The organism is Amycolatopsis speibonae (assembly GCF_042647925.1).
Lineage (GTDB): Bacteria > Actinomycetota > Actinomycetes > Mycobacteriales > Pseudonocardiaceae > Amycolatopsis > Amycolatopsis speibonae.
In genome coordinates, this window is the sequence record NZ_JBHRWK010000017.1 from 1 (window position 1) to 113065 (window position 113065).

Below are 113065 nucleotides of genomic sequence, written 5' to 3' on the forward strand. Positions count from 1 at the left end.
GTCAGTCAAACGATCATGATCACTCACCATCGACTGCAAATCACGCGTCACGCCCACAATGGAACGCTACCTCACGCCCCGTTACAATCAGCAACAACACCACCGCGGCCAGACCCGCAACCCGCTAAGTAAGTGGCATTGGTCCCAGGGGGGCGCGCCCCGCACCAGCGTATCGGGAGGGGGTGTCGGGAAGCGGAATCTTGGGGGTTCAGGGGGCTGGTTGTCCACAACGGGGGTGGGGTGTGGACAAGTGGGCAGGGGCGGGGAGAGGGGTGACGCGAAAGCCACTTTCGACGTCAGAAGTCGTGAAAGTGGCTTTCGCGACGTGTCCGGCTCCTGAAAACCTGGGGTTCACGCGGGCAGGGTTGTCTTGGGGAGTGAACTGGACCGAGTACCTCGACGGCTACTGCGAACGCCTGGCCCCCGGGCTCTGGGGCGAGCCGCTCAACAGTCTCAGCAACCTCGCGTTCCTGATCGCGGCGATCGCCGTCTGGCGGCAGCCGAAGGGCCGCGTCTTCGCTGTCCTCATCGGACTGGTGTTCCTCGGCAGCACGGCCTTTCACCTGCTCGCCACCCGTTGGTCCGCTGCCGCCGACACCGGCTTCATCCTGGTGTTCGTCCTGTACTACGCCGCCGCGTTCCCGCATCTGTTCTTCGGCGTCAGCCGCAGGCTGTCCTGGCTGGCCATCCCCCTGTTCCTCGCCTTCACCGCCGTCGTCGCGTCGCTGGGCGGCGGGCTGTACCTCTCGGCGTTGATCGGGCTCGTGGTCTTCGCGATCATCCTCAAGGGCGAACACCGCCGCAGGTTCGCCCTCGCGGCGGGCGTCTTCGGCGTGTCCCTTTCGTTCCGCACGGCCGACCACACCGTCTGCGGGAACTTCCCCGCCGGGACGCATTTCGTCTGGCACCTGCTGAACGGGCTCGTCCTCTACCTGACCGCGACGGCGGCAGCGAAAAGGGCCGCGTCCAGACTGGACGCGGCCCCTTCGCAGAGCTGACTAGTGGACGCCGATCTCGCGGAGGTCCTTGTCGTGTTCGTCGGCGTGGTAGTCCTCGGGCTCGGTGTCGTCCGTGCCGTTGAAGACCTTCATCTGCCGCGCGATCACCGTGAAGATCACCGCGATCAGCAGGTTCGCCACCAGCGCCACGAAGCCGACGTAGATCTGCAGCTGCGAACCGCTGAGCGGGTGCCAGCCGAAGATCGACAGCTTGTCCAGCGCCAGCGCCGAGCCGCCGAAGTGCGACTTGCCTGTCGCCGCGTTCGGGATGTTGTAGAGCATGATCAGGCCCCAGCCGATGCCGACGACCCAGCCCGCGATCAGGCCCCAGCGGTGGAACCACCGCGTGTAGAGCGAGATCGCCACGGCGGGCAGCGTCTGCAGGATCAGCACCCCGCCGATGAGCTGGAGGTCGATCGAGAACTGCGGGTCGATGAACAGGATGAACGCCACCGCGCCGAACTTCACGATCAGCGAAGCGAGCTTGGCCTGCTTCGCCTCCTGGCCCGGCGTCGCGTTCTTCTTGATGTACTCCTTGTAGATGTTGCGGGTCCACAGGTTGGCCGCCGCGATCGACATGATCGCCGCCGGCACCAGCGCGCCGATGCCGATCGCGGCGAACGCGATCCCGGCGAACCACGACGAGAACTGCGAATCGAACAGCACCGGGACGACGGTGTTCGTGTCGGGTTTGCCGGTCGCGTTGTTGGTGATCGGGGAGACCGACGCGCTGATCGCGACGTAGCCGAGCAGCGCAAGCAGACCCAGGACCAGCGAGTACGCCGGAAGCGCGACCATGTTCCGCTTGATCACGCTGCGGCCACGCGAAGCGAGCACGCTGGTGAGCGAGTGCGGGTACAGGAACAGCGCGAGCGCCGAACCGAGCGCAAGCGTCGCGTACTGCAACTGGTTGTTCGCGTTGAGCAGGATGCCGTCCGCCTTCGACGGCGTCTTGTCGAACTTCGCCTGCGCCGAGTCGAAGATCGCCGACCAGCCGCCGAGCTTCGAGGGCAGGTAGATGATCGCCACGATGATCACGAGGTAGATCAGGATGTCCTTGACGAACGCGATCAGCGCGGGCGCGCGCAGGCCGGACTGGTAGGTGTAGACCGCCAGGATGATGAAGGCGACCAGCAGCGGCAGGTGCCCGACGATGCCGGAGCCGTTGATGCCCATGGTCCGGAGCACCGCTTCGAGGCCGACGAGCTGCAGCGCGATGTACGGCATCGTCGCGATGATCCCGGTGATCGCGATCAGCAGCGCCAGCGTCGGCGAGCCGAACCGGCCGCGGACGAAGTCGGCGGGCGTGACGTAGCCGCGGACACGGGAGACCGACCACATGCGCAGCGCCGGCATCAGCACGATCGGGTAGACGATGATCGTGTAAGGCAGCGCGAACATGCCCATCGCGCCGGCGCTGAACATCAGCGCGGGGACGGCGACGAAGGTGTACGCCGTGTAGAGGTCACCGCCGAGCAGGAACCAGGTGATCCACGACCCGAACTTGCGTCCGCCGAGGCCCCATTCGTCCAGGTGGTCGAGGGTGTTGCCGGCCTTCCAGCGTGACGCGACGAAGCCGAGCACGGTGACCACCGCGAAGAGGGCCGCGAAGATGATCAGCTCTGGCCATTGGATGTTGCTCACTTGACGTCCCCCTCGTCGAGCTTGTCCACGGACAGCCGGTCGGGACGGTCACTGGTCGGCTTGTCCTTGGTCATCACGAAGACGATCCCGGTGCACAGGACGCCGACGGCCACGAACACGAATTGGAACCAGTAGAAGAACGGCATCCCGAACAGCCGGGGGCCGTCCGCGTTGAACAAGGACGTGATCAGCACCAGCAACGGGATGATCAGCAGGAGGTTCCAGGGGCTGAACTGAAAGCCCCTCACCTTCCCGTCTGCCTTACCTGACGCCATCGGACCTCACCTAACATTCCCGTACCCGGATGGACCCGATGACCCTAGAACCTCTCCCCCACCCGGGTCACGCGTGCCCGATATCGATTTGATCAGCGACGCCCGATCCGACGAAGGGCGGTTGCCGTCCCGCTCCCCGCCGGATATCAATAGCCGCAAGTCGCGAACAGGAACCTTCGCACGCAAGATCAAAGGGGCATCGGATGAAGAAACTCCGCTATGCGGTGGTGATCCCGGCTGTCGCCGGCACCATGCTGGCCGGGTTCACTCCTGCGTTCGCAGGACCGGAGGCTGCCAAACAGCAGCCTCTGAACTCCACCAACATTCCGGCGCAGTACACGAACCAGAAGCTGGACTGGCACAAGTGCGCGGCCAACGAGCTGCCGTCCGCACCGCCTCCGGGGGCCGAAAACATCGAGTGCGCGACTTACCGCTCGCCGCGCAACTGGTACAAGTCGAACGAGAACATCGACCTGACGATCGCCGTCAGCCGCCTCGCCGCCACCAGCGGCAACGCGACGGCCAGTGTCATCACGAACCCGGGTGGCCCCGGCGCTCCGGGCCGTAACTTCCCGGCCCGTCTGCGTAACCAGACGAAGCTGCGCGTGAACCAGGAGATCATCGGTCTCGACCCGCGCGGCACCGGCAAGAGCACCAACATCACCTGCGGCAACGCGATCGGCACCGGCTCCGACCTGGACCCGCGCGACCGCAGCCGGGCGAACCTCAACCTGATCCTGGACGCCACCAAGTACGCGGCGGACTCGTGCCAGGTGAAGTCCGGCGAGCTGGGCCCGCTCATCAACACCGCCCAGACCATCCGCGACATCGACCTGCTGCGTGTCCTCCTGGGCCGCGACAAGATCAACTGGGTCGGTTACTCGGCGGGCACCTGGATGGGCGCGCACTACGCGCAGCAGTTCCCCACCCGGACCGGCAAGTTCCTGCTCGACTCGTCGACCGAGTTCACGACGACCTGGCAGAACTCGTTCGACGGGCAGCCGCTCGGCTTCGAGCGCCGCTGGCGTCAGGACTTCCTGCCGTGGATGGGCAAGTACGACAAGGTCTACGGCTTCGGCAAGAACGGTGAAGCCGCGCGCCAGAGCTACGAGAAGGTCCGCTTCGCGCTGACGCAGAACCCGGTCGAGGTGGACGGCGTCCCGGTGTCGGCCAACGCCCTCGACTCGACCATCGCGTCGTACCTCTACTCGAAGCGCAACTTCACGGCGCTGGCCGACTACCTGGTCAACCTGAAGACGCTGACCGAGGGCACCGGGACCCAGCAGCAGAAGGCCGCGGCCGCCCAGAAGGTCAAGGCGGAGACGGTGGACGGTGACGGCGTCATCGGCCCGCAGCCGCTGTTCGTCCCGAGCGACGGCGACGCCTACAACGCCAGCTTCTGGTCCATCCCCTGCAACGAGGGCCCGTGGACCGGCAACCGGCAGAGCGTCATCCGCCAGTCGCAGAAGCTGATCGACCGCGATCTGCCGCTGCTCGGCGCCGGCTGGCTGATCCAGCCGTGCATCTTCTGGAAGAACAAGCCGGTCGACCTGCCGAAGCTCGACGGCCGCGGCGTCCCGCCGGTGCTGATCGTCCAGTCGGTGCACGACCCGGCGACCCCGATCGAGGGCGCGACCCGTGCGCACCGCGCGTTCGCCAACTCGCGGATGATCACCGTGACCGGTGAGGGTGACCACGGGATCTACGCCGGCGGCAACGCGGGTGTGGACAAGGTCGTGGAGGACTACCTCGTCGACGGCAAGGTGCCGAACGACCAGAGCCTCCCCGGACTCCCACTTCCGGTGCCCGCGGGCGGCTGAAGCCCCTAGGGATTGTGGCCCCGTCGAGTTTCGGCTCGGCGGGGCCCTTCTTTTGGTCGGTCCACAGACCTGTGCACAGAGTTGTCCACAGGCTGGGGGTAACTCGGTGGGTTGACCGGTATTAGTATTGGCCTCATGGTACGAGTGCCGTTGACGGACGAGGAACGCGAACGAGGCGAGCGGCTGGGGCTGGCGCTCCGGGACGCGCGCGCGTCGGCGTCGCGGAGCATGGTCGAGGTCGCGGCGGAGGCCGGGATCTCGGTGGAGACGCTCCGGAAGATCGAGACCGGCCGGATCCCCACGCCCGCGTTCTTCACGGTGGCGGCGATCGCGGACGCCGTCGGGCTGCCGCTGGACGTGCTGCGGGCGACCGTGGAAAACACGGGCGCCGGAGTGGTCGCCGAAGCCAGTTAGGGCGATCTCGCGTGATCAGAAAGCGCACACGCGTGATCAGAAGGCGCACACGCGTGATTGGGGGCGGATCACGCGGGTCAGGGGCGCAGGGCGGCCAGGGTGTGCGCTCGGTCGTTCAGGTAGAGGAAACCGTCGACAGGCAGGTCGAAGCTGTTCAGCAGGCTTTCCAGGGTCGCGTACTCGTCCACAGAGAGCCGCAGGTTCTCCTTCACCGCGTGGGCGACGAGGACGTCCGCCAGTTCTTCCCACTCGCCGGACCAGTGCAGCGTGCGGTAGAAGGCCAGGACGTCCGGCGCGACACGATCGGCGATCTGGTCGAGCAGGCTGTCGCCGAAGAAGCTGATGCGGCCGGCGGCGAGGTCGGCGACGGTCGGGTTCGCCGGATCGGTCGCGGTGTCGGGATTGCGGACCACCCCGGGACCAGCCACCGGATAACCCGTCTTGACGTTGCCGTTGTCCTCGACCAGCACGATCAGGTGCACGCCGTACCGCTCGCCGGCGCAGCGCCAGCGGCCGTTGTGCTGTCTGCGGCGCGGTTCACTCGGATCGTTCGCGACATCCTTGATCACCGCGATGATCTGCTCGTCGGTCCAGCCCGCGGGGAACTCGCTGGTCGCCCGCCGCCCGTTTCCCGGTGCGTGCCCGCCGCCCACTCGTGCTCCTTTCGTCGCATCGAGGGTAACCCGCGTTCGGAGTATCCGAATGATCCGAACGCGGGAACGGGTGACCTCAGCCGATCACACTGAGCAAGACGGAGCCGACGGCCAGCACGTCGACGCCGCGCAAGGCCTGCAGCCCGGCCGCCCCGCCGCTGACGTCGTAGTTCATCGGCGGCCTGGTCGCCGTCCGCAGCGCGGCGACCACGGCGAGCGGGACAGCGAGCCACACCTGCCAGGCAGGAGACACCCCGAGCGTCAGCGTCACCAGACCGAGCAGCACTCCCCACCCGAGCCCGAGTACCGCGATCACCAGGCCGTTGACCAGCCGCAACTCCCCATCGGACGCCCCGAGCCACCGCCTGCGGCCGGGGTTGCGCCACAGCTCGCCGAGCCCGCCGACGAACGGCACGAGCGCCGCGTACGCGCCGAACGCGAAGAGCGGCCCCATCGGGACGGCGGGGAAAGCCAGGTGCCCAAGACCGGCCAGGCACGCGATGACCACACTGGTCGCCGCGTAGCGCCGTCGGCCGAGCACCCCGGCCCACGCCAGCCGCAGCGTCGTCGGACGCCGCAGCGTCGTCCACGGCACCGGCTTCGATTCCGGGATCAGCAGCATCGGATCCATGAAGACCGCGGCCATCGCCCGCAGAAGCCGCGCGTTCCACCCGTCGACGAGCTCCTGGCGCCCGACCCCGGACATCGGCTCGCCGCCGAAGGCCACCGCCACCGCGACGACGAACAGCGCGCCGGCCAGCACCTCGACCGCGATCGGGCCCAGCCCCGCGGCGGCCACCGCCAGACCGGCCAGCGCGAGCACGACCGGCCCCGCGGTCTCCCCGCGGATCGCCGTCCGCCGCGCGGTGACGGCGGCCAGGATCGCCCCGGCGGCGGTCAACGCCGACATCGCGATCCACACGTCGCGCGATCCGCCGCCGATCGCGGTGACCAGCGCCCCGGTGTAGCCGACCACCACGACCAGCCCGAGCCAGAGCGTCCACATCCGCTTCACGACGACACGGCGCCTGTCGACGCCGGCGAAGTCCATCCACGTCAGCGTCGCCGGTTCGGCCCAGACGAAGCCGCGGCGCAGCAGGCTGCGCCAGAACATCGCGCACAGCACGATCAGCAGACCGAACACCGCCGAGAAGTCCACAACGGACAGTCCGAAAAGGAATGAACGCAGCTTCGGGAGGTTCTCGAACGCGGTGAAGAGCGCGCCGAACCCGAACAGCGCCAGGAAGGTCTGGTAGTCCCCGTTGAGCAGCCCGCCGAACCGCTGTCGCCCCGGGACATGCGTGGGGGCTTTCGTGCTCACCACAACTCGAGGGTCGAGTCGGCCGCTTCGAGCAGCGGGGGATGGTGCGTTGCCACGACGACGGCCGCCCCGGCGGCGGTCGACCGCGCGATCAGGGACGTCAGCCATTCCTTCCCGGCGACGTCGAGCGCCCTTTCCGGCTCGTCGAGCAGCAGCACGTCGTGCGGCCGCGCCGTCGCGCCGAGGAGAAGCAGACGACGGCGCTGCCCCGCCGAGAACTTGCCCGCGGTGACCTTCGCGCGTTCGGAAAGGCCCGCGTCCGACAGAAGCGCGTCGAAATCGCCGAGATCGGCGCCGAACGAACCCTCCAGCAGTTCGAGATGCTGGAGGGGGGTCAGTTCGGCGAAGAAGTCGGAATCGTCGAACAGGACGGAGACCTTGCGGCGAAAGGAAACGTCACGTTCGTCGGGCTTTCCGCCCGCGACGACGACCCGGCCCCGCTGAGGGACCTGCGTTCCGTACAGGCACCGCAGCAGGGTCGATTTCCCGACCCCGTTCGGGCCGACGATGACCGCGCATTCGCCCGCCTCGACCTCGAAATCGAGACCGTCGAACAACCAGTGCTCCCCGGCCTGGACGCCGAGCCCGCGTACGTCGATCATTTGTCGCGCAACAACTCGATGACCGGCGCGAACGCGTCCATGTTGTGCTCCAGCACGGTGAAATAGCCGAAGCCGAACCGCTCGCGATGCGCCAGGACCTGTTCGGCGATCTGCTCGTGCGTCCCGACGAGCGCGGTCGGCAATTCGGCGAGCTGCGCCACGGTCAGCGCGCCGTCGAGCAGATCGCGCAGGTTCTCCAGCCCCTCTTGCCGGTCTTCGACCACGACGATGAAATGCGGGAGGATATTGAATTCGGCGGCGCGGCCGTTCAGTTTCCCGCGGACGAAGTTCACCCGCTCCTCGATTCCGGCCGCGTCGTCGACGGCGAGCGGGCCCCCGTCGGGCACGGCCGCCGTGCCGGTGAACCCGATGATGTCGGCGTGTTCGGCGGCGAGCGTGAGCAGCCTGTCGCCGCGACCGGCGATCATCAGCGGCGGGCCCGGTTTCTGCACCGTGGGCGGTTTGTGGTTTTCGTCGGCATAAAGCCGGTTGAGTTCTTTGATGGTGTTTTCGAGATGGTCGACGCGCTTTCCGGCGCGGGGGAATTCCATCCCCGCCGCTTCGAATTCGGCCTTCACGTAACCGGCTCCCAGGCCGAGTTCCAGCCTGCCCTCGGTGAACTGGTCCGTGCCGGTGACGTCGCGGGCCAGCAGCACCGGGTTGTAGAAGGCGGTGTTGATGACGAAGGTGTTGAGCCGCGGACGGCTCGTCACTTCGGCGGCCAGCACGAGCGCCGGGAACGGCGGTGCCATGCCGAGATGGTCGGCCGCGCCGATCACGTCGAACCCGAGGTCCTCGGCCTTGCGGCATTTGTCGACCCAAGCCGCGCGAGTCTCCGGGACGACCATGTTGACGCCGAATTTGACCATGCGCCCACGGTACTCAGCGCGAAAGAAGAAGGCCTCATCCCCAGGAACGACCCCGGGGATGAGGCCCACTCCGGCGTTCGGTTTATCAGCCGAGGCGCTGCTTCAACGCGTCGAGCTCGTCACGGAGCGACGACGGGACCTTGTCGCCGATCTTCTCGAACCACTCCTCGATCAGCGGCAGTTCCTTGCGCCACTCGTCGGCGGAGACGTCCAGCGCGGCCTGGATGTCGGCCAGCGGCTCCTTGAGGCCCTCGGTGTGGAGGTCCTCGGCGGACGGCACGAAGCCGACCGGGGTCTCGTTCGCGTTGCCCTTGCCCTCGACGCGCTCGATGACCCACTTCAGGATCCGCGAGTTCTCGCCGAATCCCGGCCACAGGAAGCGGCCGTCGTCGCCGCGGCGGAACCAGTTGACGTAGAAGATCTTCGGCAGCTTGTCCGCGTCGGCGTTCTTGCCGAGGTCCAGCCAGTGCTTGAAGTAGTCACCGGCGTGGTAGCCGAGGAACGGCAGCATGGCCATCGGGTCGCGGCGCACGTTGCCGACCGCGCCGGCGGCGGCCGCGGTGGTCTCCGACGACATGGTGGCGCCCATGAACACGCCGTGCTGCCAGTCGCGGGCCTCGTTCACCAGCGGGACCGTGGTCTTGCGGCGGCCGCCGAACAGGATCGCCGAGATCGGCACGCCCTGCGGGTCGTCCCACTCGGGCGCGAGGATCGGGCACTGCGACATCGGCGTGCAGTAGCGCGAGTTCGGGTGCGCGGCCTTCTCTTCCGACTCCGGCGTCCACTCCTGCTTCTTCCAGGAGGTGGCGTGCGCGGGCTTCTCGCCCATGCCCTCCCACCAGACGTCGCCGTCGTCGGTGAGCGCGACGTTCGTGTAGACCGTGTTGCCCTTTTCGATGGTGCGCATCGCGTTCGGGTTGGTGTGCCAGTCGGTGCCCGGCGCGACGCCGAAGAAGCCGAACTCGGGGTTCACCGCGTACAGGCGGCCGTCCTCGCCGAACCGCATCCAGGCGATGTCGTCACCGAGGGTCTCGGCACGCCAGCCGGGGATGGTCGGCTGCAGCATGGCGAGGTTGGTCTTGCCGCAGGCGCTCGGGAACGCGGCCGCGACGTAGTGGACCTTGTCCTCGGGCGAGATCAGCTTGAGGATCAGCATGTGCTCGGCCAGCCAGCCCTCGTCGCGGGCGATGACCGAGCCGATGCGCAGCGAGTAGCATTTCTTGCCCAGCAGCGAGTTGCCGCCGTAGCCGGAGCCGTAGCTCCAGATCTCGCGGCTCTCGGGGAAGTGCGAGATGTACTTGGTGGTGTTGCACGGCCAGGAGACGTCCTGCTGACCCGGCTCCAGCGGCGCGCCGACGGAGTGCAGGGCGGGGACGAACGAGCGCTCGGTGCCGTCCTCGGTGACGAACTTGTCCAGCGCGGCCTTGCCGGCGCGGGTCATCACGCGCATGGACGCGACGACGTAGGCGAAGTCGGTGATCTCGATGCCGAGCTTGGGGTCCTCGGCTCCGAGGGGGCCCATGCAGAAGGGGATCACGTACATCGTGCGACCGCGCATGCACCCGCGGTACAGCTCGGTCATCGTGGCCTTCATCTCGGCCGGGTCCATCCAGTTGTTGGTGGGACCGGCGTCGGATTCGTTGTCCGAACAGATGAAGGTGCGCTCTTCGACACGGGCGACGTCATTCGGGTCGGAGGCGGCCCAGTACGAGTTGGGCTTCGCGTCGAGCTGCACGAACGTGCCGGCGGAGACGAGCTCGGCGTTGATACGCGCGGCCTCTTCGTCGGACCCGTCGACCCACACCACGCGGTCCGGGGTGGTCAGTTCGGCGACCTCCCGGACCCAGGACAGCACGCCGCTGTGCGTCGTCGGCGCTTTTTCCAGTCCGGGGATGGCGACTGCGGTCATCTCTACTCCTGACTTCCGACGGCAGAAGCCCACATCGGGAACGACGCTGTTCCGATGCGGGCTTCAGTGCCGGCGACCGAATGGCTTCGCACACCGGCGGGAAGACCGGTGTGCGGGTTTTGGGATTCCCCGAGAGTAGCCGGATGACCGGCAGGTAACCGAGAGCTGACCTGTCGGTTCTCTCACAAGAACGATAAGGGAATCGATTCAGTATCACCGGAATGGGCCATACGCAGAAATTCTTCCGGTGATCGAAGGCACAACGGCGGGGCGGCCGGAGGGCGAATCGGACAGGAGAAAGCCCGGTACGAGGTCTCGTACCGGGCTGTTCTGTGACCAGGATTACACGAATTGGCCTGTCGAAATGGACTAAACCATTCTTCTATTGGTTTAGTCCATTTCAGGATTTAGTTGGGGCTGATCCACTGGCCGGTGGCGGAATCGATCTTCGCCACTCCTTCGAGTGTTTCCGTGCCCGCGCCGCCCCAGGCCGCGTCGCCCGCGGGGTCGCCTTCGGCGGCCGCCGGAGTGCTCGCGAAGGCCGAGCCGATGTCCTCGTTGACCACGCCGCTGCCGGTCTCGGTCCACTGGCCGGGTCCGGTGTGCTCGTAGGTCTTGGAGTTGCCGGAGGCGTCGGTCTCCACCGCGATGTCGGCCTTGCCGTCGCCGTCCTTGTCGGTGAAGGCGATCGTGCGGCCGTCCTCGGTCTGGATGACGGCGGTGTCCGGGGTTCCGTCACCGTCGGTGTCGATCGTCGGCGGGCCGACCTCGACGTCGCCGCTGGGCATGTCGGCGTGCATGGTGCCGCTGGTGCCCGCGTCGGAACCGTCGTCGTTGCCGCCGCCCGCTTCGACCCAGGCGCCGGAGGCCTCGTCGTAGACGGCCTCCTGGACGACCTTGCCGTTCTCGTCGAGCACCGCGTACTGATCGGCCTCGCCGTCGCCGTCGGTGTCGACGAACGCCTGGCCGGTGCCGTCTTCGTGCTGGATGACCGCGGCGTCGTTGACGCCGTCCTTGTCGAGGTCGTAGTTGAGCTCGGCCTGGTACTCCTCGCCGTCAACGTGGACCGTGACCGCCTCCGTGGAGCCCGCCTCGGTGTCCGTGCCGCCGCTCTCGTCGACCCACATGGGATAACCCCCTCGTTGACCTGCTGGTGTGTCGAAGCTTATGACTCACCGTAGGCCCGTTCGGTTCCGGTCCACAACAGCACCACCCTGGTCAGGCGTCGCGCAGTGACCGAATGCGCCCGAGCAGTGCCTCAGCGCGGTCGCGGCCGTCGGAGACGTCCTTCAGGCGCTTCGCGACGACCGAGATCTTCTTCGCCCGCTCCTGCGCGCCCATCTTGATCGTCTTGTCGACTTCCTTCAGCTCCGCCTCGATCGCGTCGATGCGGCGGCCGAGGGCTTCGTCGAGCGCCATCGACAGCTGCTGTTCGGCTTCGATCAGCTGCTCCGCGACGAGCTGGTCCAAGGTGGACCGCGCGTCGGCGATCGCCTCGACCAGCCATTGCTTCATGTGCTGCTTGTCCGACGCGTGTTTGCGGGTCCGCGCCATCCACCAGCCGGCGCCGAGGCCGATGATGATCGTGGCGGGCAGGATCACCGGGTTCAGGATCGCGACGCCCGCCAGCGGCAGCGCGGCGACCTTCCCGGCGCCGAGACCACCGGAAACACCCATGAAGATGAGCAGTTTGTCCTCGGCCGTCGGCGGCTTCTTGTCCGGCGGGCGCAGGACGACCGGCGGGCCGCCCGCCCTGGCGAACTGGCCGCGGATGATGTCGAGCTCTTCGGCCGAGAACAGCTCCGCGAGGGCGACGTTGGTGACCTGGTTGAGCCGCTGGGAGAGCAGCATCGAGATCCGCTGCGACGTCGTCTGCAGCGCGATGTCGACCTGCTGGGGCAGCGCGGCGAGGTCGTCGCGCTTCGAGCCGTCGATCCGCTGCCGGAAGTGGGTCGACGCGTCGCGCATCTGCCTGCTGGTCTCGTGTCCGACCTCGACCCGGGTCCGCTGGATCTCCGCGCGCAGCTTCAGCTGCCAGCCCCGCGTCGACGAGCGGCGTTCGGTGCTCAGGTCGTCGCGGCGCTGGCGCAGCTGTTCCGCCTCGGCCTCGCCGGCGGACAGCGCGCGGCTTTCCGCCTGCGCCTTCGCCTTGAGCTCGGCGAGCGCGCTCGACAGCGCGCGCAGGGTGTTGGCCTCGCCCAGCATCGCCGAGCGGCCGACCAGCATCTCCTGCAGCGCGCCCTGCAGTGCGGCGATCCCGGCCTTCTCGCGCAGCATCATGGCCATCTGCTCGTTCGGGGCCTTGGCCGCCGTCTCGAACATGCGCGCGGAAACCGGGTGGAACACCGCGTCGGCGAACCGGGGCGCGTGCTCGGCGAGCAGCCGCCGGTCGGCTTCGAGGACCTCGCGCCAGCCGCGGAACTGGTCGGTCTTGGTGAGCGCGAACAGCACGGTCTCGACGCGCTCGCCCATGTCGTGCAGGAACTGCAGCTCCTGCGCGGTGAACGGCGAGGAGGCGTCCACGACGAACAGCAGCGCGGTGGCGCCGGCGGCCGCCTCCTTCGCCAGTTCGCCGTGCATCGAGTCGAGTCCGCCGACGCCCGGGGTGTCCACAAGGGACACACGTTCGAGCAGTGGGACCGGGCCGGAGACCTCGACGTAGCGCGGCGGGAGCTGCCCTTCCGGCAGTTCGTGCGCGGCCGAGACCCAGTGGATCAGGTCGTTGAGGTTGATCGGCACCGGCGCGAGCTGGCCGGGGTAGCAGGCCTGCGCCGACCACTGCGCGGCGTGCTCGAAGACGAGGTACGTCGCCGTGGCGACGTCGGCGTCCACAGGGGACAGTCCCGGCATGGAGAGGAGCGCGTTCACGAGGGAACTCTTGCCGCGGTTGGTCTCGCCGACCACCACGACCGACGGCTTCTTCGGCCGTGCCTTCCGGATGTCCTCGACCCATTTCGCGGCCTGAGGATCGGCTTCGCGGACGACGGTGAGCAGCTGCTCGCGCGTACTCTTCACGACCGCGGGCAGGTTGGCCGACGCGCTCGGAGCGGTCACTGGGCCTTCTTCGCGTAGACGATGACGATCGGCGCGCGCAGGACCCGGTCGTGATCGGCGAAGCCGACGACCTCGGTCTCCGCGACGAGCCCTTCGAGTGCCGGGTCTTCGGTCGGGACAGCGCCGCCGGCCTCGTGCACGGCCGGGTCGAACCGCTCGCCGTCCGGGCGCAGGGCATGGACGCCGAGCCCGGCGAGACCGTGTTCGAGCCGCTCGACGACACCGCCGCTGCGGGCGCGGTCGAGGGCGTACAGGCAGAGCTGGATCAGCGCCTGCCTGTCGGCGAGAGCCTGTTCGAGGTCGGCCGGACCCGTGGTCGTGGACTCCACATCGGTCTTCGACGTGGCTTCGACGGCCTCGGTTCCCTCGGAAGGCGAAGTCCCGCCGTCCGCTTCGGCGATGATCGCCGCGATGCTCACGGCCGAGATCTGGCCGGTCGGCACATCGTCCGGGTTCTCCTCGTCGACCGCCTTCTTGCGCAGCCAGGCTCCCACCCGCATCGACCCCCGTTACTGGTGTCCCGGGCTTACCGATCAGCCCGGAGAGATTTCACCAGTGTCGGACACCCGCCCGCCCGCCGGGGGCGAAATCGGCAGAACGGGGCGAAGGAATCTGGTGATGAGCACCTTCATCACCGCGAGTTCCGCCGTCGGATCGAGGTCCGGCTCCAGAATCACGCGAGAGAGCGGCGCGTCGACCAGCGCGACGAGCCAGCTGGCCGCCGTCTTCGGGTCGAGGCCGGGATCGATCCGGCCCGCGTCCACCGCCCGGGTGACGAGGCCGACCAGACCGTCGCGCAGGACGCGGTCGTTGCCTTGGACGAGCCCGGCCAGTTCGGCGTCGCGGGCGCACTGCGCGGCGACCTCGAGGACGAGCCTGGCCGCGACGGGCTGGAGGAGCTGTTCGGAGACCTGGAAGAGGACGTGGAGGATCGCCTCCCACGGGTCTTCGAGTTCGCGGGCGGCCGCGATCAGGGCCGTGGTCTCGTCGCCGTCCTGCTCGAAGATGCCGACGAACACCGCGCGCTTGTTCGGGAAGTAGTGGAACAGGCTGCCGGTGCTGATCCCCGCGGCCCGGCAGATCTCCGCCGTCGTGGTCTTTTCGAAGCCCTTCTCCGAGAAGCACCAGGCGGCGGCGTCGAGGATCGCGCGGCGTTTCGCCTCGTGCTTGGCCGGGTCGACCGTCCTCATTTCACCGCCGGTGGCTCGGCGTGCCACGGGTAGCCGTGCTCGACGAAGGCCTTGGCGACGGCTTCGCGGTCGACGTCGCCCTTCTCCCGCGCCAGCTCCCGGCCGTCGGCGGCGAGCAGGACGAGCTCCTTGCCGTCGAGGAAGACGGCCTGGAGCTTGGCTTCGTAGGCGCGGCTGCGGCCCTTGGCGGTCAGCGTGATGCGGGTCGAGGTCACCTTGACGATGAGCCGTTCGTGCGCCCAGACCGCGGCGAACAGCAGGCCGAGGACCAGGCCGGCGCCGAGTCCGGCGATCGTGCCCCAGGGCTGGGGGATGTCGGAGAAGAGCTGGAACGGACCCTTGAACGGGACCCAGCTCAGGGAGGCCACCCAGCCCGAGATCGACTGGAGGAACCAGCCGAGCGCGGCGCCCGCGAGCGGGCAGCCGAGCCAGGAGGCCGTGCGCAGCCACTGGGGCTCGTCGACGATCGTTTCCATGGTGCCATTATTAGACCGAGCGCTCGGTTTATCAATCCCGGGGTGCTGAAGGGGTATGCGGGACCGGGGAGGGGGAAGCGCGGGTGGCGGGCCGGTCCAGGTGGTCGTGAGTGGCGAGTGTCGTTCTAACGACACTCGCCACTCACGACCACCCCGACCCGCGCGTTCCGTCCTCTAAATGCGGTACTTGCGCGTGCAAACGCGGAAGGGCGTCAGGCCTGCGGGTCGCGGATCTGCTGCCAGATGAGGAAGTACGCCCGGTGCACGACGTGCGCGACGCGGCTCTGGGCGGGCGTCGCGCCGAAGGACGCGAAGGAGCGCCACCAGCCGGCGCGTTCCAGCGCGTGGGCCGCGAGCTCGGCACGGGGAGCGCCCGGCTTGCCGAGCTGGGCGCCGATGTCGGCGTTGCTGCCGACCCGCAGGACCTCCTCGGACAGGTCCTCGGGCATGTCGACGGCGCCGGACGCGACCAGCGTGAGCGCTTCGAGCAGCCGCAGCTGGTGCGCCTCGGGCTTGGCGAGCAGGACCTCGATCGCGTCGTGGACGCGCTGTCGCTCGGCCGGGTCGCCCGACGCGTGGGCCAGCGCGGTGACCGAAGCCAGCGCGGCGGCCGCCTTGATGCCGTCTGCGCGGGCGGCGAAGACGATGCTCAGCCGCTGGCGGACGGCTTCGAGGCCGGAGGCGTCGAGCAGCTTCCGTCGCAGCGAGCCCGCGGTGATCTCCGGCTCCGCCCGGATCGCCTCGACGGCGTACCGGACGCCGAACAGGTCGAGTTTCTCCAGCAACCGCAGCCGGATACCCGACGCGACGTCGCATTCCCAGCTGGTGAAGATGTCCGCCGAGATCAGCATGGTCTCGAGGATGTCGTCGTCCATCCCGGCCAGCTGGCGCAGCGCCTCGGCGTCGGGAGAGGAGAACCCGCCGGACTCGGCCGACTCCGCGATCAGCCCGATCACCGGCAGCACGTCCGCGATCCGCGGCTTCAGCGTCGCGGCCTGCTTCTCCGACAACAGCGTCGCGGCTTTCCACACGTCGCCGCCCGAGCCTTCGACCGACTCAGGCGCGATGGTGTCGGCCTTGTTGAGGACCGCGATCGCGTTGACCGGACCCGCCTCGCGGCTCGCGGTCGCGGCGGTGAACGCGGCCAGCGCCTGCTGGTCGTCGGCGCGCACGCCCTGCGTGACGACGTAGAGCACGGCCTCGGCACCCGCGACGGCGTTGCGCGAGGTGTCGTCCAGCTCGTCCGAACCCTCTTCGTCCTCTTCTTCCGCGTCGTCGGGCTTACGGTGCTTCGCCGCGCCCAGCAGCTGCTCGGTCCGCGACACCGAAGCGGCGTCGAGCGACCCGAGGCCGGGGGTGTCGATGACGGTCATGCCCTGCAGTACCGCGTTGGTGAGGTAGGCCTCGATATGCGAGACCTTGTCGATGTCGATGCCCAGCTCGGCCGGGATCATCCCGTCGGCGGCGAAGGGCAGCACCTGTTTCCGGCCGTCGTTGAAGACGATCTCGACGCGGTCGACGGTGCCGTACTGGAACCGGGTCACCAGCCGGGTGCACTCGCCGACGTCGGTCGGCGCGACCCGGCGCCCGATCAGGGCGTTGACCAGTGTGGACTTACCCGATTTGATCCGGCCGGCGACGGCGACCTGGAGCGGACCGCCCAGCCGTCGCAGCACCTCGGCGAACCCGGCCGCGGTACGCGCGGACACCTGCGGCTGCAGGCGGTGACAGAGATTCGCCACCGACATCGACAGCGGGCCGGCGAGACGGCCCTGCTCCGTCGCTGACGTCACGGCGCCCGCCCCCTCCCAGTCGTCGAGCGTGCCGCCCCGAATCGTGCCATGCCGCTCATCCTCGGGTCGCACCGAAGGTGGTACCGGCGACCGACGCGCGAGCGGTCCGGGCCGACATAGTGTTACCAGGTGCGACGGTTGAGTCTCTGGATGCGTGCCCACCCCATGGCGGGGGACAGTCTCATCGCCGTCGTCCTGTTGCTGACCGACCTGCTGTTCTACGTGGCGGCCGTCGAGACCCCGGAAGTCCCGATGCCGCCCTGGTACGTGGTCGTTCCGCTGGACATCGCGATGGTCGTCCCGCTGGTCTTCCGGCGGAAGGCGACGCTGTGGTCGGCGTACCTGCTGCTGCTGATCGGCATCCCGCACGGGGCGCTGGAGCTGGGCGCGGCCAGCGCGTTCGCGGTGATCATCAGCATCTACTCGGTGCTGGTCTACGTGGGACGCAGGCAGGGGCTGCTGTACCTGCTGGCGACCTTCGTCATCTCCGGTGTCCAGATGTGGGTCGACCCGCCGGAGGACCTGTGGGTGCTGGTGATCATCGGCGTCTTCTCCGCAGCACTGTGCTGGACGCTCGGCGAGTTCGCCGGTGCGAGGCGCGCCTATCACGAGGAGGTGGAAGCCAGGTTGCATCTACTTGAGACGGAACGGGACCAGGCGACCAGGATCGCCGTCGGCGAGGAACGCGGCCGGATCGCCCGCGAGCTGCACGACGTCGTCGCGCACGCGGTGAGCGTGATGGTCGTGCAGGCCGACGGCGCGGGCTACGCGGTCGACGGGAATCCCGAGATGGCGAAGCGGGCCTTGCAGACGATTTCGGAGACCGGCCGCGGCGCGCTCGCCGAACTGCGGCGGCTGCTGGACGTGCTCCGCAGCGACGGTGACGACGAGCCGCGCGTGCCGCAGCCGGACGCCAGCGCGCTGACCGACCTCGCGGACCGGATCCGCCAGGCGGGGGTGCCGGTGACACTGGCGATCGGCTCCGACGCGCTGGAAGGGCTGCCCGCCGGTGTCTCGCTCGGCGTGTACCGGATCGTGCAGGAGTCGCTGACGAACACGCTGAAGCACGCCGGTCAGGGCGCGCAGGCGGAGGTGCTGGTGCGCCGGGAGAAGGACGTGATCGACGTCCGGGTCACCGACGACGGTGCCGGCCGCGCGAAACAACTGGTACCCGCCGCCACGAAGGCGGGTTCGTCCGCCGCGCCGTCGGGACCTCGGAAACTCGCCGTCCCCGGCGGGAACGGATTGATCGGAATGAGGGAACGGGCGAACGTCTTCGGCGGCACGCTGGAGGTCGGCCCCGCTCCCGGTGGAGGGTGGCAGGTGCACGCGAGGCTCCCGGTTAGGTTGGCGACGTGATACGGGTGGTGGTCGTCGACGACCAGGAATTGATGCGCGTCGGGTTCCGGATGGTCCTGGGCGCGCAGGCGGACATCGACGTCGTCGGCGAGGCGGGAGACGGTGCGCAGGCCATCCGCCTGGCCGAGGAACTGCGGCCGGACGTCGTGCTGATGGACGTCCGGATGCCGGTGCTGGACGGGGTCGAGGCGACGAAGCGGATCGTCGAGGCCGGGACGGCGCGGGTGCTCGTGATGACGACGTTCGACCTGGACGAGTACGTCTATTCGGCGCTGCAGGGCGGGGCGAGCGGGTTCCTGCTGAAGGACACGCAGCCGGATCACCTGGTGTCGGCGCTGCGGGCGGTCGCTTCGGGCGACGCCGTCGTCTCGCCTTCGGTGACCAGGCGGCTGCTCGACCGGTTCGTCGGCGGCGGCGGGAAGCCGCTGCGGGACGCGGCCGAGCTCGACGTCCTCACCGAGCGGGAGCGGGAGGTGCTCGTGCTGATCGCGAAGGGCCTCTCGAACCTGGAGATCGCCGAGACGCTGTTCCTGTCCGAGGCGACGGTGAAGACGCATGTCGGGCGGATCCTGTCCAAGCTGGATCTGCGTGATCGGGTGCAGGCCGTGGTGCTCGCCTACGAGACCGGGCTGGCGCGTCCCGGGGTCACCTGAAACCCGGCCGGAAAAGTGGTCATTCGGTGAGCACTTTGCGGTGGATCCTTCTTTTCAGAGCCACTACCTGAGGAGAAGGAAATGTTGCGAGGTCTCACCACCACCACGTTCTACGCCGACGACATGGCTGCCGCGATCGAGTGGTACTCGGACCTGTTCGGGGCCGAGCCGTACTTCGTCCGCAACGGTCCCGACGAGAAGCCGGCGTACGCCGAGTTCCGGATCGGCGACTATCAGCACGAGTTCGGCCTGGTCCGCGGCGACTACCGGCCGCCGCTCGCCCAGCCCGGCCCCGGTGGAGCCATCGCGAACTGGGCCGTCGACAACGTCGAGGACGCCTTCGCGAAGCTGCTTGAGAAGGGCGCGAAGGAGTACGAGCCGATCATCGAGCGCGGTCCGGGCTTCGTGACAGCGGCCGTCGTCGACCCCTTCGGCAACGTTCTCGGCGTGATGTTCAACCAGCACTACCTGGACGTGCTGGCCGGGAAGAAGTAGGCCCCGGCCAGCACGGTCTCAGCGGTACAGGGAGTGGTCGGCCGCCTCCGGGTCCTTGCCCTTGTCCCGGACTTCGGCCATCCACTTGCCGAAGTCCGGGCGTGAGCCGTCGACGTCGGTCAGGCCGTACTCGTTCATCAGCGTCCACGACGCGAGCGTCTTGCCCGCGAACCGCGACACTTCCGGGTCGGTCGCCAGCTTCGCGACCCCGCGCCCGAGCAACGCCGGGGTCTCGGAGATGGCGAAGTCGACCGGGGCGGCCTTGCCCACCGCGTCACGCCAGGTGTCCTCGGTGATCCCGAAGTAGTCGAGCATCGCCTCCGACCGCAGGAAACCCGGCGTGACGGTCATGCCGACGCAGGCGTACTTCTTCAGTTCGGCACCGAGCGCCCTGCCGATCGCGCGGATCCCGCATTTCGCGAGGAAATACGGGATTCCCGCGCCGACGTACTCGTCGTGGTCACCGTCGGTGACCTCGATGACGAGTCCGCCCTCCCGCCGGACGACCAGCGGCAGCAACCGGTGCAACGCGATCAGGTGCGTGTCGATCGCGTTGTGCACCAGCGTGAGCGCGTCGTCGAGGCTGGAGTCCCAGTACGCCCCGTCGAAGTCCGCGAACGGGTCGCCGCCCCAGACGTCGTCGACCAGGAGATCGATCCGGCCGTCCACTTCGGACTCGATCCGCGCCTTCAGAGCGTCCACATCGGACACTTCGGTGAAGTCGGTGCGGACGGGGATCCCCCGGCCGCCCGCCGCGTCGACGAGCTCCGCGGTGTCCTCGATCGTCTCCGACCGCTTCATCGGCGACTGCCGGTCCCGCGTCGTGCGGCCGGTGACGAACACCGTCCAGCCGAGCCTGCCCAGTTCCACCGCGATCGCCCGGCCACATCCCCGCGTCGCCCCCGTGACGACGGCCACTTTCCGGTCCATTCAGGACACTCCTTTCCACGCGGTCAGCACCGCGTCCACGTCTTGCCCCATTCGGTCGACGAACCGGCCCTTCGGCCGGATCGACCAATCCAGCGCGGCCCCGTTCGCCACCCCCAGCAGCACTCGCGCCGCACGGACGACCCCCGGCGCACCCGGCAGGTCACGCGCCGCGACCCGCGTCAGCCGCCGCAGTTCCGCTTCCACGGCGGTGAAATGTTCACCCAGCAGGGCGCGGAGGTCCGGATCACCGATGTCCACTCCCAACTGCCCGAGGTGGTTCGCCGCGGTCTCCGCCGTCCCCAAGCCCTCGTAGATCACGACGACCGCCGCGCGCAGGGCCTCCACGGGATCGGCCAGTTCGCCGCAGTCCCGCATCAGCCTTACGACGGACTGCGTGTTCAACCGGCTCAACGCCTGCAAAAGGCCGTTTTTCGAGCCGAACCGCTGGGCGACGGTGCCGACCGCGACCCCGGCCTCCGCCGCTACCTGGGCCAGTGTGAAACCCGGGCCGACCATGCCGATCACGGTCCCCGCCGCGGTCAGCAGCCGCTCGTCGGTGATGGTGCGAGGTCTCGCCATGTCATTATTGAACCACGGTTCATTAACCCTGACGATTCAGGGTCACTCTCAGGGGTGTCACCGATCGCGTACGCCGTCGGGAGACGGCAAGCTACTTCTCAGGTCGGGTACCGGGTTGGCACCTCAGGATGACGCGCTCGGCCACCCACATGAACGACGATTGTTCTCGCAGTCGCCGAGGGGAGCAGACATGATCGAGGCAGCGGGCCTCACCAAGCGGTACGGCAAGACACTGGCGGTGAACAACCTGTCCTTCTCCGTCGAAGGCGGGAAGGTCACCGGATTCCTCGGCCCCAACGGGGCGGGCAAGTCGACGACCATGCGGATGATCCTCGGCCTGGACAACCCGACCTCGGGTCAGGTGCGCATCGGCGGCAAGCTCTACCGTGAGCTCAAGGAGCCGCTGCGGACGGTCGGCGCGCTGCTGGACGCCAAGTGGGTGCACCCCAACCGATCGGCGCGGGCGCATCTGCAGTGGATGGCGAAGTCCAACAAGATCCCGGCGGGCCGGGTCGACGAGGTGCTCGAAACCGTCGGGCTCACCAGCGTCGCCGGAAAGCGCGCCGGCGGCTTCTCCCTCGGTATGTCGCAGCGACTGGGGATCGCGGCCGCGCTGCTGGGTGACCCCGAGGTCCTCCTGTTCGACGAGCCGGTCAACGGGCTCGACCCCGAGGGCATCCTCTGGATCCGGAAGTTCATGCACCGGCTGGCCGACGACGGCCGCACGGTGTTCGTTTCCTCGCACCTTCTCTCGGAGATGGCGCTGACCGCGAGCCGGCTGGTCGTGATCGGCAAGGGACAGCTGATCTCCCAGTCCTCCACCGAGGACTTCGTGTCACGGGCCGCCGAGAACACGGTCAAGGTCCGGTCGCCGCAGCTGCCCACGCTGCGCACCGTGCTGACGCAGGCGAGCGCCCAGGTCACCGACGCCGGACAAGCGCTCATCGTGTCCGGTTTGGACAGTGACAAGATCGGCGAGATCGCCGCGGCCAACCAGATCGTGCTGCACGAGCTCAGCCCGCAGACCGGCTCCCTGGAGCAGGCCTTCATGCAGATCACCGGCGATTCGGTCGAGTACCACACCGGTCTCGAAACCGAAGCCGCCGAAGTGGTCGCCGCCGCCCAGTAGCCATTCACTCTCTTGAGGAAAGAAAAGCCATGACTCTGCTCGCCGTGGAACGCATCAAGCTGTTCACCACACGCTCACCCTGGTGGTGTGCGCTGATCGCCCTCGCGGTCGTGATCGGCTTCGCCGCCATCTTCGCCGGGGCCTTGCCGGCAGGCGAATTCACCGACGTCTCGAACACCCAGTTCGGCTACACCTTCGGCATGACCGTGATCATGGTGCTGGCGGCGCTTTCGGTGACCACCGAATACCGCTTCGGCACCATCCGCACCACCTTCCAGGCCGTGCCGAACCGCAAGTCGGCGCTGCTGGCGAAGACCGGCGTCGTCGCGCTGCTCTCGCTCGTCGTCGGCGAGGTCGCCGCGTTCGCCGCCTGGGGTCTCGCCTCGGCCATGCGGCCGGAAGACCTCATGCTGAACACCGCCGCGGAGTGGACCAGCGTCGCCGGTGTCGGCGTCGTGTTCGCCCTCGCCTCGGTGATCGCGGTCGCCGTCGGCATCCTGATCCGGCAGAGCGCCGGCGCGATCTCGCTCCTGCTGATCTACACCCTCGCGGTGGAGAACCTGATCCGGCTCATCCCGAAGATCGGCCAGGACATCTACGAGTGGATGCCGTTCCACGTCGCCGACCGGTTCATCACCGGTTCGGGTCCCGCCGTCGCGGACGCGCCGTTGAGCCAAGGTGGGTCGCTGGCCTACTTCGCGGGCTTCGCGCTTGTGATGCTGATCATCTCGCTGGTCGTCGCCGAAAAGCGCGACGCGTAGGAAACTTCCACAGGGGAGAAGCCGGACGTTCGCTCGGGGGAGCCGGGCGTCCGGACGGGGAGAAAAAGGGGAACAAGGACCGGGCCGCCCGTCGGGGGGCAGCCCGGTCCTTTCCCCGTTGGTAATGTCGGGATCCACCCGAGGGAGGGCCGATGATCGAGGCCACCGGACTCACGAAGCGTTACGGCGACAAACTCGCCGTGGATGATCTTTCCTTCACCGCCGAAGCCGGCCGGGTGACCGGGTTCCTCGGCCCCAACGGGGCGGGCAAATCCACCACCATGCGGATGATGCTCGGGCTCGACGGCCCCACGTCTGGTTCGGCGACGATCGACGGCAAGGCCTACCGCGAGCTGCGTGATCCACTTCGGACGGTCGGCGGCATGATCGACGCGACCTGGCGGCACCCTGGTCGCACCGCCCGCGAGCACCTCCGGTGGATCGCCGCGACCAACGGCCTGACCGACAAGCGGGTCGACGAGGTACTCCGGCTGGTCGGCCTGGAGCCGGTCGCGCGCAAACGGGCCGGGCAGTTCTCGCTCGGAATGTCGCAACGGCTCGGGATCGCGACGGCGTTGCTGGGCGACCCGCGGGTGCTGCTGTTCGACGAGCCGGTCAACGGGCTCGACCCCGAGGGCATCGTGTGGATCCGGCGGCTGATGCACGCGCTCGCCGCCGAGGGCCGCACCGTGTTCGTGTCCAGCCACCTGCTGCCGGAGATGGCGCAGACCGCGCAGGACCTCGTCGTGATCGGCCGGGGGAAGCTGATCTATCAGGGCACTATGGAGGACTTCGTCGGCCGTGCGAAGGGCCTCGGCGTGCGGGTCCGGAGCCCGCACCTGCCCGAACTGCGGACGGCGCTGACCGAGAAGGGCGTCGAATTCCGCGAGGAGGACGGCGCGCTCGTCGTGTCCGAAATGGACAGCGACGGCATCGGCGAGCTCGCGTTCGCCGCCGGCGCGACCCTCCACGAGCTGAAGCCGCTCACCGGCTCGCTCGAACAGGCGTACATGCAACTCACCGCCGAGGCCGTCGAGTACGGCGCCGGTGTCCCGGAGGTGACCCGATGACCGCGGCGAACATGCTCCGCGCCGAGCGGATCAAGCTGCTGAGCACGCGTGCGCCCTGGTGGTGCGCGGGAATCGCGGTCGTCCTCGCGATCGGCTACACCGCACTGTTCTTCGGCTTCGTGCCGCTGGAGGACCAGACGACAGTCGCCACCACGCAGACGGCCAGTGCCCTGGGCCGGACCGTGGTGCTCGTCCTCGCCATCCTCGCGGCGGCGACCGAGTTCAACTGGGGCACGCTGAAGCTCACCTTCCAGGCGGTGCCGTCCCGCGTGCCCGCCTTGCTGGCGAAGGGTGCCGTCGTCGGGGTGTTCTCGGGGCTGATCGGCCTGCTCGTGGGCTTCTGCTCCTGGGGAATCGCGTATCTGGTCAAACCGGCCGCCGACCTGGGCCTGGCTTCGGGCGCCGACTGGCGCGCGGTGGCAGGGCAAGGGCTGACCTTCGCGCTGACCGGTCTCCTCGGTGTCGGTCTCGGCCTGCTGTTCCGCAGCCCCGCGTTCGCCCTCGGATTCGCGTTGGCCTGGACCCAGTTGATCGAGGGGCTCGTCATCCTGATTCCGCGCGCGGGCGATGACATCTACCAGTGGATGCCGTTCGTCGCCGCGAATCAGTTCGCCGGACCGGATCTGACGGTTTCGATGCTGAAACTCCAGCCGCCGTTGGGGCCGTGGGGTTATTTGGCTTATTTCGCCGGCATCTGCGTGATTGTTTATGCGGCCGGACTGATGATCACCCATCGCCGGGACGCGTGAGCTTTTACCTCGGCCAAAGGAGTTAAGTCCACGTTAAGAGCCTGTGGCTTCTCTCACAGGATGCGGACATACTGTTCCAGACCGGGCGATGCTCGGGATGAGCCTATTTTCGGCTCTCGGCCCCGGAGGTGATCCTTGACGGTGGATTCCGGTCAGGGAGTGGAACGCACGATCCCGAAAGCCCGCACGGAAAGCACGCAGCCGCGACTCGAGCCCATGCTCGACCTCGAATGGTCACAGGCGATCGAACTGCCCCGCACGGTGGCGTCGGCGACCCGGCCATCCGATATCCGTCGCGCCTGGGTGCACCGCGCACCCGAAGATCTCGTTGTCGCGCTGTACCGCGCGTCCAGTGGAATGCACGGCGAAATCCCCGCGCCGTGGTGGCTTCGCGCCGTCGTGGAAGGCAGGCTCGAATCGCGGGAACTCGGTTTCCGCATCGAAGATCGCATCTCCGGTCTGCTCGGCAGGCGGCCCGGCTGGGAATTCGTCCCGTGGGCCGCGGACGGAGAATCCGGCTACTGGGAGTTCATGCCTTCCGAACGCGGGGCTTCCGGGCATTCGATCCCGACCACGGTGCTGAACACCAGCCGCCACGACGGCTGGATCGACCTTCTCCCCGCCCATTCCAGCTCGACGCCGGCACCGATCGCCGTCGCCGGATTCGCGGGGCTGCGCTCGCGGCTGGGGGAGTTCGAAGCTGTCCGGTAACCCCGCGTTTAATGAGCGGGTGGAAAACGAGGACCAGCCACGGATGCGCAGCGTGGTCAGCTATGTCAACCGCGGCGGCCGGATGACCGTCGGGCAGCAGCGAGCCTGGGAAGATCTCTGGCCGTCGCTCGGCCGCACCGTCGGCGAACTGCCCGAAGGCACGGTGGATTTCGGCGACTGGTTCGGCAGGCAGGCCCCGGTCATGGTGGAGATCGGCTCGGGCATGGGCGAGACCACGTCCCGGCTCGCGGCCGCCGCGCCGGAACTCAGCTACCTCGCTGTCGAGGTGTACGAGCCCGGGCTCGGCCAGCTGATGCTGCGCGCGGAGAAGCTCGCGGTGAAGAACCTGCGGCTGATGCACGGCGACGCCGTCGTGCTGCTGACGTCGCACGTCGAGCCGGGTTCGCTGTCCGGTGTCCGGCTGTTCTTCCCGGACCCGTGGCCGAAGAAGCGGCACCACAAGCGGCGGATCGTGCAGCCGGCGTTCGTCTCGCTGGTGGCCTCGCGGCTCGCGCCGGGCGGGACCTTCCACATGGCGACCGACTGGGAGAACTACGCGGAGCAGATGATGGAGGTCTGCTCGGCCGAACCGCTCCTGCGCAACCGGCACGCCGACGAGCCGGGCGGCTGGGCGCCGCGTCCGGAGTGGCGCCCGGTCACGAAGTTCGAGAACCGCGCCGACGTCGAGGGCCGGATCTCGCACGACCTGATCTTCGAACGCGTCTAGCCGCCCAGAAACGCCTGAAAGGGCCGGTCAGGGACGTCCCCACGTCCCTGACCGGCCCTTTCTTCACACCCCCGTGCCTTGGGATGCCCCCTGCGCATCCCCGGTACCCGTTCGTCCATCCCCCGACAGAGGGACGACCGGGCACCCGGCTCGTGGGTGGTTTCCACCGACTCCACCCACGAGACCTGCCCGCCCCGGCGCCATGACGCCATTCGGGCGAACCTTTTACTCGTCGGCCAACGGCTCCGACTGCACCCGCTTGAGCGCCGGGGTCGAGACGGATGCCCCGAGCAACGCCACCCCGATTCCCAGCACCACGGGCGCCAGCAGCCACGGGCTCAGCACGACACCGTCCTTTTCGACCATGCTGTAGAGCCCGATGCCGACGCCGATCCCGACCGCACCCGCGCCGATGGTGGCCACCATCGCGGGCAGGGCCGCTTCCATCCGCAGCGCCCTCGCCAACACCCGGACCGGTGTCCCGGCCGCGATGAGTGCCCCGAAGGTGCGACGGCGGTCCATCACCGAACCGGCTGTCGCCACGGCCGCGCTGCAACCGGCGAGCACCCCGGCGGCGATCAGGCCGATCACGGTCACCCGGCGCAGGTCGCCGAGTTCCTGCTGCTGGCCGATCAAGTACAGGCCGCGGCTGACGACTTCCTGTCCGGGAGCCGCTCCGACCAGCGCTGTCCGCACGACTTCGCCGTTCGCCGGTGCCGTCGGCACGACCACGTCGTAGCGCTCCGGCGTGACCCCCGCGGGCACCAGGGCCGGATCGATGACGATCGTGCCGTAGGTGTCCTCGTCACTGGACGGGAAGAGGTGCACCGGAGTCTTCGGATCCAGCGGCGTACCGGCCTTGTCGTAGTTCGACGCCACGCTGTAGGCCGCCGGGTCGAGCTGGGTCCGGCTGTAGATCGCGGGACCCGGCTGACAGGTGCCCTCGATGTTCACCCGCAGCAGTTTCGTGGCGTCCTCGCAGGTCATCACGAAGGCGCGGCTCGTCGTCTGGTTGCGGGTCCCCGTCTCGCCGGTGGTCAGGTAGACCTGGCCGAGGGCGATGGCCTTCTCGGTGACCCCGTTGCGGGCGAGGGACGAGTTGGTCTTGTCGGCGATCTGCTGCGCCTGGGTCACGTCGGACTCGGCGTAGAGGACGTTGTCCTTGAAGGTCCGTCCGCCGCCCGCCATCGACTCGAACGTCGGCAGCAGAGTGAGCGCCATCGAGCCGGTGAACACCGCGAGCACGACACCCGCCGTGGCGCGGTACGCGCTCTTCGGGTCGTCGCGGAGCCTGCGTCCGGCCAAGAGGGAGGCCGGTTTGCGCCAGATCCGGACGAACGTGCCGCCGACCGCCGAGGTGACCCACGGTCCGACGATCGCGGCCGACCCGACCAGCAGGAAGAGACCGAACATCACCATCGGCATGCTGCCGTTGTCCTGGCTGACCGCGAACAGGAAGAAGGCGCCGGCCACGGGGACCGCGAGCAGCCGCCACCAGTGCAGCGGTTTGCGGGCGTGGGCCGAAGCCGCGAACAGCGGCGTCTTGAGGACGCGGCGGATGCCGAGGAGCCCGGCGACGACGACCAGCAGCGGGATCGTGATGGCGATCGCGACGGTCGAGACGATCGGAAGACTGAAGTCCGAGGCGAGCCAGGTCCCGCCGGCCCAGGGGACGAACGTCGAGAGGCCTTGGAGCGCCGGTGCCACGAGAATGCCCAGCAAGGCGCCGACCACCGCGGACAACGCCGTCTCGGCGGCGACGATCTTCATCACCTGACCCGGGGTCGCCCCTGCCAGCCGCAGCGCCGCCATCCGCACTTCGCGCCGGGCGGCGGTGAGCCGGGCCGAGGACGCGACGAGCACCAGGCTCGGCACGAGCAGGACGATCACCCCGACCCAGGCGAGCAGCAGGAGCATCGGGTCGGGCTTCGCTTCCCGGTTGGGGAAGCCGTCCGCGGCGAGCGCCGATTTCGGCATCGACTCCGGGGTGTGGCCGACGACGGCGACCAGCTGTTCCGGATACAGCAGGGAGTCGGGTCCGAGCGCGTCGACGAGTTTGCCGAACCGCTCACCGAGCTGGGCCCGCGGCGCCGACTGGATCAGTTTGCCGAGTTCGGGCGAAACGATCGCCTCGCCGGGAGCGGGCAGCTTCGGGATGCCCGGCGGAAGGCTGAGCATCGGCGCGGTGCCGGTCTGGGCGATGTCGACGCGGATGATCTCGCGATCACCCGAGTAGTCCTTGTTCGCCGCCATCAGCAGCGGCGCCGGACGCTGGGTCTGCCCCGAATCGGCGTAGTAGCTGTGGATGTCCTGCCACATCGCCCGCTGCGAACGGGCCTGCGTGGCACCCGGGAGGGAAGCCAGCAGGAGCACCAGACTGGTCGCGACGGCGACCCCGACCGCGGTGAGGATGGCCGACGTGCGGGTCCGGCGGTCGACCCGGAGCACCCGCATGGCCAGCTGGAAGCTGTTCATTACGCGGCCAACCTCGTCGCGATCAGGCCGTCGCGGATGGAAACGGTGCGTGGCATGGCTTCGGCGAGTTCACGGTCGTGCGTCACGACGATCACCGCGGCGCCACTGTCGGCGGCCGCCGCGAGCAGCGCGTCCATGGTGGCGCGGCCGGTGCGGGTGTCGAGCGCGCCGGTCGGCTCGTCGGCGAAGATCACCTTCGGCCGGTGCGTCAGCGCCCGTGCGATCGCGACGCGCTGCGCCTCACCGCCGGAAAGCTCACCGGGGCGGCGCTTTTCCTTGCCCGCGAGGCCGAGTTTCGCCAGCCATTCGCGGCCGGCCTCGATGGATTCCTTGCGGCCCTTGCCACTCAGCAGCGACGGCAGCGCGACGTTCTCTTCGGCGCTCAGCTCGGCGACGAGCATCCCGGACTGGAACACGAAACCGAACTCGGTGCGGCGCAGTTCGCTGCGCTTGCGCTCGTTGAGCTGGTCGACCCGCTGCCCGGCGAGGAAGATCTGCCCGGAGTCGGCGCGGAGGATCCCGGCGAGCACGTGCAGCAGGGAGGTCTTGCCCGAGCCCGAAGGCCCGACGATGGCGACCGCGTCACCCGCCTGGATGTCGATGTCGATCCCGGCCAGCGCGTACTGCGTGCCATATCGCTTCACCAGCCCGCGGCCCGAAAGCACTGCACTGTTATCGCGCCTGCCGTGATCGTGCTGCCAGGGCGCTGCTTCGGAATTCACGTTACCTCCCACGCAAAGGCGCCCTGCCATCACGATCACGGGACCTGACGGTCAAAAGGGGCGCGACTTCAAAAGATCAAAAGACCTCGGTCACTTCAGCCGCGATCAGCTTCTCGAATCCGCTCACTGTCCACTTCGGGCAGACGGCCAGTGCTGATCGCGCGCGCATCGGCCGATCGGCCGAGGTGGGTCGAGCCGGTCGGCCAAGGTGCGGACGGTGGCGGATCCTCTACCGTCACGGTGTGACAGCAGGGCCATCCCAGAACAAGTTCTACGCACGGGCGAGCGCGCTCGTGCGCCGTATCGGCATGCCCGCGGTCGTCCTGCTGGCCGCGCTCGCGTTCGACCTGGCCTTCATCACCGACGCCGCCTTCGACGACGCCGGCCCCCGTTTCGTCGACCTCCTGCTGTTCCCCGGCATCTTCGCGATGGTGTTCTGCGCGCTCTGGGCGCAGAAACGGGCAGCGGTGGCCGCCGTCGCGGCTTCGGTCGTGCTGGTGGCGTACACGCTGGTCGTGCGGTATTTCAACGTCCCGACCTATTCGAGCGTGCTCGCACACCTTTCCATCACCGAGGTGGTGGCGGGAGTGGAGATCCTGTTCTACGCCGCGCGCCGGACGCGTCCTGGCGTCGCGGTAGCCGTGATCTCCGGCCTGGTGCTGGCCACCCTGACCGCGGTGTCCGGCCGGTACAGCTACAACTATTACAGCGGCTCGGGCAGCACCATGGCGCAGGCGATGCTGTTCGGCGGCATCCTGCTGGGCGGCACGCTGGTCTTCGCGATTCCCGGGCGCGACCGCATGACGAATCCGAAAAGCTACGAGAAGCTGCAGAAGCTCAACAAGCTGGTGATGGGCCAGTGGCCGCTCATCGGCATGCTGGGCATCGCGCTGATCCTGGAATTCGGCTTCACCTACACCGGCGGGGCGCACGGCCTGCCCATCCTGGTCTGCTCGATCATCGCCGCGATCATCGCGGTCGCCGCGCCGCGCCGACCGGCCGACGCGATAGTCGCGCTCGCCGCCGTCATGCTGCTTTCCACGATGGTCACACCGTTCCTCCGGCTCGGTTACGACTACCCGCTGCCCGGCGGCGTGCCGGGGACACAGATCGTCGCGGGGATGGGAGTGGTCGTCGCACTGGTCCGCGCGGTCGGGCTGGCCAAGGCCATGCCACGGCTCGCGGTGCTGACCGGAGTCGTCGCGATTTGCTCGGTCCTCAACACCAAACGGCCGACTTCCAGGCTGATGACGGACCCCGACGACATCGCCGGGTACGGGATCGCCGCGCTACTGCTGCTCGGCATCTCGGTGGCCATCGGCCTGGCGCTGCGTTCGCGGGACTCGGAGCGCACGCAGGTCATCCAGTCGGCGATCAGCGACGCGCAGACGTCGGAGCGGATGGCGCTCGCACGCGAACTGCACGACGTCGTCGCCCACCACGTCACCGGGATCGTCGTGCAGGCGCAGGCGGCGAAAATGATGGGCGAGAAGAACCCGCAGGTCGCGGTCGAGGCGATGGGCCGGATCGAGGATGCCGGGGTGGAGGCGCTCGCGGCGATGCGGCGGCTCGTGCGGAGCATGCGCGGGGACGCCCCGGCCGGGAGCAGCGAATTCAGCGAGCAGGCCACCACCGATCTGGCCGCCGATCTCCGGACACTGATCGAACGGGCGAATCACGGCGTGAAGACGTCGATGAAGCTCGAACTGCCGCCGAACGTGCCGCACGAGGTCGGGCGGTCGGCGTTGCGACTGGTTCAGGAGTCGCTGACGAACGTCGGCAAGCACGCATCCGGTGCGAAGGAGACGCTGGTGATCGCCGAGGTGACCGGGAACGAACTGCACCTCCAGGTGACCGATGACGGACGCGAGCCCCAGCGCCGTCCGGTCGGCGGGTCGGGCGGATACGGTCTGATCGGTATGCGCGAACGCGTCGCCCTGTTGCACGGCCGGCTGTCCGCCGGCCGGGCGCCGGGCGGCGGATGGCGCGTCGAAGCGTGGCTACCACTTGAAGGAGAAGAGTGATCCGGGTACTGATCGCCGACGACCAGGACATGGTGCGGATCGGCTTCCGGATGATCCTGGACGCCCAGGACGACATCGAAGTGGTCGCCGACGTCCCGGACGGTGTCTCGGCGGTCGCGAAGGCGCGCGAACTGCGGCCGGACGTCTGCCTGCTGGACATCCGCATGCCGGGGATCGACGGGCTCGAGGTCACCAAGCAGCTGGCGGGCCCGGACGTCGTGGATCCGCTGAAGGTGGTGGTGGTCACGACGTTCGACCTGGACGAGTACGTGCACACCGCGCTGCGGAACGGCGCGAGCGGGTTCCTGCTGAAGGACGCCGGTCCGGCGCTGCTGATCGAAGCGGTGCGCGCGGCCGCGCGCGGGGACGCGCTGGTGTCGCCGCAGATCACCGTCCGGCTGCTGAAGCATTTCGACGGCGGCACGGTGAAACGCGAGGTCATCCCGCCTTCGGAGCCGCTGACCGCGCGGGAGCTGGACGTGGTCAAGGCGGCGGCGAAGGGGCTGACGAACACCGAGATCGGGGCCGAGCTGTTCCTGTCGCTGTCGACGGTGAAGACGCATCTGGCGTCGGTGCAGGGCAAGGTGGGCGCACGGAACCGGGTGGAGATCGCGGCGTGGGCCTGGCGCAGCGGCGTCGTGGACTGACGAACGAGAGCCCGAGTCTGTACCCAATTTGAGGCTGGACCAGATGTGAGGCGACCAAGGTCTCTTGATCTTTTGGAGTCGCGCCTCTTTTGGCCGAAGGCCCCGCTATCTCGGCGGCAGGGCGCCCCGACAAGGATCGGCGACTCGTCCGCCCAAGCCGGCGCCCTGGCGACGAGATAGCGGTCGGCGCGATAAACAACACAGTCCGTAAGCTCCGGTCATGCAACGCCGTTTCCACGCTCCTGTCGTTCTCCCCGCCGACCCCGCCTGCTCGTTGCTGCGTGACGCCGTGGTCGATGTGGACGAGGCGGGGCGTATCACCCACGTCGGCCCCGTGTCCGGGGCTCCCGAGACGTCCGCTCCCGTGACCCGGTTGAGCGGTCTTCTCCTGCCCGGTCTGGTCAACGCGCACGCGCACAGCCCGATGACGCTGCTGCGCGGGATGGGCGGCGACCTGCCGCTGCTGCGATGGCTGACCGAGATCATCTGGCCCGCCGAGGCGAAGCTGAAGCCCGCCGACATCCGCACCGGGATGATGCTGGGCTCGGTCGAAATGCTGCGGCACGGGGTCACGACCAGCGCGGAGATGTACTTCGAAGGCGAGCAGCTCGCCGACGCGGTGCTCACCACCGGTGGCCGGGTGATCCTGGGCCCGCCGATCATGGAGCTGCCGGGGATGGACTGGCGCGCGATGCTGAAGAGCGTCGAACGCTGGATCGACACCGACGGTCTCCGGTTCGGCCCCGGCGAGCGGATCGAGGTCGGCTACGGGCCGCACTCGGCGTACATGCTGAACGAAGAGGCACTGCGGGCGACCGCGGAATCGGCGGCCGAGCGGGGCGCGCTGGTGCAGATCCACGTGGCCGAGGCGGCGCTCGAAGACGTCAAGCAGCGTGAAGAGCACGGCTCGGTGCCGGCGCTGCTGGAGAAGGTCGGGATGCTTCGGGGCCGGACGCTGGCCGCGCACGCCATCCACCTGTCGGACGAGGACATCGCGCTGTTCGCGGCGCGCGGGGTCGGGATGGCGCACTGCCCCGGCTCGAACGCGAAGCTCGCTTCGGGCATCGCGCGGGTCACGGAGCTGCGGAAGGCGGGCGTCGCCATCGGGCTGGGCACGGACGGCCCGGCGTCGAACGACGACATCGACCTGTGGGAGGAACTGCAGCTCTCGGCGATGTTCGCGCGGCTCGCGACCGGCGACTCGACCGTGCTGACCGCGGGCGACGCGTTCCTGCTCGGCACCCGCGGCGGCGCGGACGCGCTGGGCCGCACCGACATCGGCGCGCTGGAACCCGGCCGGTGGGCGGACCTGGTGCACGTCGACCTCGACGACCCCGCCTTCGCCGCGGGACTCGACGTCCCCGACGAGCAACTGCTCTCGAACCTGGTGTGGGCCGCGGGCTCACGCCGCGTCCGCGACGTCTGGGTGGCGGGCGACCAGGTCGTCGGCGACGGCGAATCCCTGCGCGTCGACCGCGCGAAAGTACAGGCCGAAGTCGCCGAAACCTCGGCGCGGCTGCGCTCTTAACTCACCTACGCAGCCCCCACCCGTCCCAGGGGGCGGCCCCGAGGCCAGTCTATCGGGAGTTGGGGGCAGGGCCCGGGGAAAAGCCCTGGTCGGGGCTGGGTTGTCCCCAACGGTGAGGGGCTGTGGACAACCCGGGTAGGTGCTCCGGGAACGGTGTCCCCAAAGGTGGCGTTGAGTGTCCCCAACGCCACATTTGGGGACATGCGGGCGCGAGTCAGACCAGGCCGCGGGGCCGGAGGGTCACGTCGGTCGGGTGCGCGTCGCCGGTGGCGGAGACCGCGGCGACGACGGCGGCCGCGACGGATTCAGGGCGCAGGAAGCGTTCCGGCTCGTACGAGCGGCCCTCGTCGGCGATGATCGCCTGCTGCATCTCGGTGTCCGTGCGGCCGGGGTAGATCGACGTCACCCGCAGCGTGGACTCCTCGTCCCGCAGCGCGTCGGCGAAGGCGCGGACGGCGAATTTGCTCGCCGCGTACGGTCCCCAGCCCGGACGTGCGTTGTGCCCGGCGCCCGAGTTGATCACGACGACATGGCCCTTCGCGGCACGCAAAGCGGGCAGCAGCTGCCTGGTCAGTGTGACGACGGCGAGCACGTTGACCTCGAAGTTCGCCCGCCAGTCGGCGTCGGTGGCTGTCTCGACAGTGCCGAGCCGCGCGACACCCGCCGAGTGCACCAACACGTCCAGTTCGCCGAACTCGGCTGTCGCCGCTTCCAGCGCCTCGGCGTCGGTCAGCTCGACCGGCCACGCCCGAGCGCCGGGCAGCGTGCCCGCCAGTTCACCGAGCGCGTCGGCGTCGCGGCCGCCGAGGAGCAACCGGTGGGTGGGGGCGAGCGCGCGGGCGGTCGCGGCGCCGATGCCGCGGGTGGCGCCGGTGACGAGAGCGAGGGGAAGATCAGCCATGGCCGCCACGCTAGTACGGCGGTCTCGCGTGCTCGAAAGCGTATCTCGCGTGATCAGAGGCGGAACTCGCGTGATCAGGGGGCGCAGACGACCGGCGGTGTCGCCACCCGCTGGAACCGCACGGAACCGCGCGTGAACGAGCCGACGAGATTGTCCGTGAACCGTCCGGCCGTCAGCGGATCCCGCACCGACGCGCCGATCGCCACCATCTCCGGGCAGTCGAGCACCGCTCGTGCGGCGGCGACTTCCGCGGCGCGGGCAGGGCCGCCCTCGGCGATCGGAAGTCGCGCCGAATTCGCCAGTTCCCACACCGGGGGCAGCCATTTCTGGTGTCCGGGCCGCCCGTCGGGGAGCGCCGTCGAATGCGCGGCGAACGGGTTGGCGAGGCCGTAACCGTCGCGCAACCGCATGTCGAGCGGGATCAGCAGACCGAGAGCGCCCAGGCTGTCCGCGGCGACGGTCACGTACGGCCGGTCTGTCGGGTACGCGTACCAGCGTCTGGTCGCGTAGTCCTGGATCAGCACCGCCGGCCCGTCCACCCCGTGGATGGCGTCCAGCGTCGACGGCATCAACGGGTGGTCGGCGTAGTCCTCGGCCAGGATCGGATATTCGTGCCCTGTCGCCCTCGACCAGTACGACCGCTCGTCGGTGATGCCGACGGCACGCGGCTCGGCGGAGTACGGCGGACGAAGCGACCCGGCGGCCACGAACGCCCAGATCCCGACGCCCACCAGAAGCGCCGTCGTCACCCTCGTCACCGGCAGGGCCAGCACGGGCAACAGCAGGCAGAACAGCGCCGGAAGCAGCATGCGCCCGTGCATGAAATCCCCGCCGACCCTGATCACGTACAGCGAGAGCAGTACCGCGCCGACGACCGGGACAGCGGTGAGCACCACGAAGGTCTTGTCCATAGTGGACGAAACCGTGACGACCGCGACGGCGAGCAGCACCAGCGGGAGCCAGAGCCAGTACGGCTGGACGAGGTCGACCAGGTACGCCCAACCGCGGGTCCAGTTCGCCTCTGACGCCTCCTTGACCAGGGCGGTGTTCGGCGTCAGCAGACCGTAGTAGCCCATCCGGAACACCTGATACGCCAACGGGAGCACGGCCGCCACGGCCAGCAGGCCCACCGCGCGACGGCGTCCCGGCCACGCGAGCACGAGCAGCGCGATCAAGGCGACGGCACTGAAGAGCGCGAGATCCGGCCGTACCAACGGCCCCAGCCCGGCGACCAGGGCGACCGGCCAGGTCCGTAGATCCTCCATTGTGGACAGACAACGGACGAGCAGCCACCAGGTTCCGCCCAGCCACAGGGTGATCAGGCCGGTCTCCAGCCCGGACGTCGCGAAGTCGCGGAACGGCGGCAACGCGCAGACCACCAGCGCCCCGGCTGGCGCGAGTCCGTGGAACGCCAGTGGCCGGTAGAGCCGCCGGGCGCCGTCCAGGCCGAAGAACAGTCCGGCGACCGAGAAGACCAGTCCGGTGACCACGGAGATCCACTCCAGCGGCACCCCGGGGATCAGCCCGAGGACACTCAGCACCGCTGTCCACAAAGGACTGGTGTTGGTCTCGACCCGCTCGCCGATGTTGAACACCGGCCCGTTGCCCGCGAGGATCTGGCGGACCGTCCGCAGCACGATCAGCCCGTCGTCGCTCATCCAGCGGCGGCGCCAGGCGAGATCGGCGTAGACCATCAGCACCAGGCCGAACCCGAACCACGTCCAGGTCGACGACCGGCGGAACCAGGCGCGCGAAGGCCCGACGGACGTGGTCTCGCCCGTGGTCGTGTTCGTCTGCGTCATGGCTCCGCCCGGCTCGGTTTCGTGGGCAGGAGATCAGGCCCGCGGCCCGCGAGTCAAACCGCGCGGGCGGCCAGGCAGGACTGCGGTCGCTTCCTCCCGTCCATGGTCAGCCGCGCGGTGACCTCGAATCCGGCCTGGCCCAGCAGCTCGGCGACCTTGCCGGGATCCAGCAGGTACGCGTCGTAAGTGACCGGGTGGCCATACGCCGTCTCCGGGCTCAGGCGTTCGTCGCCGACGTGGAATCCGACCAGCAGACGGCCATCCGGCGCGAGCGTGCGGCGGAATTCCGCGAACAGCGCCGGGAGCACCTCGGGCGGCAGATGGAAGATCGACCACCAGGCGACGAGTCCGCCCAGCTCACCGTCGGGGAGGTCGAGGGCGGTCATCGAACCGACCTCGAACCGCAGGTCAGGGTACTGACGGCGGGCTACTTCGACCATCTTCGGCGACAAGTCGACACCGGAGACGTCGAGGCCGAGCGACGCCAGGTGGGCGGTGACATGACCCGGGCCGCAGCCGACGTCGGCGACCGGGCCGCGCACCTGCTCGGCGAACGCGGCCAGCATCGCGCGGCCGATCGGCTCCTGGTCGAAGAGCGAGCTGACCCGCACCGCGTAGTCCTCGGCGACAGTGTCGTAGGACTCGCGGGTGGCATGGAGATGAGAGGAGGTCACGGTGGGCGACGCTAGCGGCACCCACCGACAATGAAGGGCGTCACCGCGAGGTGACGTCCTTCATTTCCCGTAGTGATACCGGCAGGCGGCGAACTTGATCTCGCCTTCGGCAATCTTGTAGACGAGCCGGTGCTCGTCCGTGATCCGGCGAGACCAGTAGCTCTGGAAACCGTGCTTCAACGGTTCGGGCTTCCCGATGCCTTCATTGCCGTTACGCACTATGTCCTTGATGAGGTCATTGATGCGCTTGAGCACTTTCCGGTCCTGGGTCTGCCACCAGAGGTAGTCCTCCCAGGCGTTTTCATCCCAGATCAGCTTCATTCAACGAGTTCGTGCTGTGTCCCGCCGCCCGACTCCAGTCGCTCGATCGCGGTGATCAATCGCCGCGCGTTCTCCGGACTGCGGAGCAGGTACGCGGTTTCCTTGAGCGACTGATAGTCGTCCAGGGACACGATCACGACGGGCTCGTGCCCGGCGCGGGTGATCACGACCTCTTCGCGGTCGTTGACCACCGAGTCGAGCGTCTCGGCGTACTTCGCCCGAGACTCGGAGTAGCTCATGGTCTTCACTAGCACCCTCCTTTCGACGTACAGAATATTGTACGTCGAGGGTGCAGGGGTCACAAGGGTGGCGGATAGGCCGTGGGTCACACCGGATTCACGGCTCGATCAGCCCGGCGTCCTTGGTCAGGTCCTCCGGTGCCCCCGGCTTGGCCACCGGCGTGCACCCTGTCGCGGGGTCCGCCGCCGAGTCGGTGCCGTTGTACTGCGCGGCGCCGGATTTGGTCAGCTGCCGCGACCCGGCGTCGAAACACACCTGGTACGAGCCCGGGAGCACGTTCCCGAACGAGTAGCGTCCGTCCGGCCCGGTCACGGTCGAGCCGACCTCCTTCGCGGAAGCGTCCTTCAACGTCACCTTCACGTCCGGGACGCCAAGCTCGTCGCGGCCCTGCAGGCCGTCCTTGTCCTGGTCCAGCCACACGAAGTCGCCCAGTTTGCTCATCGGCGCGTTGAGACCGGCGGCGAGCGTCAGATCCTGGCGTTTCAGCGGGCCGACGGTGGTGGTCGCGGTGCAGCCTGTCGCCGGGTCGGCGTCGGAGTCCTTCGCGTCGTCGCCCGCGTCCTTCGCCGTGTAGGTGTAGCCCGCGAACTCGGGCGGGAGCGCGCTGATGTCGAAGCAGACCTGGTAGATGCCGTCTTTCAGCTTGGTGAAGCGGTACTTGCCGGCGGCGTCCGTGGTGAGCGTGCCGAGCGCCGTGCCCGAAGCGTCCTTCAGCGTCACCTTCACGCCCGGGACACCCGGCTCGCCGTCATTTTGCAGGCCGTTGCGGTCGACGTCGTTCCAGGCGAACTCCCCGATCTCGTCGATCGCGGGTGGCGGGGTGACCTTGATGGTCGTGGTCGCGGTCTTCTTCGGCACCGTGCCGCTGGAGACGGTCACGGTGCTGACGTGGCCGTTGTCCGCCTCGGTGACGTTCTTGTGGTCGCAGGTGACGGTCGCGGACTTGCCGCCGTCGAGCGTCGCGATCGGCGTGGGTTGCACGTCGCAGTACGGGTCGTCGACCTTGATGGCGGTCAACGTCGTGGTGCCGTCGTTGGTCACGGTGAACCGGTAGTTCGCGGTGGTACCCGCTTCGAGGGTGGCCGTGGCGCCCCAGGCGCCGCTCGCGGGATCCCGCACCTCCGCCTTCGCCGAGAACGAGGCGACCTGCAGGTGGACGCAGTCCCACATGACCCAGTTGCGGTCGGTGGCGGCGAAGAACTTCACCGAGCTCGCCGACGGCGGCGCGATCGACTCCGGGAAGTCCTGCCTCGCCAGTTTGCCGTCGGTCTCGACGGCGTGCGTGACCTTGAGCTTGTTCTCCAGGACGACCTTGTTCGACGCGTTGTAGAACCGCAGGCCCGTCTCCTGGACGGCGTCCGCGCGCCGGAGGTTGACGTCGTTCGTGCCGGTCCAGTCGGTCAGCGTGTAGACGGCGCCGGGCACGAACTTCATCGCCGCGTAGGCGGTGCTGACCAGCTTGTCCGGTGTCGAGATCAGCGCGTACTTGCCGCCGTCCTGCTGGTACCCGCCCGCCGTCGACAGCCGGGGATACTTGCTCCTCGGCGTGCCGGCGGGCACCGGGGCGGCCGGGTTGAACGTGTACCCGGACGGCGGGCTGCCCTGCTCGACGCTCGGGTTCGTCGCGACGCCGCCGGTGCAGCCGGCCGGGACGACCGGAACCTGCGCGTACGCGTACGCGGGAACGGCGCCCAGTACGAGCGCCCCTGCCGTGATCACCGCCCATGCCCTGTTCACAGGGCTGAAGCTAGTTATCCGTCCCCGGTTCCGTAATCGCTGAACCGTGTCGACGATCGCCCCGATCAGGCAGAACCGAGAGTGACCGGGACGCCGATGCCGTCTTCCCACGGCAGCGGCGTCCCGGTCACGGCCCTACTTGACGCCGATGCGGCCGACCTGGCCCCAGCGGCCCTTCTTCCACACCGAGACGATCGACGGCCGCGGCTGCGCGGTGCCGCCGTCCGGCCAGTGCGACGTCGGGTTCGCGGAGCTGGCCGCGTTCTCACCCGGGTGCTGCACGGCGACGAGCACCAGGTGGTCGGTCACCACCGGACCGCAGGTCTCCGCGCCGACCGGGACCGACAGGAACTGCTTGACGTGGCCGCGTTCGGGACCGTCGACAGGCACCGAGAACAGGCCGTCGTTGGAGCCGAGCGCGTTGCCGTCGGTGGAGATCCACAGGTTCCCGTGCCGGTCGAACGCCACGTTGTCCGGGCAGGAGATCGGGCTGACCTGGTCCTTCGGGAAGCCGCCGAAGTAGGTGTCCGCGGCCTTCGGGTCGCCACAGACCAGCAGCAGCCGCCAGGAGAACTTCGTGGCCGCCGAGTCGCCGCGCTCCTCGTCCCATTCGAGGACGTGCCCGTTGCGGTTGTTGACGCGCGGGTTCGGCTCGTCGACGCCCGCCTTGCCCGCCGCGCCGCGATCGCTGTTGTTCGTCAGCGCGGCGTAGATCCGGCCGTTGACCGGGTTGGGCTCGATGTCCTCGGGGCGGTCCATCTTGGTCGGCTGGACCTTGTCCGCCGCCTGCCGCGTGAACACGTAGACCTCTTCGGCGGTGAAACCGTCCACAAAGGACTTGCTGCCGGAGACCAGCGGGATCCACTCGCCGACGCCGTCGAATTCGCCGTCCTTGGGGAGCTTTCCGGTGCCGTCGATCTCGCCCGGGCTGTCGCCGGTGAAGCGGGCGACGTACAGGGTGCCGTCGTCGAGCAGCGCGGAGTTGTGACGCCGCGCGTGCGCGCTCTTGCCCGGCTTGTACTTGCCCTTGGAGACGAACTTGTAGATGTACTCGAAGCGCTCGTCGTCACCGGAGTAGACGGCGACGCGGCCGTCCTCGGTGATCTTGATGTTCGCGGCCTCGTGCTTGAACCGGCCGAGCGCGGTGTGCTTGACCGGCGTCGAATTCGGGTCGTTCGGGTCGATTTCGACGACCCAGCCGAAGCGGTTGGCCTCGTTCGGCTCCTGCGCGAGGTCCCAGCGCTTGTCGAACCGCTCCCACTTGCGCGTGGTCCCGGCGCCCGAGAAGCCGTAGCGCTTCAGGCGCGCGGCCACGACCGGGTCGGTGACCGTCGACGCGTTGGCGAAGTACTGGTTGACGTTCTCCTCACCGGAAAGCACGGTGCCCCAAGGGGTCACGCCGCCCGCGCAGTTGTTCTGCGTGCCGAAGACCTTGCGGCCGGTCGGGTCCGCGGAGGTCTTGAGGAACTTCGAACCGGCCGCCGGGCCGCGCACCTCGAAGGCGGTGTTCAGCGTGATGCGGCGGTTGAACGGGCTCGGCACGGCGCGAAGCGCGCCGCCGATCGGGTCGCGGAAGGTCTGCACGACCGAGAGACCGTGCGCGGCCCAGGCGATCTTGACCTGCTCCTCGGTCGGGTTGGCCGGGTCGTACTGGTCGGCCGGGAACATGTGGACCTCGGTGGTGTACTCGTGGTTCACCACCAGCAGGTTGCGGATGCCCAGCGGGTCCTGCGGGATCAGGCCGACGAAGTCGTTGTTGTAGCCGAACTGCTTGGCCTGCGCGGCCGCGGTCTGCTTGCGGAAGTCGAACTTCGGGGCGCCGAATTCGACGGCGTCGCCCCAGCGGATGACGACACGCTGGTCGTAGCCCTCGGGGATGGTGACCGCGTCGACCTTGTTCGGCGGCACCGCTTCGAAGTCGGTGCCGGGCACCGGACGGCCGGGGCGGCCCGGCCTGCCGTGGCCCGCGGCCGCGACGTCGGCCGGCGCGGCCGGGGTTTCGGCGGCGGCGGTGCCGGACAGCGCGGCGAAACCACCGGCGGCCGCGGCCATCACGGCACTCGCCTTCAGCGCGCCACGACGGGACAGCATGCTCTTGACGACGTCGCCGAAGTACTCGTTGTCCGAGGTGTTGGGCTCGGGGTGGGCGCACGCGTTGCCGCAGCGGTACTCGCAGGTGACCGCGGAGCGGCCACCGGGGTGGGAGGTGATCAACGGCAGAAGCCGCTGAGGCTCGAAGGACACAAGGCCTCCATGGTCGCGGTGGGTACACGTAGTCCAGTCGGGGGAACGTCGTGACGGTAAGCGACCAAAAAGAGCCGGTCCTGGCCAGAAGATGAACAGCGCGAGAACGAGCGATGGCGCGCTGCCGGACCGGCGGCGCGCCATCGACGAAAAGTACTGCTAGATCGTTGCTTGTCGACTAAGAACCGATGTCCGACAGGCCGTGCCTGCCGGGTTTCCACACCGCCACGACCGAGGGACGGGGCTGCTTTTCGCCGCCGTCCGGCCAATGGGAGGCCGGTTTGTCGGCATTCGCCCCGTCGACTTCACCCGGATGCTGGACACAGACCGTGACGATCTTCTCCTCGACGATCGGACCGCAGGTCTCCGCGCCGCGGGGCACGGTGAGGAACAGCTTCAGCTCGCCGCGGTTGCGGCCCTCCAGCGGCACCGAGTAGAGGCCGTCGTTGATGCCCAGCGCGCCCGCCGAGTCGGTGGAGATCCACAGGTTGCCGTGTTTGTCGAAGGCGACGTTGTCCGGGCTGGAGATCGGCGAGACCTGATCCTTGGGGAAGCCGGCGAAGTAGGTGTCCGGCGACGACGGATCGCCGCACACCAGGAACAGCCGCCAGCTGAACGCCAGCGCGAGCGCGTCCCCTCGGCGCTCCTCGAACTCCAGCACCTGGCCGTGCTTGTTGTTCAGTCGCGGGTTGGGCTCGGTGGCGCCTTCCTTGCCGGGGTTGCCGCGTTCGACGTTGTTGCTGAGCGCGCAGTAGATCCGGCCGGTGCGCGGATGCGCCTGGATGTCCTCCGGGCGGTCCATCTTGGTCGCGCCCACCTTGTCGGCCGCCTCGCGGGTGAAGACGTACACCTCTTCGGCGGTCATTCCGTCCACAAAGGACTTCTTGCCGGAGGCGAGCGGGATCCACTCGCCACTGCCGTCGAATTCGCCGTCACTGGGCAGTTTCCCGGTGCCGTCGATCTCGGCGGCCGGGCTGTCGCCGGTGAACCGGCCGACGTAGAGCGTGCCGTCGTCGAGCAGGGTCATGTTGTGCCGCCGGGCATGCGCGCTGTCGCCCGGCTTCATGCGGCCCTTGGAAATGAACTTGTAGATGTACTCGAAGCGTTCGTCGTCGCCGGAGTAGGCGACCACACGGCCGTCCTCGGCGACGCGGATGTTCGCCGTCTCGTGCTTGAACCGGCCGAGATGCGTGTGCTTGACCGGGGTGCTGTCCGGATCGTTCGGGTCGAGTTCGATCACCCAGCCGAACCGGTGGGCCTCGTTCGGTTCCCTGGCGATGTCCCAGCGCGCGTCGAACCGCTCCCATTTCCGGGTGGTCGCGGTGCCCTTGATGCCGTAGCGCGCGTACCGCTTGCGCGCCACGGGATCGGTCACCGTTTCCGCGTTCCCGAAGTACTGGTTGATGTTCTCCTCACCGGACAGGATCGTGCCCCACGGCGTGACCCCGCCGGCACAGTTGTTCATCGTGCCGAGCACCACCGTGCCGGTGGGATCGACGGCGGTCTTGAGCAGCTCGCTTCCCGCCGCCGGGCCCGTCACCTTGAACGGGGTGTGCAGCGTGATCCGCCGGTTGTAGCGGGACATCTTCGGCCGCAGGTGCCCGGTGTCGCGTCCGCGCGACACCTGGACGACGGTGAGACCGTGCGCGGCCCACGCGATCTTGACCTGCTCCTCGGTCGGGTTGTTCCGGTCGTAGCCGCGGAACATGAACTCTTCCGAGGTGTACTCGTGGTTCGTGACCAGGAGCGAAGAGAGTCCCCAGCGGTCGAGCGGCAGCAGCGCGGCGAAGTCGCAGTTGTAGCCGAACTGCTTCGCCTGCGCCTCGGCGGTCTGGGCGTCGAAGTCGAACTCCGGCGCGCCGGGCAGCACCGCGTCACCCCAGCGGATCACGATGCCCTGCTCGTAGCCCTCGGGCACCACGACTGCGTCGAGCGTGTTCGGCTGGACGCGCTGGTAGTCGGTGCCCGGCGGTGGTTTCGGGCGTCCCGCGGGGGTGGCGGAGGCGGGTGCGGCGAGTGCGAGCGGTGTGCCGGCGGCCAGCGCGACGACAGCTGTGGCCTTCAGAGCGCCACGGCGGCTCACCTCGCCGAGCACTTCCGCGAAAGTGGGATTGTCCGAGGTGTTCGGCGCGTCGTGGAAGCACGCGTCGCCACAGCGGTAGGTACAGGTCACTGAAGCTCGGCTTGGTGAGTGGCCGGCCAGCAACGGAAGGAACTTCACGCGGACCTCCGGTCAGGCAGTTCGGGAGGTCGACGCTAAGACAACGGACCAACGGGAGGAAACCCCCCGTTGGTCCGAAGTTCACTAATTGTTCGATTTACATCTCTTCGCCCACGAGGACCGCTTCGGCCGGGATCGTGTGCGGGTCGGCGGCCTTCTCTCGGATCGTCAGCAGGGCCCCGGCGAGCACGCACAGGATCGCGGCGATCACGAACGGCGCCTGCTTGGCGCCGAACCACTCTGCCAGGTGACCGACGACGGTCGCGGCGACCGCGCCGCCGAGCCAGCGGCAGAAGTTGTACCCGGCGCTCGCGACCGGACGCGGGGCACCACTGATCGACATGGCCGTCCCGGTGAAGAGCGTGTTGAGCAGGCCGGAGACCAGCCCCGACAGGATGATGCCGACGACCAGCACCGGCTTGCTCGGGATCGCCATGATCAGCAGCAGCACCGCGTAGCCGAAGACGGCGACCACGGTCGCGTGCCGCTCACCGAGTTTCGCGGCGAGCTTCGGCGCCAGCACCACCCCCGCGACGGCGACCGAAAGGCCCCAGCCGCAGAAGATCAGGCCGACGGCGACGGCGCTCCACTCCAGCACGAACGGCGACCAGGCGAGCACCACGAAGAACGCGGCGGTGTAGAGCGCGGAACCGATCGAGGTACGCAGCAGCCCGCCGTGCTTCAGCGCGCGGAACGGGTCGAGCAGGCGGATCTTCGGCCGCTCGCCCTTCGCGTCACCGGTCAGGAAGATCGAGCACAGCACGAGACCGCACAGCATCAGCAGCGAAGTGCCGAGGAACGGGCCGCGCCAGGAGATGCTGCCGAGCAGGGCGCCCAGCAGCGGGCCGACCGCGAGGCCGACGCCGAGCGCGGCTTCGTACAGCAGGATCGCGCCCGCCTGGCCGCCGGTCGCGGCGCCGACGATGACCGAAAGCGCGGTCGCGATGAAGAAGGCGTTGCCGAGGCCCCAGATCGCGCGCAGCCCGATGAGCTGCTCGATCGACCCGGACGCGGCGCACAGCGCGGTGGCGACGACGACCAGCGTCAGCCCGACGACCACGGTCCGCTTGGCCCCGAACCGGGCGCTCATCGCGCCGGTCACCAGCATGGCGACCGCTTGGACGCCGAGGTAGCTGGAGAACAGCAGCGTCACTTCGGACGGCGTCGCCTGCAGGCCTTCGGCGATCGACAACAGGATCGGGTCGACCAGCCCGATGCCCATGAACGCGATGACCGCGGCGAACGCGGTGATCCATACCTGTTTGGGCTGTCCTTTGAGGGCGTCCAACAGGCTCGAGTGGGGCTCAGCGCTCATCGCGGATCAGTTCCTCCTTCTTGGCTTCCTGGATTTCTTGCCGCAGCAACTTCGTGAGGGCGGGAAGCGCGGCTTCGATCGCGGCGCGGTCGTTCTCGTCCAGGTCGAGGAGCCGCTCGCGGAGGAACTCCTCCCTGGCGACGATCAACTGGCGATGGAAGCGCTGCCCGACCTCGGTGACCTCGACGAGCACGGCCCGGCCGTCGGCGGGATCCGGACGGCGGCTGAGCAGGCCGAGCCGCTCGAGACGGCGGACGACGTCGGTCATCGTCGGCATCCGGACCCGTTCGAGGTCGGCGAGCGTGCTCATCCGCCGCGGGCCGCCGTTCAGCAGCTCCGACAGCACCGAACCCTGGGTGAGGGTGAGCTGCACCTGCGGGGTCTCCCGGCGGACGAGGTAGTACAGCCGGAACACCAGCGGGCGGAGCCGGTGGGCGAGGTCGGCGACTTTCGTGGTCACTTAGCCATGCTAACTAAAAGTACTGAGCATGGCTAAGTAATATGCCGCACAGGTTGCCACGGCCTAGGGTTGGGGGCGTGGAAGCGGTGATCTTCGATCTCGACGGTGTCCTGGTGGATTCGGAAACGACGTGGGACGAGGTCCGGCGAGCGGTCGTCCACGAGTTCCACGGCACGTGGCGCGACGAATCGACCAGGGCGATGCAGGGGATGAGCACCCCGGAATGGGCCGCCTACCTGGCGCACGACCTGGGCGTGCGGCTCCGTCCGGCGGACGTCGCGCAGGTGGTGATCGAACGGATGGCACGACGGTACGCGGAGAAGCCGCCGATCATCCCGGGCGGGCCGGACGTCGTGCGTGAGGTCGCGAAGCACTGGCCGGTGGCGATCGCGAGTTCGTCGCCGCCGCTGCTGATCAAGGCTTTCCTGGACATCACGCGGCTGCCGGTGCCGACGGCGGTGTCTTCGGAGCAGGTCGGGGCGGGAAAACCGGCGCCAGACGTGTACCTGAAGGCGGCCGAGCTGCTGGGCGCGGAGCCGAAGAACTGCGCGGCCGTGGAAGACACGACGAACGGGCTGCTCGCGGCGCTGGCCGCGGGGATGGCGGTGTACGCGGTGCCGAATCCGCACTTCCCGCCGGATCCGGCGGTGCTGGCGCGGACGACGGTGGTCGGGACGATCACGGACCTGCCGGCCGCGTTGACGTCACAGCCCGACGCCTAGCTCGTCGGTTCCGGCGTGCCGTTGCGCCATACACAGGGCGTTGATCCGTTCAGGTACAGCTCGCCGGACTCGTTGGAATCCAACGCCAGACGAAATCCGTCGTCTCGCTTTTCCAGCCACAGGTACTGCGGGTTTTGCTTCTCTTGCAAGACTTGGTAGTTGTTGTTCTGTGCCCACGAACGCAGAGCGCTGAAGTACTCCGAGATGCCTGTCGCGACCAGGCCGGTCACCTGGTAGCCGCGATCGGCCACGAGCCGCCCCTTCGCCCCCTTGTCGCTTGGATCATCACAAGGCGCTTCCTTGCTCTGCCCACGCAGTACCAGCACAGCCGACGCCGGAAGGGCCGACTTCGCCTGCTGGATATAGCTCTCGAGTCGCTGGTTCGCCTCTTGAATCGTTATCGTGTTCCTCAATTCGCCCTCCTGAGGACTGCCACAGCTCGCGACACAGAGAAGCAGCATCGTCGACGCCACACTCAAGACGGTTGCTCTTCTGTTCTTCATCAGTAACTTGGCTGCTTTCCTGCGATTATTCGGCCCATGTCGCGCAGAGCGGGGTTGTCTCGCGTCCAGTATTCGCTGTGAGCCGCCTCGCTGTTGCCGAGAATCGGGCCGCGCGGGCCTGGATCCGAGCTGAACGTCTTGCCGCCGAATTCCGGGTCTGTGGGGTCGGGGCCGAGGGGGTCAAGAGGATCGCCCTGCCCCTCGATACGAGGGAAGTTGGTGATGTTGATCGCGTCGTTCGCGGCCGTCGTGGAGTACACGTGATCGGGAGGGATGTTGAGCTGGTTCGCGTGATCGACACCGGCGCCCGGACTGGCGACGAGCACGATGTTGTCGACGGCGAGGTGCTCGTCTCTGGCAGCGTGTCCGACGAGAGTCGTGCCGTAGCTATGGCCGAGGACGGTATTGTGCGAGGGAGTTCCGTGATGGCTTTCCCTCAGTCCGTCCTGGAAACTGTCAAGCGCATGCTTCCCCTTGTCGGCGAAGCTCTCGTTCGCAGCGTCCAAGAGGCCCGGCGGCGAGTCGTAGCCGATCCAGGTGATCACCGACGGTGTTTTCGCCCCGGCCTGCTGAGCGGCGTTGACCATGCTGTCCGCTCGTCCTAGGTCGACATTGACTTTGGAAAGCTCCGATCCGGTACCGGGCACATAGGTCGCGACGTGTTGCGCGGTATCAGGATCACCCATCGCGACGATCGCACGACCTGCGCCCGCGTCATCGATGCGCAGCACGTAGGGCCGTTGCTTGGTGGGATCGTAGTTCGGGCTGTCGGGATCGCTCATCGAGAGCCGATTGTCGATATCGTCGAGTCCGCGAAGTCTACCGTCGAGTTTGTCGAGATCCGCCTTGAGCGCGTCGAACTCCAGCTGGTCGTTGAGCTTGATATCACCGGCCCCGGTTCGGGGAAATTCGTTGATCTTCCGCTGAAGCTCGTCGCGCTCATGCCGCAACCTGGACTGCTGCCGATCCAACAGAGTGCGGTTGGCGATATCACGCTGCTTGGCCGAGAAACCGTCCCGTGGTCCGACGAGTTCCGGCCGGTCCGTGGCCAGCCGGGTCCGCTGCGCTTCGCTCAACGTCGCCCAATAGGCGGCGTTCTGAGCCGCGGTCGCGCCCTCGGGCGGTGGCGCGGGGATGCTGAGTGAGCCCATGACGGCACCGGAGTTGCCGGCCGCGGCCAGCGACGTGTTGTCGTTGTCGTTGCCGGTCGCGTCGATGGTCTGTCCGGCCACGATCCGGTCGAGCACGAGGCAGAAGTCGTCGTCGATGTCGGCCGCGCTCTTGAGGACTTCGGAGACACGGTCGCGCAGTTCCGCCGCGATCGTCGCCCGTTCTCGAGCGACGGCTTCCTTCTGGTTTTCCGGCGTGCCCACGGGTGGCCCGTTGTCGACGATCGCCCCGTCACCACCGATGACGAAGTGGTGCGCGCGGGCGAGCCCTTCGACTTCCTTGACGCCGTTCATGACACCGCTGATCGCGTCTCCGACGTCCCCTGCGCCACGGCGCAACGCGGCGACCTCGGCGGCGTACTCTTCCAGGCCGTCGATGACCTGATCGACCTCGTTCGCCGCAGCACCGGCGGCTTCGCCGTGCCAGCCATCAGCCGTGTTGATGCCGCGCAGATCGTCCGAGCAGGCGACGACCTTGTTGTACGCGGCGTTGACCTCACCGACCGCGTTTTGCAGGGGTGCGGAATCCCATCGAGTGACCTCGGCCCAGGTGACCATCAGACCGGCTTCCGCCCGCCCGTCGACCGCACCGGCACAGACAGGTCCGCCTTGGCGGCATCCTCGCGCCCGTTGTAGAGGTCGGCGGCCTTCGCCATGCTCGACGCGTGCGTGTCGAGACGCCGCTCGTACCCCTGCTCGCGGTCTTGCAGTACATGCTTGACCTCGGCGAGCTTGCCGACGCACCGCGCTCCCGGCATACCGGCGTCACCCGACGGCACCGTCGCCGAGCATTTCGCCCCGCGCAGCCCGTCCGCGACTCGCGTCGCGGCCTTTCCCGTCCCTCTGATCTTCTCGATCACCACGTCATAACCGGCCATGAGCCCTCCCCTGCTCCGGTAGTCAATCGATCACACTACGGAGCAGAACGGTCCGGCTCAACAGCCCAGGCAGCCAAAACCGGGGGAAAGCAGCAGGTAGCGGCGTTGTACTCACACCTGACCGAGTAGTCCTACCTATAAGCGCATACAGCGAAGGCTCCCTTCACCGCGTCACATGCGGTGAAGGGAGCCTTCAGCTCACGTCAGAAAAAGATCACGCCTCGCCGGCGATGAACTTCTCCACCTCGTCGCGCGCGGTCGCGTCGTCGTACTGCTCCGGCGGCGACTTCATGAAGTACGAGGAAGCCGACAGGATCGGGCCGCCGATGCCGCGGTCCTTCGCGATCTTCGCGGCGCGCACGGCATCGATGATGATGCCCGCCGAGTTCGGCGAGTCCCACACCTCGAGCTTGTACTCCAGGTTCAGCGGCACGTCACCGAACGCGCGGCCTTCGAGCCGGACGTAGGCCCACTTGCGGTCGTCGAGCCACTGCACGTAGTCGGACGGCCCGATGTGGACGTTGCCCTTGCCGAGCTCACGGTCGACCTGCGAGGTGACCGACTGGGTCTTCGAGATCTTCTTCGACTCGAGCCGCTCGAGCTCCTTCATGTTCAGGAAGTCCATGTTCCCGCCCACGTTGAGCTGCATCGTCCGGTCCAGCTGGACGCCGCGGTCTTCGAACAGCTTCGCCAGCACGCGGTGCGTGATGGTGGCGCCGACCTGGGACTTGATGTCGTCGCCGACGATCGGCACACCGGCCGCGCGGAACTTCTCCGCCCATTCGGGGTCGGAGGCGATGAACACCGGCAGCGCGTTGACGAACGCCACACCGGCGTCGATGCACGCCTGCGCGTAGAACTTGTCGGCCTCTTCGGAACCCACCGGAAGGTAGGAGACGAGCACGTCGACCTCGGCCTCGCGCAGCGCCGCGACGACGTCGACCGGGGTCTCGTCGGACTCCTCGATGGTCTCGCGGTAGAAGCGGCCGAGCCCGTCGAAGGTGTGCCCGCGCTGCACGGTGACGCCCAGCGGCGGCACGTCGGCGATCTTGACGGTGTTGTTCTCGCTGGCGAAGATCGCCTCGGACAGGTCGCGGCTGACCTTCTTGGCGTCCACGTCGAACGCGGCCACGAACTCGATGTCGCGGACGTGGTACTCGCCGAACACGACGTGCATCAAACCGGGCACGCGGGTGTTGGGATCTGCGTCGCGGTAGTACTGAACGCCCTGGACCAGCGAGGCCGCACAGTTGCCGACTCCCACGATGGCCACCCGAACGCGGCGGTTCTCGCCCATGCCGGTTTCTCCTTCATTCGTCCAACAGTTGTAGATAGTGCTCAGCGGGCCCGGGGAGCGCCTCAGGTCTCCGGTCCGCGCTGCTCGGCCTGTTCGTGCGCGATCAGCTCGTTGAGCCAGCGCACCTCCCGCTCACTGGACTCCAGCCCGAGCCGGTGCAGCTCACGGGTGTAGCGGTCGATCTTCTCCTCGGCCCGCGCCATTGCCGTCCGAAGTCCTTCTCGGCGTTCTTCGACCCGTCGACGGCGGCCTTCCAGGATTCGCATCCTGACGTCGGCCGGTGTCCTCGAGAAGAACGCCAGGTGGACGCCGAAGCCCTCGTCGTCCCATGTCTGCGGGCCGGCGTCGCCGAGCAGCTCGGCGAACCGTTCCTTGCCCTCGGCGGTGAGCTTGTACACCCGCTTGCCCCGGCGTGCCCATGCCCGGTCTTCCACCTCTTCGAGCTCCTCGACGAGGTAACCGGAGCGGAGCAGCCGACGCAACGTCGGGTACAGCGAGCCGTACGAGAACGTCCGGAACATCCCGAGCGTCTCATGCAAACGTTTGCGCAGCACGTAACCGTGCATGGGGGTCTCGTGCAGCAGCCCCAAGATCGCGAGCTCGAGCACACCGCACCCCCTTCCGGGAACAAACCGCGACCGGTCGCGTTGGCCACCGAGACCGGCTCGGTCAACCTACCGGCCCACTATATCGCGCCGATACATCGAAGTGGTGTAGCTAACCCCGATCGAGCGCCCCGGAACCGGCTTAAATTCACCGGAGAGTTATCGAAACGTCGGCGTGTCCGATCGCGCACGCTCCGTCCCGCCGAGAACGGGGCGTGGACCACACAGCAAGAGCCCGTACTCTGTTGGCGTGCGAAACCAGCGGCAGGTCGTGGACTACGCCTTACAGCGGCGCGCGCTGCTCAAGGGCGTCCACTCCGGACGGGTCGGCACGAACGACGTCTGCGACGCGGGTCCGTACCTCCTGCGGGCCGCGAAATTCCACGGACGACCAGGTGAGCAGGACTGCCCGGTCTGTCACCGGGAGGAACTGACCCTGGTGTCCTGGGTGTACGGCGACGAGCTCAAGCACGTCGCCGGATCCGCCAAGACACCGGACGAACTGGTACGGATGGACGGGCACTTCGCGGAGTTCACCGTCTACGAGGTCGAGGTCTGCCGGAGTTGTCACTGGAACCACCTGGTGCGGTCCTACGTCCTCGGTACAGGAGATCCGGGAAACACACGGCCACGGACCCGGTCGCAGAGGACAGCGGGTCAGTGACAGGTATCGAAAACGCAGTTGAGCACAGAGCGGCGTCCCCCGAAGCGCCGGTCTGGGAGGCCCATTCGTGAACGACGACCGCAATCGCTCCTGGCCAGGCCAGGAGCCTGATGCACCTCGCCGTGCCCAATGGCCGGGAGAAGAGGCCGAACCCGGCTGGCCGGGCGAGGAACCCCCGCGCCGCCCCCAGCGCCGGACACCTCCCAGCGGCACCCCCCGCGCGGCACAGCCACGGGCCGAGCGCCCGCGTTCCGCCGATCCGCGTTCAGCTGCCCCGCAGTGGCCGGGCGGCGAAGGCGGCGGTCCGGAGTGGCCGTCCGACGACGAACCGCGCCGTCCCGCGCCCCCGCGCCGCCCCAACGGCATGCCCCCGCGCAGGCAGGGACCCCCACCGCCCGGCAACCGCCCGCCCCAGCGGTCCCAGCAGGGTGCCGTCGGTCACCGCCCGCCGCCTCCGCCAGGCAACCGCCGCCCCGCCGCCCCCGTCCCGGACGACCAGGCGACCGCGATGGTGCGGCCGGTCGAGCCGGACCCGTACGAGCGCGAGCCGGACCTCATCACGCACCACGCGCACAACGGCACCGAAGATCCGTACGGCTACGACCCATACGACGACCGCTATGACGATCGTCACGAAAGCGCAGCGCTCGGCGCCGAGGGCGAAGACCCACACGGCGAAGTGCCCGCCGGGGACGAAGAGGACGGCAAAAAGAAGGTCCTCACGCCGAAGCAGCGCAAGAAGCGTCGCTGGCGGATCATCCGCCGCGTCCTCTACGCGATGTTCGGCCTGTTCGTCGTCGTCCCCGCGATCGCGTTCGTCATCACCTACTTCCTGGTGGACGTCCCGTCGCAGGAGAGCGTCGCGAGCCAGCAGAGCCAGCCGATCACGCTGATGTACGCCGACGGCAGCCCGATGGGCAAGATCGCGCCCGCCAGCGGAGGCAGCCGGTACCTGCTGAAGCCCGGCGAGGTCCCCGACGCGGTCAAGAAAGCCGTGTACGCGGCCGAAGACTCGTCGTTCGAGACCAACTCCGGCTTCGACGTCGGCGGCATCCTGCGCGCGGTCTACAACAACGTGACCGGCGGCCAGGGCGGCGGTTCGACGATCTCCCAGCAGTACATCAAGAAGGCCACGGCCAACGAGGCGCCGACGCTCACCCGTAAATGGACCGAGCTGGCCAAGTCCTTCAAGATGAACAACCAGATGTCCAAAGAGGAGATCATCACCGCCTACCTCAACACCATCTACTTCGGCCGCGGCGCGAACGGCATCGAAGCGGCCGCTCAGGCCTACTTCAAGAAGCCGGCCAAGGAGCTCAGCGCTTCCGAGGCGGCGCTGCTCGGCGGCCTGATCCAGGGGCCGAGCAAGTCCGAGAACGAGGCCTACGCGCTGAAGCGCTGGACCTTCGTGATGGACCAGATGGTGGCGAACAAATGGCTCGACCCGGGTGCGCGCGCCACCGCGCAGTTCCCGAAGCCGATCCCGAAGGCGCAGGCGAAGGCCGACGACGCCGGCACGTTGAGCCTGCACATCCGCAACCGGGTGATCGACGAACTCGAAGCCCGCGGCTACGACCAGGACCGGCTGCACCAAGGCGGCTTCAAGATCACCACGACGATCGACCCCAAGGCGCAGAAGATGGCCGAGGAGTCCGTCGCCGAGGGGATGAAGGGCCAGACGGACGAGAGCATCCTGAACGCGCTGGTCGCGGTCGACCCCAAGACCGGCGGCGTGGTCGCCTACTGGGGCGGCCCGGACTGGACGAAGAACGACAAGGGCCAGGACGTCCAGGCGCACGACTGGGCGAACGTCCCGCACAACCCCGGTTCGGCGTTCAAGGCCTTCGACCTCGCCGCGTTCCTCAAGATGGGCAAGGGCCTCGGCGAGACCTTCGACGGGTCCAACAACCGGAAGTTCGACTCCGGCACCGGAAGCCAGCGCACGATCCGGAACGCGGGTGAGAGTTCCAACTGCGGCACCCAGTGCACGGTCGCCGAAGCGATGAAGGTCTCCGCGAACACCGTGTTCTACGACATGGTGATCAACAAGACCAAGGTCGACCCGGTGGCGAAGGCCGCGAAGGAGGCCGGTGTGCGGACGGAGAACGAGGGCGGCAAGTCCGTTCTCTACCCCGACCTCAACATCGCGCTCGGCGGTGGCCGCACGGTGACCACGGCGGAGGACATGGCGGCCGGGTTCGCCACCTTCGCCGGCGAAGGCATCCGGCAGAAGCAGCACTTCGTCGCCAAGCTGACCAACTCCCAGGACGAGGTCGAGTTCGACGAGACGGTCCCCAAGGGCTCTCCCGCCTTCAGTGACGACGCCGACAAGAGCAAGCAGATCGCCGGCAACATCACGGACGCGCTCGAAGAGGTCGTCCCGTACTCGAAGCTGAAGTGCCCGAAGGGCAGCGAGTGCGCGGGCAAGACCGGGACGCAGCAGTACGACTTCAAGGACGAAGACCCGGCGAGCTACCACGAACGCAACGCGCAGACCTGGATGGTGGGCTACACGCCGAGCATCTCGACCGCGGTGTGGGTCGGCGGCGACGGCAACAAGCCGCTGCACGACAAGAGCGGCAAGCCGATCTACGGGCGGACGATCGCCGGGCCGATCTGGGAAGACTTCATGTCCCGGTACATGACCGGCAAGCCGTCGGAGAAGTTCGAAAGCGTCAAGGCGATCGGCAAGGACGCCAGGTCGGTGCCGACGACGACGGTCCCGAAGCCGCCGCCGGCGACGACGAGCACGCCCGAGACGCCGTCGACCACCCCGACGCCGACGATTCCCACCGAGCCGACGGAGCCGACCGAAACCGGCGGCTGGCCGACGAAACCGACCAAGCCCACGAAGCCGACCAGACCGGGTCCGGGGACCTCGGATCCGTTGTTCCCGAACGGCGAAGATCCGTGATGACCGAGCGGAACGGCTGAGAGAGGGTGTGCCGGGCGATGGCCGGGCACACCCTTTTTTCGCGCGCACGACAAGGAGCGAGCCCGTTGTCACTGTTCGTCATGCCGGTCCTGACCCCGGGGGCGTTGGCCTGGGGCGGGTGCTCGCCGTCCACCGCCCTAAAGTCCTTATTTCGTCGCGTCGGTGAACCTGAACCGATCCGATACGTCTTATCCAGAGGAGACCTGCGACCGCAGGACCGCGCTCACCGACGGAAGGTTCGGAGGACGTCCCAGTGAACGACGATCCCCACGGCGGATGGCCAGGTCAGGACCCTGACCCCGCCCGTCGTCCGCAACGCCCGGCCGGACCGCCCCGCCGCCCCGCCGGAGGACCGCCTCCGGGATACGGGCAGCGGCAGGGTCCCGGCCCGCAGGGTCCAGGGCAGGCACCGTGGCAACGGCAGGGGGCGCCCCAGCAGGGGCAGCCGCCACCGCCCCCACCGCGACGTCCGCAGCGACCGCCGGTCGCGCCGCAGCACGAGCCGGACCTCATCACGCATCACGAGCACAACGGCACCACTGACCGCGGCTACGACGATCGCTACGAAGAGCCGTACGAAGACGAGCAGTACGCCCCGGAGACCGACGAAAACGGAAAGCCGATCCTCACCCCGGCGCAGCGCAAGAAGCGCCGCTGGCGGCGGATCCGTCGGGTGCTGCTGGCCCTGTTCTGCCTCTTCGTGGTGATCCCGGCGATCGCGTTCGTGATCACCTACTTCAGCGTCGACGTCCCGTCGCCACAGGCGATCGCGGCGACGCAGGGCCAGGCGGTGACCTACTACTACGCCGACAACACCGAGATGGGCAAGGACGTCCCCAAGGGCGGCAACCGGCAGATCCTGACGCCGGAGCAGATCCCGGACATCGTCAAGAAGGCCGTGATCGCCACCGAGGACGCCTCCTTCGAGACGAACTCCGGGTTCGACATCGGCGGCATCCTGCGCGCGGTCTACAACCAGGTGACCGCGGGCAAGGGCGGTGGTTCGACCATCTCCCAGCAGTACATCAAGGTCGCGAGCGGGGACGACGAATCGTCGCTCACCCGTAAATGGACCGAGCTCGCCAAGTCGTTCAAGATGAACCAGACGTACGAGAAGAAGGACATCATCTCGGCGTACCTGAACATCATCTACTTCGGACGCGGCGCGTACGGGATCGAATCGGCCGCGCAGGCGTTCTTCGCCAAGCCGGCCGGCGAGCTGAACGCGTCCGAGGCCGCGCTCCTCGCGGGGCTCATCCAGCAGCCGGGCCGTTCGGAGAACCCGAAGGTCGCGAACGAACGCTGGACGGTCGCGCTGAACCGCATGGTGGAGAACAAGTTCCTCTCCGCCGCGGACCGCGCGAACCTGCAGTTCCCGACGCCGGTGCCGCAGACCGACAAGCAGCAGGCCGGGGTGGTGAACCCGTTCATCCGCGACAAGGTCAAGGAAGAACTGGCCGCGAACGGCATCACCGACGACGTCTATTACACGCGTGGCTACAAGGTCTACACGACCATCGACCCGAAGGCGCAGGCCGCGGCCGAGCAGGCGATCGCCGACGGGATGAAGGGCCAGACCGACGAGAACCTGCTCAACGCGCTCGTCGCGGTCGACCCCAAGACCGGCGGCGTGAAGGCGTATTACGGCGGCCCGACTCTCGTGAAGGGGCCCAACGGCCAAGACCAGAAGGGCCGCGACTGGGCGAACACGCCGCAGAACCCCGGCTCCTCGATGAAGCCGTTCGACCTCACCGCGTACATGCAGCTGGGCAAGGGCGGCATCAACTCGACGTTCGACGGGTCCAACAACCGGCAGTTCGGCAAGCAGACGATCCGGAACGCCGGTCCCGGCAGCTCGTGTTCGGCGCAGTGCACGGTGTCCGAAGCGATGCAGCGGTCGGCGAACACGGTGTTCTACGACATGGTCGTGAACGTCACCAAGCCAGGACCGGTGGCGCAGGCCGCCAAGGACGCCGGGGTCAAACCCGCCCCCGACGGCACCTCCGAACTGTTCGGCGACAACAACATCGCGCTCGGCGGTGGCAAGACGGCCGTCACCCCGGAGGACATGGCCGCCGCGTACGCGACTTTCGCGGGCGAGGGCCAGCGACGGGACAAGCACTTCATCGTCAAGGTGACCAACTCGCAGGACGAAGCCGCGTACTCCGCTCCTGAGGAGGCGAAGTCGGCGTTCGCCGACGACTCCGACAAGAGCAAGCAGATCGCGGGCAACGTCACCGAGGCGCTCAAGGGTGTCATCCCGTTCTCGAAACTCAAGTGCCCCAACGGCCACGAGTGCGCGGGCAAGACGGGAACCCAGCAGCACACCTACCGGTCGGGCGAGCCCAATTCGGCTAAGGACTCCAACTCCCAGACCTGGATGGTCGGCTACACGCCGTCGATCTCGGCGGCGGTGTGGGTCGGCGGCGATGGCGACAAGGCGTTGAAGGGCAAGAACGGCAAGGCGATCTTCGGTTCGACGATCGCCGGGCCGATCTGGCAGAAGTTCCTTTCGCTGTACCTGAACGGCAAGTCGGGGGAGCGCTTCGACAAGGTCAAGATCATCGGCGGGGACGACAACAACACCATCCCGTCGACGCAGACCCCGCCGGACGAGAACGACGACCCGGGCGAGACCGGCACGCCGTCCACGGGTCCGTCGACCGCCCCGTCGTCCTCGCGGAACGAAGAGGACCCGCCGTCGAGCTCGAAGAACCCGCCGTCGTCGAGTGAGAACAACGGCGAAGAAGGCGGTAACGGTCCCGGCCGGGGTGGCGGGGGCAGAGGCGACAACGGCTAGCCAGGTCCCAAGTACGTGAAGGCCCCCTTCATTGCGTCTAGCGCAATGAAGGGGGCCTTCACGTACTGCGGGCTAGAGGGTGACGACGCGCCGTTCGGAACCGGCCAGGTGCGCGGCTTCGATGACCCGGAGCGCTTCGACGGCGGAGGCGGGATCGACCGGGAAGTCGCCCTTGCCGAGGAGCGCGTCGCGCACCTGCGCGTAGAAGTCCTCGTAGCGGCCGGCCTCGGTGGGCACGGTCTCGACGTCGTCGTTCACGCCGAGGACGCCGGCGTCCGAGGGCGGTTCCACGGCCCAGCCGGGATCGCCAGGGCGCAGCCCGTCTTTGATCTGGGGCTCCTGGACGTCGAGGCCGTACTTCGTGAAAGTCGCCTTGTCGCCGAGCACGCGGAACCGCGGGTTCCGGGTCCCCGCGAGCGCGGACGCCCACAGGTGCGAGCGCACGCCGCTGGTGTGGTGGAGGGCGACGAAGACGTCATCGTCGACGGACACCCCGGCGCGGCGCTTGTCGACCTCCGCGTAGACCTCGGAGACCGGGCCGAACAGCTGAAGCGCCTGGTCGACGATGTGCGCGCCGAGGTCGTAGAGCAGCCCGCCCGCCTCGGCGGGGTCGCCGAACTCACGCCAGTTGTCCCGGGGCTTCGGCACCCAGCGGTCGTAGCGGGACTCGAAGCGGAAGACGTCGCCGAGGCTTCCCGCGTCGAGGAGCTTCCGGACGGTGAGGAAGTCCGAGTCGAACCGGCGGTTCTGGAACACCGTCAGGCCGACGCCCTTGGCCTTCGCGGCCTCGACGACCTTCGCTGCTTCGTCCGCCGTCGGCGCGAAGGGCTTGTCGACGACGACGGGCAGCCCCGCCTCGATCGCGCGGAGCGCGAGAGGGACGTGCGTGCGGTTCGGCGTGCTGATGACGACCAGGTCCAGCTCGGCCGCCTTCGCGAACAACGCGTCCGCGTCCGGCAGCACGTCGGCGGCCGGATAGTCGGCACTGGCCTGCCCGACCCGGTCCGGGTTCGAGGTGACGATCGCGGCCGGGGTCAGCCCCGGCGTCGCGTCGACCAGCGGGGCGTGGAAGACGCGCCCGCCGGTGCCGTATCCGAAGATCCCCACTCGCAAGTCAGCCATGCGTTCCATTAAACAACAGTGTTGCGTAATCAGCCAGTCATGGCAGGATGCGCGCTATGCCGGAGACCGGGGTCAATCTGCGCGGGCTGCGCCAGCACAACCGAACGCTGTTGCTCACGCACATCCTGCGCGCGGGCGGCCTCAGCCGCGTCGAACTCGCCGAACGCACCCGGCTCACCCAGCAGGCCGTCTCGAAGATCGTCCCCGAACTGCTCGAAGCCGGCTTGCTGGACGAGGAGCGCCAGCCCGCGTCCGGCGTCGGCAAGCCGCGCACGCTGCTGCGCGTGCGCGCGAGTGCCCGGCACGCGCTCGGCGCCCAGCTCGACAGGGACTCCTTCCGGGTGCTCATGACCGACCTGACCGGGAAGGTCATCGCGGCGCAAGGCGGCCCGCTGACCCCGGGATTCACCCCCGACCAGGCGGTTTCCGTCATCGGCGAAGCGACCGAAGCACTGCTAGACGGCGTCGTGCGGGAACGCGTGCTCGGCCTCGGCGTCGGCTCCGTCGGCCCGCTCGACCACCGCCAAGGGGTGGTCCGGGACGCCACGAACATGCCGGGCTGGCACCACGTCCCCCTGCGCGACCTGCTCGCGAAACGCACCGGGCTGCCCGTCCGGCTCGACAAGAACACCAACGCCGCCGCCTTCGCCCAGCACTGGCCGGAGGGCGACCAAGCCGCGACAGCCGTCGTGCTCGTCGGCACCGGGATCGGCGTCGGCCTGCTGATCGACGGCAGGCTGTACCGCGGGCCGCGCACCAACGCGGGCGAATTCGGGCATACGACGCTCGCCTTCGACGGGCCGCGCTGCGCGTGCGGGCGCCGCGGCTGCGTCGAGGTGCTGCACAACGCGGCCGCGACCACCGAGGAGGCGGCCGGCCTGCTGGGGATCGGGCTCGCCGACCTCGTCCAGGTCCTCGACCTCGAGCGTGTCGTACTGACCGGGCGTTCGGTGCGCGCGGAGCCCGAGGTGTACCGCGACACGGTCGCCGCGCGACTGCGGGAACTTCTGCCTTTGCCGCACTGGCAACGGATCCAGGTCGATCTCGACGAGATGGGCGACGACGTCGTCGCGTTCGGCGCGGCGGCCGAGGTGCTCGCCGGGTTCTACGACAGCGGCGATATCACCGGGTGGTCACCCGGATAGGCGCTAACATCCGCCACGTGTCCGACCAGACGACCCAGCCCGAGGCTCCACTCTCCCTCACCCCCGGCGAGCGGGTCATCCCGAGCTGGAACGAACCCCTCGTGGCCGCGGCCTCCCGGCCGATCGGCGGACCGCTCGGCGAACACGCGGCCGTGGGACGGCACTGGTTCTGGTCACCGCAGCGGGTCGGGCTGCTGCTGGCCTGTCTCGCGCTGCTGCTCTCGTGGTTCGGCAAGGCGTCCTGTATCCAGGAGTACACCGACGATTCCGGAACGCATCAGCTCGACTGGCGGGCGGGCCGCCCGTTCGTCGCGATGTGCTATTCGGACATCATCCCGCTCTACAGTTCCGAGCGGCTGAACAATCCGGACACCTTCCCATACGTGACTTCGTGGACCGAGGACGAAGGAACGGCGAAGGAGACCACGCGGTACATGGAGTACCCGGTCGCGACAGGGCTGTTCCAGTGGATCAACGCGAAGCTCGCCGAAGCCTGGCTCTCGGTCGCGGAATCGGGCTGGCTGCCCGGCGCGCTCCCGGTCGCCGTCTACTTCAACATCTCGGCGCTCTGGCTCGCGCTGGCCTGGCTCGTCACGGTGTGGGCGACCGGCCGATCGCTGAAACGCCGTCCGTGGGACGCCGTCCTGGTGGCGATCGCGCCGCTGGCACTGGTGCACGTGTTCACCAACTTCGACGCCATCGCGACCGCGTTCACCGCGACCGCGCTGCTCGCCTGGTCCCGACGTCGGCCCGAGGTCGCGGGGTTCCTGCTCGGTCTCGGCGCCGCGGCGAAGCTGTATCCGCTGCTTCTGCTCATCCCGCTGTTCTTCCTGTGCCTGCGCGCGGGCAAGGTCAAACAGTGGGCGCTCACCGCCGGCCTCGCCGTGGCGACGTTCGTGGTGGTCAACGTCCCGTTCGCGCTCGCCGCGCCGACCGGCTGGTGGGAGTTCTTCCGGCTCAACACGGCGCGCCCGATGGACCCGGACTCGCTCTACAACGTGATCGCCCACCTGTCCGGCTGGGCCGGTTTCGACGGGAAACTCGCCGCGGGCCAGACACCTGCCGTGCTCAACTTCGTCGTCGCGGTGCTGTTCCTCGCCGCCTGCGCCGGCATCGGGTACATCACGCTGAAGGCACCACGCCGTCCGCGGCTCGGGCAGCTGGCCTTCCTCGTGGTGGCCGCTTTCCTGCTGACGAACAAGGTGTGGAGCCCGCAGTACTCGCTGTGGCTGGTGCCGCTCGCGGTGCTCGCGATCCCGCGCTGGCGGCTGCTGCTCGGCTGGATGATCATCGACGCGCTGGTCTGGGCGCCGCGGATGATGTACTACCTCGGCGTCGACCACAAGGGCCTGCCCGAGGACTGGTTCCTCGGCACCGTCGTCGTCCGAGACCTCGCCGTGCTGGGCCTGTGCGCGCTGGTGATCCGCGACATCTACCAACCGCGCACAGACCCCGTCCGCCTCGCCGGGGACGACGATCCGGTGGGCGGCTTCCTCGACGGCGCCCCCGACTCTAAGCGCGTTTCAGCACCTCAGGCCCAGGACGCTCCAGCCTGATCTGCTTACCGAAGTCCTCGGCGCCGAAGTCGTTGATCTGGACGACGACCGCTTCGGGCGAGGTTTCGACGAGGCGGCAGGTGACCCAGTCCTCGCCGTGCTTGACCGACCAGCGGTCGGCGAGGACGGCCAGTCCTTCGGCCTCCAGCAACGCGACGGAGTCGTCGAAGGCGGCGGGCCCGCCGAGCGGGTAGCCGAAAACGGTCAGTGCCTGCCAACGGGTTTCCGGCGCGGGGACGACGTAGCCGACGTGCTCGCCGTCCTCCGCCCGGTACACGGTCCGATTCTTCATGCGGATCAGGTTCGACCCTCCCGCGGCGTGAGGGTCAAGCGCATTTCAGCGCACGAGGTAGCCGCCCGTGCTCGTCTCGAAGAACGGCACCGGGCCGGTGCACGGAAGGACGTCGTGCTCGATGCCGCCGTAGGCCCAGCTCCAGCCGATCCGGTCGTGACCGCGCGGCACGTCCTGGACCGAGAAGCCGACCCGGCGGCCGACGACGGTGATCGGGAGGCCCGGGATGTCGGCGCGTTCGATCACGCCGGTCAGGATGGCGAGGCTTCCGGCGCGCGAGACGCAGTCGACCTTGCCGTCGAAGTCGGCGACGAGCTTGCCGTCCTTGGTCACGTGATTCACGTGGAACCGGCCCGAGGACTTGCCGGGCTCGCCGAACGCGGCGAAATCGAACCGGACCGGGTCGTTGTCGTAGCCCGGGAACGTCAGCGGTCCACCCGCCGACCCGATGACGGCCGCCCCCGGCACCGGCGCCGCGTTCGCCTGCGTCGCCCCCAGCGTTGCCGCGGCGACGGCGAGTACTGCGATCGCGGTGATCTTGGCCTTGATGGTCATGGCTTTCCCCTTCGGTACCGGGTGTTTCCCGGTCGGGGTCGAGCCTTTCGCGATCGGCGTGCCCGGCCCTCCCGCTGGAGAGGGAACGATCTCCCGCCCGGGTAGCACGGGCCGCGGTTGATCGCGGGGCCGGTCCGTGGTGGGGCGCGTTGGTCGTGAGTGGCGAATGGCGTCAGAACGCGACTTGCCACTCACGACCCCCGCCGAACTCAAGCGGAGGCGATCCGCTCGCGGAGGTAGGCGATGTCCGCGGCCTGGCCGTCGGCCGGGGTCTCGACGATCACGGGCGCGCCCGCCTCGGCCGCGACGGCGGCCAGCACCTCGGGGTCGATCGTGCCGTCGCCGCCGACGACGTTGGCGTGCCTGTCCCGCGTGGAGCCGAACTCGTCGCGCGAGTTGTTGAGGTGCACCAGGTCGATCCGGCCGGTGATGGCCTTGACCTTCTTGACCGCCTCGGTCAGGTCCCAGCCCGCCGCGTACGCGTGGCAGGTGTCGAAACAGAAGCCCGCGCCGAATTCGCCGACCTTGTCCCAGAGCCGGGCGATCGTTTCGAGGTCGCGGGTCATCGCGCTGTCGCCGCCCGCGGTGTTCTCTATCAGGATCGGCACGGCGAAGCCGCCCTTTTCCTGCTCGCGCTCGAAAAGCTTGCGCCAGTTGACGAGACCTTCTTCGACGTCTTCCGAAGAACCGACGTGACCGCCGTGCACGACGAGCCCTTTCGCGCCGATTTCGGCCGCGCCGTTCGCGTGTTGCGTGACGTTCTTCCGCGACGGGATGCGGATGCGGTTGTTCATCGACGCCACGTTGATCAGGTACGGCGAGTGGATGAAAACCTCGATCGGCGACTCTTTGATCGCTTCGCCGTGCGGGTGGGGTTTGGGAGCCTTCCAGCCCTGCGGGTCGGAGAGGAAGAACTGGAGGACCTCGGCTTCGCGTTCGGCGACCGCGGAGAGGGGGTCGTCGTCGCGGACATGGGCACCGATTTTCATGCCAGCACGCTATACCTGACGAAATCTCCCCGGCGCGGCCGAGGTCGTCACGCTCGTGGGGTAGCGTGAGCGCGTTCCGTTAAAACCGCGTTGGGTCTTGAGGGGCGGAGGACGAACTCGATGGGGAAGACTGCCGGGCGGATCACGGCTTGGGGATTCGCGTTTTCGGTCACGGCCGGACTCGCTTTCCCGATGACCGCGATGGCCGCCGAGGGCCCGAATCCGACCCTTTCCGGCGAATGTGACGCCACGCTGCAGAACGGGAAGTCCGCCAACGGCCTCGTTCTCGACGCGGGCGCCCCGCTCAACTCGCCCGAGGCGCTGACGGTCGGTTTGGACTCGAAGGCCAAGACCGCCGAGGGCCGGAAGCCGCTGCTTTCACTGCCGGTCGGCGACTTGGTCAAGACAACCGGGCTGACCGACAACGCGGTCGGCGATCTCGCCGCGAAGGGTGTCTGCACGCCCGCGCAGGGCGCGGTGAACGCGGTCGGCAACCTGACGCAAGGCGTCACCAAGGACGTCCCGCCGATCGTGGACCCGCCGAACCCGAAGCCGCCCCAGCCCGAGCCTCCGAAGCCCCAGCCTCCGAAGCCGGGACCGGGCCAGCCCGGCGGTCCGGGCAGTGAACTCCCGGTCGAGACCGGCCCGGGTTCCTCGACCGGCATCGGCGGCGACTCGATCGCCGGCGTCATCAGCAACGCGGCGCTGCTTCCCGGCAACTTCGTCCAGGCGCCGGTGATCACCGAGATCATCCCCGGCGAGGTCCCGCCGCCCACCGTCGACGAGAAGGACACCGGCAACGCGCAGGCCGTCCAGGCGCCGATCACCCCGGCCAAGCTGCCGCTGCTGCTCGCGGTGCTGGCGCTGGCCGTCGTCGCCGCGGCTCTGGTCCGCGCCTGGCTGCGGGGCAAGCCCGCCGCCTGATCTTCACCGTCAGTGACGCCCGCTTCCACTCGAATGCCTGACCTCTTCGAGTGAGCGGGCGTTACTTGTCTCCATTAGCGTCGTTGGGCAGGTAGGTGACCCCGACGACGGAGGAGTCGAAGGCATGCGCGAACGGACACGGAGGGCGACAGCCCTGGGTGCTTCGGCCTTCATTCTCGCGGGCTCGGCCGCCCTCGCCCTGCCCGGCACGGCCGCCGCCGCCGAGACCAAGACCGCCACCTGCGGTGGATCGGTGAGCGCGAAGCCCGGCGACAAGATCCTCGGCAAGACGCCGCTCCTCGGCATCCCGCTCGACCTCGGCCAGGCAGGCCCGATTTCCGGAGTGCTCACAGGCACGATCAACGCGCTGCTCGGCACGGTCTGCAGGGTGACGGTGACTGTGGTGAACGCCGTCGTCGCGCCGGTCCCGGTCATCGGCGCACCCGCCGCGGAGGCGCTGAACGGCGCCGTCACCGGCACCACCCAAGCCCTGACCGGCGGCGGCAAGCCCGCCCCGGGCACCCAGCCCCAGCCCGGAAAACCCGCCCCCGGCACGCCCGGCAGCGGCGGTCCGCAGACGGGCGGACCCGGCGGCACCCCGGCGCAGGGCGGTACGCCCGCGGGCGGCGGGATCCCGGCGGCGAACAGCCCGTTGCTGCCCGGCACGTTCACCCCGAACTTCGGCGGCCTGCCGTGGGGCATCAGCACGGGCTACGCCCCGATGCGCGACTACAGCTCCATCCCGATGGCGACGGCCGGTCTCTTCAGCCCGTCGCCCGGTATCCGGTACGGCGGGCAGATCCCGGGTTACGCGCCGCAGTTCGGCATCGCCGCCGAGGGTGAAAAAACCGCCGTCGATCCGGACGTCCAAAACGCGGGACAGGCCGAAGCGCTACCAAGCGTGAGCGACGGATTCACTCAGGACGGGAAACTGCCGCTGCTGATCGCCGTTTTGGCACTCTCCGGAGTCAGCGCGGGCCTGGTCCGCACCTGGGTCCTCCGCCGAATGGCCGCTACAAATTAGTCCTACTGCCTAGTATCTTCGTGGTCACTCCCTCGTTATCCCCGTTGGCAGTGCTTTTCCCGCTGGTGAAAACCAGACGCACTGCCTCACGCCCCCACCGACCCGGAGGATCGCGCTCGTGCGGAAGACCACCATCTGGCAGACCACCCGCAAGGCGCTCACCGTCACCGCACTCGCGACCATGGTCACCGGTGGCGCGCTCCTGACGGCGGGCACCGCCTCGGCGGCCACCACGCTGGCGAACGCGTGCAACGGCACCGTCAACGGCGGGATGGGCGACACCGTCGCGATCACCGGCTCCTCGGTCAAGGAACTGGTGCGGGCGGGTGCGAAGGAAGCGGGCACGCTGGCCCTCTACGACGTCGCCGCGAACGACATCGCCAAGGTCAACACCATCTCCGTCGGCACGGTCCCGCAGTCGGCGGGCGGCCCGGTCGAGGCGAAGGCGATCGGCGCGGCCGTGCGGCAGGCGGTCAAGGAGACCAAGTCCTGGGGTCTCGGCCTGAACCCGGACAAGACGCTGGACTCCATCGAGCACAAGGTCACCGGCAGCTGCGGCCTGACCACGGTCGCGACGAACTACGTCGCCCCCACGCTGCCGAACCCGGGCACGACCGCCCCGCAGCAGGGCGGCACCGGCGGAGCCGCGAACGGCGCTCCCTCGAACGGGAACCTGCTGTCCGGCGGCAGCAACGGCACCGGCTACGCCCCGCCGCGCGAGTACGGCAACCTGCCGGTCGCGCAGCCGGGTGTCGCGGTGGCGCCGGGCGTGCGTTACCCGGCCAACAGCCCACTCCCCGGTGAGGGCGCCCCGCAGTACGGCACCGACGGCCAGGCCGGACAGGGCCCCGACGTCCGCAACGCGGGCAACGCCGAAGCGCTCGCGACCGACGGCATGCCCGGCGGCGACGTCCAGCTGCCGATGCTGCTCGCGGTCCTCGTGCTCGCCGGCGTGACCGCCGCGCTGGTCCGCACCTGGGTCCTGCGCCGCGTCGCCTGACCTGAGGCGAAGGCGCCGAACGCCCCCAGGTACGCTTACCTGGACAAACCCTCCTGCCACGGACAGTCCGTGGCCGCGAGCCCATAGGAGGTGAGTGGTTGTGTCACGCCATTACGAGGTAATGGTCATCCTTGACCCCACGCTCGACGAGCGCACGGTCGCCCCCACGCTGGACACTTTCCTCAACGTCATCCGCACTTCGGGCGGAAGCGTCGAGAAGGTCGACGTCTGGGGCCGTCGCCGGCTCTCCTACGAGATCAAGAAGCACGCCGAGGGCATCTACGCGCTCCTCGACCTGAACTCCAGCTTCGAAGCGGTGAAGGAGCTGGACCGTCAGCTCTCGCTGCAGGAGACCGTGCTCCGCACCAAGGTCATGCGCCGCGAGATCAAGCGCGCCGCTGCCGTCGCCGCCAAGGCCTGAGCCGAAGGACTTTCCCGATGGCTGGAGACACCGTCATCACGGTGATCGGCAACCTCACGTCCGACCCGGAGCTTCGCTTCACCCCTTCCGGTGCGGCGGTCGCGAACTTCACTGTCGCGTCCACCCCGCGCACGCTGGACAAGCAGTCCGGTGAGTGGAAGGACGGCGAGGCCCTGTTCCTGCGCTGCAACATCTGGCGTCAGGCGGCCGAGAACGTCGCCGAGTCGCTGACCCGTGGCGCGCGAGTCGTCGTGCAGGGGCGCCTCAAGCAGCGGTCTTTCGAGACCAAGGAAGGCGAGAAGCGCACCGTCGTCGAGCTCGAGGTCGATGAAATCGGCCCCTCGCTGCGTTACGCCACCGCCAAGGTGAACAAGGTCAGCCGTGGCACCGGTGGCGGTGGAGGCGGCGGCTTCGGTGGCGGCGGCGGTGGTGGCCAGAGCGGCCCGCCCGCCGACGACCCGTGGGGCTCCGCTCCGCCCGCCGGTGGCGGTGGCGGTGGCGGTGGCTTCTCCGACGAGCCGCCCTTCTAGCCAGGCGCTCCACCGCGGGCTCCGGCCCGCGAGTCGCCTCGACACAACCACTACGTAGGAATTCAGGAGTAAAACCGTGGCCAAGCCACCCATCCGCAAGCCCAAGAAGAAGGTCTGCGTGTTCTGCAAGGCCGAGAAGAAGGGCCGCCCGGAGAACATCGACTACAAGGACACCAACCTGCTTCGGAAGTACATCTCCGACCGCGGGAAGATCCGCGCCCGTCGGGTGACCGGCAACTGCAGCCAGCACCAGCGTGACATCGCCATCGCGGTCAAGAACTCCCGCGAAATGGCGCTGCTGCCCTACACCTCGACCGCACGCTAAGGAGGCACGTCAATGGCGAAGATCATTCTCACCACCGACGTCGCCAACCTCGGTGGGCCCGGCGACATCGTCGAGGTCAAGGACGGCTACGCGCGTAACTACCTGCTCCCCCGCGGCTACGCGATCGTGGCCACCAAGGGCGCGGAGAAGAACGTGCGCACGATCAAGCGGGCGCAGGAGAGCCGTCGCATCCGCGACCTCGACCACGCCAGGGAGATCAAGGCGACGCTGGAGGGCCTCGGCGCCATCCAGCTGAGCGGCAAGGCGGCCGAGGGCTCGAAGAAGCTCTTCGGTTCGATCACCACCGGCGAGATCGTGGACGCGATCAAGGCCGCGGGTGGCCCGCTGCTCGACAAGCGCGTCATCGAGCTGAAGGACCACATCAAGACCGTGGGCAAGCACTCGGTCGGCGCCCGTCTGCACCCCGACGTCCGCGTCGACGTGCGGCTCGAGGTCAAGGCCAAGTAACACCGCTTCGGCAAAGGGCGGGACGTCTCCAGCACGGAGACGTCCCGCCCTTTGCTTTACGCGGAACCCCACCCGGCCGGACGACGTCTTAGGCTTGACGGGGGATCAGGGCATTATCGAGACTCGACGTCGAGGCACGGGGACTCAAAAGGGGATCTGGAACCAATGGCTTACGACAGCAACGCCGAGCGGAACCGGCAGGAGAAGGTCACGGTGTCCGCACCGGCCAACCCGGACAAGCCTTCGTCGACGTCGGGCGGGGGTGGCGGCGGGTTCGCCTTCGACAAGGACAAGATCGAAGGCATCATCAAGAAGTGGACGGACCTGCAGGTCGAGCTCAAGAAGGACTACCGCGACGCGAACCTGATGGCGAACGTCAAGGCGCCGGGCAAGGAGTTCGCGAGCGGCGACTGGGAGAAGCTGGCCAACCCGTCGGGCAAGGCGTTCCTGGAGCAGAACCAGAAGATGCAGGACTACGTCCAGAACTACATCGATCAGCTGACAGCCGCGAAGCAGAAGATCGCCACGAACGAAGCCGAGACGCAGGCCTCGCTGAACAAGCACAAGGCCGTGTGATGCGCCGTTCCCTCGTTCTCCTCGTCGCGGCCGGTGCGCTGGTCGCCGGCTGTTCGGGCACCAAGAACGGCACCGCCTCTTCGGAGCCGTCCTACACGACCGGGGCCGGTTCCCCGAGCACCACGAGTGCAGCGAACGGCTCGTCCGGTTCCGCGCCCAAGGTGTCGAACCCCTTGAAGACCTCGTCGATCGAGAGCGACGCCTGCGCCGCGCTTTCCGCGGCGAAGCGAGCCGAGCTCGGTCTCGGCGAAGGTGAGCCCGGGACCACGAGTGCCGGGCCTGGCTGTTCGCTCTTCGCCGCCGACGAAAAGCTGAACCAGATCGACATCAGCCCGGTGATCGCGAACAAGAACGGCTTGAGCGACGTCTACGACACGAAGGCCAACAACGAGTACTTCGAGCCGACCGAGGTCGGCGGTTACCCGGCGGTCTACGCCGCGTCGCTCGACCACCGCAAGAAGGGCAAGTGCGGTCTCTTCGTCGGCGTGACCGACCAGCTGTCCGTGAACATCCTGGTGCAGTACGACAGGGGGCCCGGCGCGAGCGAGCCGTGCCCGGTCGCACTCAAAGTGGGGGAAGCGATGATCCAGACGTTGAAGGAGGGCTGACCGATGTTCCTGCTGCCGATCATCGCCGGGTATTCGGCGTACAACCTGGCGACCACGAAATCCGGCGACTTCGAAGCGTCGGGCGGCGATCGCAAGATCGACTGCTACAACATCTGGGAGAAGATCGTCACCGGCCCGGGGACCGGGTCGATCCAGGAGGGGCAGGCCGCGGCGACCCGGCTCAAGGCCGGTTACCAGGACAGGCTGACCACCATCGACAACCTGTCGAAGGAGATGGACGCCGCCTGGACCGGTAAGAGCGCCGAAGCCGCGCAGCAGTCCGGCGCGCATCCGCTGCGGACGTGGATGGACGACTCCGGCAAGAAGCTGGTGGACTCCGACAAGTACCTCGGCGAGCAGAACACCGCGTTCACCACGGTGAAGGCGAAGGTGCAGCAGGTCCCGAAGGACCCGCCGAAGAACAACCTGCTCAACTCCATCACGCCGTGGACCACCGACACGGACCGCTCGATCCGGGACTACAACTCCAAGGGTCAGGCGAACGTCGACGCGTTCAACGAGTACTTCAAGGCCAGTTCCGAGAACGGCAAGGGCCTGCCCACCTACAACAAGATGGAGGGGCAGAAGTCGAACGTCGACGTCAACGGTGATGGCGGCGGCAAGGACAAGGACGGCGGCGGCCAGGGCGACCGCAACGGGAACAACGGCATGCCGGGCATCTCGACGCCGCCCGGTTCGATGCCGCCCGGCGGGATGCCGAACGTCCCCGGTTCGAACATGCCGGGCATCGGTTCCCCTGGTTCGAACATGCCCGGCGCGAACCTGCCGGGCAGCAACCTGCCAGGGTCGAACATGCCGGGCGCGAACCTGCCCGGCGGGCAGTACAACCCGAACCTCCCCGGCAGCAACTACAAGCCGCCGTCCTGGGACGACGGGACGAACGCGTCCGGCTTCACCCCGCCGAAGATCCCCGGCGCCGGCGGCTTCGGCCCGGGTGGTGGCGGCGGAGGCGGTGGCGCCGGCTTCGGCGGCGCCGACATCCCCGGTGCGGGCGGCTTCGGCCCGGACGGCGGCTTCGGCCCCGGCGGTGGTGCCGGATTCGGCCCCGGTGGCGGGAGTGGCTCGGCCATGCCCGGCAGCGCGGGTGCGATGGGCGGCGCCGGTATGGGCGGCGGCGCGGCAGGCGCCGGTGCCGGAGCGGGTCGCGGCGCGGGCGGGATGATGGGCGGCATGGGCGGTATGGGAGCCGGTGGCGCCAAGGGCAAGGGCGGCGAGGACGAGGAGCGCAGCTCCAAGTTCCTCGTCGGCGACGACCCCAACGACATCTTCGGAACCGACGAGCTCACCGCTCCGCCGGTGATCGGGGAGTAGTACCGACGGCCAGGCCGGGCGCGTGCCAAGATTGGTACCGCGCCCGGCTTGTCCTGTCACGGGCTGGACGAACAAGAACGACTAGGGGGCAGTTCCGGTGCTGGACAAGCAGGTCACGATCACGACCGGCACCCTCATCACGCTGATCCGCCGCCGGGGCGGCGAGCCGCACACGATCCTGTCGGAAACCCCGACCTGGTACGACGAGGGCGCGCAGCGGGCCGAGGACGAACGGACCAACGAAGAGCTGGCGAGCCAGGGCCTGTTCGGCCCGCGGGGCCTGCACCCCGGGTTCAAGGCGACGCTCGAAGCGATCGCCAGGCCGTCCCTGGAGTACTACGGCTGGGTCGACGGCGGATTCGAAGGCAAGGCGCTGAGCTTCACCCTGCTCGCGGGGAGCACCGGCGGCGAAGGCTTCGTGCTCGCCCGCCACAGCGAGCACGACGGCGTCGCGCTCGCCTCGGTGCGGCCCGAAGAGCTGCTCACCGAGTTCCTCGACCAGATCCCGAAGCTCGCGCCTGGACGCGGGCGTCCGGTCGCCGTCCCGAAGAGCCAGATCGAGGCCTCGCGCTCGTCGTCGACGGCGCAAGACGACGGCTTCGAGGTGCTTCGCAGCGGGCGGCAGAGCGCCGGCAGCCAAGAGGCGGACGAGCTTCGCCGTATCCTCGCGCTCCGCCGTTTGGGGAGCGGCAGCCTGTACGTCGCCGCCCGCGGCCGGAGCGGCGCGCGGCAGCGGATCGAACGCCCGGTGAACTACATCGATACGTCCGAGGGCCGGTGGCTGACCGAGGAGGTACCGGGGAGTGGCGAGTCGAGGATCGCCTTCACACCCGCCGACCAGCAGGTTCTCGGAGAACGACTACGGAGCGCACAGGGCAGGTTGTTCGCCTCCTGAATTCCGAGCCGTTCAGCCCGTCGGGTAAGCCCTCTACTCTCCGTGGTATTCATCCACAGGGCACCCCTGTGCGCTGCCGTGCGACACGCCGAACGACGAGTTTCGCTCGACACGCCGCACAGAGTTGAATTAAGTTCTCCACAGTGTCTCCACAGGGTCTGACCAGCACTTTTGTCAGACCACCCCGCCGTTGCCCACAAGTTGTACACAGGCTATAGGCCACCTGTGAAGGGTTGCCCGCAGTCATCCCCAGGTTATCCACAGGGCGGTCCCCAGGCGAAATTGCGCTGGTCCTTTCGGCGGGCCTACCGTGCCCGCCGGGCCGGTACGCACAGTTGCGTCCATCCGGTCCGGAAGGTGAACAAAAGGGGAGCGCCGAGAGCCGCGGGAGGGGCGGACGGGCGCGAGCGGGACGACCGGGGAAAATCTGGCATAATCGAACGCGTGTTCGATGTCTTGAGGAGGTGGCAGCAGCGGTGGCGCTGACCGACGACCGCAATCCGGCGTACTCGGAGTCCGACCCGGGTCCCGGTGACCCCGGTCCGCGCGGTGGCGAATACGACCGCCAGCCGCCGCAGGACATCGCGGCCGAGCAATCCGTGCTCGGCGGCATGCTGCTGTCGAAGGACGCCGTCGCCGACGTCATCGAAGCCCTCGGTCCCGACGATTTCTACCGTCCCGCGCACCAGGCGATCTACGACGTCGTCCTCGACCTCTACGGCCGAGGCGAACCCGCCGACCCGATCACCGTCTCCGCCGAGCTGGAACGCCGCGGCGAACTCGGCCGCGTCGGCGGCGCCCCGTACCTCCACACCCTGATCGCGACGGTGCCGACGGCGGCGAACGCCGGGTACTACGCGGAGATCGTCTCCGAGAAGGCGGTGCTGCGGCGCCTGGTCGAGGCGGGCACGCGGATCGTGCAGTACGGCTACGGCGCGGCGGCGGCCGACGGCGCGAACATCGACGAGGTCGTCGACCGCGCGCAGGCCGCGATCTACGACGTCACCGAGCGGCGCACCAGTGAGGACTACGTCGCGCTGGAGGAACTGCTCCAGCCGACCATGGACGAGATCGACGCGATCGCGTCGCGCGGCGGACAGTCGCAGGGCATCCCGACCGGGTTCGCCGACTTCGACGATCTGACCAACGGCCTGCACCCCGGCCAGATGATCATCGTCGCGGCGCGTCCCGGTGTCGGGAAGGCACTCGCGCTCGACACCCCGCTGGCCACTCCCGACGGCTGGACGACCATGGGCGAAGTCCAGCCCGGCGACCGGCTGATCGGTGCGAACGGCCGACCGACGACCGTGGTCGCCGCGACCGACGTCATGGACGGCAGACCTTGCTACGAAGTCGAGTTTTCGGACGGCACGGTGCTCCTCGCGGACGCGGAACACCAATGGCTGACCGACACGAGGGCGTCCCGCCGTTCGACGATCGGCCCGGCAGTGCGGACGACGGAAGAGCTGGCGGCCACCCTGCGATGCGAGACCGCGGATCGACACGCCAACCACTCGATCGGGACCACGGCTCCGCTGCAGTTACCTGAACGCGATCTCCCGCTTCACCCCTACGCGCTCGGAGCCTGGCTGGGTGACGGCCACTCGGCCAGTGCGCGCTTCACCACAGCGGATCCGGAGATCATCTGCTATCTGGAAGCGGAAGCCGGGCTTCTGGTGGAACGGCGCGGCGAACTGTCGTACACCCTGCGGCTGGTCCCCCCGGACCCGGTGGACTACCGGCGTTGCGAGGTATGCGGAGAACCGTTCGTTCCCCAAACCTCCCAAGTACGGACGTGCGGCCGTTCCTGCGGCGGCAAGGTGCGTTTCCGGAGTTCTCCGGTGCCCGCGCCGACCTGCCCCGACTGCGGGCACCCGTCGACGGGTATGCGCCTTTGCCAGACCTGCCGCAACGAACACGGCAGCGTGCAGGCGATTCTTCGCACGATGGGCGTCCTCGGCGACAAGCACATCCCGGTGGACTACCTGCGTGCGTCCGTCGAACAACGCCGCGCGTTGCTGGCCGGGCTGCTCGACACGGACGGCACCGTCAACCATTCCGGCGCGGTCCAGTTCGCCGTGACGAGCAAGGTGCTCGCCGAACAGACCCGGGAACTGATCGTCAGCCTCGGCTACCGCTGCGCTCTCACGACCAAGAAGGTCAAGGGGCGCAGCGAGGAGACCTCGACGGCGTACATCCTCGGCTTCACCACCCAGGATCGGGTGTTCTGGCTGCAGCGCAAGCACCTGTTGCAGAAGGAACGGCTCACCAACGTCCGCGTCCGTCCCCACCTTCGCTACATCGTGGACGTCCGCCCCGTGCCGTCCGTTCCGGTGCGTTGCGTGGAAGTCGACGCGCCGGACCATCTGTATCTGGCCGGACGGTCGATGGTCCCGACCCACAACTCGACCCTAGGACTCGATTTTGCCCGTTCGGCGTCCATCAAACACGGTCTGACCAGCGTAATCTTCTCGCTGGAAATGAGCAGGACCGAGATCGTCATGCGCATGCTCTCGGCCGAGGCTCGGATCCGTCTGGCGGACATGCGCGGTGGCAAGATGTCCGACGACGACTGGACGCGGCTCGCGCGCCGGATGAGCGAGGTCTCCGAAGCGCCGCTGTTCGTCGACGATTCGCCGAACATGACGATGATGGAGATCCGCGCGAAGGCCCGGCGGCTCAAGCAGCGCAACGACCTCAAGCTCGTCGTCCTCGACTACCTCCAGCTGATGACCTCGGGCAAGCGCGTCGAGTCCCGGCAGCAGGAAGTCTCGGAGTTCTCGCGGCAGATGAAGCTGCTGGCCAAGGAGATCGAGGTCCCGGTGATCGCGATCAGCCAGCTGAACCGTGGTCCCGAGCAGCGGACCGACAAACGCCCGATGCTGTCCGACCTCCGTGAGTCCGGCTCGCTGGAGCAGGACGCCGACCTCGTCATCCTGGTCAACCGGCCCGACGCCTGGGAGCGGGACGACCCGCGGGCGGGCGAGGCGGACCTGATCATCGCGAAGCACCGTGCCGGGCCGACGGCGACGATCACCGTCGCGCACCAGCTGCACTACAGCCGCTTCGTCGACCTGACACACGACTAGGGCAGGAGCTGCATTCCTGATACCTGGTGAGTTCGGGCCCGCGATCGTCCGACCGACGCGGCTGTGCGGAACTTCAGTCCGGCTGGAAGAACGCGAGCATCTTCCGGGCGGCGTCCGGCGACATCAGCATTTCCTGCACGCGCGCGGACATGCGGGCGGCGGCGCCGGTGCGCTCGAACATCTCGCGTTCGTACTCCTTGACGGCGGCGGGGAAGTCGTCCGGGTGCGCGGCCAGCGCCAGAGCGAGCCGGGCGCCGTCGAGCAGGGCCATGTTGGCCCCCTCGCCCACCGGCGGCATCAGGTGCGCGGCGTCGCCGAGCAGCGTGACGTCCGGCGCCGGCTCCCAGGTCAGGCCGAGCGGCAGGGTGGAGAGCGACCGCGGCACGACCGTGTCGTCGCAGGCTTCGATCAGCGCGATGAACTTCGAGTCCCAGCCCGAAAGCAGCTCGATCAGCCGCGCCTTGGCGGCGGCCGGGTCGTCGAACGGGATCCCGCTGGTCGCCAGCCAGTCCTCACCGGTGTTGTAGAAGCTCAGGCCGATGCGGACGCGACCGTCGCCGTTGCGCTGTGCCCCCATGGACAGTCCGTCGCCGAACACCCAGTAGTTGCCGCGGCCGACCATCGCCGCGAGGCCGGGGTGTGTGCGGTCGATGTCGGGGATGCCGATCTCGACGACGTTCTGGCCGAGATGCGCCGGACGGGCGTCGGTGAGCAGCGCGCGGACCCGGGAGTTCGCGCCGTCGGCGCCGACCAGCAGGTCGTACGTCGCACTGCTGCCGTCGCCGAAGCGCACCTCGCCGTTTTCCGCGGACTCGTACGCGTGCCCCCAGCGCACCGTGCCCTCGGGGAGGGCGTCCAGCAGCAGGTCACGCAGGTCGGCGCGGTCGACTTCGGGCCGGGCCAACGGGGCGTCGTCGGGCGTGTCCTCCTGCAGTAGAAGGGTGCCGTCCGACTCCAGAAGTTTCATGTCCTGGCCCTCGCCGCGGGCGATCGCGAAGAACTCGCCGATCAGGCCTGCCTCGCGCAGCGCCGGCTGGCCGGAGTGGATGTCGAGCATGCCGCCCTGGCCGCGTGCTTCGCGCGACGCTTCACGTTCGTAGACGACGGACTCGATGCCGTTGACGTGCAGAACCCGGGCGAGAGCCAGGCCGCCGAGGCCCGCTCCGACGATGGTGATGGTCATGGCTGCCACTCCTTCGATACACCGTATTGACCAATACACTGTATCGCGCGATGCGTTGTATTGTCCTCGGCATGTTGGTGTGGGAGAGGCCGGAGCCGGCGAGTCGACCGGCACTGGCCCCGCTGAGCCGGGAGCTGATCGTGGGGACGGCGATCCGGCTGGCCGACGCGGACGGCCTGGACGCGGTGTCGCTGCGCAAGATCGCGACCGCGCTGGACGTCGGCCCGATGCGGCTCTACGGCTACATCGACAGCAAGGACGAGTTGCTCGATCTGATGGTCGACGCCGCCCACGCCGGGATCCGGCCTGCCGGGGAAGGCTGGCGGGAGACGTTGCGGTCTTTCGCCGAAGCCATGCGGCATGCCGTTCAGGAGCACGAATGGCTCGCCGACCTCCTGGGCGGCCGTCCGCGGCTCGGACCTCGGACCATGGCCAGTTCGGAGGCCGTGATGGCCGAGCTGAACGACCTCGGCGTCGACGCGATCATGCCGGTGGTCGCGGCTGTCAACGCTTACACGATCGGCGCGGTGCGGCGGGAGATCGCCGAACGGCGGGCCGAGCGGGCCACCGGGATGGACGAGAAGCGCTGGCAGGCCGAATCCGGGCCTTATCTGACGCGGGCCTTCGCCTCCGGCGAGTTTCCGACGCTGGCCACGGTGGTGCGCGACGCCGTCCACCTCGACGCGGACGAGACCTTCCGGATCGGGCTCGATTGCCTGCTCGACGGCATCGAAGCCCGCCTCTCACGCTGACGCGCGGCCGAGCGCGGCCCGGCCCGCCGGTTCCCAGGTCGGCTTGCCCCCTGGGAGGCCGAGCCTGCCGTTGCGTCCGATGGCGATCAGGTTCAGCGCGCGCAGGACGGCCCAGCCGCGGGCCCTCGCGATCGTCGCGTCGTCCGCGACCTCGTAGGCGTCGAAGAACCGGCTCGCCGCGCCCTCGGGCAGCAGGATCCAGGCCGCGGACAGGTCTGTCGCGGGATCGCCCGAGCACAGGTCGCCGAAATCGATCACCCCGGCGAGCGTCCCCTCCCGCACGATCACGTTCGCGGGATGCAGGTCGCCGTGCAGCCAGAGCGGCACCCCGTCCCACGCGGGCGCGGCGACGGCTTTGTCCCAGATCTCCCTGGCGCGATCGGCGCCCGCTTCGCCGGCGATGACCTCCAGCGAACCGGTGAACCCGTCGAGCAGCGAAGCCAGGGGAAGGCCGCGTGTCGCGCTGACCGGCGCGTCCGCGGGCGCCTGCCGGTGCAGCGCCCTGAGGAAACCCGCGAGCGTCTCGGCCGCGTCGGCGCGAGTGATCGGCGCGCGATCCGCCGGATCGCCGTCGACCCAGCGCATGATCGTCCAGGTGTGCTCGAACAGGGCCGAAGGTTCGCCGACACGCACCGGGATCGGCGTCGGCAACGGCAGGCGGCCGGCCAGCACGGGCAGCCACTTCTGCTCGCTGCGCAGCAGACCCGGGGCGCGTTCGGAACGCGGCAGGCGGACGGCCAGCTCCGATCCGAGCCGCCATTGCCGGCTGTCCCAGCCGCCTTCGACTTCGCGGAGCTCAAGCTCCGCCAGATCCGGATGCTGTTCCCGCAGCAACGCGCGTACAAAACCCTGCTCGAACCTGACCTCGTCCATGATCGAGGCTCTCATGTCAGCGCCATGGCCGTCCCGTGTCAGCGCGACCCGCGAACGTGATCGCCATGACCAAGTCACTGAAGACCTTCCGCCGGACCGGCGTCACCGTGCTGGCGGCCGCACTGCTGACGGGCGTGGCCGTCCCGGCGGCCTCCGCCGGACAGGACCGCCCGGAACTGCGGCAGGCCGTCCAGGAGTTCGTCGACAACGGGTACGCCGGGATGCAGCTGCGCGTCCGCGACGAGCGGGGCGAATGGACCGGCAGTGCCGGGGTGCGCGAGCTGGGCGGGACCGCGAAGCCGTCGACCGACGGCCACTTCCGGGTCGGCAGCACCACGAAGAACTTCACCGCGACCCTGGTACTGCAGCTGGTGGCCGAGGGCAAGATCGGCCTCGACACACCGGTGGTGGGTGTCCTGCCCCGCTTCGGCTTCGACCGGCGGATCACCGTGCGCATGCTGCTGCAGCACACCAGCGGGTTGTTCAACCACACCGGCGAGCTCCTCCCGGACGGGACGATCGTGCCGGGGATCCCATGGAGCGGCCAGGAATGGGTGGACAAGCGCTTCCACACCTACCAGCCGGAGGAGCTGGTCCGGCTGTCGCTGTCCAAGCCGCCCCGGTTCGAGCCGGGCGCGAGCTGGAGCTATTCCAACACCAACTACGTCGTGGCCAGGCTGCTGGTCGAGGCGCTCACCGGTCACTCCTTCGCCGACGAACTGGACCGGCGGATCCTGCGGCCGTTGAAGCTGCGGGACACCTTGTCGCCGGGCAGCTGGTCGGGCATGCCCAAGCCGTACGCCCACGCCTACTACACCTATGACGACGCCGGCCGGCAAAAGACGCTCGACGTCACCCACCAGAACCCGTCGTGGATCTCCGCCGCCGGGGACATGATCTCGACGACCAAGGATCTCCAGACGTACTTTTCCGCGCTACAGAGCGGAAAGCTCCTCCCCCCGTGGCTGATGACCGAGATGCGCAAAACGCACCCGAAGAGCGAAAGCCTCTTCGGCCGCTACGGTCTCGGACAGTTCGTGCAGGACCTGGGGCCGGGGTGCGTGGGCACCGTCATCAGCCACAACGGCAGCAACAACGGCTACGCGGCGCTGATGTACAGCACGCCCGACGGCAGCAAGACGATGACCGCCTCGGTCACCGCGGGGGCCACCGCCAGTGACGCGAAGTTCCCGGACGCGCTGAACAAGCTCCTCAAGACGGTGTTCTGCGGCAAGTGAGCCCAGGAACGGCCGGCGGGCTCATCCGCCGGCCGTTTCGTCGTCGAGGTGCGCCAGCTTGGCGGTGAGGTCGTCGACGAAGCGGTCGAGGAGGCTTCCGAAGGTCTTGCGGTCTTCCGGCGACCAGTCGGTCATCGCGTCGCCGAACCAGCCGAGGATCGTCCGCAAGTACTTGTCGGGGATCGCTTTCCCCTCCGGCGTCAGCTCGATCAGGCGCGCTCGCTGGTCTTCCGGGTCCGCGACCCGGATGACCAGCCCTTGCCGTTCGAGGGCGTTGAGATGCCGGGTGACATGCGGCCCGACGACCTTCATGCGGTCGGCGATCTCCCCGACCCGCAGCGGCCGGTCGGCCATGTGCAGCGTGACCAGCACCGTCATCGCGGGCCGGTCGAGGGTGATCTCGGCCCGTTCCATCGCCCGTTCGACGAGCTGACTGCGGTTGAGCACGGTGCCGAGCTGCGTGAGCCGGGGGAGTACCGCCATCAGGTCGAGCTCCGGGGAGCCTGTGTCGTCCATCACACCTCATAAAGATACCTAAGTTAGGTATATAGTTGCTCTGAGCCCATAAGGATACCTAAGTTACCTATCCAAGGAGAACTCATGAGCACCGTCCTGATCTCCGGCGCCAGCATCGCGGGCCCGGCACTCGCCTACTGGCTGCACCGCTACGGCTTCGACGTCACCGTCGTCGAGAAGTCGGACGCGGTCCGCGGCGGCGGCTACCCCATCGACATCCGCGGCACCGCCGTGGACGCCGTCCGGCAGATGGGCGTTCTTCCCCAGCTCCAGGCCGCTCACATCAACACGCAAAGACTTACCTTCGTCGACGCCGACGGCGAGCGGATCACCGCGCTCCGGCCTGACGCGATCAACGGCGGGGTCGTGGGCCACGACCTGGAGGTACCCCGCGGCGACCTCACCTCCGTCCTCTACGACACGATCCGCGACGACGTCGAATTCCTCTTCAACGACTCCATCGCGAGCCTCGACCAGCACGCCGACCGCGTGGACGTGCGCTTCCGCAGTGGGACCGAGCGCACCTTCGACCTCGTCGTGGGCGCCGACGGCCTGCACTCGAACACCCGCGCGCTGGCCTTCGGCCCGGAGGAGCAGTTCCATCGCTACATCGGCTACTGCTTCGCGGGCTTCACCATGCGAAACGACTTCGGGCTCTCACACGAGGGCGTCCTCTGGAACACGCCCGGCCGGGCGGCGGCTCTCTACGCCGTCGGGGACGGCGACACGGTGCACGGCTTCCTGAACTTCGCCCGCCCCGAAGCGCCCATCGACGCCTTCCGGGACCCGGCCGCGCAGCGCGAGCTGATCGCCTCGGTCTTCGCCGGGGACGGCTGGCACATCCCGCTCATGGTCGACACCATGCGCGCCGCGGACGACCTCTTCTTCGACGTCGTCAGCCAGATCCGCATGCCGCGGTGGTCCAGCGGCCGGGTCGTCCTGGTCGGCGACGCGGCACACGCTCCGTCGTTCCTCACCGGGCAGGGGTCGAGCCTCGCCCTGGTCGGCGCGTACCTGCTGGCCCGCGAGCTGGCCATGACGACCGACCACACGGAGGCGTTCGCCGCCTACGAACAGAGCCTCCGGGGGTTCGTCGAGCTGAACCAGGCGCTGGTCACGGCGGGGAACTCGACCATGTTCCCGAGCACGCCCGAAGCACTGGAGCAGCGCAACACCGCGTTGCGCAGGCTGTCGGCCTTGCCCGAAGACGCGAAGGAGCCGGCGCATTCGGCGCTCACTCTTCCCGAGCCCGCTCCGTCAGCCGCGCTGCCAGTGCGCTGACCAGGTCGCGGAGCTCGCCGGGCCGCTCGATCACGAACGGCCGGTCGAGCGCGGCGAGCAGCGGCGGGATCCAGTCCAGCCGCTGGGCCCGGATCCGGGCACGCACCCGATCGCCGTCCGCTTCCAGGACGGCAACGGACGGCGGGAAGACGGCTCGGACCTGCTCCGGCGTCGCCTGGATCCACACGGAGACGTCGTGCCGGTGCGGCGTCTCGGCCAGGGCTGTCAGCACTCGCTCGGCCGGGTCGAACCCGTCGGGCGCCTCGAAGGTCCCGGACCGCGCCTCGGCCGAGGAGATCCTGTCGACGCGGAAGGTGCGCACCTCACCGCTGGCCTCGTCGAAGCCGGTCAGATACCACCGCCCGGAGTGCGCCACGACGCCATACGGATGGACGACGCGTTCGCTGGCAACACCGTGCCCGGCGAGGTACGCGAGCTCGACCGGGTGCCGGTCCCGCGCCGCTTCCGCGACGGTGAGCAGCACCTCGGCCTCGGCCGAGAGGGTCTGCCGGACAGGCGCGGTGAAGTCGGCGGTCTCCAGCAGCGCGTCCAGACGGCGGCCGAGCGCCTCCGGGAGCACCCGGCGGACTTTCGCCACCGCGCTCTCGGCGGCCGCGACCGACGTGGTGATCAGCCCGGCCCGCCGTCCCGCGACCAGGCCGAGCAGGACGGCGAGCGCTTCTTCGTCGGTGAGCATCAGCGGCGGCATCCGGTAGCCGGGGGCCAGGCGGTAGCCGCCGTAGCGGCCGCGCACCGAACGGACCGGGATGTCCAGGTCGAGGAGGTGCTCGGCGTAGCGGCGGACGGTGCGTTCGTCGACGTCGAGCCGTCTCGCCAGCTCGGCGACGGTGCGGGTGCCGCCGCTCTGGAGGATCTCCAGCAACGCGAGCACCCGGGCGATGGGCCTGGTCACAGCACCGAGAATACCGGGCGGATTCTGCCCGGTATTGCTCCTAGCGTAGCTGGTGTTCCGCTTTCCGACACCGAAAGGACCAGCCATGCAGTTCGTTTCCGTCCGCGTGATCACCCACGACGTCGCCCGTCTCGCCGGGTTCTACGAGAAGGCGACCGGCATCGCCGCGCGGTGGCGCGCCGAGCAGTTCGCCGAACTCGTCGGCCCGTCGTGCACCTTGGCGATCGGCAGCGCCGAGACGATGACCCTGTTCGGCGGCGCCGCCGCGGTGCCCGAATCGAACCGGACCGCGATCCTCGAGTTCCGGGTCGACGACGTCGACAAGGAGTACGAGCGACTGGCGGACCTGGCCGAGATCGTCCAGGAGCCGACCACGATGCCGTGGGGGAACCGGTCCCTGCTGTTCCGCGACCCCGACGGCAACCTGGTCAACTACTTCGCGCCGAGCGCGCCGTAGTTCCGGACGAAGGCGGTCAGCAGCCGGGCGAACTCGCGGCGGTCTTCGTCCGGCCAGTCCGCCATCGCCTCGGCGAACACCGAACGGCGGAATTCGTGCATCCGCGTCACTTCGGCGTGCCCGGTTTCGGTGAGCACGAGGACGGCGCGGCGGCCGTCGCGCTGATCGGCCTCGCGCCGGAGGAAACCGCCCTCGACGGCCCGCGCGACCAGACGGCTCGCGCGCGGCTGATCGATGGTCAGGGCCGCCGCGAGGCTGGTCACTGTGCCCGGTTCGCCGCTTTCCCCGGCCGCTTCGACGGCGTCCAGGAGCCCCTGAACCGCCTGGTCCGGCATCGATTCGGCGCGATCGCGAGCGAGTTTCGACAGCGATCGCCTCGCCTGGCTTCGCCGGATGGCGATCATCGCGCGTTCCACGTCGGCCACGGCGTCCGTCATTGCCCATCCTCACCAAGTGCATGTACTTTTACATGTAGTTGCCGTCTACATGAGGAGTATCCATGAAGCCCATCGGATTCTGGTTCGCCCACCTTCACCAGGCCCTCGCATCCTCCATGGACAAGATCCTCGCCGACGAGGCGTTGTCGCCGTTCGAGGAACTGACGGAGGTCGTCTCGGACCCGCGGACTCACGGCCGGGTCGACACCGAAAGCCACCTGACCCCGTCGGGCCGGGAGATGCATCTTCACCTGGAGACCAAGGTCGGCGTACTGGAGCGGATGGCGGCGAACCTCGCCCGGGAATAAGGCGGAGTCCGGCGACGTCGTCTATCCTGGTAGTTGAAAGTTCAAACACTTGGAGCTGACATGACGCCGGTGCTCTACCTCAGCCACGGCGCGCCGCCGCTCGCCGACGACGCCACCTGGACCCGCCAGCTCGCCGGCTGGTCGGCGGACCTCGAAAAGCCGAAGGCGATCCTCGTCGTCTCCGCGCACTGGGAAGAGGCGCCGCTGACCCTCGGCGCCACCACCACGGTGCCGCTGGTCTACGACTTCTGGGGCTTCCCCGAGCACTACTACCAGGTGAAATACACCGCGCCCGGCGCTCCCGAGCTGGCGGACAAGGTGCGGAAACTGCTCCGCTCGAACCAGACGCCGGTCCACGACGCGCCCGACCGCGGCCTCGACCACGGCGCGTACGTCCCGCTCGTGGAGATGTACCCGGACGCCGACATCCCGGTGCTCCAGGTGTCCATGCCGTCGCTGGACCCGCGGGAGCTGTTCGACCTCGGCCGGAAGCTCGCGCCTCTGCGCGACGAAGGCGTGCTGATCATCGGCAGCGGCTTCTTCACCCACAACCTGAGCGCGCTCGGCCAGACCGACGGCACCGACGGGGCCCCGCCCGCGTGGTCGAGCGAATTCGACCACTGGGGTGCGGAAACCCTGCGCCAGGGCGATCTCGACGCGCTGCTGGACTTCCAGCACAAGGCGCCCGCCGCGGCCCTCGCGCACCCCAGGATCGAACACTTCGCACCGCTGTTCGTCTCGCTCGGCGCGAGCTCCTCGGAAGGGAAAGGCGAAACCGTCATCGACGGCTACTGGCACGGCCTCGCCAAGCGCTCCCTTCAGTTCGGCTAACGAGACCGGAGCACACCGGCGCCCGCCACCAGACCGAGCGCCAGCAGCGTGACCACCCCGAAGGACACCGTCAGCGACGTCGCGTCGGCGATCCCGCCGATCAGCGACGGCGCGACGAGCCCGGAGGAGTAGGTGATGGTCGCGACGCCCGCGATCGACTGGCTCGGCGTCGGCCCGCTGCGGCCCGCCGCCGCGAAGGCGAGCGGCACGACGACGGAGACGCCGAGTCCGATCAGCGCGAATCCGGCCATCGCCATCACCGGATGGGTGGCGAAGACGACCATCAAACCGCCCGCCGTCGCGAAGACACCACCCGTGCGGACGGTCTTGACCGAGCCGAACCGCCGCACCAGCGCGTCACCCGAGAGGCGGGCCACCGCCATCGTGCAGGTGAACGCGGTGGTCGACGCCGCCGCGATCCCCGGCGAGGTGCCGAGCACGTCGCGCAGGTAGACGGCGGACCAGTCGAGGCTCGCCCCCTCCGCGAAGACGGCGCAGAACGCGACCGCACCGATGATCACGGCCGACTTCGGCGGCAGCGCGAACCTCGGCGGCGGATGCTCGTCGGGTGCGCTGCGGACGTCGAGCACTCCCTGACAGAGGAGCGCACCGGCGACAGTGAGCACAGCGGACGCGATCGCGAGGTGGATACGGGCGTCCAGCGCGGCATGCGCGGCGAGCGTGCCGGCCGCGGAGCCGACGAGCGCACCCGTGGTCCACATGCCGTGCAGCCCCGACATGACCGACTTGCCCATCTTCGCCTCGACTTCGACGCCGAGGGCGTTCATCAGCACGTCCGAGGTACCGGCCGCGGTGCCCATGACGAACAACGCGAGACACAGGGTGAAGAGGTTCCCCGCCAGCGACGGGAGGATCAGCGCCAGCGTCCAGTACGCCAGCAGCAACCGAAGCCCGAGCCTGCCGCCGAGCCGGTGCCCGATCCGCGCGGCGAGCGGCATGGTCAGCGAGGCACCGATGGCGGGGAAGGCGAGCGCGAGACCGAGCTGGCCCGCGCTGATCCCCGCGTGTTCCTGGATCCACGGGATCCGGGTGGCGAAACTGCCGGTCACCGCGCCGTGCACGGCGAAGACGGCGGCGATGGCGACCCGCGCCTGCCGCACCCGCCGCGTCGGCCCGCCGACGGTTTCCACTGCATTACTCACTGGGCCCCCAAGGTCCATGAGACAACTCGACGGGGTCAGCGTAAACTATCAGGAAGGGAACCTGATAATTAATTCTGGGAGGATCTACCGGTGAGTGTCATCCGGATGCCGTCCGCCTCCCCGAGTACCGCGCGGGCCATCAACGACCGCCTGGCCCTCGACCTGCTCCAACGCGAGGGCTCGCTGACGGCCACCCAGCTCAAGACGTTGACCGGGCTCTCCCGGCCGACCGTCGCCGACCTCGTCGAACGGCTGCGGGACGCCGGGCTGATCGAGATCGTCGGCGAAGCGGGCGCCGAACGCCGCGGGCCGAACGCGAAGCTGTACGGCATCGTCGCCGAACGCGCATACCTCGCCGGCCTCGACGTCCGCACCCATGGCATGGCCGTTTCGGTCGCGGACCTGCTGGGACGGACCCGCGCGGAGGCCTCGATCCCGTTCGCGCTGGACGTCGACACCGACGTGGCCGTCGAGCGGGCGATCGCCCTGCTGGACGCCACCACCGCCGAAGCGGGCGCGAGCGCGCTGCACACGATCGCCGTCGGCGCGCCCGGTCTGGTCGACCCGGCGACCGGTGGCCTGCGGCCCGCCGGGGGATTGCCCGCGTGGCACGGGAAACTCGTCGACGAACTCCGGCGACGGCGGGGTGTCCCGGTCCTGCTGGAGAACGAGGTCAACCTCGCGGCCGCCGCCGAACAGCGGCTCGGCGCCGCCCGCGACCGGGACACGTTCGTGCTGCTGTGGCTCGGTTTCGGGGTCGGCGCGGCCGTTGTCCTCGACGGTTCGCTGCGGCGGGGCGCGTCGGGCGGCGCGGGCGAGATCGGGTTCCTGCCGATGCTCGGCCCCGGACGGCTCCCGACCGCGACCGACTGCGACGGCGGCTTCCACACCTTGGCGGGCAGCGCCGCGATCTGCGAACTGGCCCGCGCGCACGGCATCCCGGCTTCGTCGGCCGACAACGCCGAATCGGCCGAAGCGGCTGTGGGGTACGCGATCGACGCGGAGGCCGAGGAGTTCCTGGAGATCGTCGCGGAACGGATCGCGATCGGCGCGGCCGCGGTCACCGCGGTGCTCGACCCCGGCTGTCTCGTGCTCGGCGGCGAGATCGGCCGCGCGGGCGACGACGCGCTCGCGGCCCGGGTCAGCCGTCGGCTCGCGGAGATCTCGCCACTGCGGACCGAAGTGCGGGCGGGGACCGTCGGCGGGAGCGGGGTACTGGAAGGTGCGGTGCTGACCGCGATGGGCGCGGCCCAGGACGCGCTGTTCACCCCGGGGTTCGACTGAGCGGAGGCCCAGTCCGTGAAGGCCTCCTTCCCTACCTTCAGAGTAGGGAAGGAGGCCTTCACGGACCGGACGCGCGGATCAACCGCGGCCAGAACACAAAGCGGGCCCGGGAGTGACTCCCGGGCCCGCTTCGGTTCATTCAGTGGCGCTAGCCGACTGGCAGGTTCACATGGTGTGGAACTTCTTGCCGGTCAGGGTGCCGATGAAACGCTGGAACATGCTCAGCGGCGACGAGTCGACGTTCGCCAGAGCCGGGACCTGCGCGGTCGGCATCGCCGGGGTGCTGTTCACGGCGGGCAGGGTGCCCGCGGTGGGCAGCTGCACCGGCAGCGAGCCGGCGGCCGGGAGCGCACCCGCGGTCGGCAGGGTGCCGGCCGTCGGGAGGGCCACCGGCAGGGTGCCGGCCGTGGGCAGCGCCACCGGCAGGGTGCCGGCGGTCGGCAGCGTCGGCAGGGCACCGGCGGTCGGCAGACCACCGGCGACCGGCAGCGCGGTCAGCGCCGGGAGCTGCGCGAGCTTCGGGGCGTCCGCACGAGCGGCGTCACCGGACAGGGCCGGGGTCTTCGGCAGGGCCGGGACACCGGGCAGCGCCGGGGTGACGGGCAGCTCGGGCAGGTCGGCCTTCGGCATCTGCGTCGGGAGAGCCGTCAGCCCCTTCAGGGCGGACAGGCCGGCCTGAAGGCCACCCAGCTGCGGGCCGTCGGAGCGGGCGCCACCGATCGCCGGGGTGGTCGGCAGGGCGCCGGCACCGTTCAGCGAAGGCACCGCGGGAGCACCGAAGGGCAGCGCCGGGATGGCGTCGATCGGCATCTCCGAGCCCACCGAGTCGGTGAACGCGCGGGTGTACTCCTCGTCGTTGATCTCGGTGGAGTCGGTCGAGTTCTCGTCCGCGATGGCCAGCACCGGGATTTCGAGCTCGTTCACCGGGATCACGAAGGTGAGCGGGTGGTGGAAGTTGAAGCCCGAGAGGGCCTCTCCGCTGCCGTCGGTGATGCTGTCGCCACCGGCCTGGCCGTCGACGACGCTGTCCGCGTTCGACTCGGAGACGCCGCCGGCCGCCGCGATGGCGTCGCCGAACACCTCCGGAACGGCCGCGGCCGGGATGTCGAGGATGTTGCCCGACAGCGATCCGTCGAGGCCCGAGGTCTCGACGTCGCCGCCCGAGGTAGCGTCGACGGTGTCCATGCCCTCGGCACCGGCGATGCCGGCGGCCGCGATGGCATCGTGGGTGACGGGCACGATCGGCAGCGCCTGCGCGCCGATGATGTTGCCCGCGACCGCGCCGTTGTCACCGGTGGTGGTGGCGTCGCCGCCGGCCGCCGACATGACGTCGTTCAGGCTGTTGCCCTTGGCGATGCCCGCACCGGCCACGCCGAGCCCGGTCACCGGGACGGTGCCGCCGACCGGCGTCTGGACGATGTTGCCCGCCAGGGCGCCTTCGTCACCGTTGGCGGTGGCGTCGCCACCGGCCGACGAGTCGGTCAGGTTCGAGCCTTCGCCCGAGGCGATTCCGCCGAGCACCGCGGCGAAGTTGTGCGCCTGGACCGGCAGGGAGACCGGGCCGTAGACCAGGTTGCCCGAGCCGGCGCCGTTGTCACCGGTCGCGTGGACGTCGCCGCCCGCGTTCGAGGTGGTGTCGCCGTCCGCGCCGCCGTGGCCCTGACCGATGAACGCGCCACCGATCCCGAAGGCCTGCACCGGCAGCGAAACCGGCACGGTGCCCAGGTTGGAGCTGAGGAAGCCGTTGTCGTCGGCGGTGTTCCCGCCGCCGCCACCGGAGACGACCTTGGTCTCGTCGGCGGAGCCGGTGCCCTGACCGATGAACGAGCCGCCCACGCCGAAGACCTCGGCCGGAACCGCGGCCGGGACCTGGACGATGTTGCCCGAGCCCGACGAGTCGTTGCCCGTGCTGCCGTCGTACCCGCCGGCGGTCACGGTCTTGGTCTCGGTCGCCTCGGCGACGGCCTGGCCGATGTGCGAGCCACCGACGCCGTAGACCTCGGGGGCCAGCGCGGCCTGGGTGTTGACGATGTTGCCCGCGAGGGTGGAGTCGTCACCCGTGGTGTGGCTGCCGTTGCCGGCGTTCGCGTCGACGGTGTTCTCGCACGAGGTGGAGGACACGTTGCCGATGTAGGTGCCCGCGATGCAGGTCACCTCGACCGGGGCCGCCACGGCCGGGTCGACGATGTTGCCGCCGCCCGCGGAGCCTTCGCCCTCGGAGCTGACGAAGCCACCGGCGTCGACGACGCTGGAGTGGCTGGTGCCGCCGTCCTTGCCGGTGTTGGCCAGGCCGACCCAGCTGGCGGCCACGCCGCCGACGTTCGCGACGTCCGCGGTCTGCGGCACGATCGCGTTACCCGCGACGGCCGAGTCCTCACCGGAGGTCTGCACGTAGCTGGGGACGTTGCTCCAGCCGGGCGTGGTGTCGCCGGCCTGCGCGTCCGCCGAGGAGCTGCTGTTCGAGTTCGCGAGCGAACCGTGCGCGGCAGCCGCGTTGTCGTTCACCTTCACCGGGAGGGCGATCGGCACCGCGCCGACGTTGCCGCCGAGGGCGGAGTCGTCACCGTCGGTCTGGACCCAGCCACCGGAGGTGGCGTCTGTCTCGGCCTCGTAGCCGGAGCTGTTGGCGTTGCCGATGATCCAGGACACGGCGTTGCCGGTGACCTGGACCGGGGTGGCGAACTGACCGGCGACCACGTTGCCGGAAAGGGCGGAGCCCTCGCCGTCGGTGGTGACGTTGCCGGTCTCGGTGGTGCTCTGGCTGGCGGAACCGCCGACCACGCGACCGGTGCCGCCGGCGAGCCCGCCGCCGTTGCCGGCGATCTGCACGGGCAGCGCCCAGTCCAGGGACACGACGTTCCCGGCGAGGCTGGAGTCCTCACCGGTGGTCTCGACGTCCTGGTTGTGCGACCACGTCTGGTCGTGGCTGCCGCCCTCGACCTCTGCGTCGCCGATCACGCCGATGGCGTTGTCGACGATCTGGATCGGGACGACGACGTCGCCGACGACCTTGTTGCCCTTGAGGATGTCGTCCGTGGTGGTGAACCCACCACCGGTCAGCCCACCGCTGACCTGACGGGCCGAGTCCTTGGCTGCCAGCGGCGCGGGGACGGCGTTCTTGCCGGAGAGGCTGGGGAGCCCTCCGCCGACACCGTCGGTGCTGCTGCCGGGCGAGGTGACGCCGTCGAGCGCGTCGGAAACCGGCTTGGTGACGGCCTTGGTGCTGACCTCACCCTGGTAGCCGGGAACGTCGAGCTGACCGAGGGGCGTGCCGACGGCGTTGTTGTCGATCTCGATGGGAACGGTGACGTTCGCGTCGAGCGGGGAGGCAGGGGTGTCAGGGTTGACCTGTTCGTCAGCCGAGGCGATGCCGGTGCCCAGCATCAACAACCCACCCGTGACCAACGCGGTCTGGAGTCCGCGCTTTGCCCAGGATTGCATGGGGTAGTTCTCCTTCATTTCGGGTTCCCTTTCGGGTTTGAGGAGGTGCCTTCGAAGCGGCACCAGAGGGGGTGGAACTGGCTGCGGGCGCACAAAAGCGCACCGCCGTTTCGCGGGGGATCAGGAGCGGACGCGAAGCCAAGCCCGGAATCGGGAGGCGTGAGGCGCGTCGGCTACCCCGCGGAGGGAGGTGTTCAGTCGGGAGTGACGCCGGGCTGCGAGCCCGGGGTGAGCGGCATGTACCGCGTGCCTGCCAGCGAGTAGCCGGTCAGGGAACGCTCGACGGCGGCGACGAGCCAGGCGGGAACGCCGTGGGTCAGGCCGTCGAGGTGACCACCGGGAGCGTTGCCGCCACCGGGGACAGTCGGGATGGAAGGCGCGACGGGAAGCGGCGCCGGGGTGAGCGGACGCGGGAAGTCGCCGCGGTGTCCGTCACGGGAAGGAGAGTCCTCGTCCTGAGCGAAGGCGTCGTGCTGCTGCACGAAGGTCGGCATCGGGAGGACGGTCTCGGAAGAAGCGGGGAACTGCGTCGTCGCCAGCTGGGCGAAGTCGGTGACCTGGTCTCCGGCGCCGATGGTGTCCAGCGGGGACTTCGGGTCGACCGGAGCGCCACCGACCGGAAGGTCCGGGACGAGGTCGCCGTGGCCGTGCGGGTCGAGGAGGTCCCAGACCTTGCGGCCGAATTCGGGTGACGGGGCGAAGGTCTCGTCCAGCACCTGGCGGGTGTCCTGCGGCTTGCGCACGATGTGCTCGACGGCGCCGAGGGTCCGCTTGACCGGGGTGACCACCGAGTTGTCCGCGAAGTCGGTGACCGCGTCGCTGACCCGGGTGGAGACCTCGTGCTCGTCGGCGCGGATGTCGCCGCCGCAGTGGTGCTTCGCCGGGGACGTCTGGGTCTCGTCCGGCATCGACCACGTGGTGGCGTCCTGGTGGCTGTCGCCGCACACCGCGCCGGCGACGTCGCCGGTGAACTTCGAAGCGCCACGGGAAACGTCGGAAAGACCGGCCGTGGTGGCGTCGGTGACCGGGGTGACGCTCGTGTCGGGAGCGGAGACCACCGGGACGACGTCCGCGGAAGCGGAAGCGCCGGAAACGATCCACGCGGCGGCGGAACCGGCGACGGTGCCGCCGAGGACGAACAGCGCACGCGAAGCGAGACGGCCGAAGCGCGCCGCGCCTCGCCTCTCGTTCTTCGCCGCGTTCGTCACTCGGTCTCCTGTCGCGTCGGTGTGCCGTTCGTGGTTGCGGAACCGAGGTAAGCAAAGTGCGGAAGGCCAAAGCGAGCCAGGAGCGCCTTGATGGCACGATCGTGTGAAGAACACACGGTGTAGCCCGAAATTACGATCGGTGATCGACGCTGGCGAGGCCGGGTTACTCGGGAGTCGACCGGCGGGCGGTGTGTCAAGCGTCGCATCGGGCGAATTCGACTCGTACGCGTTGCCCGGAATGTTCAAGAAACGTCGCCCCGGACCGATACGGTGAGCGCGTGAGCGAGCCCCAGCGCAAACAGCCGGAATTCGACAAGTCGAACCCGTTCCTTTCCGAATCCACGGAAGACGTCACCAGCCTCGTGCCCCGCGGCCTGCGGATCGGCGCGGCGTTGTCGTGGCGCTTCATCGTGGTGATCGCCGCGCTCTACGTGATCGTGTTCCTGATCGGCTACCTGTCGGTGGTCGTGATCCCGCTGTCGATCGCGCTGCTGCTCGCCGCGCTGCTCGCGCCCGCGGTCTCCAAGCTGCAGACGCTGAGATTCCCGCGCGGGCTGGCGGCCGGGATAGTGCTGATCGCCGGGCTCGCGGTGCTGGGCGGGCTGCTGACGTTCGTCGTCGCGCAGTTCTCCTCCGGCCTGCCGGAGCTGCAGAAGCAGCTGACGGAGAGCCTCAACCAGATCAAGACCTGGCTCATCGACGGGCCGCTGCACCTGCGCCAGGAACAGATCCAGGAGTTCATCAACCAGGCGATCGGCTTCCTGCAGAACAACCAGGCGTCGATCACCACCACCGCGCTCACCACGGCGGGCACGGTCGGCGAGATCGTCACCGGTTTCATCCTGACGCTGTTCATCCTCATCTTCTTCCTCTCCGGCGGCGACCAGATCTGGAAGTTCCTCGTCCTCGGCGTGCCCCGCGGCGTGCGCAACCGGGTCGACGTCGCCGGGCGGCGGGGGTTCGCCTCGCTGGTCAGTTACGTGCGCGCGACGGCGGCGGTGGCCGTGGTCGACGCGGTCGGCATCGGCATCGGGCTGGCGATCGTCGGGGTGCCGCTGGTGATCCCGCTGGCGACGCTGGTGTTCCTCGGCGCCTTCATCCCGATCATCGGCGCCGTGATCGCGGGCGCGGTCGCGGTGCTGATCGCCCTGGTGACGAAGGGGGTCGTCGGCGCGCTGGTCGTGCTGGCCATCGTCATCGGCGTCATGCAGCTGGAAAGCCACGTGCTGCAGCCGATCCTGCTCGGCCGCGCGGTGAAGCTGCACCCGCTCGCCGTGGTGCTCGCGATCACCGCCGGCCTCGTCGCCGCCGGGATCGCCGGCGCGCTGCTTTCGGTGCCGCTGCTCGCGGTGCTCAACGCGGGTATCCGGTCGCTGCTGCACGAACACGATCCCGATCCGGCGGAGATCGACGTCCTGCGGGATCAGGCGGCGACGCCGAACGATTCCGGGGAAGAGAAAGAGTCCGAAGCCAAGTCATGACGGACACCCCGCTCTGGCGGGCGGTCTCGGCGCTCGGCACGCGGGACCCCGCCACTCCGCTCTGGCGCGGCGTGATCGTGCTTCGCGTGACGACGCTGCTCTTCGCGCTGGGCTCGTTCATCGTCCACTACGACGGCTACACGAATAAGTGGCTCGCGTGGACGTCGTTCGGGGTGATGACGGTGTGGACCGTGCTCAGCAGCGCGTTGTACGCGCGGCCGACGAGCCGCTGGCCGTGGCTGGTCGGCGTCGATCTCGTGCTGACCGTCGCCCTCATGTTCACCTCGGCGTGGATCCTGACCACCGCGCAGTTCGACGCCAACACCCCGCTCATCACGACGGTGTGGGCGGCGGTCCCGCCCGCGGCCGCCGGGACCCGGTTCGGCGCCCTCGGCGGGGTGCTCGCCGGACTGGTGGTCTCGGTGGTCACCGGGCTGGTGCGCTTTCGGTTCGACGTCGACGTCGCGCGGGACGGTTTCCTGCTGACCGCGAGCGGGTTCGTGATCGGCCTGGCCGCGACCATGGCCCGCCGGTCGGCGGACGCGCTGACCAGGGCGTTGCGCATGGAGGCCGCGACGGCCGAACGCGAGCGGCTCGCCAGGTCCATCCACGACAGCGTCCTCCAGGTGCTCGCACGGGTGCGCAAACGCGGCGCCGAATTCGGCGGGGAAGCCGCCGAGCTGGCGAAACTGGCCGGTGAGCAGGAGATCGCGCTGCGGGCGCTGGTCACCACCGAGCCGACGCATCCGAGCGAGAACGGGACCACCGACCTCCGGGCCGCGCTGCAGCTGCTCGCGACGCCGTCGGTGCAGGTCTCGACGCCCGCGGGCGAGGTCCAGCTGCCCGAGCACGTGACCGCGGAACTGGTGGCCGTGGCGCGCGAGGCACTGCTGAACGTCGAGAAGCACGCGGGTGAGGAAGCACATGCCTGGGTGCTGCTGGAGGACCTCGGCACCGAGGTCGTGGTCAGCGTCCGCGACGACGGCCCGGGAATCGAGCAGGGTGTGTTGGAACGCGCGGCGGCCCAGGGACATCTAGGTATCGCGGAGTCCATCAAGGGACGCGTGCGGGATCTGGGCGGAAGCGTCGCCCTGGACACCGCGCCGGGCCAGGGCACCGAATGGGAAGTCAAGGTTCCAGTGGCGGCGAGGGGAAAGCGATGACCGACGCGCCCGGTGTTTCGGTGATGGTGGTCGACGACCATCCGATGTGGCGGGACGGGGTCGCCCGCGACCTGGCCGAGCACGGTTTCGACGTGCGGGCCACCGCGCCGGACGCGCCCGCCGCGGTGCGGATCGCGCGCACGGTCAAACCGGACGTCGTGCTGATGGACCTCAACCTCGGTGAGACGTCCGGCGTCGACGCCACCCGCGAGATCACCGCGGAGCTGCCGTCGACCAGGGTCCTGGTGCTGTCCGCGAGCGGCGAGCACAGCGACGTCCTCGAAGCGGTCAAAGCCGGGGCGTCCGGGTATCTGGTCAAATCGGCTTCGGCCAGCGAACTGGTGGACGCGGTCAAGCGGACAGCCGCGGGGGATCCGGTGTTCACCGCCGGACTCGCCGGACTCGTCCTCGGCGAGTACCGACGCATGGCCGACGCCCCGGACGACGGGCCCGCGCCGCCGCGGCTGACCGAACGCGAGACCGACGTCCTGCGCCTGGTCGCGAAGGGGATGACGGCGCGGCAGATCGCCGAGAAGCTCGTGCTCTCGCACCGGACGGTGGAGAACCACGTCCAGTCGACGCTGCGGAAACTCCAGCTGCACAACCGGGTCGAACTAGCCCGCTACGCCATCGAGCACGGTCTCGACGCCGAGTAGGTCAAGCCTGGGCGATGGTCACCACCGAACGGTTCCGTTCGGCGGGCAGCGGTGTCCTGACGATCGTCCAGCTCGGCCTGTCGAGCCGCCAGCCGGCGACCACGTCGGTGACGAGCACCAGGTCGTTGTCCTCGGACCAGTCGAGGGCGACCCGCTCGATCGCGGTCACGATCGGCATCGAAGGCGCCCGTGTCCAGGTCAGCGAGTCGAGCGCGAGCACCCAGACGTCGGCCGTCTGCGTACTGGTCCCTTGCCAGGCGGGATCGCCGAACGCGACAGCGACCTTGTACCCGTCACGGCTCGGGACCACCGGGCCCGGGGAACCGTTGGCCACCGGTCGTTTGACCGGTGTGCGCTGCCCGTTGCGCAGGTCCAGTACGGAGAACTCGGTCAGCTCGGCGAGCAGCATCCGGTCCTTGGTGATCGCGAGGATGCGGGGGAACTGGTGCACCGCCCGGCCGGTGAGGGGGTCGATCAGCACGTCCTCGGCGGTCGCCGTCCCGGCGTTCACCGTGATCAGCAGGCCTTGCGGCACCTCCTGGCGCACCGCCGTCGTACAGCTCGCCGGCCGTCCGCGATCGCGTTCGGCGCCGAGCAGGGAGACGAACTGGAGACGGCAGAGGTCGTTGCCGTCGTCGCGGACCAGCCAGACGCCGGTCTCGTCGGCCGACGGGGCGACGCTGCGGGCCTTGCCCAGCTTCCACGGCTGATTCTTGGGGTCTCCGTAGACGAGCACTTCGGACGGCTCCAGGCACGACGGCCCACAACGGGCGGCCGACAGCACGACCGGGAACTTGCCGACCCGGACGACATCGTTGACGCGATCGCCTGCCGGGGCGCCGGGAAGCGGGGTGGTCGCGCCGGTGGCGGGATCGAGGACCGACGGTGGTGACGTCGCCATGACGAGCCGGAAACCGATGTAGTCGACCGGGGCGCCCGCGAGTTTCGACGGCGACGGCGGCGGGACGTACGGCGTCTCCGGCACACCGCCGTACCCGGTGCACCCGGCCAGCAGGAGGACAGCCGCCAGCAGGGCGACACTGGGGAGAAATGCGGGTCTGTTCAGGGTATTTCCCCGATCTCGCGCGTGAGATCCGGTTCTACCATTCCAGGCATGGGCGAGGAAGAGCAGCCGACGACCGAAACCAAGCCGTTGACCGGGCGGGACATCCGGGTCTCCGACGCGGAACGCGAACACGTCGTCGAAGTGCTGCAGAAGGCGATCGGTCTCGGGATGCTGAACCTCGACGAGTTCACCGAGCGGACCGACCGCGCCCTCGCCTCGAAGAACCGCGGTGAGCTGAACGCGGTGCTCACGGATCTGCCCGGCCTGGTGCATCCCGCCGCGGGCATGGTGCCGCGTCAGCAGCAGAACCCGTGGGCACCGCCGGGGCCGCACGCCCACGCGCATCCGTCCGGGCAGGTCATGGAGCTCAACGGCAAGTACTCGGCGTTGCAGCGCAACGGGAACTGGCTGGTCCCGGAGTCGATGGTGGTCCGGAACAAGTACGGCGCCACGAAACTGGACTTCTCCCAGGCCGAGATCCGGCACCCGGTGGTGCACATCGACCTCCAGGCCAAATGGGGCCCGGTCGAGATCACCATCCCCGAGAACGCCGCCGTCGACACGAACTCGATCACCGACATCAAGTTCGGCAACCTCGACGACCGGACCCAGTCGAACGGCCGCCCCGGCACGCCCCGGTTCGTCATCACCGGGCGCGTGCACGGGGGAGCGCTGATCATCAAGCACCCGCGGCGGGGCTTCTTCGGTTAGGCACCGACCGGACGCACGTGCCGGAGGTGCCGGATCACGAAGAACGCGATCCCGGCCAGCACCAGCGCGGCCAGCCCGGACACCGCGTGCATCCCGCTGGCGAAGGCGTCGTGCGCGGGGACGGCGTCGGCGAGCCGGGCGCGGGTGACGGCGTTGCCCAGCGTCCCGACGGTCGCGATGCCCAGCGCGTAGCCGAACTCGTTGCCGGTCTGCGAAAGCGAGGCCGCCGAACCGGCCTTCTCCGGCGGCACGGAACCGACGACCAGGTCCGTGCCCAGGGTGACCAGCGGTCCGCCGCACAGGCAGGTGATGGCGAAGGCGATCGACGGGACCACCGGACCGGCTCCGGCCTCGACCTGCGTCAGCAGCAGGAATCCGCCGATCGCCCCGGCCAGCCCGCCGGCGATCAGGGTGACCGGGCGGAAGCGGCGGGCGAGGATCGGGGCGGCGAGGAAGCTGACGGTCGCCGAGAGCATGCCCGGCAGCAACGCCAGCGCGGCGCCGACCGGCGAGAGCTCCAGCACGATCTGGAAGAACTGCGCGACGAAGAGCATGGTCGTCCCGCCCAGCATGGAGAACGCGCACATCCCGCCGAGCGCGGTGGAGAAGGCGCGGCCGCGGAACAGCTTCAGGTCGATCAGCGGGTCCTTGAGGACGCGCTGGCGCCGCACGAACACCGCGCCGAAGCCGAGACCGATCAGGAGTGACGCCGCCGGGACCAGGTGGACGCCTTCGCGGGCGAGTTCCTTGATGCCGTAGACCGCGGGCAGGATCGTGACCAGCGACAACGCGACACTCGCCAGGTCGAGACGGCCGGCGTTCTCGTTGCGGTACTCAGGCAGGAGCTTCGGGCCGACGACGAGCAGCAGGACCATCGCGGGGACGCCGAGCAGGAACACCGAACCCCACCAGAAGTGCTCCAGCAGCACGCCGCCGACCATCGGGCCCACGATCGCGCCGACGGTGAAGCAGCCCGCCCAGATCCCGATCGCGAGGGAGCGCTGGCGGGTGTCGAGGAACAGGTTGCTGATCAGGGCGAGCGTCGACGGCGCCAGCGTCGCCCCGGCGATCCCGAGGACCGCGCGGGCGGCGACGAGCATCAGCGCGCTGGTCGAGAACGCCGCCAGCACCGAGGCCGCGCCGAACGCCGTGGCGCCGATGAGCAGCAGTTTCCGGCGGCCGATGCGATCGCCGAGGGTGCCCATGGTGACCATGAACCCGGCGATCATGAAGCCGTAGACGTCCATGATCCACAGCTGCTGGGTGCTGTCGGCGCCGAGGCTCTGGCTGAGCTTCGGCAGCGCGAGGATCAGCACGAACACGTCGAGCGAGACCAGGAAGGCGGGGAGGGCCAGTACGGCCAGCCCGACCCACTCCCGGCGTCCTGCCCGTGTCGGGGTCATGGTGGTCGTCATGGGTCCGGTCCTTTCGTCGCTTCGGTGTCCTTCACCAAGGCGTCGAAGCGGTAGACCGGTTTTCGACATCAGGCGTGCAGGAGAATCAGCAACCCGATACCGATGAGGACGACCGGAAGCATCAGGTGGCCCCAGCGCCCGAGAGCGCGGGCGATCACCGGACGGGTCGCGAAGTACCGGCCCGCCGCGCACCAGACGGCGACGAGCGTGAGGAACACGACCGTGTACACGAGCAGGCCGCCGGTGCCGGTGTTGGCGAACACGGGGACGTAGACGCCGATGTTGTCGCCGCCGTTGGCGAAGGTCACCCCCGCCACGGCGAGAACGCCGGGACCGACGGCGGGCTCGTCGGCTTCCGTGCCGCGCTCACGCCAGACGCGCCACGCCGCCCGGAGGCCGAGCAGGAGCGGCATCAGCCCGAGCCAGGGCAGGACGGAGCCCGGCAAGAGGCCGGCTCCGAGCGCCCCGGCGATCGAGACGGCGAGGATCCCGGCGAACCCGAGGTACTGCCCGGCCACCACCCTCGCCGCGCCACCGCGTCCGGCCGCGCGGCCGAAGAAGAGCGCGAGCAGCACGATGTCGTCGACATTGGTCACCGCGAACATCGCGGCGGCCTGGCCGATCAGCCCGAAGTTCATCACCGGGAGAGCAGGGGACCTTTGCTATCGCTGTGCGGCGGCCTGCCTCGCGGAAACCGGGTCTGACGTGGCCAAAGCCGCCTCGGCCAGTGCCTCGCATTCGGCCAGCGTCGTGGCGGCCAGGCTCGCGCCGACCGCGCGCACCGCGGGCGCGTTCATCGAGAGACTGGTCAGGCCGAGCCCTGCCAGGACCAGCGCGAGCCTCGGGTCGGCGGCGGCCTCACCGCAGACGCCGGCGGGCTTGCCGGTGTCCTTCGCGGCCTGGCCGATGACCTTGAGCAGGCGCAGCAGCCCGGGCTGCCACGGGTCGTTGAGCTTCGCGACCGCGCCGAGCTGGCGATCCGCGGCGAAGGTGTACTGCGCGAGGTCGTTGGTGCCGACGGAGACGAAGTCGACCGCTTCGAGGATCTCGCGGGCTGTCAGCGCGGCGGCCGGGATCTCGATCATCACCCCGGCGCGGGCGATTCCGGCGGCACGGGCGCGCTCGGCGAACCAGGCGGCCTCGGCAACGGTGGCGACCATCGGCGCCATCACCGAGACCTCGGCGCCGGAGTCCTGTGCGGCACCCGCGATGGCTTCGAGCTGGCGGTCGAGGATCTCGGGGCGGTCGAAGGCGACCCGAAGACCGCGTACGCCGAGGGCCGGGTTGGGCTCGTCCTCGGGCTCCAGGAAGGCGAGAGGCTTGTCGGCGCCCGCGTCGAGGGTGCGGACGATGACCGGCTTGCCGCGGAACGGCGTGAGCACGGCGGTGTAGGCCTTGCGCTGCTCTTCGACGCTCGGCTCCGAGGAGGCGTCGAGGTAGCAGAACTCGGTGCGGAAGAGGCCGACCCCTTCGGCACCGGCTTCGGCCGCGGCCTGGGCGTCCGTGGCGGAACCGACGTTGCCGAGCACCTTCACGCGGTGACCGTCGGCGGTCGCGCCGCTGCCGTCCCACTCGATCGCGCCGGTCTTGGCGGCCGTGACGACTTCGGCATTCGGGTCCGCGACCTCGACCACGCCGGTGTCGCCGTCCACCGCAAGCGCTTGCGCGTCGAGCGCGAGGATCCCGCGGACCGCGACGACGGCGGGGATGCCGAGCGCGCGGGCGAGGATCGCGGTGTGGCTGGTGGGGCCGCCCTCTTCGGTGACGAGCGCGAGCACCTTGTCCGGGTCGAGCCCGGCGGTGTCGGCGGGCGCGAGGTCACGCGCGACGAGCACACTCGGCGAGTCCAGGTCGGGAACGCCAGGAGGCGCGATGCCGAGCAACTCGGCGACGAGCCTGTCACGGACGTCGAGGACGTCGCGGGCCCGCTCGGCCATGTAGCCACCGGCGGCCGCGAGCGCGTCGGCGAACTTCCCCGCCGCCTGGTGCACCGCGCGGGGAGCGGGCAGGTTCTGGTTCTTGACCAGCTGCTCCGCGGAGGAGACCAGCGCCGGGTCGGCCGCCATCGCCGCGGTGGTGATGAGGATCGTCGCGGCCTCACCCGTCGCGGTCTCGGCCAGCTTCTCGAGCCGGGCCGCCACGATCTGCGCGGCCGGGTCGATGCGGGCGGCCTCGGCGGCGGGATCGGCCGGTGCCGGTGTGCTCGCGGGTTCGCCGAGGGATTCGGCGACTCGGACGACAGGACCGCTCGCGCGGCCGGGACTGACGGCGACCCCGGTCAGTGACTCAGACGGCATGGTCTAGACCATATCTCATAGGGGGCGTGACCTGGCTCATAGCCAACAGCACAACACAGAAGAAGACATCATTCCAGTTCGGATGCGGGGGGATACGACGGCTGCGCGCCCTGGCGGGTCACAGTGATCGCCGCCACCTTCACCGCCTTACGTGCCGCGTCGGCCAGCTCGTCGCCCTTTGCGAGCGCCGTGGCGAGCGCACCCGCGAAAGCGTCACCGGCGCCCGTGGTGTCGACGGCGTCGACCTTCGGCGACGGCACCTCCGTCACCCCGGCCGCGGTCACCACCGCGGCGCCCTTCGCGCCGAGCGTCACGACAGCGGCCTTCGGACCGAGGTCGAGCAGCATCGGGAAGCCGGCCTCGCCGCCGAGAAGGAAAGCCGCCTCGTGCTCATTGACCAAAAGGACGTCGAGGTTCTGAAGCGTCTTCGCGGAAAGTTCGGCCGCGGGCGAAAGGTTCAACAGCGTTCGAACCCCTGCCTCGGCCGCCTTCGCCACGGCGTGCTCGACGGTTTCGAGCGGAATCTCCAGCGACAGCACCACGATCTCGGCGCCGTCGAGATCGACGTCCTCGGGCCGCAAAGCGGAGTTGGCACCGGGCGAGACGAGAATCGAATTCTCACCGTCGGGCGTGACCGTGATGTAAGCGATCCCGGTCGGCCGCTCACTCGTGCGCAACGAGTCAGTGTCCACCCCGGACTCGGCCAGCGAACGCTTGAGCAGCTCACCGTACGGATCGTCACCGACCGCTCCGAGCAACGCGACGTCCGCGCCGAGCCGGGCCGCGGCGACCGCCGTGTTGGCGCCTTTGCCACCCGGCGACAAGATCGTGTCGCCACCGAGTACGGTTTCGCCACCACCGGGTCGCCGATCGACCGGGACGACGAGATCGGCATTGGCGGACCCGATGACCAGTACCTGAGAAGTCATGGAGGAGACCATGCCATGACCAGGAGTTGTCCGGTCATGACCCTTCTCCGGGCAAAGATGTGAAGAACTTTGTAACTTTCTCGGCGCGTAGTGCGACAATCAGGCGAGCAGCGGAACGCCGTCACTCTTTCGGGGGATAACCTCCCCCGGGGCGTCACTTCGGCGATCACGCCCGCTCTTGAGATGCGTTGCCGCGTCTACGCGGTGACGTTGCCCAGGTCCCCACTGAGTACGGGACCAGGGCATCGGGTCGCCGGCGTCGATCACGTAGCCCCCCGAGTGATCGGCGCCGGCGGCGCCCCGTTTCGACGGGGGCCTCAATTCAGGATGCGGTCGTGTGCTGCGGGACTCCCCGATACTCGCTCAGCTTGTCCGGCCGGATCATGGTCATCGCGACCCGGATCTCAGCGAACGCCGCGTCACTGAACGCCTCAGGAATCCGGTAGCCATTCACGACGGGCGGAAGCGGACGACCATCGAGGTTCGCCCCGATTTCCCATAGCCCCTCCAGCGTTCGATGGCGCTTCGCGAAGTCATCGTCGAGGGGGAAGAAGTCGATCATCCGCAAGGCGTGTTTGCCATCGGTCACGGTGGTCAGCCGTAGCTCGCGGAGCTCTTCCCAGCCCAGCTCGAAGGTCGCCTTGTCACGGCGGAACCAGCGAATTCCTTCGGCCGACACTGTGAACTTGGTGCACCAGGTCGACTTTTTCCATCGCGCTGGAGTGCAGAACCAAAGCCATCCGGGAGAGATGAGTCCGATCGCCGCGATCGTCAGGGTCGCTTCGCGGAGCTCTGTCCCGCGTCCCGCCGTGAAACCGACGATCCCGGAGACGACGGCGACAACGAAGATCGCCCCGCAAATGCGCCAGAACTTCGCGGACGACCAGTCGTTGGGCGTGACCGTCCTCGATGCCGTCGAGGGAAGGTCGACAGGGGCCGCCACACCACCCAGCGGACGAACTGACGAGAGAGAAAGCGAGGTGGTCACGGACGCCTCGGAGACAGGTTTGCGGAAACGCTTGTTCCGTCGCCAGTGGGCGAACAGGCCCAACCCCACGAACCCACCGATGCCAGGTGCGATGCTCCACCACGGAAGTTCGCTTTTGAAGTCCCGGGCGTAGTACCTGCCGAGCTCTTTGACTCGGACGGACTTACCGATATCGGCCGGTGTCAACTCGTCCGGGAACGAGCGCGCCGTTACGACTTCCTGCCTGGATCCGGAAGAGTAGGGGCGAACTTCGAGGTCGCAAACCCAGTAGTAGCCGATTCCGGCGATGCTCAGCGGCCCTATCTCTTCGCAGGTCTTCGCAGTCGCCATGTCGACGAACTTGCTCGTTCCCTCCTCGCCGTGGGACACCATCCCACGGCCGATCAGAGTCCAGCAGATCAGCGCATAGAGGAACACGCCGACGGCGACGCCCGCCACCTTCCAACGGGATCTGCGCGTGACTGTGGGAACTGCTTCGTACCCGGTCATCAGAAGGCCGTTGCTCACTGGATCGACCCGGATATCCGTTGAGTTCCGGGCTGCTCGAAAATCGGCTCCTGCTCGGCAGGGCGCCTGGAGCCGACTGCTCCGCTGGCCTTCTCCGGCGGCTTCGGGTCGCCAGTGGCGTTGATGGTCGTCTCTCGCCGGTCGCGCGCCTTGTCTTCCGACGCGCTCTTGACCACCTCTTTGACGGCCGTCTTACCTGCTTCCTTCACCACTTCCCAGAACGCCCCCATTCCCGCACCCTCGAACACGTCGCCCTTCTTGAGGAGGTCGCCGACGTTCTTGTAAAAGTCCATCAACATGGACTTCGCGCGCATGAGGACACGCATCAGCTTCTCGGCCCATGTCATGGCTTCAGTGCTTTTTTCGATCGCGAAGGGAACACCCTCCGCGGCCAAAGCGGCCGGATAGGCAGGCGGCGGATACCTGGCGATGATCATGACGATCTTGGCGAGAGTGTCGGTGATCAAGTCGCGAATGATCGTTCGAACCACCGAGAGCACTGTCTTGCAGACGTTGATGATGTTCCCGGCGAGCTCGGCGAGCCGGACTATCTCCCGGTACCCGTTGAGCTGCTTTTGCACGTAGGCGCGATACGCGTCGGCGGCGGCGCCTGACCAATCCATACAGTTCTTCTGGACCTCATCGGTCAGCGTCTCGGCCGTGGTCTTGACGTATTTGCCGACCTCCAACCATTTCTGCACCTCGAGATCAAGTGCGTCTTGGTCACCGGAAACCCAGTCAAGGGGTTCCTTCAAGAAGTCAACGTGTTCGATGATCCACCCGAAACCCCAGCTCATCAGGGTTTCCAGCGGGTTCTTGATGACCTCGACGATATCCGGCACGGCTCCCGCGAGGCTGAGGAGTCCCTCCGTCCAGTCGCCGTTCAGGAGCTTTTCCGCGCCGCCGAACACATCCTGGACGGCGCCCGCACCTTCCAGGGCATTGTCCACCTTGTACTTCTCGGCGTCCGTTTCACCCTTGGCGCTCTTGAGGACGTCGTTCTCAGCCACGTTCCACCTGCTCTGCCCGCTTCAGCAGGTCTATCGCGTCCTGCTCGGTCACCCGACGCACCTCGGCCCACTTCCGCACCGCGGCGACATGGTGCTCGCCTGCCGAGATCGCGGACTGCAAGGCCTCCCGCACGTTCTCCGAGAGGTTGTTGCAGATCAACGGCATCCCGCACATATTTCCGATCAGCCCGAAGGCCAACATGTCCACACGATCTTTGTCCGCGTCGAGCGCGACCCGCAAATGCTCGTGAGTCTCTTCCACCTGCTTGGCGTGCTCGTCGATCCGCACCGGATCGACGTTGAAGCCCTGGTCCCCTTGTGGCTGCCCCATGGTCCCCTCCCTCAGTTACCCGCTCAGCGCAGGAAGTCGCCACCGGCGAAGTAGTCGTCCTCGTGATCCGGCTGTTGCCTGCGCGTGGCACGCGGCGGCGCGGGCGGGGCCGGCGGAGCGGGCGGCTTCGGAGCGGGCGGGGGCGGCGGAGCGTCGAGTTCGTCATCGGAGACGAAGCGGTCGTCTTCGTCCGCCGCTTGGTGGCCGCCCTCTACGTAGCCCGTCGGCTCGGGTTCCGGGTACTCGTTGTGCAGCTGGCTGACCAGCTCGTTCATCGTCTCGCTGCCCGCGATCGACGGAACGCCGGTCTGCATCGCGTCCGCCAGTTTGCTCTGCGCACTTTGGACGACCCGGAGGATCTCCTGCGCGAGCGCCGGGTTGTCCCGTACCGACGGGCCGATCTCCAGGCCCACGAGGTTTCCCGCGTGGTTGACCTTGACGGAGATCTGGCCGTCCTTGCTGCGTTCGGACACCGAGACGCTTTCGATCTCGGTGCGCATCTGATTCGCCTTCCGCTGGGCGTCGGCCAGCTTGGCCTCGAAATCAGCGAAGAGCTGCTCAGGGTTCGACACGCGAACCTCCCCTGTTCACGTCGTAGCCATTCGGCGACCGAGTGTGGCATACCCGTCTGACATCGGTGAACGTTTCACGCGCATCCATACCCCGGTCGTGTGGATCACCACAGGACCTGGTTTTCCCTACCGGACACGGCGGCCAGCCCGATGTTCGCCCAGGTCAGCGGCCCATAACGTGCTCGATATGACGATTTCGGACTGGAAACGGGCGATCTACGCGCTTCTCGTACTTCCGGGGTACCTCGGTGGCGCGAAGGGCCAGCGCGGGCTCGCGCGGCGGTGGCTCGGCCGCGAGGGCCACGAGAGCCACGAGGGCGGAGGACGGCCGCGGTTCGTGGCGGCTTTCGGGCCGAGCGCGGTCGCGTTCCTGCTCGCGCTTCTTCTCTTGTATCTCGTCGGGCGCATCGCGACCTACGGGCTTTTCTGGTCCGGGAGCGACCCCGAAGGCACGTGGGGCGGGCCGACGCTGGTGGGGGCGTGGATCGTGCATTTCTTCGTCGCGCTCGGGATGGCCGTACCGATTTTCCTGGCGCTCCGGCCACTCACCAGGCTCCAGGCTCGCCTTCTGGGCTGTTCCCCGGTAAGGGGGCATTGACCACCTAGAATGCCCGGATGAACAACACCGGCCGCAGAGGTCGCGAGCGGGCCGCGACCGATCAGGACATCCGGCGGACGGCGCGGGCGCTTCTGGTCGAGCAGGGGCCGGAGGCCGTGACCCTGCGGGCGATCGCGCGCGAGCTCGGCATCACGGCGCCGGCGTTGTACCGCTACTACGGCTCGCGTGACGATTTGGTCGAGCACCTTCGGGCGGACGTCGTCGCGGATCTCGCGGCCGGGCTGGCCGAGGACATCGCGCAGCTGCCGGACGAGGGCGCGCTGCAGCTTTTCGCCATCTGCAAGGGATTCCGGCGCTGGGCGTTGACCCACACCAAGGAGTTCACGCTGGTCTTCGCCTCACCCGCGGGCGACGACACGTTGAGCAGGCTGGGCGAGCCGTTCGGGCGGATCTTCCTCGCGGCGGCGGGCCGGGTGCTCGCGATGCACGATCTGGTGACGCCGTCGAACGACGTGGTCCCCGCCGAACTGCGCGACGATCTCACGTCGTTCCAAGGGGAATTGCTGGCCGTGCTGGGGGAGTCCGACGAGACCTTCCCGCTGGAGAAGCTCGACCTCGGCGTGACGTACCTGATGATCCAGTTCTGGGCCCGGCTCTACGGGCACGTCACGCTCGAGGTCTTCGGCAACTATCCGATCCCGTTCTCGAAACCGGACGTCCTCTTCGACGCGATGTTGGCCGATCTCGCGCGCGAGATCGGCCTCTCCACCGACTAGGCCGCGTGCCCGCCGTCGACCGAAACGGTCGTCGCGGTCACGTACTTGCTTTCCGGCCGTGCCAGGAACGACACGGTGGCGGCGACCTCCGACGGCGAGCCGTAGCGGTCGAACACCGTCATGCTCCGCTGGTCGGCGGCGTACGGGCCGTCGGCCGGGTTCAGGTCGGTGTCGGTCGGGCCGGGGTGGACGATGTTCACGGTGATGCCCCGCGGCCCGAGTTCCCTCGCGAGGCCCTTGGTCAGGCCCAGCAGCGCGGTCTTGCTCACCGCGTACAGCGACATCCCGGGGCCGGGCACGCGGTCCGAAACGCAGCTGCCGATGCTGATCACGCGCCCGCCTTCGCCGAGGTGCCGGGCCGCGGCCTGGGTGGCCACGTAGACACCGCGGACGTTGATCGCGAGCACACGGTCGATGTCTTCCAGGCTCGTCTGGTCGAGCGGGCCGACGAAGCCGACGCCCGCGTTGTTGACCAGCACGTCGAGCCTGCCGAACTCGGCGACCGTCGTTTCGACGGCCGCGGAGATCGCGGCGGCGTCGGCGCTGTCGGCCTGGACAGCCAGTGCCCGGCGGCCGAGAGCCTTGATCTTGTCCACGACACCGGCCGCGAGCCCGGCGTTGTTCTGGTAGGTGAGAGCGACGTCTGCGCCGTCCTCGGCGAGCCGGATCGCCGTGGCGGCACCGATCCCGCGGCTGCCGCCGGTCACCAAAGCCACCTTGCCGTCGAGGGTCATGCGGTGTTCTCCATTCGATTTCGTTGTCCTTGAACAACTCCATCGAATCGCGTCATGACCCTCGACGCTGGCGCAAATCGGTCTTGGTGTCACAGCGGCCGTGGAGCTACAGCACGATGTTGACCAAGCGCCCCGGCACGACGATCACCTTGCGCGGGGTGCCGTCACCGACCAGCGCGGCGACCTTCTCGTCGGCCAGCGCGGCCGCCTGCACGGCGTCCTTGCCCGCGTCGGCGGGCACGGTGATCCGCGAACGCACCTTGCCGTTGACCTGGATCGGGTACTCCACGGAGTCTTCGACCAGGTACTTCTCGTCGACGACCGGGAACGGCCCGTGCACCAGGGAATCCGCGTGGCCCAGGCGCTTCCACAGCTCCTCGGTCAGGTGCGGGGCCAGCGGCGCCAGCATCAGCACCAGCCCCTCCACCAGTTCGCGCGGGGTCGCCTCGGTGCCGCCGTAGGTCTTGGTGACGTAGTTGTTCAGCTCGATCAGCTTCGCGCCGGCCGTGTTGAACCGCAGTTCCGCGTAGTCCTCGCGGACCCCGGCGATCGCCTTGTGCAGCTGCTTGCGGTCGGCGTCCGTGGCATCCACAGTGGACACCCGCAGCTCGCCGGACTCCTCGTCGACGACCAGGCGCCACAAGCGCTGTAAGAAGCGCTGCGCGCCGACGACGTCCTTGGTCGCCCACGGCCGCGAGACGTCCAGCGGGCCCATCGACATCTCGTAGAAGCGGAAGGTGTCGGCGCCGTAGTCGGCGGCCATCTGGTCAGGCGTCACGACATTCTTCAGGCTCTTGCCCATTTTGCCGTATTCCTGCTTGACCTCTTCTTCGCCGAAGAAGAACTTGCCGTCCCGTTCCTCGACCTGATCGGCCTGGACGTAGACACCGCGGGCGTCCGTGTAGGCGTAGGCCTGGACATAGCCCTGGTTGAACAGCTTCCGATACGGTTCCGCGGACGTGACGTGGCCCAGGTCGAACAGCACCTTGTGCCAGAACCGCGAATACAGCAGGTGCAGCACGGCGTGCTCGACACCGCCGACGTACAGGTCCGTGCCACCGGGGTCGTCGACGCCGTGCTCGGCGGGACGCGGGCCGACCCAGTAGGCCTCGTTCTCCGGCGCCACGAACACGTCGGGGTTGGTCGGGTCCAGGTACCGCAGCTGATACCAGCAGGAACCCGCCCAGTTCGGCATCGTGTTGATGTCGCGGCGATAGGTCTTCTTGCCGTCGCCCAGATCCAGCTCGACCTCGACCCAGTCGGTGGCGCGGGCCAGCGGCGAGGACGGCGTGCTGTCTTTGTCCTCCGGGTCGAAGGTCACCGGCGAGTAGTCGGCGACCTCGGGCAACTCGACCGGCAGCATGCTGTCCGGCAGCGGGTGGATCTGCCCGTCCTCGTCGTAGACGACCGGGAACGGTTCGCCCCAGTAACGTTGACGTGAGAACAGCCAGTCGCGCAGCTTGTACTGGACGGTGCCTCGGCCATGGCCGTTCTCTTCCAGCCAGCCGATGGTCGTCTTCTTGGCCTCGTCGACGGCCATGCCATCCAAGCTGAGTCCATTTTCTTGGCGAGAGTTGATCGCGGGCCCGTCGCCGGTGAACGCCTTGCCGTCGAAGCCTTCCGACGGCTGCACGGTGCGGATGATCTCCAGGCCGAACTTCTCGGCGAACTCCCAGTCACGGGTGTCCTGGCCGGGGACGGCCATGATCGCGCCGGTGCCGTAGCCCATCAGGACGTAGTCGGCGACGAAGACCGGGATCTCCTTGCCATCGGCCGGGTTCACCGCGTAGGAGCCGGTGAAGACGCCGGTCTTCTCCTTGTTCTCCTGACGGTCCAATTCGGACTTCCGCGCCGCGGCGGCGCGGTAGGCGGCGATGGCTTCGGCCGGGGTGGCGGCTTCGCCGGTCCACCTGGCGTCGACGCCTTCCGGCCAGGTGGCGGCGGTCAGCTCGTCGACCAGGGTGTGCTCGGGCGCGACCACCAGATAGGTGGCGCCGAACAGGGTGTCCGGACGGGTGGTGAAGACCTCGATCTTCTGCTCACCGGACACGAACGAGACGCGCGCGCCGTGCGAACGGCCGATCCAGTGCCGCTGCATGGATTTGACCTTTTCCGGCCAGTCCAGCAGGTCCAGATCGTCGACCAGGCGATCGGCGTAGGCGGTGATGCGCATCATCCACTGGCGCAGATTGCGCCGGAACACCGGGAAGTTGCCGCGCTCGCTGCGACCGTCGGAGGTGACCTCCTCGTTCGACAGCACCGTGCCCAGACCCGGGCACCAGTTCACCGGCGCTTCGGACAGATAGACCAAGCGGTGCGTGTCGATGATCTCCATCTGCTCGGCACGAGTCAGCTCACACCAGTTGCGGCCGTCCGGAGTGGCGCGCTTGTCCTGCGCGTACTCGGTTTCCAGCTCGACGATCGGGCGTGCTTTCCCCGCCTTCTCGTCGTACCAGGAGTTGAAGATCTGCAGGAAGATCCACTGGGTCCACTTGTAGTAGTCCGGGTCGATGGTGGAAATCCGGCGACGCTCGTCGTGCCCCAGGCCCAGGCGCCGGATCTGGCGCAGATAGGTCTGCATGTTCTCTTCGGTGGTCTTGCGCGGGTGCTGCCCGGTCTGGACCGCGTACTGCTCGGCGGGCAGGCCGAAGGCGTCGAAGCCCATCGTGTGCAGCACATTTCGGCCGATCATGCGGTGGTACCGCGCGAAGACGTCGGTCGCGATGAAGCCCAGCGGGTGCCCGACGTGCAGGCCGGCGCCCGACGGGTACGGGAACATGTCCTGGACGAACAGCTTGTCGGACGGGACAGACGAACCACTGTCGCCCTCGTCCGCGAGCGGGCCGACCGGGTTCGGCGCGTGGTAGGTGCCGTGATCGGACCAGTAGTCCTGCCAGTGCTGCTCGATCTGGCCCGCCAGCTCCGCGGTGTAGCGGTGCTGAGGGGCCGAGTCGGCGCCTTCGCTCGCCTGGTTCATCGCCGAAATCCTCCGTGCTCATCCACGTCAAGCCACTCCAGAAACAACTCGACCCCTCAGCCCGGAGGGCATGAGGGGTCGCCGCGCTGGTCCCGGCCGATCGGCCGAGTTCAGCGCGGCAGGCTAAGGAGCAGCCGAGCCGTGTTCATGAGTCCAGTTTAACCCGCTGGTCAAAGCCGTTCCGAGGGGACCGCCAGAGCGATGAACTGGGTCACCTGGGTCGCGGAGAAGTTGTTGTCGCTGACCAGCACCAGACTGCGCTCGCCGCCGGGCAGGCGCGGGCCCCAGGTCATCCCCTCGATGTTGTCCACAGTGGACAACTTGAAGTCCGCCAGGTCCGCGAGCAGGCGCTTCTTGACCAGTTTGACCTTCTCGGCCCCGCCGAGCGAAGGGATCTTCGCGACGTTCGTGGCGCCTTTGGTGTCGATCTCGTAGATGCGGATCTTGTTGCCGACACCGGTGACGAACGCGCGCTCCATCACCAGGTAGCGCGTCGGATCGGCCTGGTCGACGGCCAGCAGCGACGAGACGCCGGTGGTCGCGAAACCGCCGGGCGGGTTCGGGGCCGCGAAGACCTTCTCCTGCGGGTACGCGTACTGCGCGAGGATCGGCCCGAAACGCGACTGCAGGGTGATGCGCGAGAGGCCACCGGACGTGGTGGTCGGCTCGGGGCCGTCCTGCAGCAGCGGGCCCTCGACCGAACTGGCGATCAGGGAGCCGAAACCGGCGAAGGTGATGCCTTCGAGGGCGAGATTCTGCCGCGGCCCCGTCGTCTCGGTCATCTTCTCGTTGGCGGGGATCGGCAGGTCGCGGACGTAGGAGCCGTCGCGCTTCGCCTCGCGGATCGACGGGTCGATCCGGGCCGCCGTCGACCGCTCGCCCTCCTGCGACCAGAGGTACTGGCCGGTCCAGGGGTCGACACGCAGCTCTTCGGGGTCGACGGTCTGCATGTTCGGCGGCTGCGCCGGGTCGTTCTTCGCGAGCGGCGGATACGGCGTGCCGTCGGGACGCAGGAGCGGCTTGGTGCCGGTGAAGGTGACCGGGCCGAGTCCCTTGGCGTCGAGGCTGAACTTCGCCGTGTAGAACCGCGCCGGGTTGATGGCGGACCGGTCGTCGCAGATCAGCGCGTACTCACCGGTGCGGTGGTCGTAGTCGATGCTGGACAGGCCGCCGACGATCGTGCCCTCGTAGGGCAGGAAGTTCGGGACGAGCTGTTCCCCGATGAGGCGAAGCGGACGGTGGCCCGCTTCGGCGGCTGGTGCCACCATCAGGGTGAGCGGAAGGGCCCCGATCAGGGCGACGGCAAGAGCGCGGCGTGACATGGCCTGTAGCACAGTCCATCAGGGTATCCGGCAGGTTGCCGGGACGTCACGCTTATCCTCGTGGAGTGTTCGTCATAGCGCTGGTCTCGATCGTGCTGGGTGTCCTCGTCGGCTGGGGTGGCTTCCTCGGTCTGCGCGAGAAACTGCCGCGTGAGCGCGGGGCGGGCGTGCGCACCGCCGCGACCATGCGCAGCGAGGACGCCTTCCGCCTAGGCAACAAGGTCGCGGGGCTCCCGACGCTGGCAGGCGGCGTGATCGCCGTGCTCGCGGGTGCCGCCGGACTGCTCATGCCGACGACGGCCGGGCTCGTCCTGGCCTCGGTCGTGGGCGTGGTCGGGATGATCGCGCTGGTCGCGGCCGGGGGAGTCCTCGGCAACCGCGCCGCCGCGACGGTCCCCGAGCCCGAACCGGAGCGGCCCGCCGGCTGCAGTGGCTGCGCCTGCGGCACCTGCGGCGTCTTCAAGAAGGCCGACACCGCCACCGCCTAATTGCGCTGGAGGTCTCCCGGGTGGGTGGCCAGCAGCGCCAGCGGAATGCCCTGACGGCGCAGCACCTGACCCCAGAGGTCGTGCTGCGGCGAAGCGAGGACATCGCTGGGCAGCGCCGGGACGATCAGCCAGTCGTCGCGTTCGATCTCGTTCGCCAGCTGGCCCGAGTCCCAGCCCGCGTACCCGGCGAAGACCCGCACCCCGCGGACCTTCGGGACCAGGGCCTCGGGATCGGTGTCGAGGTCGACCAGCGCGACCGGACCGCGGACGGCGATCACGCCGGGCACGCTCGACGCCGTCTCGCCGGTCCGCAGCGCGGCCAGGCACAACGCCGTCTTCTTCTCCACCGGACCGCCGACGAACACCGACTGCGGTTCGGCGACGTGCCCGCCCCAGTTCGGGAGCACGTCGTACACCGGGACGTCACTCGGCCGGTTGAGCACGACGCCGAGCGTTCCCTCGTCCCGGTGATCGATGACGAACACGACGGTCCGCCGGAAGTTGGGATCGAACATCGTGGGGGCGGCGACCAGGAGCGTTCCCGGTTCGACCTCGGCGTCCGCTGGCACGTCCGCCATGATCCCACTTCGAGTGGAGACAAATCGTCCGGCCAGGGAACAACAGCATCACGAGCACCGTTGGACACATCGGGTCGGTGCGCTTTCCGTGTCCCCCGGGCTCACTGAAGAACCGCCTTTGTGGAATACCGTCCGGCTGGAGCCACACTGCGCATAGCCGCCGAGAGGCGACCCTAAAGCGCACCGACCTCCTTCTTTAGGCTTCGGCTGTGACCACCAGGGCGTTCGTCCGCGACCGTGACTTCCGCCGTCTGCTGTTCACGCGGTTCTCCGCGCACTGGGGCAACGGCATGTACCAGGCCGGACTGGCGGGAGCCGTCCTCTTCAACCCCGAACGCGCCGCCGACGCGCTCCCATGGCGGGCGGGTTCGCGGCGCTGCTGCTGCCCTGTTCGGCCGTCGGGCCGTTCGCGGGCGCGCTGCTCGACCGCTGGGACCGCCGGAAGGTCTTGATCTTCGCGAGCCTCCTGCGGTCCCTCACCATCCTCGCGACGGCCGTCGCCGTGGGCACGGGCGCGGCGGGGATCGGGCTGTTCTCCCTGGCACTGGCGTCCGAAGGCATCTCCCGGTTCATCGGCTCCGGCCTGTCCGCGTCGCTGCCTCACGTCGTCGAGGAGAAGTCCGTGGTCGCCGCGAACGCCTTCGCGGCGACGTGGGGCTCGGTGCTCGCTGTCGTCGGCGGCGGCTGCGCGATCGGTCTCCGGGAACTGACCGGCGCCGACGACGCCGGTTCCGCGTGGGTCACCGCCGTCGCCGCGCTGGGCGGGATCGGCGCCGCGGTGCTCGCTTCGGGGTTCAAGCGCGGACTGCTCGGGCCGTCGACGGTCGACGAGCCGTCGAACCCCGTCCTCGCCGTCGCCCGCGGCCTGTCCGACGGCGCGAAGGCGGCCTGGCGCACGCCCAGTGTCACGGCCGGGTTCGTCGCGCTGTTCGCCCATCGCGCGTCGTTCGGGATCTCGCTGCTGGTGACCGTGCTGCTGATGCGCAATCACTTCACCGACGCCGGGATCTTCCGCGCCGGGATGGCGGGACTTGGCCAGATGGCGGCGTTCGCCGGAGCCGGGATCCTGGTCGCCGGGCTGCTGACCGCCCGGCTGATCCGGCTGTTCGGCAGGCTCCGTGTCGTGCTGGGCGCGCTGGTGCCGGCGGCGGTCGCGCAGTCCGCGCTCGGGCTGCCGATGGTCGCTGGCCGCGACGGTGATCCCGGACGACGGCCGTTCGCCGGGATTGCTGATCGCGGCCACCGCCCTCTACCTGGCGGGCGCCGCCGGTCATCTCCTCGCGGTGCGAAAACGAAGAACCGGTGATACGGCGCAGGCGTTGGCATTAGGGTGACGCCTACCGACACCGGGTGGCGTATGCCCGGGATCCAGTACTCGCGGGGGCTCAAGTGACGACGGCCGGCGACGACAGCGCACGCCTCGAAGCGCGCAATGCCGCCATGAAGGACCAGGTCGACACGCTGCTCGAGCAGTTCGAGCGCCAGACGGCCCAGCTCCGCGACGCGCAGGAAGCCGCTTCGCAGACGTCCGCGACGGTGGTCTCGCAGGACGGTCTCGTCCGCGCCACCATCGACGCGACAGGCACCCTCGCGAAACTCGAAATCCAGCCGAACGCCTTCGAGCGCACCAATCCCGCGCAGCTGGCCAACACCGTGCTGACCCTGGTGCGCCAGGGATCGCTGCAGGTCAAGCAGCAGGTCGCCGAGCTGATGGCCCCGATCACCGAAGGCCTGCCGGACCTTTCGGACCTCCTCGAAGGCGCTCCTTCGCTGCAGGGTCTGATGCCGGCGATCCCCGACTTCCTCGCGGACGAGGAGGAGCCGGACGCGCCGAAGAAGTCCGACGAAGACTTCGAAGACCCGCTGCTGCGCAAGGACGACGCCCCGCCGCCTCCTCCTCCCGCCGCTGCCCCGCCCGCGCCGAAACCGATTCCCAAACGGGTGCGTCAGACGCCGGACGACGATGAGGAAGAGCCGCCTTCGAGCTGGCTGACCAGGGGGGTCTGATGCCGAACGGTGGGGGCGGAGGCGGTTTCACCGCGGATCCGGACGCGGTCAAGACGGCCGCGGCCAAGCTGGGGCTCGCCGCGGATCAGCTGGACGACGCCGGCAAGGAACTGATGGCCGCGCTCAACTCGCTCGGCCAATGCTGGGGCAGTGACGACGCCGGCAAGGAGTTCGCGAAGGACTACGAGCCGGGCGCGAAGGGTTCGTCCGAGGGGTTCGCGAACATCGTCGAGGCGCTGCGCGGCATGCAGCACAACGTCGAACGGTCGATGACCGCGTTCACGAACGCCGAGGAAGAGATCAAGACGACGCTGGACAAGAAGGTCTAACGCCGTGGGTATGGAGATGCCCGACGCGGTCAAGTGGCTCTTGCCGATCGTCGTCGGGGAAAGCTGGCCCGAAGGCGACGAGGACAAGCTCCGCGAACTGCGCGACGCCTGGCACAACGCCTCGAAGGCCGTGCAGCCGATCGCCGACACCGCGACCAAGGGCGCCACCGAGGTCCTCGGCGGCTGGACCGGCGAGGGCGCGGAGAAGTTCGCCGAAGCCTGGAAGAAGTTCGTCGAGGGCGACGAGGCGTACTTCAAGTCGCTCGCCGATTCTTCGAAGGCGCTCGGCGACTCGTGCAACGCGACCGCGCTGGACGTCGAGTACACGAAGTACATGATCATCATCTCGCTGGTGATCCTCGCCGCGC

At 68.7% G+C, this 113065-nt stretch carries 107 protein-coding genes and 1 pseudogene (1 of these 108 cut by a window edge); 51 read left to right on the plus strand and 57 right to left on the minus strand.

The genetic code is table 11. The annotated features are described in order from the left end of the window. Positions 1 to 377: 377 nt before the first annotated feature. On the plus strand, positions 378 to 998 hold the full coding sequence (locus ACFOSH_RS12360) for a hypothetical protein (RefSeq protein WP_378238939.1): 621 nt from the start codon (positions 378 to 380) through the stop codon (positions 996 to 998). Here the strand turns inward: ACFOSH_RS12360 and mctP are convergent, their stop codons facing one another. After that, positions 999 to 2642 carry a monocarboxylate uptake permease MctP gene (gene mctP, locus ACFOSH_RS12365; RefSeq protein WP_378238940.1) on the minus strand — a complete coding sequence of 548 codons (1644 nt, stop codon included), beginning with the start codon at positions 2640 to 2642 and terminating at the stop codon, positions 999 to 1001. It lies immediately after the preceding gene. Then, a complete protein-coding gene (locus tag ACFOSH_RS12370; protein WP_378238941.1) occupies positions 2639 to 2917 on the minus strand; it encodes a DUF3311 domain-containing protein in 279 nt (92 codons plus the stop codon). The genes mctP and ACFOSH_RS12370 overlap by 4 nt, the downstream gene beginning before the upstream one ends. A 203-nt stretch (positions 2918 to 3120) precedes the next feature. Between ACFOSH_RS12370 and ACFOSH_RS12375 the strand changes: the two genes are divergently transcribed. Continuing rightward, positions 3121 to 4737, plus strand: coding sequence for an alpha/beta hydrolase (locus ACFOSH_RS12375; protein WP_378238943.1), 1617 nt, complete (start codon positions 3121 to 3123; stop codon positions 4735 to 4737). 135 nt (positions 4738 to 4872) lie between these two features. Then, positions 4873 to 5151 carry a helix-turn-helix domain-containing protein gene (locus tag ACFOSH_RS12380; protein ID WP_378238944.1) on the plus strand — a complete coding sequence of 93 codons (279 nt, stop codon included), beginning with the start codon at positions 4873 to 4875 and terminating at the stop codon, positions 5149 to 5151. A gap of 77 nt (positions 5152 to 5228) precedes the next feature. Here ACFOSH_RS12380 and ACFOSH_RS12385 read toward each other — a convergent pair whose 3' ends face one another. From ACFOSH_RS12385 to ACFOSH_RS12435, 11 genes are all read right to left on the minus strand, one after another. After that, entirely contained in the window at positions 5229 to 5804 is a 576-nt protein-coding gene (locus ACFOSH_RS12385; protein WP_378238945.1) for an EndoU domain-containing protein, read from the minus strand. 76 nt (positions 5805 to 5880) lie between these two features. After that, the gene (locus ACFOSH_RS12390; RefSeq protein ID WP_378238946.1) at positions 5881 to 7128 is read right to left on the minus strand and encodes a DUF6297 family protein; all 1248 of its coding nucleotides are present in this window, start codon (positions 7126 to 7128) and stop codon (positions 5881 to 5883) included. Then, positions 7122 to 7727 carry an ABC transporter ATP-binding protein gene (locus ACFOSH_RS12395; RefSeq protein WP_378238947.1) on the minus strand — a complete coding sequence of 202 codons (606 nt, stop codon included), beginning with the start codon at positions 7725 to 7727 and terminating at the stop codon, positions 7122 to 7124. Before ACFOSH_RS12395 ends, ACFOSH_RS12390 begins: the two co-directional genes overlap by 7 nt. After that, complete coding sequence (locus ACFOSH_RS12400; RefSeq protein ID WP_378238948.1) at positions 7724 to 8596, minus strand: LLM class F420-dependent oxidoreductase; 873 nt, start codon at positions 8594 to 8596, stop codon at positions 7724 to 7726. The genes ACFOSH_RS12395 and ACFOSH_RS12400 overlap by 4 nt, the downstream gene beginning before the upstream one ends. Before the next feature lie 85 nt (positions 8597 to 8681). Then, entirely contained in the window at positions 8682 to 10505 is a 1824-nt protein-coding gene (locus tag ACFOSH_RS12405; protein ID WP_378238949.1) for a phosphoenolpyruvate carboxykinase (GTP), read from the minus strand. A 407-nt stretch (positions 10506 to 10912) separates the two neighbouring features. Then, a complete protein-coding gene (locus ACFOSH_RS12410; protein ID WP_378238950.1) occupies positions 10913 to 11632 on the minus strand; it encodes a DUF6802 family protein in 720 nt (239 codons plus the stop codon). A gap of 91 nt (positions 11633 to 11723) precedes the next feature. Further along, a complete protein-coding gene (locus ACFOSH_RS12415) occupies positions 11724 to 13559 on the minus strand; it encodes a dynamin family protein (protein WP_378238951.1) in 1836 nt (611 codons plus the stop codon). Further along, the gene (grpE, locus tag ACFOSH_RS12420; RefSeq protein WP_378238952.1) at positions 13556 to 14059 is read right to left on the minus strand and encodes a nucleotide exchange factor GrpE; all 504 of its coding nucleotides are present in this window, start codon (positions 14057 to 14059) and stop codon (positions 13556 to 13558) included. The genes ACFOSH_RS12415 and grpE overlap by 4 nt, the downstream gene beginning before the upstream one ends. A 33-nt stretch (positions 14060 to 14092) precedes the next feature. Further along, a complete protein-coding gene (locus ACFOSH_RS12425) occupies positions 14093 to 14749 on the minus strand; it encodes a TetR/AcrR family transcriptional regulator (protein WP_378238953.1) in 657 nt (218 codons plus the stop codon). Beyond that, positions 14746 to 15225 carry a YqeB family protein gene (locus ACFOSH_RS12430; protein ID WP_378238954.1) on the minus strand — a complete coding sequence of 160 codons (480 nt, stop codon included), beginning with the start codon at positions 15223 to 15225 and terminating at the stop codon, positions 14746 to 14748. Before ACFOSH_RS12430 ends, ACFOSH_RS12425 begins: the two co-directional genes overlap by 4 nt. Before the next feature lie 212 nt (positions 15226 to 15437). Further along, the gene (locus tag ACFOSH_RS12435; RefSeq protein ID WP_378239169.1) at positions 15438 to 16973 is read right to left on the minus strand and encodes a dynamin family protein; all 1536 of its coding nucleotides are present in this window, start codon (positions 16971 to 16973) and stop codon (positions 15438 to 15440) included. Positions 16974 to 17168: 195 nt separating this feature from the next. Here ACFOSH_RS12435 and ACFOSH_RS12440 point away from each other — a divergent pair, with 195 nt between their 5' ends. The 3 genes from ACFOSH_RS12440 (at position 17169) to ACFOSH_RS12450 (ending at position 19525) form a co-directional block, all read left to right on the plus strand. After that, positions 17169 to 18377 (plus strand): sensor histidine kinase, encoded by a 1209-nt coding sequence (locus tag ACFOSH_RS12440; RefSeq protein WP_449224180.1) that lies wholly within the window; start codon positions 17169 to 17171, stop codon positions 18375 to 18377. Continuing rightward, a complete protein-coding gene (locus ACFOSH_RS12445; protein WP_034314242.1) occupies positions 18374 to 19030 on the plus strand; it encodes a response regulator in 657 nt (218 codons plus the stop codon). The genes ACFOSH_RS12440 and ACFOSH_RS12445 overlap by 4 nt, the downstream gene beginning before the upstream one ends. Before the next feature lie 81 nt (positions 19031 to 19111). Then, a complete protein-coding gene (locus ACFOSH_RS12450; RefSeq protein ID WP_378238956.1) occupies positions 19112 to 19525 on the plus strand; it encodes a VOC family protein in 414 nt (137 codons plus the stop codon). A gap of 18 nt (positions 19526 to 19543) precedes the next feature. Here ACFOSH_RS12450 and ACFOSH_RS12455 read toward each other — a convergent pair whose 3' ends face one another. Both ACFOSH_RS12455 and ACFOSH_RS12460 read right to left on the minus strand, forming a co-directional pair. After that, on the minus strand, positions 19544 to 20455 hold the full coding sequence (locus tag ACFOSH_RS12455) for an SDR family NAD(P)-dependent oxidoreductase (protein ID WP_378238957.1): 912 nt from the start codon (positions 20453 to 20455) through the stop codon (positions 19544 to 19546). Further along, positions 20456 to 21034, minus strand: a complete 579-nt coding sequence (locus ACFOSH_RS12460) for a TetR/AcrR family transcriptional regulator (protein WP_378238958.1) — start codon at positions 21032 to 21034, stop codon at positions 20456 to 20458. It lies immediately after the preceding gene. Between the two features lie 190 nt (positions 21035 to 21224). On the opposite strand from ACFOSH_RS12460, the gene ACFOSH_RS12465 reads away from it, so the two are divergent. The 6 genes from ACFOSH_RS12465 (at position 21225) to trmB (ending at position 26181) form a co-directional block, all read left to right on the plus strand. Next, positions 21225 to 22163, plus strand: a complete 939-nt coding sequence (locus tag ACFOSH_RS12465; RefSeq protein WP_378238960.1) for an ABC transporter ATP-binding protein — start codon at positions 21225 to 21227, stop codon at positions 22161 to 22163. Between the two features lie 29 nt (positions 22164 to 22192). Further along, positions 22193 to 22924 (plus strand): ABC transporter permease, encoded by a 732-nt coding sequence (locus ACFOSH_RS12470; RefSeq protein WP_378238961.1) that lies wholly within the window; start codon positions 22193 to 22195, stop codon positions 22922 to 22924. Between the two features lie 152 nt (positions 22925 to 23076). Further along, positions 23077 to 23994 (plus strand): ABC transporter ATP-binding protein, encoded by a 918-nt coding sequence (locus ACFOSH_RS12475; RefSeq protein WP_378238962.1) that lies wholly within the window; start codon positions 23077 to 23079, stop codon positions 23992 to 23994. Beyond that, the gene (locus ACFOSH_RS12480; protein WP_378238963.1) at positions 23991 to 24743 is read left to right on the plus strand and encodes a hypothetical protein; all 753 of its coding nucleotides are present in this window, start codon (positions 23991 to 23993) and stop codon (positions 24741 to 24743) included. Before ACFOSH_RS12475 ends, ACFOSH_RS12480 begins: the two co-directional genes overlap by 4 nt. A 159-nt stretch (positions 24744 to 24902) precedes the next feature. Continuing rightward, positions 24903 to 25454, plus strand: a complete 552-nt coding sequence (locus ACFOSH_RS12485; RefSeq protein ID WP_378239171.1) for a hypothetical protein — start codon at positions 24903 to 24905, stop codon at positions 25452 to 25454. Positions 25455 to 25497: 43 nt separating this feature from the next. Then, entirely contained in the window at positions 25498 to 26181 is a 684-nt protein-coding gene (gene trmB, locus ACFOSH_RS12490) for a tRNA (guanosine(46)-N7)-methyltransferase TrmB (RefSeq protein WP_378239172.1), read from the plus strand. Positions 26182 to 26406: 225 nt separating this feature from the next. Here the strand turns inward: trmB and ACFOSH_RS12495 are convergent, their stop codons facing one another. Next, a complete protein-coding gene (locus ACFOSH_RS12495) occupies positions 26407 to 28656 on the minus strand; it encodes an FtsX-like permease family protein (protein ID WP_378238965.1) in 2250 nt (749 codons plus the stop codon). Further along, on the minus strand, positions 28656 to 29321 hold the full coding sequence (locus ACFOSH_RS12500) for an ABC transporter ATP-binding protein (RefSeq protein ID WP_378239173.1): 666 nt from the start codon (positions 29319 to 29321) through the stop codon (positions 28656 to 28658). Before ACFOSH_RS12500 ends, ACFOSH_RS12495 begins: the two co-directional genes overlap by 1 nt. A gap of 299 nt (positions 29322 to 29620) precedes the next feature. On the opposite strand from ACFOSH_RS12500, the gene ACFOSH_RS12505 reads away from it, so the two are divergent. From ACFOSH_RS12505 to ACFOSH_RS12515, 3 genes are all read left to right on the plus strand, one after another. Next, entirely contained in the window at positions 29621 to 31402 is a 1782-nt protein-coding gene (locus ACFOSH_RS12505) for a sensor histidine kinase (RefSeq protein WP_378238966.1), read from the plus strand. Further along, a complete protein-coding gene (locus ACFOSH_RS12510) occupies positions 31399 to 32049 on the plus strand; it encodes a response regulator (protein WP_020632538.1) in 651 nt (216 codons plus the stop codon). Before ACFOSH_RS12505 ends, ACFOSH_RS12510 begins: the two co-directional genes overlap by 4 nt. A gap of 220 nt (positions 32050 to 32269) precedes the next feature. Beyond that, positions 32270 to 33577: an amidohydrolase family protein gene (locus tag ACFOSH_RS12515; protein ID WP_378238968.1), complete on the plus strand. Its 1308-nt coding sequence runs from the start codon at positions 32270 to 32272 to the stop codon at positions 33575 to 33577. 214 nt (positions 33578 to 33791) lie between these two features. Here the strand turns inward: ACFOSH_RS12515 and ACFOSH_RS12520 are convergent, their stop codons facing one another. From ACFOSH_RS12520 to ACFOSH_RS12565, 10 genes are all read right to left on the minus strand, one after another. After that, positions 33792 to 34478: an SDR family oxidoreductase gene (locus tag ACFOSH_RS12520; protein WP_378238969.1), complete on the minus strand. Its 687-nt coding sequence runs from the start codon at positions 34476 to 34478 to the stop codon at positions 33792 to 33794. 74 nt (positions 34479 to 34552) lie between these two features. Next, entirely contained in the window at positions 34553 to 36280 is a 1728-nt protein-coding gene (locus tag ACFOSH_RS12525; RefSeq protein ID WP_378238970.1) for a hypothetical protein, read from the minus strand. 53 nt (positions 36281 to 36333) lie between these two features. Continuing rightward, positions 36334 to 36954: a class I SAM-dependent DNA methyltransferase gene (locus ACFOSH_RS12530; RefSeq protein ID WP_378238971.1), complete on the minus strand. Its 621-nt coding sequence runs from the start codon at positions 36952 to 36954 to the stop codon at positions 36334 to 36336. Positions 36955 to 37014: 60 nt separating this feature from the next. Beyond that, a complete protein-coding gene (locus tag ACFOSH_RS12535) occupies positions 37015 to 37275 on the minus strand; it encodes a Txe/YoeB family addiction module toxin (protein ID WP_378238972.1) in 261 nt (86 codons plus the stop codon). Beyond that, on the minus strand, positions 37272 to 37514 hold the full coding sequence (locus tag ACFOSH_RS12540) for a type II toxin-antitoxin system Phd/YefM family antitoxin (protein WP_229907886.1): 243 nt from the start codon (positions 37512 to 37514) through the stop codon (positions 37272 to 37274). The genes ACFOSH_RS12535 and ACFOSH_RS12540 overlap by 4 nt, the downstream gene beginning before the upstream one ends. A gap of 97 nt (positions 37515 to 37611) precedes the next feature. Continuing rightward, positions 37612 to 39252 carry a DUF7850 domain-containing protein gene (locus ACFOSH_RS12545; RefSeq protein ID WP_378238973.1) on the minus strand — a complete coding sequence of 547 codons (1641 nt, stop codon included), beginning with the start codon at positions 39250 to 39252 and terminating at the stop codon, positions 37612 to 37614. A gap of 135 nt (positions 39253 to 39387) precedes the next feature. Next, positions 39388 to 41496: a PhoX family protein gene (locus tag ACFOSH_RS12550; protein WP_378238974.1), complete on the minus strand. Its 2109-nt coding sequence runs from the start codon at positions 41494 to 41496 to the stop codon at positions 39388 to 39390. Positions 41497 to 41674: 178 nt separating this feature from the next. Further along, positions 41675 to 43717: a PhoX family protein gene (locus ACFOSH_RS12555; protein WP_378238975.1), complete on the minus strand. Its 2043-nt coding sequence runs from the start codon at positions 43715 to 43717 to the stop codon at positions 41675 to 41677. Positions 43718 to 43814: 97 nt separating this feature from the next. Then, a complete protein-coding gene (locus ACFOSH_RS12560; protein ID WP_378238976.1) occupies positions 43815 to 45032 on the minus strand; it encodes an MFS transporter in 1218 nt (405 codons plus the stop codon). Next, complete coding sequence (locus ACFOSH_RS12565; protein WP_378238978.1) at positions 45022 to 45492, minus strand: MarR family winged helix-turn-helix transcriptional regulator; 471 nt, start codon at positions 45490 to 45492, stop codon at positions 45022 to 45024. The genes ACFOSH_RS12560 and ACFOSH_RS12565 overlap by 11 nt, the downstream gene beginning before the upstream one ends. A 77-nt stretch (positions 45493 to 45569) precedes the next feature. Between ACFOSH_RS12565 and ACFOSH_RS12570 the strand changes: the two genes are divergently transcribed. Continuing rightward, complete coding sequence (locus ACFOSH_RS12570) at positions 45570 to 46214, plus strand: HAD family hydrolase (RefSeq protein ID WP_378238979.1); 645 nt, start codon at positions 45570 to 45572, stop codon at positions 46212 to 46214. Here the strand turns inward: ACFOSH_RS12570 and ACFOSH_RS12575 are convergent. The 5 genes from ACFOSH_RS12575 to ACFOSH_RS12595 form a co-directional block, all read right to left on the minus strand. Then, positions 46211 to 46717: a hypothetical protein gene (locus ACFOSH_RS12575; protein WP_378238980.1), complete on the minus strand. Its 507-nt coding sequence runs from the start codon at positions 46715 to 46717 to the stop codon at positions 46211 to 46213. The genes ACFOSH_RS12570 and ACFOSH_RS12575 overlap by 4 nt on opposite strands. After that, on the minus strand, positions 46717 to 48444 hold the full coding sequence (locus ACFOSH_RS12580; RefSeq protein ID WP_378238981.1) for an alpha/beta hydrolase: 1728 nt from the start codon (positions 48442 to 48444) through the stop codon (positions 46717 to 46719). Before ACFOSH_RS12580 ends, ACFOSH_RS12575 begins: the two co-directional genes overlap by 1 nt. Continuing rightward, entirely contained in the window at positions 48444 to 48764 is a 321-nt protein-coding gene (locus tag ACFOSH_RS12585) for a hypothetical protein (protein ID WP_378238982.1), read from the minus strand. The genes ACFOSH_RS12580 and ACFOSH_RS12585 overlap by 1 nt, the downstream gene beginning before the upstream one ends. A 214-nt stretch (positions 48765 to 48978) precedes the next feature. Beyond that, a complete protein-coding gene (locus tag ACFOSH_RS12590; RefSeq protein ID WP_378238983.1) occupies positions 48979 to 50061 on the minus strand; it encodes an inositol-3-phosphate synthase in 1083 nt (360 codons plus the stop codon). Between the two features lie 62 nt (positions 50062 to 50123). Next, a complete protein-coding gene (locus tag ACFOSH_RS12595) occupies positions 50124 to 50669 on the minus strand; it encodes a PadR family transcriptional regulator (protein WP_101611504.1) in 546 nt (181 codons plus the stop codon). Positions 50670 to 50916: 247 nt separating this feature from the next. Between ACFOSH_RS12595 and ACFOSH_RS12600 the strand changes: the two genes are divergently transcribed. The 3 genes from ACFOSH_RS12600 (at position 50917) to ACFOSH_RS12610 (ending at position 57065) form a co-directional block, all read left to right on the plus strand. After that, a complete protein-coding gene (locus ACFOSH_RS12600; protein ID WP_378238984.1) occupies positions 50917 to 51330 on the plus strand; it encodes a DUF5318 domain-containing protein in 414 nt (137 codons plus the stop codon). Between the two features lie 508 nt (positions 51331 to 51838). Further along, complete coding sequence (locus ACFOSH_RS12605) at positions 51839 to 54244, plus strand: transglycosylase domain-containing protein (RefSeq protein WP_378239174.1); 2406 nt, start codon at positions 51839 to 51841, stop codon at positions 54242 to 54244. 274 nt (positions 54245 to 54518) lie between these two features. Continuing rightward, positions 54519 to 57065 carry a transglycosylase domain-containing protein gene (locus ACFOSH_RS12610; protein WP_378238985.1) on the plus strand — a complete coding sequence of 849 codons (2547 nt, stop codon included), beginning with the start codon at positions 54519 to 54521 and terminating at the stop codon, positions 57063 to 57065. A 72-nt stretch (positions 57066 to 57137) separates the two neighbouring features. Here the strand turns inward: ACFOSH_RS12610 and ACFOSH_RS12615 are convergent, their stop codons facing one another. Beyond that, positions 57138 to 58172: a Gfo/Idh/MocA family oxidoreductase gene (locus ACFOSH_RS12615; RefSeq protein WP_449224181.1), complete on the minus strand. Its 1035-nt coding sequence runs from the start codon at positions 58170 to 58172 to the stop codon at positions 57138 to 57140. 71 nt (positions 58173 to 58243) lie between these two features. Here ACFOSH_RS12615 and ACFOSH_RS12620 point away from each other — a divergent pair, with 71 nt between their 5' ends. Further along, a complete protein-coding gene (locus ACFOSH_RS12620) occupies positions 58244 to 59332 on the plus strand; it encodes an ROK family transcriptional regulator (RefSeq protein ID WP_378238987.1) in 1089 nt (362 codons plus the stop codon). Between the two features lie 17 nt (positions 59333 to 59349). After that, the gene (locus ACFOSH_RS12625) at positions 59350 to 60888 is read left to right on the plus strand and encodes a glycosyltransferase family 87 protein (RefSeq protein WP_378238988.1); all 1539 of its coding nucleotides are present in this window, start codon (positions 59350 to 59352) and stop codon (positions 60886 to 60888) included. On the opposite strand, the gene ACFOSH_RS12630 is transcribed toward ACFOSH_RS12625, so the two are convergent. From ACFOSH_RS12630 to ACFOSH_RS12640, 3 genes are all read right to left on the minus strand, one after another. Further along, positions 60845 to 61180 (minus strand): hypothetical protein, encoded by a 336-nt coding sequence (locus ACFOSH_RS12630; protein ID WP_378238989.1) that lies wholly within the window; start codon positions 61178 to 61180, stop codon positions 60845 to 60847. The two genes, ACFOSH_RS12625 and ACFOSH_RS12630, sit on opposite strands and share 44 nt — an antisense overlap. 45 nt (positions 61181 to 61225) lie before the next feature. Then, on the minus strand, positions 61226 to 61735 hold the full coding sequence (locus ACFOSH_RS12635; RefSeq protein ID WP_378238990.1) for a hypothetical protein: 510 nt from the start codon (positions 61733 to 61735) through the stop codon (positions 61226 to 61228). A gap of 209 nt (positions 61736 to 61944) precedes the next feature. Further along, a complete protein-coding gene (locus tag ACFOSH_RS12640; RefSeq protein ID WP_378238991.1) occupies positions 61945 to 62724 on the minus strand; it encodes a deoxyribonuclease IV in 780 nt (259 codons plus the stop codon). A 120-nt stretch (positions 62725 to 62844) separates the two neighbouring features. On the opposite strand from ACFOSH_RS12640, the gene ACFOSH_RS12645 reads away from it, so the two are divergent. The 12 genes from ACFOSH_RS12645 (at position 62845) to dnaB (ending at position 73916) form a co-directional block, all read left to right on the plus strand. Continuing rightward, positions 62845 to 63648, plus strand: a complete 804-nt coding sequence (locus ACFOSH_RS12645; protein WP_378238992.1) for a hypothetical protein — start codon at positions 62845 to 62847, stop codon at positions 63646 to 63648. Positions 63649 to 63772: 124 nt separating this feature from the next. After that, on the plus strand, positions 63773 to 64672 hold the full coding sequence (locus ACFOSH_RS12650; protein WP_378238993.1) for a hypothetical protein: 900 nt from the start codon (positions 63773 to 63775) through the stop codon (positions 64670 to 64672). 118 nt (positions 64673 to 64790) lie between these two features. Next, positions 64791 to 65672: a hypothetical protein gene (locus ACFOSH_RS12655; protein WP_378238994.1), complete on the plus strand. Its 882-nt coding sequence runs from the start codon at positions 64791 to 64793 to the stop codon at positions 65670 to 65672. A 100-nt stretch (positions 65673 to 65772) separates the two neighbouring features. Then, positions 65773 to 66093: a 30S ribosomal protein S6 gene (rpsF, locus tag ACFOSH_RS12660; protein ID WP_174720483.1), complete on the plus strand. Its 321-nt coding sequence runs from the start codon at positions 65773 to 65775 to the stop codon at positions 66091 to 66093. 17 nt (positions 66094 to 66110) lie between these two features. After that, entirely contained in the window at positions 66111 to 66623 is a 513-nt protein-coding gene (locus tag ACFOSH_RS12665; RefSeq protein ID WP_101611516.1) for a single-stranded DNA-binding protein, read from the plus strand. Positions 66624 to 66699: 76 nt separating this feature from the next. After that, positions 66700 to 66948, plus strand: a complete 249-nt coding sequence (rpsR, locus tag ACFOSH_RS12670) for a 30S ribosomal protein S18 (protein WP_005168122.1) — start codon at positions 66700 to 66702, stop codon at positions 66946 to 66948. Positions 66949 to 66960: 12 nt separating this feature from the next. Next, the gene (gene rplI, locus ACFOSH_RS12675; protein ID WP_378238995.1) at positions 66961 to 67416 is read left to right on the plus strand and encodes a 50S ribosomal protein L9; all 456 of its coding nucleotides are present in this window, start codon (positions 66961 to 66963) and stop codon (positions 67414 to 67416) included. Positions 67417 to 67581: 165 nt separating this feature from the next. Continuing rightward, a complete protein-coding gene (locus ACFOSH_RS12680; protein WP_378238996.1) occupies positions 67582 to 67992 on the plus strand; it encodes a hypothetical protein in 411 nt (136 codons plus the stop codon). After that, positions 67992 to 68600 (plus strand): DUF3558 domain-containing protein, encoded by a 609-nt coding sequence (locus tag ACFOSH_RS12685; RefSeq protein WP_378238997.1) that lies wholly within the window; start codon positions 67992 to 67994, stop codon positions 68598 to 68600. Before ACFOSH_RS12680 ends, ACFOSH_RS12685 begins: the two co-directional genes overlap by 1 nt. Before the next feature lie 3 nt (positions 68601 to 68603). After that, a complete protein-coding gene (locus tag ACFOSH_RS12690) occupies positions 68604 to 69932 on the plus strand; it encodes a PPE domain-containing protein (RefSeq protein ID WP_378238998.1) in 1329 nt (442 codons plus the stop codon). 97 nt (positions 69933 to 70029) lie between these two features. Beyond that, positions 70030 to 70827 carry an ESX secretion-associated protein EspG gene (locus ACFOSH_RS12695; RefSeq protein WP_378238999.1) on the plus strand — a complete coding sequence of 266 codons (798 nt, stop codon included), beginning with the start codon at positions 70030 to 70032 and terminating at the stop codon, positions 70825 to 70827. Positions 70828 to 71303: 476 nt separating this feature from the next. Then, positions 71304 to 73916, plus strand: a complete 2613-nt coding sequence (gene dnaB, locus ACFOSH_RS12700) for a replicative DNA helicase (protein WP_378239175.1) — start codon at positions 71304 to 71306, stop codon at positions 73914 to 73916. Positions 73917 to 73989: 73 nt separating this feature from the next. Here dnaB and ACFOSH_RS12705 read toward each other — a convergent pair whose 3' ends face one another. Then, positions 73990 to 75099: an FAD-dependent oxidoreductase gene (locus ACFOSH_RS12705; protein WP_378239000.1), complete on the minus strand. Its 1110-nt coding sequence runs from the start codon at positions 75097 to 75099 to the stop codon at positions 73990 to 73992. A 71-nt stretch (positions 75100 to 75170) separates the two neighbouring features. Here ACFOSH_RS12705 and ACFOSH_RS12710 point away from each other — a divergent pair, with 71 nt between their 5' ends. Continuing rightward, the gene (locus tag ACFOSH_RS12710; protein ID WP_378239001.1) at positions 75171 to 75851 is read left to right on the plus strand and encodes a TetR/AcrR family transcriptional regulator; all 681 of its coding nucleotides are present in this window, start codon (positions 75171 to 75173) and stop codon (positions 75849 to 75851) included. On the opposite strand, the gene ACFOSH_RS12715 is transcribed toward ACFOSH_RS12710, so the two are convergent. Further along, positions 75843 to 76739, minus strand: a complete 897-nt coding sequence (locus tag ACFOSH_RS12715; RefSeq protein ID WP_378239002.1) for an aminoglycoside phosphotransferase family protein — start codon at positions 76737 to 76739, stop codon at positions 75843 to 75845. The two genes, ACFOSH_RS12710 and ACFOSH_RS12715, sit on opposite strands and share 9 nt — an antisense overlap. Before the next feature lie 50 nt (positions 76740 to 76789). Here ACFOSH_RS12715 and ACFOSH_RS12720 point away from each other — a divergent pair, with 50 nt between their 5' ends. Further along, the gene (locus ACFOSH_RS12720) at positions 76790 to 77962 is read left to right on the plus strand and encodes a serine hydrolase domain-containing protein (RefSeq protein WP_378239003.1); all 1173 of its coding nucleotides are present in this window, start codon (positions 76790 to 76792) and stop codon (positions 77960 to 77962) included. 21 nt (positions 77963 to 77983) lie between these two features. On the opposite strand, the gene ACFOSH_RS12725 is transcribed toward ACFOSH_RS12720, so the two are convergent. Next, positions 77984 to 78478, minus strand: a complete 495-nt coding sequence (locus tag ACFOSH_RS12725) for a MarR family winged helix-turn-helix transcriptional regulator (RefSeq protein WP_378239004.1) — start codon at positions 78476 to 78478, stop codon at positions 77984 to 77986. Between the two features lie 84 nt (positions 78479 to 78562). On the opposite strand from ACFOSH_RS12725, the gene ACFOSH_RS12730 reads away from it, so the two are divergent. Beyond that, on the plus strand, positions 78563 to 79759 hold the full coding sequence (locus tag ACFOSH_RS12730; protein WP_378239005.1) for an FAD-dependent monooxygenase: 1197 nt from the start codon (positions 78563 to 78565) through the stop codon (positions 79757 to 79759). Here the strand turns inward: ACFOSH_RS12730 and ACFOSH_RS12735 are convergent. Beyond that, positions 79713 to 80672, minus strand: coding sequence for a helix-turn-helix transcriptional regulator (locus tag ACFOSH_RS12735; RefSeq protein ID WP_378239006.1), 960 nt, complete (start codon positions 80670 to 80672; stop codon positions 79713 to 79715). The two genes, ACFOSH_RS12730 and ACFOSH_RS12735, sit on opposite strands and share 47 nt — an antisense overlap. 85 nt (positions 80673 to 80757) lie before the next feature. Between ACFOSH_RS12735 and ACFOSH_RS12740 the strand changes: the two genes are divergently transcribed. Further along, entirely contained in the window at positions 80758 to 81129 is a 372-nt protein-coding gene (locus ACFOSH_RS12740) for a VOC family protein (RefSeq protein WP_378239007.1), read from the plus strand. Here ACFOSH_RS12740 and ACFOSH_RS12745 read toward each other — a convergent pair. Further along, entirely contained in the window at positions 81105 to 81566 is a 462-nt protein-coding gene (locus tag ACFOSH_RS12745) for a MarR family winged helix-turn-helix transcriptional regulator (protein ID WP_378239008.1), read from the minus strand. The two genes, ACFOSH_RS12740 and ACFOSH_RS12745, sit on opposite strands and share 25 nt — an antisense overlap. Positions 81567 to 81628: 62 nt before the next feature. Here ACFOSH_RS12745 and ACFOSH_RS12750 point away from each other — a divergent pair, with 62 nt between their 5' ends. Both ACFOSH_RS12750 and ACFOSH_RS12755 read left to right on the plus strand, forming a co-directional pair. Beyond that, complete coding sequence (locus ACFOSH_RS12750) at positions 81629 to 81874, plus strand: hypothetical protein (protein ID WP_378239009.1); 246 nt, start codon at positions 81629 to 81631, stop codon at positions 81872 to 81874. A gap of 60 nt (positions 81875 to 81934) precedes the next feature. Further along, complete coding sequence (locus tag ACFOSH_RS12755) at positions 81935 to 82705, plus strand: dioxygenase family protein (protein ID WP_378239010.1); 771 nt, start codon at positions 81935 to 81937, stop codon at positions 82703 to 82705. Here the strand turns inward: ACFOSH_RS12755 and ACFOSH_RS12760 are convergent. Continuing rightward, entirely contained in the window at positions 82702 to 83868 is a 1167-nt protein-coding gene (locus tag ACFOSH_RS12760) for an MFS transporter (RefSeq protein ID WP_378239011.1), read from the minus strand. The two genes, ACFOSH_RS12755 and ACFOSH_RS12760, sit on opposite strands and share 4 nt — an antisense overlap. A 90-nt stretch (positions 83869 to 83958) precedes the next feature. Here ACFOSH_RS12760 and ACFOSH_RS12765 point away from each other — a divergent pair, with 90 nt between their 5' ends. After that, positions 83959 to 85152, plus strand: a complete 1194-nt coding sequence (locus ACFOSH_RS12765; protein WP_378239012.1) for an ROK family transcriptional regulator — start codon at positions 83959 to 83961, stop codon at positions 85150 to 85152. 165 nt (positions 85153 to 85317) lie between these two features. Here ACFOSH_RS12765 and ACFOSH_RS12770 read toward each other — a convergent pair whose 3' ends face one another. After that, positions 85318 to 88593 (minus strand): beta strand repeat-containing protein, encoded by a 3276-nt coding sequence (locus ACFOSH_RS12770; RefSeq protein ID WP_378239013.1) that lies wholly within the window; start codon positions 88591 to 88593, stop codon positions 85318 to 85320. Between the two features lie 194 nt (positions 88594 to 88787). Further along, on the minus strand, positions 88788 to 89801 hold the full coding sequence (locus tag ACFOSH_RS12775) for a hypothetical protein (protein ID WP_378239014.1): 1014 nt from the start codon (positions 89799 to 89801) through the stop codon (positions 88788 to 88790). 278 nt (positions 89802 to 90079) lie between these two features. Between ACFOSH_RS12775 and ACFOSH_RS12780 the strand changes: the two genes are divergently transcribed. Genes ACFOSH_RS12780 through ACFOSH_RS12790 form a run of 3 tightly spaced genes read left to right on the plus strand, consistent with a single transcriptional unit; the run spans position 90080 to position 93101 of the window. Beyond that, positions 90080 to 91282 (plus strand): AI-2E family transporter, encoded by a 1203-nt coding sequence (locus tag ACFOSH_RS12780; RefSeq protein WP_378239016.1) that lies wholly within the window; start codon positions 90080 to 90082, stop codon positions 91280 to 91282. Then, positions 91279 to 92445 (plus strand): MacS family sensor histidine kinase, encoded by a 1167-nt coding sequence (gene macS / locus ACFOSH_RS12785; protein ID WP_378239018.1) that lies wholly within the window; start codon positions 91279 to 91281, stop codon positions 92443 to 92445. Before ACFOSH_RS12780 ends, macS begins: the two co-directional genes overlap by 4 nt. After that, complete coding sequence (locus tag ACFOSH_RS12790; RefSeq protein WP_378239019.1) at positions 92442 to 93101, plus strand: response regulator; 660 nt, start codon at positions 92442 to 92444, stop codon at positions 93099 to 93101. Before macS ends, ACFOSH_RS12790 begins: the two co-directional genes overlap by 4 nt. Position 93102: 1 nt before the next feature. Here the strand turns inward: ACFOSH_RS12790 and ACFOSH_RS12795 are convergent, their stop codons facing one another. Continuing rightward, complete coding sequence (locus tag ACFOSH_RS12795; RefSeq protein WP_378239020.1) at positions 93103 to 94086, minus strand: hypothetical protein; 984 nt, start codon at positions 94084 to 94086, stop codon at positions 93103 to 93105. A 129-nt stretch (positions 94087 to 94215) separates the two neighbouring features. Between ACFOSH_RS12795 and ACFOSH_RS12800 the strand changes: the two genes are divergently transcribed. Continuing rightward, the gene (locus ACFOSH_RS12800; protein ID WP_378239021.1) at positions 94216 to 94878 is read left to right on the plus strand and encodes a DUF1707 SHOCT-like domain-containing protein; all 663 of its coding nucleotides are present in this window, start codon (positions 94216 to 94218) and stop codon (positions 94876 to 94878) included. Here ACFOSH_RS12800 and ACFOSH_RS12805 read toward each other — a convergent pair. From ACFOSH_RS12805 to ACFOSH_RS12840, 8 genes are all read right to left on the minus strand, one after another. Beyond that, positions 94875 to 96293 carry an MFS transporter gene (locus ACFOSH_RS12805; RefSeq protein WP_378239022.1) on the minus strand — a complete coding sequence of 473 codons (1419 nt, stop codon included), beginning with the start codon at positions 96291 to 96293 and terminating at the stop codon, positions 94875 to 94877. The two genes, ACFOSH_RS12800 and ACFOSH_RS12805, sit on opposite strands and share 4 nt — an antisense overlap. 68 nt (positions 96294 to 96361) lie before the next feature. Continuing rightward, positions 96362 to 96931: a cadmium resistance transporter gene (locus ACFOSH_RS12810; RefSeq protein WP_378239024.1), complete on the minus strand. Its 570-nt coding sequence runs from the start codon at positions 96929 to 96931 to the stop codon at positions 96362 to 96364. A gap of 24 nt (positions 96932 to 96955) precedes the next feature. Further along, positions 96956 to 98590, minus strand: coding sequence for a phosphoenolpyruvate--protein phosphotransferase (gene ptsP / locus ACFOSH_RS12815; protein WP_378239025.1), 1635 nt, complete (start codon positions 98588 to 98590; stop codon positions 96956 to 96958). Positions 98591 to 98658: 68 nt separating this feature from the next. Then, entirely contained in the window at positions 98659 to 99519 is an 861-nt protein-coding gene (locus ACFOSH_RS12820; protein WP_378239027.1) for a ribokinase, read from the minus strand. A gap of 322 nt (positions 99520 to 99841) precedes the next feature. Further along, a complete protein-coding gene (locus ACFOSH_RS12825) occupies positions 99842 to 100945 on the minus strand; it encodes a DUF6346 domain-containing protein (protein WP_378239028.1) in 1104 nt (367 codons plus the stop codon). A gap of 65 nt (positions 100946 to 101010) precedes the next feature. Beyond that, positions 101011 to 102024, minus strand: coding sequence for a hypothetical protein (locus ACFOSH_RS12830; protein WP_378239030.1), 1014 nt, complete (start codon positions 102022 to 102024; stop codon positions 101011 to 101013). Next, complete coding sequence (locus ACFOSH_RS12835) at positions 102017 to 102355, minus strand: hypothetical protein (RefSeq protein ID WP_378239031.1); 339 nt, start codon at positions 102353 to 102355, stop codon at positions 102017 to 102019. The genes ACFOSH_RS12830 and ACFOSH_RS12835 overlap by 8 nt, the downstream gene beginning before the upstream one ends. Positions 102356 to 102378: 23 nt before the next feature. Next, complete coding sequence (locus tag ACFOSH_RS12840; protein WP_378239032.1) at positions 102379 to 102927, minus strand: YbaB/EbfC family nucleoid-associated protein; 549 nt, start codon at positions 102925 to 102927, stop codon at positions 102379 to 102381. A gap of 187 nt (positions 102928 to 103114) precedes the next feature. On the opposite strand from ACFOSH_RS12840, the gene ACFOSH_RS12845 reads away from it, so the two are divergent. Together ACFOSH_RS12845 and ACFOSH_RS12850 are read left to right on the plus strand one after the other, a co-directional pair. Beyond that, positions 103115 to 103525: a hypothetical protein gene (locus ACFOSH_RS12845; protein ID WP_378239033.1), complete on the plus strand. Its 411-nt coding sequence runs from the start codon at positions 103115 to 103117 to the stop codon at positions 103523 to 103525. 17 nt (positions 103526 to 103542) lie between these two features. After that, entirely contained in the window at positions 103543 to 104262 is a 720-nt protein-coding gene (locus ACFOSH_RS12850; protein WP_378239034.1) for a TetR/AcrR family transcriptional regulator, read from the plus strand. Here ACFOSH_RS12850 and ACFOSH_RS12855 read toward each other — a convergent pair. The 3 genes from ACFOSH_RS12855 to ACFOSH_RS12865 form a co-directional block, all read right to left on the minus strand. Continuing rightward, a complete protein-coding gene (locus tag ACFOSH_RS12855) occupies positions 104259 to 104996 on the minus strand; it encodes an SDR family oxidoreductase (RefSeq protein WP_378239035.1) in 738 nt (245 codons plus the stop codon). The two genes, ACFOSH_RS12850 and ACFOSH_RS12855, sit on opposite strands and share 4 nt — an antisense overlap. Before the next feature lie 106 nt (positions 104997 to 105102). Next, positions 105103 to 107973 carry a leucine--tRNA ligase gene (gene leuS / locus ACFOSH_RS12860; protein ID WP_378239036.1) on the minus strand — a complete coding sequence of 957 codons (2871 nt, stop codon included), beginning with the start codon at positions 107971 to 107973 and terminating at the stop codon, positions 105103 to 105105. A gap of 170 nt (positions 107974 to 108143) precedes the next feature. Then, positions 108144 to 109295, minus strand: a complete 1152-nt coding sequence (locus ACFOSH_RS12865) for an esterase-like activity of phytase family protein (RefSeq protein ID WP_378239037.1) — start codon at positions 109293 to 109295, stop codon at positions 108144 to 108146. Between the two features lie 65 nt (positions 109296 to 109360). Between ACFOSH_RS12865 and ACFOSH_RS12870 the strand changes: the two genes are divergently transcribed. Next, complete coding sequence (locus ACFOSH_RS12870; RefSeq protein WP_378239038.1) at positions 109361 to 109783, plus strand: SdpI family protein; 423 nt, start codon at positions 109361 to 109363, stop codon at positions 109781 to 109783. Here the strand turns inward: ACFOSH_RS12870 and ACFOSH_RS12875 are convergent. Then, entirely contained in the window at positions 109780 to 110361 is a 582-nt protein-coding gene (locus ACFOSH_RS12875; RefSeq protein WP_378239039.1) for a YqgE/AlgH family protein, read from the minus strand. The genes ACFOSH_RS12870 and ACFOSH_RS12875 overlap by 4 nt on opposite strands. A gap of 209 nt (positions 110362 to 110570) precedes the next feature. Here ACFOSH_RS12875 and ACFOSH_RS12880 point away from each other — a divergent pair. The 4 genes and pseudogenes from ACFOSH_RS12880 to ACFOSH_RS12895 form a co-directional block, all read left to right on the plus strand. Next, positions 110571 to 111695, plus strand: a pseudogene (locus ACFOSH_RS12880) (MFS transporter). 55 nt (positions 111696 to 111750) lie between these two features. Further along, positions 111751 to 112368 (plus strand): YbaB/EbfC family nucleoid-associated protein, encoded by a 618-nt coding sequence (locus ACFOSH_RS12885; RefSeq protein ID WP_378239040.1) that lies wholly within the window; start codon positions 111751 to 111753, stop codon positions 112366 to 112368. Further along, entirely contained in the window at positions 112368 to 112697 is a 330-nt protein-coding gene (locus ACFOSH_RS12890; RefSeq protein ID WP_378239041.1) for a WXG100 family type VII secretion target, read from the plus strand. Before ACFOSH_RS12885 ends, ACFOSH_RS12890 begins: the two co-directional genes overlap by 1 nt. A 10-nt stretch (positions 112698 to 112707) precedes the next feature. Further along, positions 112708 to 113065, plus strand: partial view of a WXG100-like domain-containing protein gene (locus tag ACFOSH_RS12895; protein ID WP_378239042.1) — the start only. Its footprint extends 6902 nt past the window's final position; the window shows 358 of its 7260 coding nt (coding positions 1–358); the start codon lies at positions 112708 to 112710; its stop codon lies off the right edge, out of view.

What these genes read in the sequence shown, in the direction of transcription:
- ACFOSH_RS12665 (WP_101611516.1), top strand. Translation starts at nt 66,111, where the DNA reads ATGGCTGGAGACACCGTCATCACGGTGATCGGCAACCTCACGTCCGAC.
- ACFOSH_RS12875 (WP_378239039.1), bottom strand. Translation starts at nt 110,361, where the DNA reads ATGGCGGACGTGCCAGCGGACGCCGAGGTCGAACCGGGAACGCTCCTG.
- ACFOSH_RS12755 (WP_378239010.1), top strand. Translation starts at nt 81,935, where the DNA reads ATGACGCCGGTGCTCTACCTCAGCCACGGCGCGCCGCCGCTCGCCGAC.
- ACFOSH_RS12475 (WP_378238962.1), top strand. Translation starts at nt 23,077, where the DNA reads ATGATCGAGGCCACCGGACTCACGAAGCGTTACGGCGACAAACTCGCC.
- ACFOSH_RS12690 (WP_378238998.1), top strand. Translation starts at nt 68,604, where the DNA reads ATGTTCCTGCTGCCGATCATCGCCGGGTATTCGGCGTACAACCTGGCG.
- ACFOSH_RS12520 (WP_378238969.1), bottom strand. Translation starts at nt 34,478, where the DNA reads ATGGCTGATCTTCCCCTCGCTCTCGTCACCGGCGCCACCCGCGGCATC.
- ACFOSH_RS12440 (WP_449224180.1), top strand. Translation starts at nt 17,169, where the DNA reads ATGCGTGCCCACCCCATGGCGGGGGACAGTCTCATCGCCGTCGTCCTG.
- trmB (WP_378239172.1), top strand. Translation starts at nt 25,498, where the DNA reads ATGCGCAGCGTGGTCAGCTATGTCAACCGCGGCGGCCGGATGACCGTC.
- ACFOSH_RS12410 (WP_378238950.1), bottom strand. Translation starts at nt 11,632, where the DNA reads ATGTGGGTCGACGAGAGCGGCGGCACGGACACCGAGGCGGGCTCCACG.
- ACFOSH_RS12865 (WP_378239037.1), bottom strand. Translation starts at nt 109,295, where the DNA reads ATGTCACGCCGCGCTCTTGCCGTCGCCCTGATCGGGGCCCTTCCGCTC.
- ACFOSH_RS12650 (WP_378238993.1), top strand. Translation starts at nt 63,773, where the DNA reads ATGCGCGAACGGACACGGAGGGCGACAGCCCTGGGTGCTTCGGCCTTC.
- ACFOSH_RS12770 (WP_378239013.1), bottom strand. Translation starts at nt 88,593, where the DNA reads ATGCAATCCTGGGCAAAGCGCGGACTCCAGACCGCGTTGGTCACGGGT.
- ACFOSH_RS12525 (WP_378238970.1), bottom strand. Translation starts at nt 36,280, where the DNA reads ATGACGCAGACGAACACGACCACGGGCGAGACCACGTCCGTCGGGCCT.
- ACFOSH_RS12810 (WP_378239024.1), bottom strand. Translation starts at nt 96,931, where the DNA reads ATGAACTTCGGGCTGATCGGCCAGGCCGCCGCGATGTTCGCGGTGACC.
- ACFOSH_RS12630 (WP_378238989.1), bottom strand. Translation starts at nt 61,180, where the DNA reads ATGAAGAATCGGACCGTGTACCGGGCGGAGGACGGCGAGCACGTCGGC.
- ACFOSH_RS12375 (WP_378238943.1), top strand. Translation starts at nt 3,121, where the DNA reads ATGAAGAAACTCCGCTATGCGGTGGTGATCCCGGCTGTCGCCGGCACC.
- ptsP (WP_378239025.1), bottom strand. Translation starts at nt 98,590, where the DNA reads ATGCCGTCTGAGTCACTGACCGGGGTCGCCGTCAGTCCCGGCCGCGCG.
- ACFOSH_RS12560 (WP_378238976.1), bottom strand. Translation starts at nt 45,032, where the DNA reads ATGAGCGCTGAGCCCCACTCGAGCCTGTTGGACGCCCTCAAAGGACAG.
- ACFOSH_RS12715 (WP_378239002.1), bottom strand. Translation starts at nt 76,739, where the DNA reads ATGAGAGCCTCGATCATGGACGAGGTCAGGTTCGAGCAGGGTTTTGTA.
- ACFOSH_RS12640 (WP_378238991.1), bottom strand. Translation starts at nt 62,724, where the DNA reads ATGAAAATCGGTGCCCATGTCCGCGACGACGACCCCCTCTCCGCGGTC.
- ACFOSH_RS12605 (WP_378239174.1), top strand. Translation starts at nt 51,839, where the DNA reads ATGGTGCGGCCGGTCGAGCCGGACCCGTACGAGCGCGAGCCGGACCTC.
- macS (WP_378239018.1), top strand. Translation starts at nt 91,279, where the DNA reads ATGACGGACACCCCGCTCTGGCGGGCGGTCTCGGCGCTCGGCACGCGG.
- ACFOSH_RS12480 (WP_378238963.1), top strand. Translation starts at nt 23,991, where the DNA reads ATGACCGCGGCGAACATGCTCCGCGCCGAGCGGATCAAGCTGCTGAGC.
- ACFOSH_RS12645 (WP_378238992.1), top strand. Translation starts at nt 62,845, where the DNA reads ATGGGGAAGACTGCCGGGCGGATCACGGCTTGGGGATTCGCGTTTTCG.
- ACFOSH_RS12405 (WP_378238949.1), bottom strand. Translation starts at nt 10,505, where the DNA reads ATGACCGCAGTCGCCATCCCCGGACTGGAAAAAGCGCCGACGACGCAC.
- ACFOSH_RS12725 (WP_378239004.1), bottom strand. Translation starts at nt 78,478, where the DNA reads ATGGACGACACAGGCTCCCCGGAGCTCGACCTGATGGCGGTACTCCCC.
- ACFOSH_RS12470 (WP_378238961.1), top strand. Translation starts at nt 22,193, where the DNA reads ATGACTCTGCTCGCCGTGGAACGCATCAAGCTGTTCACCACACGCTCA.
- ACFOSH_RS12495 (WP_378238965.1), bottom strand. Translation starts at nt 28,656, where the DNA reads ATGAACAGCTTCCAGCTGGCCATGCGGGTGCTCCGGGTCGACCGCCGG.
- ACFOSH_RS12835 (WP_378239031.1), bottom strand. Translation starts at nt 102,355, where the DNA reads ATGGGGCAGCCACAAGGGGACCAGGGCTTCAACGTCGATCCGGTGCGG.
- ACFOSH_RS12620 (WP_378238987.1), top strand. Translation starts at nt 58,244, where the DNA reads ATGCCGGAGACCGGGGTCAATCTGCGCGGGCTGCGCCAGCACAACCGA.
- ACFOSH_RS12455 (WP_378238957.1), bottom strand. Translation starts at nt 20,455, where the DNA reads ATGGACCGGAAAGTGGCCGTCGTCACGGGGGCGACGCGGGGATGTGGC.
- ACFOSH_RS12580 (WP_378238981.1), bottom strand. Translation starts at nt 48,444, where the DNA reads ATGGTCACCTGGGCCGAGGTCACTCGATGGGATTCCGCACCCCTGCAA.
- ACFOSH_RS12400 (WP_378238948.1), bottom strand. Translation starts at nt 8,596, where the DNA reads ATGGTCAAATTCGGCGTCAACATGGTCGTCCCGGAGACTCGCGCGGCT.
- ACFOSH_RS12680 (WP_378238996.1), top strand. Translation starts at nt 67,582, where the DNA reads ATGGCTTACGACAGCAACGCCGAGCGGAACCGGCAGGAGAAGGTCACG.
- ACFOSH_RS12750 (WP_378239009.1), top strand. Translation starts at nt 81,629, where the DNA reads ATGAAGCCCATCGGATTCTGGTTCGCCCACCTTCACCAGGCCCTCGCA.
- ACFOSH_RS12425 (WP_378238953.1), bottom strand. Translation starts at nt 14,749, where the DNA reads ATGAGGACGGTCGACCCGGCCAAGCACGAGGCGAAACGCCGCGCGATC.
- ACFOSH_RS12515 (WP_378238968.1), top strand. Translation starts at nt 32,270, where the DNA reads ATGCAACGCCGTTTCCACGCTCCTGTCGTTCTCCCCGCCGACCCCGCC.
- ACFOSH_RS12745 (WP_378239008.1), bottom strand. Translation starts at nt 81,566, where the DNA reads ATGACGGACGCCGTGGCCGACGTGGAACGCGCGATGATCGCCATCCGG.
- ACFOSH_RS12590 (WP_378238983.1), bottom strand. Translation starts at nt 50,061, where the DNA reads ATGGGCGAGAACCGCCGCGTTCGGGTGGCCATCGTGGGAGTCGGCAAC.
- grpE (WP_378238952.1), bottom strand. Translation starts at nt 14,059, where the DNA reads ATGCGGGTGGGAGCCTGGCTGCGCAAGAAGGCGGTCGACGAGGAGAAC.
- ACFOSH_RS12730 (WP_378239005.1), top strand. Translation starts at nt 78,563, where the DNA reads ATGAGCACCGTCCTGATCTCCGGCGCCAGCATCGCGGGCCCGGCACTC.
- ACFOSH_RS12395 (WP_378238947.1), bottom strand. Translation starts at nt 7,727, where the DNA reads ATGATCGACGTACGCGGGCTCGGCGTCCAGGCCGGGGAGCACTGGTTG.
- ACFOSH_RS12535 (WP_378238972.1), bottom strand. Translation starts at nt 37,275, where the DNA reads ATGAAGCTGATCTGGGATGAAAACGCCTGGGAGGACTACCTCTGGTGG.
- ACFOSH_RS12855 (WP_378239035.1), bottom strand. Translation starts at nt 104,996, where the DNA reads ATGACCCTCGACGGCAAGGTGGCTTTGGTGACCGGCGGCAGCCGCGGG.
- ACFOSH_RS12450 (WP_378238956.1), top strand. Translation starts at nt 19,112, where the DNA reads ATGTTGCGAGGTCTCACCACCACCACGTTCTACGCCGACGACATGGCT.
- ACFOSH_RS12460 (WP_378238958.1), bottom strand. Translation starts at nt 21,034, where the DNA reads ATGGCGAGACCTCGCACCATCACCGACGAGCGGCTGCTGACCGCGGCG.
- ACFOSH_RS12430 (WP_378238954.1), bottom strand. Translation starts at nt 15,225, where the DNA reads ATGGAAACGATCGTCGACGAGCCCCAGTGGCTGCGCACGGCCTCCTGG.
- ACFOSH_RS12380 (WP_378238944.1), top strand. Translation starts at nt 4,873, where the DNA reads ATGGTACGAGTGCCGTTGACGGACGAGGAACGCGAACGAGGCGAGCGG.
- ACFOSH_RS12465 (WP_378238960.1), top strand. Translation starts at nt 21,225, where the DNA reads ATGATCGAGGCAGCGGGCCTCACCAAGCGGTACGGCAAGACACTGGCG.
- ACFOSH_RS12790 (WP_378239019.1), top strand. Translation starts at nt 92,442, where the DNA reads ATGACCGACGCGCCCGGTGTTTCGGTGATGGTGGTCGACGACCATCCG.
- ACFOSH_RS12575 (WP_378238980.1), bottom strand. Translation starts at nt 46,717, where the DNA reads ATGAAGAACAGAAGAGCAACCGTCTTGAGTGTGGCGTCGACGATGCTG.
- ACFOSH_RS12845 (WP_378239033.1), top strand. Translation starts at nt 103,115, where the DNA reads ATGACGATTTCGGACTGGAAACGGGCGATCTACGCGCTTCTCGTACTT.
- ACFOSH_RS12540 (WP_229907886.1), bottom strand. Translation starts at nt 37,514, where the DNA reads ATGAGCTACTCCGAGTCTCGGGCGAAGTACGCCGAGACGCTCGACTCG.
- ACFOSH_RS12740 (WP_378239007.1), top strand. Translation starts at nt 80,758, where the DNA reads ATGCAGTTCGTTTCCGTCCGCGTGATCACCCACGACGTCGCCCGTCTC.
- rplI (WP_378238995.1), top strand. Translation starts at nt 66,961, where the DNA reads ATGGCGAAGATCATTCTCACCACCGACGTCGCCAACCTCGGTGGGCCC.
- ACFOSH_RS12720 (WP_378239003.1), top strand. Translation starts at nt 76,790, where the DNA reads ATGACCAAGTCACTGAAGACCTTCCGCCGGACCGGCGTCACCGTGCTG.
- ACFOSH_RS12850 (WP_378239034.1), top strand. Translation starts at nt 103,543, where the DNA reads ATGAACAACACCGGCCGCAGAGGTCGCGAGCGGGCCGCGACCGATCAG.
- leuS (WP_378239036.1), bottom strand. Translation starts at nt 107,973, where the DNA reads ATGAACCAGGCGAGCGAAGGCGCCGACTCGGCCCCTCAGCACCGCTAC.
- ACFOSH_RS12890 (WP_378239041.1), top strand. Translation starts at nt 112,368, where the DNA reads ATGCCGAACGGTGGGGGCGGAGGCGGTTTCACCGCGGATCCGGACGCG.
- ACFOSH_RS12820 (WP_378239027.1), bottom strand. Translation starts at nt 99,519, where the DNA reads ATGACTTCTCAGGTACTGGTCATCGGGTCCGCCAATGCCGATCTCGTC.
- ACFOSH_RS12370 (WP_378238941.1), bottom strand. Translation starts at nt 2,917, where the DNA reads ATGGCGTCAGGTAAGGCAGACGGGAAGGTGAGGGGCTTTCAGTTCAGC.
- ACFOSH_RS12435 (WP_378239169.1), bottom strand. Translation starts at nt 16,973, where the DNA reads ATGTCGGTGGCGAATCTCTGTCACCGCCTGCAGCCGCAGGTGTCCGCG.
- ACFOSH_RS12635 (WP_378238990.1), bottom strand. Translation starts at nt 61,735, where the DNA reads ATGACCATCAAGGCCAAGATCACCGCGATCGCAGTACTCGCCGTCGCC.
- ACFOSH_RS12705 (WP_378239000.1), bottom strand. Translation starts at nt 75,099, where the DNA reads ATGACCATCACCATCGTCGGAGCGGGCCTCGGCGGCCTGGCTCTCGCC.
- ACFOSH_RS12585 (WP_378238982.1), bottom strand. Translation starts at nt 48,764, where the DNA reads ATGGCCGGTTATGACGTGGTGATCGAGAAGATCAGAGGGACGGGAAAG.
- ACFOSH_RS12685 (WP_378238997.1), top strand. Translation starts at nt 67,992, where the DNA reads ATGCGCCGTTCCCTCGTTCTCCTCGTCGCGGCCGGTGCGCTGGTCGCC.
- ACFOSH_RS12805 (WP_378239022.1), bottom strand. Translation starts at nt 96,293, where the DNA reads ATGACGACCACCATGACCCCGACACGGGCAGGACGCCGGGAGTGGGTC.
- ACFOSH_RS12710 (WP_378239001.1), top strand. Translation starts at nt 75,171, where the DNA reads ATGTTGGTGTGGGAGAGGCCGGAGCCGGCGAGTCGACCGGCACTGGCC.
- ACFOSH_RS12800 (WP_378239021.1), top strand. Translation starts at nt 94,216, where the DNA reads ATGGGCGAGGAAGAGCAGCCGACGACCGAAACCAAGCCGTTGACCGGG.